Raw genomic sequence first — 115343 nt, forward strand, 5'->3', positions numbered from 1 at the left:
AGCGGCCATTCGCCGTTCCTTTGCCTTATCGCATACCTGGGAGAACTCGGTAGCCGGCATTTACGAGGCGATTGATTTATATGAAAAGGCCCGTCTCTATTGAGTAGAGACAGGCCATCAACAAGTTGATAAATAGCATCAGAATTTAACCAGTCGCCCCGTCCATTTAAAACTGGTATCTCCTAAAACTTCTATCAAATGGATACCATTAGGCAGGCTGCTGACATCCAGATCGATATAAAAGTTCCCTCCTAACGGGTACGCATATGTGAATTCACGGACGCCGCTCACGGTATAAATGGTTACCCATATTGCCCTGACAGTAGGGTTTTTCAGGTCCAGCCGTACTTTTGCCCTGGTAGGATTTGGATAGAGGCTGATGATATTGTTGGTAGAATTATTATCATTTGTATCTATTACGCTCACTTTTTTGGTGGCCGTACCGGATAATCCATCGTTGTCTGTTACCACCAGTTTAAAAGTATAAGTCCCTAGTGGCATATTAGCCACACCAGCTTTAGCGGAAGCCGGGGAGCTGATGGTTACCGATGGGCCACTGGTCTGCGTCCAGGCGTAGGTAGCTATAGTACCATCCTGATCATAACTGGGTGTTCCATCCAGTATGATACTATTCACCGGCAGTACGATAGTGGTATCAGCGCCGATGATAGCCACGGGCGGGCGTTGTCCTGCTGCAGCATCCTGCACGGTTACCTGTACAGTTGCGGCACCAGACAAGCCTCCATTATCTTTAGCCGTTAACTTAAACACATATACACCTTTGACCAATCCGGAGACTACTGTTTTTGCCGTTGCCGGAGATGAGATGGTTGCTGCGTTAGGGCCACTTACCTGCGACCATGCATAAGAAGCTATCGTGCCGTCCGGGTCCATGGTAGCCGAACCATCTAGCTGGGTGGAGTTGGCGGGCAAAGTCAGGATAACATCCGCGCCTGCGTATACCTGCGGTGGCTGGTTAGTGGTAGTACTATGATATTCATAGGCTCCAATATCAATACCATTTCCTTGCGGCCTGGTCACGCCATCGAAATCGATGCCCAGGTTTAAAGTCTGGGAGACGTTGGTGCCAGAATCTATCAGCGGCGATGTGGATTGCAGGTGATAATCCTGTGCGGCAGCATTTACAAATTTCACATCATCTGCCTTTGTATAAAATGGATTATGTGAGAACTCATATTTAATGGTGCAATCAGTATTCCATATATAGAAACCAGGATAAGGCTTATCAGCTCCTGCGCCTTGTGGCTGTACGATTACGTTGTTAATAATTTTATGGCCGGGTACACCACCACAGTCATAAACTGTGCCGCCTCTCAATACATTAACGAATGTATTATTATAGACCCATGCCGATACTGGTTCAAAGACGGGCCTGTCTGCCACCAGGAAACCGCCTGCATTGATATTGATGGCTACATTATTATATGCTCTGCTGATGCCTGAGCCGAAGAAGCAGAGCGCATCTCCATAACCATTTTCGATATGGTTATTGTATACATCAACCCTTGTACCTGGATTCATTATGATCCCATAACTATTGGGATTATCATGGTTTTTTCCGTAGTTGACAACGCGGTTGTGGTGAATGATATTATTGCCATCATAGGCCATCCCAACCTGGATACCGTCGTTGCCCATGTCTTGCAGGTCGTTGTCGTATACCTGAAGATTTGCCACGTGATGAGAGCGGATACTATCGCCGCAAGGCAGCTTTGCGATATACCAGGAGTTACCGATATAAAAGCCTTCGTTGCTGGAAGTCCGGCCTTTGATATGGTGGAATTTACAGTTTTTCATGACATAGTTGGCTTCCCAATATTGGGGTGCGCCGCAGTCCATGGTAGTTTTGGCTACGATGAACATGCCTGCATCATGGATATAGACATTATGTACATCGAAATCGGAGCTGCCGTAAGTCCAATACATGGCAAACATGGGTTCATTACGAAGGTTACTTCCTTTGATATCGAAGCCATATTCGAGGCCGGGGTCGCCGGTGCCGGTGAATTCTACGAACTTACTGTTTTCGATTTGTACGACAGAGCCCCACTGGTTTCCTTTGCTGCCTACGCCGAAACGTACCAGGCCGCCACAGTTGATAATAACAATGGGTTTTTCAGCAGTTCCTTTAAGCCAGGCAAGGTTCATATCCATATAGTCGCCTGCGGGGATACAGATGGTATCGCCGGGTACGAGACCTAGCTGGTTCATGGCATCCGGGTAATAGAAAGTAGGGTCAGATCCGTAATTGGTTTTCAACACCACGCGTTTATTCGTTGGCGTAGTAACCGGAGGTGTAGTGGTTGGAGGAGTTACCACAGTTCGTCGTTTATCTTTACTGTATTGTAACATCCATTCATAAACGTTCATTCCGTTTTCACGATAAGCGGGATCATAAGCTTTGGACCATGCGTCATGTCCGTTGGCATTGAATACAGTGAGTTTTACCTGCGGATCGCAGGCAGGAACGTATGCATTGATCAGGGCTTGCCAGTTTTGCGAGTAGGAAACGGGCACGGTACCGTCGCCGGAGTTGTGCAAGGCCCAGATAGGTAAGTTATTGGAGGCTGCTATTACAGCAGTGGCAGGAAGCGGGGTTCTTAGGGTGCCGGGATCATAGGCACCGGCAATAGGAACGATGGCTGCAAGTCGGTTAGCCGCGTAATTCTGTGCGGTAGCATATCCCCAGGTTTCACCGCCGCCTCGACTAAGGCCTGTGAGATATATTTTATTGGTATCGAGGCGGTAATGTGCCTTCGCGTAATCTATTATTGAATCTATGTCGCTGACAGAAGCGATTCCATGAAACTGTGGGCACAATACTACGAAGGAGAAGGTATTATTATTTACTGTAAACGTAGCTGGCCATTTGCCCTGACTAATCAGTTTGGGCGGTCCATTAGCGATTACGCGCATAATATCTGTGGTACCATTGCCTTCTTCATCGAGGCCATGACAAAATATTAGCAACGGATATTTTGTATTGGAGGTTGCATAGTCCTGTGGTAAAGATTCCAGCAGTCCTGCGGGGTTATTGAAGCCTGTAACACGAGGGGTTAGGGCGCCCTGTTGGCCATATAGCCTGCCAGTGCATAGCACTATTGTTAGTATCCAGATCCCCGTCACAATTTTCAATCTCTTATTGAAACTATTGAGGTTGTCCATAGTAAGAATGGTAAAGTTTTTCCCAGATATGTTCGATGATTTAAGCGTTCGTCAATCATTCAGATGTTACAAATTAAAAACATTTCTCTCAACAAATAGTAATTTTTTTTCATATATATACCAACAAATAATAAAGCATAAATTTTTAATATGTTTATAGTACAGATGATCAACATATTATCATTTAATATTATTAGATATTAAAATCATCTATTTATAAAAAAAAGTATTATCTTGTGGGCAAAATCGTGGATGGACAACCTTCACGGGAACTATGCCCCAGGTCATGTTTGTTAAAAGTCCACATTAACCTTCTCTGACTATATCCTGCTAAAAGCCATGTAATTATTTATTATCGTGGATCTGCGTTGCCTATGCTATGAGGTATCGGATCTGAAACATAAATCGTACTATGGGTTTCAGGCTGTTGTCAGTTTTCAGGAATAATCATATTCAGTCGTTGCTGGGTAATGTGATTTCTGCTTTCTTTAATGTTTTATCCTTTGCCATACTGGTCAGGATTCTTCCTGAATCCGCATTTGGCGAGTGGGTAATGTTTATAGCCACCTATAATGTACTGGACCAGATCAGAACGGCCCTCCTTCAATCCGGGCTGATAAAATTCTATGCCGGCACCGACGAAACTACCGCCAGATCAGTATGTGGTGCTGCCTGGTATGTTGCAGTAGCACTGACACTTATCTTTCTGATATTAAATGCTGGCGTGTTGGCCATTGGCTGGCATTACTTCAATGGCACCTGGCAGTTCTTCCTGCTACACCTTAGTTTATTGCTGGTACTATCTTTACCATTTAATTTCGCCAGCTGGCTATTGCAGGCCAGGCATCAGTTTGACAAAATCGTTCATATCAGGCTGCTGCAAAACAGTACCTTTTTATTACTCCTGATCATCCTTCACTTTAGCGGCAACGCACGTATTACACTGATTCTTTACGCATATGCCTTTGCTTTAGGCGCTGCCAGCCTGTATTGCATGCTGCAGCGGTGGACATCTTTAAACACTATCTGGTTCAGAAAAAAAGAGCAGGTAAAAGCGCTTTTCGTATATGGGCGACTGATAGTAGGCAGCATGGTCACCTCTGGCTTTATCCCCTACTCTGATAACTTTTTCATACGCACCATGATCAATCCTGCTGCGGTAGCGATTTATAGCATTCCGCAGAAATTCATGGAAGTGATAGAGATCATCCTGCGCAGTTTTGTGGCCACTGCGCAGCCTACTTTATCCGCAGCCGTTAACCGCAACGACTGGCCCGCAGTCTCCAAAGCTTTCTGCCGCTATACCGGCGCGGTAACCTTCCTCATCCTCCCTTTTATTATCGGGCTAATTATTTTCGTACAACCGCTGATTATTATTCTGGCTAAAAAAAATTACCTGGGTGCCACTCCCATCGTACTGATATTTCTATTCTCCGCTATTCTTTATCCGATTGACCGGTTTATTGGCGTCACACTGGACATGATCAACAAGCCACAACTGAATTTTTACAAGAACCTGCTGAAAGTCAGCATCAACGTGATCGGAGACCTGGTCTTCATCTGGATGTTTATGGACCTGAGAGCAGTAGCAGCCGTGTCTTTCCTCAACCTGCTGGCAGGAGTAGCCTTTGGTTATTATTTCCTGAAAAAGCAGCTGCAACTATCGTTGAAGGATATACTAAAAGAAGGCTGGGCATCTTGTACACTGCTATTGGAGAAACTACCTGCCAAACTACAACTGGTCAAAAAAAATTAATTAAGTCATGCGTATCGCATTTATTATTCTAGCACACAAAAACCCCGAACAACTATTACAACTCTTGCGCCGCTTGTCGCATCCCCGAGTAGATTGTTATGTTCACCTCGATGCCAGGGCGGACACGCTTGCCTTTACAGAAGCGGCACAGCTGCCACAAGTATATTTTATCCCAGGCCGCATCAAAGTACATTGGGCAGGTTTTAGTATGGTAAAGGCCACACTCAATAGTCTGGACGTTGTACTTGGCAGCCGCCGTAAGTACCTTAATATTTCCCTGCTCAGCGGCCTTGATTATCCATTGCGTCCTATTCATGAAATCGTTGATTTCTTCACTATTCACCAAGGCAACGAATTCCTGGATATTATGCCAGAGAAAGAAGTAGCAGCCACCATTAGTAAACTGGATCGCTATCATTTTGAAGACATTCAGTTTAAGGGAAAATATTTTCTTACACGCTGGATCAATCGCATTATGCCTTCCAGGAAATGCCCGATGAACTTCACGTTTACCGGCGGCTCGCAGTGGTGGAGCCTAAGTGAAGATTGTCTGCGTTTCTGTAAGGAATTCCTGGAGGAGCAACCTTCTTTCATAAAATATTTCAGATATACCTGGGGATCAGATGAATTCATTTTCCATACCATCATCATGAACAATCCGGAATGGAGTAAGAAAGTAGTAAGAGATAATTTGAGATATATAGATTGGTCTGCAAGGCAGGCTTCCCCTAAAGTCCTTGGCCCTGGCGACTTACCGAATATGATTGCTTCAGGAAAATTCTTTGCGCGTAAGTTTGATACAAACATTCATCCCAACATTTTGAATAAAGTAGATGCGCTGTTGGAAGATGCAATAAGATAAAATAATTATCCGCAGATAAAAAAGGGACTGACTAAAAGTGCTATCACTTTTCTGTCAGTCCCGGCATTGGGATAGATATGACGATTGCTTAATGACGCTTTAATACTTTAGACTTCACGATACTTTTACAGATATCACCGAAAGCCTTACCGGCTTCTATTAGTTCTGCTCCCATAGACCTTTTGGGAAACTGTTGATACACCATATTTTCACTCCAGGGTTCACGAAAATATTTCAGTAATGTTTCTTCTGAAGGATTGATGACATAATCGAAACTTCCCTCCCACTCTATGCGTACGGTATGCAGGTTAGCGTGTGTACGTTCCATTATTTTATAGCCGATAGAATTTTTCGGCAGGTAGGCCTGGAATAGCTCACCAAAATCAAATTGTTGTGGGAAATTGATATTGTCTTTATCTACCATCACTAGTTTATTATCTATTTCGAGGAGTACCCATCTGTGTGATTTTTTTGGGTAGAGATGTTCTCCCAATAAGGACGGCACTTCCAGGTATCCTCTTTTTGCTACACGGAATTGCTCTTGCAGGAAAGCATGTGGATTATCTACATGTTCCAGTACATGGTTGCAGATTACGTAATCGAATGATTTGTCTTCAAATGGCAGGTGTTCTCCATCTGCACTGATAAATTCCTGGTTGCGCAGCACTTTGATATCACCGCTGCGGTGTGTATTATCATCTGCATATTTATCTACCACTACATTCGAACGCGGATGCGGATTATGGCCGCCTCCTACTTCCAGCACGCGGTCTGTTTTTTTAGCACTGATATCGAATCTGGAATGTGGATTTCTAATTTTCATGAGTGTATTTCGGTATTATAAATTCAGTGACGTACCAGTTTATAAAAGAGATCTTTGTAAACCTCTTCAATTTTAGTGGTCATGGCGGTGATGCTATGTTCTGCTTTTGCGCGTTGTAGCGCTGCGTTTGCGAGTCGGCAGCGCAAAGCTGGATCATTAGCCAGTTTCAATAAGGTGGCGCTGAGTACAGCCGTGTTTCGTGGTGGTATCAATATGCCACTGATGTTATCGTCCAGGGCTTCACGGGTGCCATCCACATCTGTAGCGATGATGGCTTTTCCCATAGCCATAGCTTCCAGCACGCCTATTGGAAATCCTTCCCACAGTGAAGGAAGACAATAAATATCTATTGCTTTCAGTATGCGAGGAATATCCTGCCTGAAATCATCAAACACAACAGCCTGCTGCAGACCTAGTCTGGCAGATAGTTCCATCACTTCTGATTTGAGTGGGCCTTCACCCACCATCAATAGTTTAAGTGATGGTTGCAGCTCATGCGCCGCCGCAAATGCGCGGATCATGCCTAATGGATCTTTTTGAATTGTCATTCTGACAATAAATCCAACAACAATATCACCTGGCGTAAAGCCATACTGTTCTCTGACATGGTCTGCATCTATGTCTGGCGTGAAGCAGTTAAGATTAACGCCATTCCTTATTACAACAGATCGGAAGCCTTGGATTACCTGCATACCTGTTTGCCGGTTAGATTCGGAAACAGTAATGTTTATACCTGTGCGTCTGGTGATAAGTTTCTCTGCAAAGATCCTTGCCTTGCGGTTCCAGAAGGGCAGTTCATTATGAAACGACCATCCATGCACGGTATAAACTACCGGCAAGCCCAGTGAGCGCGCGATCCATAAAATATTTGTATTAGCTCTGGAACCATGTACATGGACCATGTCAATACGTTGTTCTTTTAATAATCTTTTCACGGCACCCCATATACGAAAATCGAATGGGCGCTCTGTGGGGATTACAAATACAGGTATCTGCATCATCCGAAGGGTATCTACCATCGGACCTTCCGTAAAGGACAAAACAATAGGTTCGAATCTGGAGGTATCAATAGTACTTACAAGATCCAGCACATGTCGTTCGCCTCCTCCCACCTTTCCCTGGTGGATAGTCTGCAGTACCCTGATTTTCCTGTTTAAGTGCATCATCTTAGTTACAGCGGGGCGATCCAGCGGCTAAACCACAGCTGAAATACCAACATATTCCAGAGCTTCTGGTGGTTTACCTTTTCGCCTCTTAAATAGCAGTTTAACAATGGTTGTATACTAGCAGCGTTTAACAAACCAGACTGCGCTAATTTTTCAGGCGAGAGATAATATCTCATTTGTTCACTCAGTGCGTCTCTGAACCATACCTGCAATGGCGCGATGAAAGGCTTTTTGGGCCTGTCCATGAGCGAGGCAGGGATGTATCGGTGAACGATCGTCTTCAGTATATATTTGTTAACACCATCTTTCGTTTTAAGGGATTGTGGAACCTTAGCAAGAAATTCCACCAGTCGGTGATCCAGCATAGGCTCTCTACCTTCTATGCTGACCGACATTGTTGCGCGGTCTACTTTTGTGAGATTGTTATCGACCAGGAATGTTTTATAATCCATGGCCAACAATTTGTTCAGGGGATCATTTACATTTTGTAGTTCGCCGTTCAGGTCAAAAGCTGTCTTGTACCTGTCTGGAGTATGTTGCAGGTACTGCTTCAATTCAGTATCAGTAAGGTGTTGGCTGATATATTTCAGGGCCGCTTCCGGCTTCCCGCTTTGCCATATCAGCTTCATCTTTTCATAACGTGTAGAAAAATTATATTGCTTGTTGAAGTAAGGTATTAGGTCAGGGTTGATTAAATCCATTGTTTTGCTTAGCAAGAATTGCAACGGCGCAGGGATACCATTGGTATATTTGAGGGACTGCCTGAATTTACCATAGCCTGCAAAGATCTCATCGCCACCATCTGCGCTGAGCGCCACTTTCACTTGTTTACTGGCGAGGCGACTCACCAAAGTAGTGGGCACGGTGCTATTATCAGCAAATGGTTCATCATAAACTTCGGGAAGGTTGTGCAGAATTTCAGCTGCATCTTCCGGACCGATGATCCATTCGTTGTGGTCCGTTCCCAGGTGTTTTGCGATAGCTGCCGCCTCTTTAGACTCGTCCCATTGGGCTTCTTTATAGCCAATGGTAAACGTTTTGATTTTATTGGTACTTTCAGCCTGCAGTATCGCTGCTACACTGGAGCTATCATAACCCCCACTCAGGAAAACACCTACCGGCACATCCGCCACCATGCGATAGCGATAAGCACTATGCATGAGTTTTTCTGTTTCATCAATGATCTCCGACTCCGAAAGGCCCGTCAGTGGCTGGCGATAAGCATCCAGTACATTCCAATACTCATGTGTGGTGAGTGTGCGTGTAGCCAGCTGCAATTTCAGGAGATGACCTGGCAATAATTTCCAGGTATTCTTAAAAATGGTATAGGGAGCGGGAATATAACTGTATTGAAGGAACAGGGATAAACTGTTTGTATCAATATCGTTTTTAAACTGTGGATGATGATGAAAGCTTTTCAGCTCAGATGCAAACAACAGCAGGTTATTGTCCCAGTTGTAATACAAGGGCTTCACACCAGCTCTGTCTCTTCCTATAATTATTTCTTCTCTCTGTTCATCATACAAGGCAAAGGCAAACATGCCTATGCATTTGTCCAGCACTTTTTCTTGCCAGTAATGGAAACCTTTCAGGAGTACTTCCGTATCAGAACCCGAATAGAACTTATAACCAGCGCTGATCAGTTCTTGTCTGACTTCTTTATAGTTATAAATTTCTCCATTGTAAATAAGTGTATAAGGGCCGTAATGCATCGGCTGATGGCCGGATGCAGAAAGGTCAAGGATCGCGAGTCTGCGCTGGCCCAGGCCAACGGTGGCAACTTTAGGTAGAAATACTTCATAGCCTGCATCATCGGGTCCGCGGTGAATGAGCGCGTCCGTCATATTCTGCAGGATCTGTGTACCTGTCTGCCTCGAAAAATCTACAAAACCAGCTATACCGCACATGATTCCTTATTTAGATTTAAGTTTTTAATATTCCAGATCACCCCTTTCCAAAAAGCGCGGAGGTGATCTTTTTCACGTTTCAGCAAATAGCGAAGCGTATTTTTGGGAATGGTCACAAAAGCAAAGAACAGCAGAAACAAGCTGAGTTGGTACCATCTTACATTACGACGCATAAAGAGTATGCGGTTGCGGGTGAGATAATATGTTTTCAGCACGCTGTTTTTACCTGTGGTCATTGATTCTTTATGGTAGATGAGCGAAGCCGGTTCGTAGTAAATGCGATAGCCTTTACGTCTGAACATTTCGCACCAATCAAATTCTTCGTAATACAGAAAATAAATCTCAGGCATGAGCCCTACTTCCTCCAGCACGGAGCGTTTCATCATCATTGCACCACCATGTGCATAGGCCGTTGTGCCGCCTGTATTATACTGTCCTTTGTCTTCTTCCTTACAACCAATCATGCTGTTTCTTCCGGTAAAAACATCTACCTGTCTATATCCCGCGTATTCAATAATACCTGGATGGAAGAAATAATGGAACTTAGGACTGACGATACCAACATCAGTATGTTGCTCAAAAATGGCCAGCAGTCCGGGTATCAGACCTTGTGTAAAAGCAGTATCATTATTTACAAGAAATAAGAAATCCCCTTTTGCAGCCTGAATCCCTATATTATTACCGCCTGCAAATCCTCTATTGGCAGCACTTCTAATGACCTTTGCCGCAGGGTATGCATCCGTAAATAATGTGGTTGGATCTTCCACTGATGCATTATCTACCACGATCACTTCCAGGTTTTTATAATCGTTGGAAGCGATGGATTCCAGCAATGCTACGGTTACCGCGCTATTATTATAGTTGACGGTAATGATGGAAACCAGTGGCGTATGTATGTTATTCGGCATCCAGTAAAGGGTTGTCTACAGTTGTTTTAGAATGACTGGTATGAATAAAGGTATTGTCCGCACCTTTCAGTTTGAATGTCAAAGCCAGCATAATACCTATTGCTCTTGGCAGGCTTATTATTCCTTTCAGGAAATACTTCGAATAGAAGAGCCTTGGTATTGGCAGTAGTAGCGTCAGTGCATTAATCGCCCATAGTATCAGCCAGTACCAGTAAGGGATAAATAGGTATCGCTGTAAAAAGAAATAGAGTATAGGCATTAACGTTACAAACGTTAGTAACAGCATACGTGGCGGCATCATGTTCTGGCAAACGAACAGGTTGAAATAGTCCATGTTGCCGGTTTTGAGTGCGGCCCATCCTTTGCGCCAGTATTTAAACAGATATTTATACTGGCTGGAAAGCCATCTTCTACGCTGGTTGGTGAACGCTGCTGCGTTGTCAACCTTTTCGTCGAATACGAGTGCTTCTTCCAGGTAATAGATTGGCTGCGGCTTTAAACCTGCTTTTTTAAAGACCTCTCCTTCTGCCATCAGCAATTGCAGCACTTTATCAAATCCACCTATCGCATCAATTTCCAGCATGGCTGTTTTTATGAGCTGATACTGAAAAGCCATCCCAGAGCCGATGAGGGAGGATGACAGCCCCAAAGCACAACTTCCTTTCCGATACAGGTGATTGGAAATTATTTCATTAGCTGTATCCAGGATAGCAAAAGGCGTATCGATGTTTTTAGCAACCCGTCTTGTTTGTATGGCCATATGTCCCTGCAGGAATGCATGATTGATTTTTAACAGGAAATCAGCATCCAGGAGGTTGTCTGCATCACAGATGAGGGCCATTTCATAGCTATTATCCAGCTGTTGAAAGGCCGCATTCAGTGCGCGCACTTTGGTACTTTTTTCGAAACTCACTTTAACCACAACGGCACTGGTTTCTGCCAGTGCCTGTAAGGTAGCGGGTTGCAAAGAATCTGCTATTACTACTATGTCAAAAGACGATCGCGGATAACGGAGTTTTTCGTAGTTGGCGACCGTAGCAAGGATGATAGCGTCTTCCTTGTAAGCCGGTACCAGTATAGCGATCCGACTATACGCTTCCGGATTCCCCGCTGATATCTTATTCCTTTTTTTGAGGCTGGCAGCCAGGCAGAAATAGAGATTATATAAGATACACAGCGCCGGGAACAAAAACACAACAATTTCTACAACAAGCATTACTATACGTTTTCTTTTTGCACAAGTGCAAATGGGGTATTCATCATGATCCACATATCATAGCCAAAGGTGTGTTTGTTGGCATAGCTGATATCCAGACCAATTCTTTCTTCTGTCGACATATCTTTGTTTCCTCTCTTGCTTATCTGCCAGAGTCCAGTGATGCCGGCAGGGGCATTGAAACGTTGTGACCATTCGTCTGTGGTAAGTGCAGCAGCCTCATAAAGTGGCAGCGGGCGGTTACCTACCAGTGACATATCACCTTTAATTACGTTCAGCAGCTGAGGGATCTCGTCCAAGCTGGTATTGCGCAGAAAGGCACCCAGCTTGGTGATGCGGGGGTCGTTGGTTACTTTATAAAAAACAGTACCACCTTGTTCGTTACTGTATTGATTAAGGTGAGAGAGTTGTTTTAATTTTTTATCAGCATCAGGTACCATGGTCCTGAATTTGTAGAATTTGAAGATGCGGTAATTTTTACCAGCTCTTTTGGCAGCGTAAAAGATGGGACCTTTGGACTCCATACGTATAGCCACCGCGATGATGAGTAATAACGGTGACGCCAGTACGAGTGCCATGCTGGCAAGGAGTATATCCGTCAAACGCTTGATAACAGCACCTGGAGTGCGTTTGCTTTTGGTGAGCTTTTTATTGGGCTCAGTATTTTCCTGACGCGTGATAACGCTCAGGTATTTAAATTTGCTGACAAAAGTTATTTTCTTTTCCAGTGTATGCATGAGGCAATCACGGGTGATTACTTCATCTATAAACCTGTATTTTCTGGCAAAAGATTTCAGTTGTTCAGAAACCTGTTCGGAGTACATGAAGAAAGGAATAGAGCGCAGTACCTGATTATCGTTGAAGTACTGTTCCCATTGTTCGCATTCCTGCTCGTATTTACTATTAAAACGGTAGATGATGACTGCAGGTATTTTACGATATACGTTGAGGACTTCTGAAATAGAAGCCTGTGCGGCATTTATATCCTGTACTACCAGGAATTTGTAATTGCCAGGCGTATCTCTCACATCCAGGTAGGTATTGCCTACGAAGATGACAATTTTTTCAGGGCTTAATTGACGAATCACAGCAGTTTCCGTTTTCTCGTGCGCTGGTTTCAGGGGCAAAGCAGGCGTTAATTCAGGTGTAGTCGTTCCCATTATAAATTATTTGGCGTTAAACAATCCGGTATTTCAGCCGGCAGCTACCAGTTGATCATTCAGAATATCAGATACAGATGCTGACAGTTGGATAGGATCGAAAGGTTTGCTGAAAAAAGCATGTACATTATGGTGCTGATTTACGGCTGCAGTAGTATCAGCATCGTTGCATGCAGAAAGTACCACTACAGGGATATCTCTATATAAGTTACTGGACGACAGGAACTGTATCAGTTCATGACCATCAATATTTGGCATTTGTAAATCGGTGATGATGAGGTCTGGGGTGTTTCCTTTAGATAACCAGGACATAGCCACCAGGCCATCCTGTGCCGATACAACATGATAATTTTTGCTGAAGATTGCTTCCAGCAGAAATCTTATTGGTAAACTATCATCTATTATTAATACTTTCTTTTTCATTCCACCTTCTGGTTTATTTTTTTAATGTTAGCATGGATAGCGCCAATAGAGGCGTGAAACCATGAAGGCTTTTTATGGGATGTGGTCGAAAATATCAGATTATCAGGTGGTTTCTCTGGAGGATATTTGCAAAGATACGATGAGGCATCTCAGGGTCATAGGTTGTAATCAATTATGCCACAACCAGGCGATTCAGATTGAGCGTAAAATTATACTTCTTTATAATTTACGAAGTATTTTTTTGGTAAAGAGTAATTTTTTTCCGGTGAATGCATAAAATTTGAACGTAAGTGCAAATTTACTTCTGATATTAATAATTTTATAAAGCCTTACATTTTGAAATACTGATATTGATTGATACTTTTACACTCCCAAAACACATCCAGATGCCAACTGCCATCCCAAATCCCTGAATCGCGTACATGGAAAGAAGACTACTATTTATCCTGGGTATCGGCGGATACCTGCTACTGTTGCTGATTACAATACTACATCACCAGGCCCCCCTGTTCGATGAACCCTTGTTTGTACGTAATCTCTATTTATTTGATGCAGCAGGACTTTCAAAAAAATTCCTGCTGGAAATGAATGATCAGGCACCTGGCCCACTCTATCAACTAATACATTATCCTTTATATTTTCTAACCCATTGGCAGACACCAGGTATTCGTTTAGTCAACACCGTATTTTTAGGTATAATAACGTGGATCCTTACACATATTATTCGCAACATCTATCATTTGCCACTGTCTGACACCCTGCTGGCGGCACTTAATATCATTGCCGTACCCATGATATGGCAGGTATCAGGTATGGCCCTCACGGAAATACCGCCGGTATTGTTTTCTATGCTATCTGCCTGGTGCTTTATAACAGCAGTACAATCATCTCCCAACAACAAAAATAAAAGCATACTATTTGCAATATTTGCAGGTGTTACCTGTGGCATTGCTATTATAGGGCGTTCTCCTTTTCTTATCATGATCCCTGCCGCAGCATCCATATTAATAGATGCTCCTAAAAATCGTATGCGCTGGATAATAGTGATCCTGTTCTCCGTAGGTGCGTTAGTGATATCCTTACCATTATTTATCACCTGGAAAGGATTAATGCCTCCAAAACAGGCTGTAATCAATGCTGGTGGGTTCAGTGTATGGCACGGCATCTTGTCATTCGCATATGGGGCCATGGTAACGATTATAATAGCTCCCCGGTGGTTCATCATCAACAAGAAAATTTTATTGTCCTGTTGCGTTTCCTATATACTATTGCTGCTACTGAACATCATTGTGCTGGACTATACTTTCGCGCCGATGAGTGAAGTGCTGGCACGCATCTTACCAACCGTTATATTAGATATATATCCCTACCTGATCTCTCCCCTGCTGGGAACCATTGCCATTTATTTTATCGGCTGTTCTGTATATCGTTTATGGGAGAACAGGGAGAATCCTGTGTTTTGTTTTCTCTTATGCTGTGGAATGCTCATGCTGGCTACCAGCTTCGCTGTCACGCACCTGTTTAGCTCCAGGTATGTGGCACAGGCAGCGCCATTTCTACTGTTGGTGCTAGTGCCGTATGACAAAATAAATTATGCCAAAATCGTACGTTTTGCTGTAGGCATGGGTATAGGCCTGTTATCATTAGAAACTTATTTTTTGTTTAGATAGTAAATAATATATGAATAGCTGGAAAGCGATTTGTTTGCTTAGTCTCGGAATCATCTTTTACAGTTACCTGGGTTATGGCATAGTACTGTACCTGGTATTGCGGGTGAAGCGCTTGTTTGTAAAACCAACGGTAACGGATACACTATATGAACCACCGGTAACCTTTATGGTGGCGGCTTATAACGAGAGTGCATTCATTCATTTGAAAATTGCCAATACCCTGGAACTAGATTATCCCCGTGACAAGATGAAGATCGTATTTGTAACAGATGGCAGTACAGATAATACAAATGCTATCATTAGTAAGTATGAGGGTATATCGCTGCTGTTTCAGCCGCAGCGCAATGGCAAAACCGCTGCCATCAATAGGGCTATGACAACGGTAGATACTGAAGTAGTAATTTTTTCAGATGCCAATACTTTATTAAATCCATCAGCGGTAAGAGAGCTGGTAAAACATTTTGCACACAGCAATACTGGCGCAGTGGCAGGAGAGAAAAAAGTGATCGCGCAGCAGGACAGTGGCACAGAAGGCCATGGAGAAGGCATGTATTGGAAATATGAGTCGAAGCTGAAACAGTGGGATGCTGAGCTTTACAGCGTGATGGGCGCCGCCGGTGAACTGCTGGCGATTCGCACCAGTCTTTATAGCGCTATTCCGGAAGATACCATACTGGATGATTTCATCATCTCTTTTAATATTAATAAACTAGGGTATAAAGTATTATATGAGCCAAAGGCCTTCGCGATGGAATCACCATCTTCATCACTAACGGAAGAGTATAAACGTAAAGTGAGGATTGCTGCAGGCGGGTTTCAGTCGATGGCACGGTTAGCACCACTGTTCAATATTTTCATGTATCCTAAAATCACCTGGCAGTATGTATCACACCGGGTATTACGATGGACACTGGCCCCATTATGCTTGCTGTTATTGTTGCTTAGTAATGTAGTTATCGTGTTTAACGGTGGCGGTTATACGTATACGGTGTTATTTGTCATGCAGCTGTTTTTCTACGGTGCCGCCTATACGGGTTTTTTGATGGCACAGCACCAGATGAAGATCAAATACTTTTATATACCATTTTATTTCGTATTCATGAATGTTGCCGTATATAATGGCTTCACACGCTATGTACGCGGCAAACAATCAGCAGTTTGGGAACGCGCGCAGCGCTCAGTGAGTTTGTAATCCTTTGTACTTACAGTGTTTACATTCACCCGCTCAATCAATACGTTCCCTAACAAAAAATAATCGTTTACCTAATTTAGTGTACCATTTGAAACGGGCACAGTAAATTAGCGGCCGATACCGGATATACCAGCAATGAAAATTCAACACAACAGTGATTGTTTCCATGCTAAGGTACCCCAGTAATACAACCTCTTATAATACACCTTATCCTTCGTTAAAGCCAACTCTGGTATTGGATTTCTAATCCTTTCCTGCATCAATTTTTGCCATCTCCTCTGAAATTCATGTGCTTCATGTATATCGCTATGCGTGGTTATACATGGATAATTTTTGGTTACAGTCGCAATTCACTGTCCCTGTTCATAAACATGAATGCTATGCAAAAAATTCTACAACTATTGTTTTGTGTCATGCTGCTTTCTTTTGGAGTGGCAAATGCACAGAGCGTCATTGACCCCAACGATCCTATTGTCCGTTACACGGGTACTATTCCAGCCCAGCCAGCGGATGGTGTGATTGGAAAATGGATTAGCACCGATAGACATAACGATATGCCATATGGTTGGCGTTCAGATTCGCTGAAAGCCTACATTTACAAAGGTTTGGCCTTTCGTGTGCAGTTTCCAAAATCTTACAAAAAAGGCGTGGCCGACGGGAAAAAATATCCTGTATTCCTCTTCTTTCATGGTAAAGGAGAAGCCGGCCCTATTCAGGACAACGAATATCAACTGTACCATGGAGGATATATATTCTCCAATGCCGTAACTGCAGGCACTTTCGATGGTTACCTCATTTATCCTCAGAGTAGCAGTGGATTCTGGACTACCTGGGAATTCAGCAGGGTAAAGGAAATTCTTGATTATATGGCTGTCAATAATAAAGCGGATCTTAACCGTATTATTGACAATGGTCTTTCTTCCGGTGGCGGCGCCACCTGGGATTTCATGCTGGATTATCCATCTTATGTTGCTTCTGCATTGCCAATGAGTAGTGCGGCTTCCGGGCTTGCGCAACCCGCTGTTATTGACCAATATAAATTTACGCCGGTATGGTTATTCCAGGGCGCGCTCGATGGCGGCCCTACCGAATGGACTGCCACACAGCAATACAATGCAGTGATGGCCGCTGGCGGAAATATGAGATATACCCTTTATCCAAATGTGGCGCACGACACCTGGTATCATGCCTGGGCAGAAGCAGACTTCTTCCCTACCATGAACAGGGCGCATATATTGACTCCGTGGCCGCTGGGCGGCAGGTCCGAATTCTGTAATGGCGATCCTATCAACCTTACTGTAGGTATCGCAAGAGGATTCACCAATTATCAATGGAGCCGCAATAATGTAGTAATAGATACTGCTACCGGTAATCAAATCAATGTTACCTCTCTGGGTACTTACGCAGTACGTGTTTCAAGAGATAACGGTGCTACCTGGTCTGAATGGTCGCCAAATCCACTGGTGATTAAAATTAAAGCACCTACTGTTACACCGCCTATTACTACCGTAGGACTGGCATCCAACGTAATCCCTGCTCCTGATGGCAAAACGACCGTATCCCTGCGTTTGCCACAAGGCTATGTACAATACAAATGGATGGACGCTTCCGGCGCAGTGGTATCTACTGACAGTGTGTTTACCACCAGCACATCCGGGGCGTACACCGCAATGGTTACGGAACAATATGGCTGCTCCAGCAACCCTACTGCTCCCTTTAATATTATCAATGCTAACGGCCCTGGCGCCCCTGACGGCATCCGTGCGCTAACGGCAACGCCTGTATCAAAAACGCAGCTTCGCCTCGACTGGATTCAGAAAGACAATCCGCAGTATAACGAAACATTCTTCGAGGTGTATCGTGGAACACAGTCTGGCGGCCCTTATACCCTTGTTGCAAAAGTAAATGCAGACATTACCACCTATACTGATAATGGCCTGCTTCCTAATACCAACTACTATTACGTTATACGTCCGGTAAACAACAGTGCTGCCGGTCCCGTTTCTTCCGAAGTAAAAGGTGTGACCATTGCAGATACCAATCCGCCTTCTGCACCTGCTAACCTTCGTCTGAATGGCGCAACAAGCCGCACCTCCATTCCTGTTGCCTGGGATGCCTCTACGGATGATGTAGGCATCGCAGCTTATGATATTTATGTCAATGGCGTAAAAGCGTATACAACGGATTCGGCTACACGTAATGTTGTATTATACGGCCTCACGCCTCTCCAGACCTACAGCATTTATGTAATTGCCAGAGATCTGGCTGGAAACAGCTCCGTGCCTAGCGCACAGCTCAGCGCAGTAGCTAAAATCAATGGGCTGAGATGGGATTATTATGCGATGCCGAGTACGATTTCCGTACTACCTGATTTCGGTAGTATCTCACCAGATCTATCCGGCTTCAGCGCTAATATTGACCTTAGCGTTGCGCCAAGCACCGTTAACTATGCCATGCGCTGGACAGGTTATATCAGGATACCAGTAAGTGGTAACTATCAATTCCAGGCCACCTCCGATGATGGAAGTAAATTCTTCTTCAATATCGGTTATAACTATAGCGGTACTTCTACTATCAACAACGATGGCCTTCATGGCAGTCAGGGTGTAGCAAGTAGCACTGTAAACCTGACTGCTGGCGTATATCCATTTACGTTAGTATTCTTCCAGGCAGGCGGCGGACAGGTGATGACATTACAGTGGAAGAGTTCAGCCGCAGGTTTCAGCAGCTTTACCAACATTGACCCATCTTATTATACAGAAACGGTTACCCCTGGCGGTACTGCTCCTGCAGCCCCTTCTGCTATCAATGCTGTAGCCAGCGGCTATAAGAGTATAAACCTCAACTGGATCGATAACAGCACAAATGAAAGTGGATTTGAGGTATACCGTGCCACCACACAAAATGGCGCGTTCAATATCATCGGCAGAACCGGTGCGGCCATTACCACCTTTAATGACAACACCGTATCTCCTGCTACCCGTTACTATTATCGTGTAGGCGCTGTAAATACTTATGGCACTTCCGGAATGGCTAACAGCTACCCTATCAGGGCATGGTGGAAACTTAATGGGAACGCGGCAGACAGCAGCTACTTTGCTAACAACGGCAGTGCTACAGGTGTTACCTGGGCCGCTGATGGCGTAGGAAGTAATAAATCTGCCTCTTTTGCCGGCAATACCAATTCTTATATCAGCATCGGAGGAACATCTACCAACACCTTCCTCCGCGATACTGTAAATGCCCGCACTATTTCTATGTGGATCAAAGCTTCCTCTGTTTCCAATAAACAATATATCGTTGATATTGGAAATAGCAGCAATGGTTTGTGCATTCGTTTAAATGGTAATAAAATAGAAGGCGCTGTTGCTGCAAACAGCAACAGAGTATCAATTGCAACTACCCAAAATATTGCCACTGGCAGCTGGGTACACGTTGCACTTGTATTCAATAAAGGAACAAACAATAAGCTGAAAGTATATGTAAATGGCGTACTAAGCAGCAGCTCCACAAGTACCAGCTCTACTATTCTGCCAGCATCAGAAAATGCATTCCTTGGTAAAAACAGCAGCACTTCACAATCTGCCACGGCATTTTCCGACAATAGCAGCTCATCTACGCAAGTACCATTCACAGGTCTGGTAGATAATATGATGATCATTGATCAGGCATTGGTAGATTCAGAAGTTACCCAGCTAAAAAATCTGACCTTCCCGATCAATACCACCATCACCGGTCCATTACCTGCAGCACCACAGGCGCCTTCACAACTGGCAGCTGTAAACGCAGGAAAAAATATTCAACTGACTTGGAAAGACAACGCTAATAACGAAGATAAATTTGAGCTGTATCGTTCTGTAAACGACACCACCAACTTCAGGTTCCTGACAACGCTGGACACCCTCGCCAACACTGGCTTACAAGGCACTTACCTGGACACCAGCGTATTCTCCAACTCTACTTATTATTATAAACTCTGGGCGGTAAATATTACAGGAACATCTGCATGGTCAAACATTACCAATGCAACCACACCTAATAATCCGCCTAAAATAGATCCTATCGTTAGCAGAACCATCCGCTTCGATAACGTGATCCAGATCCCGATCAGTGCCACTGATCCTGATGGTGATGCCCTTACCTTCTCTTTCCTTAACTTGCCTGATTTCATTACATTGGTAAATAGTCCTAACGGCCCTTACCTCAATGTAGCTACGGATAGCAGCAAACAAGGAACCTACCTCAATAACGTAGTAATGGTGACGGATACACATGGCGCAAGCGATACTGCGCGCTTTGACCTCATCATCAATAATAATTATCCGCCTGTATTAGCCAGCATCCCAGCGGTTACTATGAATGAAGGAGGTACACAACAACTTACCCTGCATGCTACCGATCAGGATGCAAATGATACTTACACCTGGACAGGCGTCAACCTGCCTTCATTTATTACCCTTGCCGGCAATGGCCTCAATTGTACTGCCACTGTACATCCGGGCTTTATTGATGCAGGTAATTATACCATAAAAGTGCAGATCACCGATAACAAAGGTGGTACCGACTTCCAGACATTCAACTTGATTGTTAATAAGGTAAATCCTAACGGAAAAATATTCCTCGATGTTACTCAGTTGGGCGCTTCTCCTGCTCCTTGGAACATGACAAACGTTCAACAGAATAATAACCTGAAAAATGATAAAGGAGAACAGACAGCGATAGGTATCAACTTTGTAACACCAACCTTCTGGCTGGCCAATGCCGGTCCAAACACGGGAAATAATAGTGGTGTTGTGCCTGATGCCGTGATGAAAGATTATATGTTCTTTGGTATGTATGGTATTCCCGATACCATTCCAGTCATCTTCTCAGGCTTAGATACAGTTAAACAATACAATATCCGCTTCTATTCAGGAAGTATCTGGGCCGATGTTCCTGGTGGCAACAATGGTGTTACCTATTACAAAGCAGGTAACCAGCTGGATTCCATCAATCAACAAAATAATACTACCAAACTCGCTAACCTGACTAACCTCAAAGCCAATGCAGATGGTACTACTACGGCGTATGCATATCGTCCGGCATGGTCTCCGATCGGTTATATCAGCGCTGTAGAACTGGATTATTATTTTGATGATGGCAAATCCCCAGCTGCACCTAAGAACCTCACTGGTCAGGTGGTAAACGATACTGCCGTGCTGAATTGGGTTGATGTAGCTTACAATGAGCTGAACTACCAGATTTTCCGTAGTGAAGACAGTATTTCATTCACGTTGCTGGCCACTGCACCGCAAGATGCAACCAGTTACAATGATATTTCCGCGCTGGGAAATCACAAGTATTACTATAAAGTCCGCGCTGTTAATAGTCTGGGTGGCTCGCTCTTCTCAAATATTACCAGCATCTCCCTGCCAAACAAAAAACCAGTGTTAGCAGATATTGCAGATGTGAAGATGAAATCACTGGCTACCCAGGCTGTGAATGTGAGCGCCACTGATGATCCGGCCGATCAGATCACACTTGCTGTGGCAGGTCTGCCTTCCTTTGGCACCTTTACTGATAATGGCAACGGCACTGGTGTACTGAACTTCGCTCCTACTGCGGATAATACAGGTTCTTACGCCATCACCATCACGGCAAATGATAACCATGATGGCAGTAGCAGCAAGTCATTCAGACTCTTTGTTTCAGATCGTAATACCACACAGACCTATTTCAATATTGCAATAGATAAACCAGCGCCGGCACCATGGAACAATATCATGGGTCTACCTTCCAATGGCAATGGCATTGGCATCCCGGGCACTGCTACTGTAGTTGATGAAAACAATGTGGCTAACGGCATGACCTTACAGCTGCAAAGCGGTTGGGATGGATGGACTGATTATATGGGTATGAATACCGGACAAAACGTGGGCATCTACCCAGATACAGTTCTCTACAAAGGCTGGTATCTCAACACAGGCACGCAAAATATTGTTGTCGGTGGCCTGGATAATAACCTGCGCTACAACTTTGTATTCTTCAACAGCCAAAGCTTTGGATATGACGCTACTACCAACTTTACCATCAACGGTACTACGGTAACTTCAAATGCTGCATATAACATCGCTAAAACTGTACAACTCAACAATATCGCACCTGTAAATGGTCAGGTAACGATCAGCATCACCAAGCCTTCCAATGCAATTGTAAGCCGACTGAATGCCATCGTGGTAGAAGCATATCCGCAAACGGTGGCAGTAATGAGCCCTGGTAGCGTACGTGCCATCGCTCAAAACAGCAAAAAAGTTGCAGTGACCTGGGCAGACCGCAGTGCCAATGAAACCGGCTTCCAGATCTGGAGAAAAACAGGCAGTGGTGGTACGGACGTTCTGCAGGCAACAACGTTACCTAACGTAACCGCCTATACGGATTCTCTCGTTCAACCAAACACACAATATATCTATCATATTAGGGCAGTGAAAAGCGGCGTATTCAGCGACTTTAGCGCCACCGCCACTACAACTACCTATGCGGTAAATGTTTATGTAAATCTTACTGATACTTCCAGCGCCGGCGCTCCTTGGAACAATACCAACAGACGCCCCGCCCTTGGTACCCTCATCAGCAACCTGAAAGACGACAATGGTAACGTAACAGGTATGGGCATTACCATCACCCAGAACTTTACCGGCGTATACGGCCTCGCAGGTATGAATACCGGCAATAACAGCGGTGTATATCCAGATGCAGTGATGACCGAAAACTTTGTACTCTTCGCAGGTGCGAAAGCAGCCATGAAGATTACTGGTCTGAACCAAGGACTGGCATATAACCTGACTGTGTTCAACAGTGCTGCAGATAACATGCGACTGGAAACAAGATTCATTGCCAATGGTAAACAGGTAACCTGGCTGAATGCCAACCAGAATACCAACGCCACTGCTACCATCTACAATGTAATGCCAGACCAGAACGGCGAAATCAAACTCGAAGTAGAAACTGGTCCGCAAGCAACATTTGGATTGATGGCGGCACTGGTGATCCAGGGTTACTCTCCTACATTACTGCCTTCCGTTCCTGGCTCACTCCAGACAATACAGCAGAATGTAGTCGCTTACAGCCCGGATGCCATCACTAAATCAGCAGCGGCAAATGCTTCTGAGGTATTCAGCAACGTGACCGCCTTCCCGAATCCGTTTGGTGAACAAATCAATATCAATATGACCATGAAACGCAGTTCTTCAGTGTATATGGAAATATTTGATCTGAATGGTCACCTTATGTACAAAGAAATGCTGTCGACCGTACCGGAAGGAGCTTCAACACTTAGAGTATATACAGGAAATAAAATCACTGTACCTGGATATTATCTCATCAGGTTAACCGATGATCAGCGTAAATCAACCGTGATACGCGCGATCAAACAATAAAATAAGATCATTCAATCCCGGTAAAAAGAGATGCTGTTCCAACCGCATCTCTTTTTCCGGATAAATGAATGCGTAAAGTCAAACTATTATGGACGTAATCTATTTTCTGAAGGCACTACTGAAAAAAAAATGGCTGATCATCATTAGCTCTATACTTGCTGTGGTAGCAGCTTTCTTCTTCACCATGAACAAACCGAAACTCTACGTTTCCAGCGCACAGATGGCAACAGGTCTTACCTATACAGACCAGATCCGTCTGCGCGATGATCACGTGAATATGTTTGAGGTAGATCAGAAATTCGAAAGCTTAATCACCACCATCACCTCCCCAATTGTTATCTCCTTGCTGTCGTATGATCTGCTTCTTCATGATATGAGTGGCAACCGTACCAATGCATTTCGCGTTTTAAAGGATGCGCAGTTAAATAATCCCGCGTATAAAAATGCTGACAAACAGAAATTATTAGCGCTCTGCCAGCAGAAGCACGACTCCATGCAGATGCTGAGCGCCTATCGCCCCGATGAAAGAGAACTACAGGAGGTATTGAAGATATACGGTTATGATTACGAATCCCTGAAAGGTCAGCTCATAGCGGCGCGTATGAACCGTACCGATTACATCGACCTTACTTTCCGTTCGGAACATCCCGAACTCTCCGCATATATCGTGAATAAGCTCTATGCCGAATTCATACGCTATTATAGAAGTCAGCGCAGTGAACAAACCGTTGAAAACGTGGAAACATTCGCGCAACTCGTAGACCAAAAGAAAAAAGAACTGGACTCCAAAGTAGAAGCACTCCGCTCCTACAAAGCATCTGAAAAATTGCTCAACGTAGATGCTGCCAGCGGTAGTGAACTGCAACAGATCAAAGGTTTCGAGAAAACACTCTTCGATGAGCGTGCCAACATGAACACGTTACAGGCCTCTCTAGATAATATCAACAACCAGCTGACCATAGCCGCTGGTGGCAAAACCGTTTATAATACCAGTGCCAACGGCGATATCATCTCCCTTAAACGTCAAATCACTGACCTCAACGAAGAATATGTAAAAACCGGCTCCACCGACGAAGTAATGGAAGCCAAAATAAAAACGCTTCGCGGTCAGCTACAATCCAAAGTAGAACAAATGACGGTGACCTCTGGTAAAAACGTTACCAACGCAGATGAACTCCAACAGAAAAAAGGGAGTCTGCAAGCCCAGATCAAAGCCACCAATATGAATATTGCTAACCTGGAAACCAGGATAGCGTCTCTTCGCGGAACACTCGGCTCCTATGCCAGCAAAGAAGCCACTGTAGGATCTTTACAGCAAGAAGTTACCATGGCGCAAGAAGATTATAACAAGCTGAAAGAAAAACTCAACGCAGCTATCGATAATCGCTCTGCACCTCAGGATGGCTTCAAGCAAAGCCTTATCGGACAACCTGCCATCAAGCCTGAATCTTCCAAAAGACTCATCGTAATGGGCCTTTCTGGTATATCAGTTTTCTTCCTGACCACACTCGCCATCCTCTTCCTGGAATTCATCGATACTTCCCTGAAATCCCCATCCATCTTTGAAAGAAGTGTGGCCCTGAAGCTGATCAGTTCTATTAACCAGACAGATCTCCGCAGATATAGCATTCTTAATATCTTGCAAAAGAAAGATAGTGGCAACCCCGCCGATAAAAAACAAAGACAGAATACCTTCCGGGAACTGCTTAGGAAATTGCGCTACGAAGTGGAACATAGCGGTAAACAAATCTTCCTGTTTACCAGTACAGAAGCCCAGCAAGGGAAAACTACACTGACACAGGCCCTCGCCTATAGCCTCAGCCTGAGTAATAAAAAGGTGCTGATCATCGACACCAACTTCTGTAACAACGACCTCACCATGCAACTGGACGCAAAGCCTACGCTGGAGACCTTTTCTATCCCTCGCGAACAATTCACGATTGACAAAATCAGAGACATCGTTACACTCTACCCTTCCGAAGGCGTGGAAGTAATCGGATGTAAAGGTGGCGACTATACGCCGTCTGAAATTCTGCCGGAAAATCATCTGCTGAATTACCTGCCGGAATTATCCGCATACTACGATTTCATACTGCTGGAAGGCGCACCACTCAATGATTACACCGACAGTAAAGAGCTGGTCAACTATGTACAAGGTGTTATCGCCGTGTTCTCTTCCCATGCGGTATTGAAACAGACAGACAAAGAATCCATCCAGTTCCTGCAAGAATTGGGCGATAAGTGTATCGGCGCTGTATTGAATAAAGTTAAAGAAGACTACCTGGAGTTATAAAATGCCTGCCACTACACTACATATGGAAAAAGGCCAGCAACTGGCTACTGCACGCTACCAGTGGGTAGACTATGCCAAAGGCATTGCTATCATACTGGTGGTGTATCGCCATATGCTGTATGGATTGCAGCATACTGGACTACCCGTGGCACAGTGGATCATTGATGGCAATAATATGCTGTTCAGTTTCAGGATGCCACTGTTCTTTCTGTTGTCAGGACTGTTTTTCCAGGCAGGACTCAAAAAGCGCGGCGCCACCGGACTACTCGCCGATCGTACCAACAACCTGTTGTATCCCTATATTATATGGGCATCCATACAAATAACGTTGCAGATAGTATTCAGTCGCTTTGCCAATGCAGACAGGAACCTGTGGAGTTATGCAGAGATTTTCGTACAGCCACGGTCGTTAGATCAGTTGTGGTATCTTTTTGCACTCTTCAACGTTACTGCGCTATACCTATTTAACCATAGCATTGTAAAACTGAGTACCACACAACAATTATTGTTAGGGTTAGTATTGCTGGGCATTGCGCCGTGGGCGGTACCTATCAGTACCTGCTACGATGTATTGCTGCATTATATCTTTTTTAGTATAGGCGTTGCCGTGGCTCCTTACCTGTTGAATGAAACAGCACAGCAGCAACTATCTCAGGGAAAATACCTGCTATTCTTACTGCCGGCTTTCGCTTATTCACAATGGTATTTTCTCTATCACCAACAAATGAACCTGTTCCTCTATGCCGTGATAGCGCTTACAGGAAGCCTGTTCATGGTGTTATTGTCTGCCTGGCTGGCCAAGTTTAATGTACTGGGTGTTTTCAAAATTATAGGTACCTATTCTTTATACATCTACCTGCTACATGTAATGCTGGCCGCAGTATTACGCAGCTTGCTCATAAAATGTGGTATACATAACGTACCAATTTTATTGCTGATGCTGATTGCAGGGTCCATTCCATTATCGATACTGGTGTACAAAACCATGCTGAAATGCAGACTGGGATGGTTGTTTAAAGGTCCGTTAAAAGTGAAAAAGCAAACGTATGAAAAAGGAAAATAAACCGATGAGTACCAACTTTCATCAGTTGCTGATAAATATATTCCTGGCGCTGGTAATGCTGTCACTCTTTGTAAAAATAGTATTCCTCTGATGCTGGAAGCAATTAAAGAACATAAGTGGAACATTTTCGTAGGCATGTTACTGTTATTGGCAGTACCCATGATTCCCTACATTACCTCGAATGATTTCAAGTCGGGGATACTGGTGCTGTTTGCTATTTTTGGCAGCGCCCTGGCATTCCTTTGTTTTAATAATGCCAAAGTTGGCTTCTATATCACCCTGTCTACCGTGATCACGGTGAGATGGTTTGAAAGACTGTATGGACAAGAGATACAGGTTGGCGCGGCTATCGACTTTATGCTGATTTGTTCCCTGATAGGAACCATGTTGCATAAAAACCGTAAGGGCAGTAACCCGATCAGTTACCTGAAAGAACCTTTGCTGGTGATCATGTACATTCAGTTTGCCTATAGTATGATGGAAGGCCTAAATCCTAACGGCTCCAACAAAGATACCGTCATCATCTTCTTTAGATTATTACTACGTTATTTAATGTTTGCTATCCTAACTACCGTAGTCATGAAGAAAAAGGAAGATGTACACTTTTTCTTTAAATACTGGCTCGGCTTATCTACTGTTTCAGCAGTATATGGCTGTATCCAGGAGTGGTTTGGGCTGATGCCGTGGGAATGGGCGATCGTTATGGCTTCTCCCGAGAAGCTGGCCACCACACTCATTCAGGGACACCTCCGCATTTTCTCCACCATGACGGATCCCGCGGTATTTGGGGTACTGATGGCCTGCGGCTCCGTGCTGTGCATCATTCTGCTCACTGCCAGTCTGAACATCATCAGCTTCCAGAAGAAAATACTGATAGGCATTGCCCTACTATTTCACCTGATGGCGTTGGGATATTCGGGTACCCGTACCGGTTATGTTATTATTCCAGCCGGGCTCCTTCTGTTTCTGCTGGTAAACCTGCATAAACGTAATACGCTGATAACCGCTATGGCATGCACTGTTATAGGTGGCGCCATTCTATTTGGCCCGTTCTACGGCAATGCTACGATTAACCGTGTACGTAGTGCCTTTGTTGGTACAGATGATGCATCACTCAATGTACGCGAAATCAACCGACATAGTATTCAACCTTATATACATACCCATCCTATCGGTGGTGGCTTATTCACCTGCGGCGGCGAAGGACGGGCATACAATCCTGGTCACCCACTGGCTGGGTTTCCGCCAGACAGTGGCTTCCTGCGCACCGCATTGGAGCTGGGTTGGCCTATGCTAATAGTGGTGATGTTCTTTTATTTTCTGCAGATGAGCACCTGCATTGGCAATTATTTCCGGTTTAGTGGCGAGTTAGATAAGCTGCTAGCCATCGCCGCAGCTTCCATGACCTTCGAAATGGTCATTTCCATGTATGCCCAGGAAAGTGGGGGTCTCATGGAGTCGGCCTTCTTTATCAATGCCCTCACCGGCATTGTCATCAAATCAAAATATCTGTAATTTTTTTAAATAAGCATGTATGAAAAAGCTGCTACTGTTAACGCTTCCCCTCTGTTTTGTGCTGTTGTCACAGGCCCAACAAAAAGATTCTCTGGACTTAAATACCATCCAGAAAAACCCAGGCCTCGAAATGAAATTTCGCCAGGTACTGATTCAACTGGCAAGTAAAACACCCGTGCAAGACCTCGTAGATGCTAAAGAAAAAATCGGTGACTATCAGGTAGCCAATGCAAAAGCACAGTGGCTCAACCATGTCGCATTTTTTACCAATATCAATGAAAACAGCTTTAACAGGCAAACCATCTACTACAACCCCAACGATCCTAAAGGCAACACCAACCAAAATAATTACTACCCTACTTATAACGTAGGTCTTTCCTTTGCCCTGGGAGATTTCGTTACCACGCCCAAAATGGTGAAGATCGCCAGGTTGCAACGTAAGATGTTAGATGCAGAAAGAGAAACAGATATCCGGAACTCCCGTTCCAAAGTGCTGACAGCTTACGAATCTTTTGTTGCCAACAAAAAATTATTCGAGCTGGAACTGCCATTGCTGGAAGATGCCCTCACCACTTATCAGACATACGAAAAGAAATTCTCTGCCGGAGAAGCATCTCTGGAAGATTATAACAAAGCATATAAAGCCTACAATGCAGAACAGGTGCAGAACGTCATTCTCACCAGGAGCTACAACCAGTCTAAAATAGAACTGGAATCTATTATCAATATGCCGCTGGAACAAGCCGTTCAACTGGTCAACAAATAATCGCTCATGAAGAAGAATCAACCTTTATTTTTAGCCTGGACTTTTCTAACGATACTACTACTTTACTCATGGTACCGGATCTCCGCTTTAACCGGTGGTCACTTCTGTTACTCGCTGGACGATGCCTTTATTCATATGGCAGTAGCCAAAAACCTTGGCCTGCATGGCGTTTGGGGCATCACCCCTGATGCTTTTGGATCAGCATCTTCTTCTCCACTATATACTATATTGCTGGCCTCTCTTTTTTGTATAGGCGTTAACAGTTATCTCGCCGGTTTATGGATCAATATACTGGCCGCTTACGGCGTACTATTCACTGTGCATAGCATATTGCTGAAATATGCACTACCGGCTATTGGCAGAACGATTGTATTGTTAAGCCTGATCATTCTTTTCCCTTTTACAGTAATAATATTAACCGGTATGGAGCATCTCCTCCATTTCTGGTTTGCCTTATTATTCATACAAGGTATAGTGGAGATGATTTCCGCGGATAATATCAACGGACGAAAACTCCTGCTGGTAAGCTGTTGGGGTGCGTTGATGGTGGCTACCCGCTTTGAAGGTCTGTTTATTTTAGGCGCCGCCTGTTTATTACTTTTATTTTATAAGAAGATAATTGCAGCTTTTACAACTGGTTTCGTAGCTGCGTTACCGGTAGTGATCTTTGCCATCATCTCCGTTGCCTACGGTGGATATATCTTGCCTAATTCCGTATTATTGAAAAGCAGTGGTGGTCCTGCCGGCCCTGGTGCATTGAGTCATGCACTCCAGGAAATCCTTATCTACCGGCTTATGTATGGCAACAGCACCATTATGGGCTTGTTCCAGGCCGACAAAGCCTACACTGGCCAATCCTCAATCTCTGGTACTTCATTACTTCGTATACTCATTATCGTTCCTTTACTGGTAGTGCTGGTAAAAACAAAACTCTCGGGCAATACCACTAAACAAGCCGTCAACATGGGTATTATACTCAGCATCGGCGGCGCGCTTCACCTGGCATTAGCAGCAGTAGGCTGGATGTTCAGGTATGAAGCCTATCTCATAGGACTCGCTATCATCAACATAGGCCTACTCTTGTGGTGCCTCTGGCCGGGAATTACCAGCTTGTATGCGGGCAGCGTATGGCCGCAAAGGTTAGTGATGGTATTACTGTTATTCTTTGTGGCCAGCCCACTCCTGGCACGTGCGATGGCCGGCTACAGGAGTACCTATCGTGCCTGCAGGAATATCTATGACCAGCAGGTACAAATGGGAAGATTTTTACAACAATACTACCCTGGCGTACCGGTAGCCGCCAATGATGTAGGTGCTGTTAGCTTCCTGTCAGAAAGTCGTATTGTAGATATATGGGGACTAGGAAATAATGAGATTGCGAGGAGCAAATTAACAGGACATTATAGCGCTGAATATCTGAAAAAACTGTTAAAACGGGAGAAGGTAAAAATTGCGGTTATGTACCCTGATTGGTATGAGGCTTCCTTATATCAGAATTGGGCAGAAACAGGTAGCTGGACGATCCAGGACAATGTAGTATGTGCTGATCCAACGGTGCGTTTCTTTGCGCTGGACAGTGCAGATGCACCTGCCTTAAAGCGTAACCTCGAAGCCTTCCAGGCGCAGTTACCTGGTTCTGTAAATGTAGGTTATGGTGTTTATAAGAAGATGGCAGAGAAGTAACTGTATTTATTTCGGTAATTTCTAAAAATAACAGCATAAAAAAAGGTCTCTACAATGTAGAGACCTTTTTATTATCCAAATGGTAATATTATAAGTTGAAAGCAGCTTTCACTTTATCAACGTAGTCGAGTTTCTCCCAGGTGAAGAGTTCCACTTCAACTGATTTCTCGTTCTTTTTACCTTTGTTGAAAACTTTGGTAACCACTTGTGGAGCGCGGCCCATGTGACCATAAGCAGCAGTTTCACTGTAGATAGGGTTACGCAGTTTCAGGCGTTGTTCGATTGCATAAGGACGCAGGTCGAAGATTTCTTCTACTTTCTTAGCAATTTCGCCATCGGTCAGGTTCACCTTAGCAGTACCATAAGTATTAATGTAGAGGCCACAAGGTTTAGCAACACCAATTGCATAAGAAACCTGTACCAGTACTTCATCACAGAGACCAGCAGCAACCAGGTTTTTAGCGATATGACGGGTAGCATAAGCAGCAGAGCGGTCTACTTTGGATGGATCTTTACCAGAGAAAGCACCTCCACCGTGTGCACCTTTACCACCATAAGTATCTACGATGATTTTACGGCCAGTCAGACCAGTATCACCGTGAGGACCGCCGATAACGAATTTACCGGTTGGGTTGATATGGTGTTGGATATCGAAACCATCGAACAGCTGCTGCAGCTCAGGCTTCAGCTGTGCTTTAACGCGAGGGATCAGGATATTGATCATATCCGCTTTGATCTTCGCCAGCATTTCTTCGTCAGCAGCAAAATCATCGTGCTGAGTAGAGATAACGATGGTATCAATACGCTGAGGTTTGTTGTCGTCAGAGTACTCGATAGTTACCTGGGATTTAGCATCCGGACGCAGGTAAGAGATATCTTTATTTTCGCGACGCAGCACTGCCAGTTCCAGCAGGAGTTTGTGTGCCAGGTCGAGTGCCAGCGGCATATAGTTTTCAGTTTCGCGGGTAGCATAACCAAACATCATACCTTGGTCGCCAGCACCTTGTTCTTCAGGTGACTTACGGTCAACACCCTGGTTAATGTCAGGGGACTGCTCATGGATAGCTGAGAGGATACCACAAGAATTAGCTTCAAACATATATTCGCTCTTGGTATAACCAATTTTGCGAATCACTTCACGGGCGATGTCCTGTACATCGAGGTAAGCTTCGGATTTCACCTCGCCTGCCAGTACTACCTGACCCGTTGTTACCAAGGTTTCACAAGCAACCTTAGATTTAGCATCATAAGCTAAAAAGTTGTCAATCAGAGCGTCGGAAATCTGGTCCGCAACTTTATCTGGGTGGCCTTCTGAAACGGATTCAGATGTAAATAAATAAGGCATAAAAAAGTTTGATTAGCAGTTTTATGGTTTAGTATAAATAACTCTCAGTTTCATACTGTACTGGGAATGATTGCCGCCGCCAGCTTTCAAGCGGTCAACATCCATTACCATGGAGGAATAGCCCTTCAGTTTGAATCCGTTGTTAGTTTCATTCTTTTTAATGAGCTGTTGCAGATAGTGATTGAGGGTAAATTTGTATTGGGATATCATTACACCTCCAAAATTCGTCACTATTTGTCTGGTACCGCCGTAATAAGCTGCTGTACCACTTGCATCAATCGGGAGTTTGGTGGAATCTCCGTTTGTATACTGCAACAAAGTTAAAGCAGATGGAGCAGAATAAATATTATTTTGATCACTTTCTCCAACAGTTATTTGAGTAATTACTAATTCTGCTGAATTGATAATAGCATTCGGGAAGTTCTCGAGGCCAGGAATAGTAAACTTGGTAACCAGGCCAGGAGCGGCTTGCAGGAACATGATACTATCACCTGCAGGGGTGTTTGTATTAATATAGTTCGCTGCTTCTGAACCGGTATAGTTTCTTACGAAATAATTAGAATGTGCGCTTGTACTGGTGTTGAAAGCAAAAGTAGCAAAGAGGGAATCCTGTGTATCGCTCTTATAAAATACATTCAGTTTGGTATTGCTATTGCTCATATCCACAAACATCATGTTTTTATGATTACCCTGGATAGTATCCGGGATGATAGCAAAACCTTTCAGATAAGCTCTGAACGCCGAATCGCTAGCGAAGGCGCCATCTTTCTTTTGAGCCAGTATCTCATTACCAAAAGCATTACTCAACTTGATTCTTATCTGGGCAGTTTGTTTATTGCCATAGATATTAACAGAATCACGTACACTCAACGGCGTTACTGTTGCTGTACCCAGCAGAGTTGGGTCATAAGCCAATGGCTTATTATAAGCGTAGTTAGAGTCAATTTTAAAGTTGTTTTCAGCCATACGATAAACCTTAAAGGTTTGAGGTGTGGTTGAATCTCCTTTATAACCAAGATAACTCAGGCACAAAACTACAGAGTCCAATGTCTGGGAATTACCTGAAAAAGTAAAATTACTTGTAGGCAAACCTACCTGCATAAATACAAATGCATGTGTTTTCCCAAACACAGGGTCGGCTGTTATAGAACCGAGGATTTTATCATAGTTGGTATAGCCATTTACAATAGAAGAATCATACTGGATGACATTCCGTGTAATGATACCCGTTATAGTGGTATCATGGGCATTTACCAGATCACCTGGAGGAATGAGGTTTTTACCTAATAGGGTCGCTTCATTACAACCGGTGGATGCGTACAATACAGATACAATGGCAGCTACGTAGCTTAGGTTCCTGAGTTTAATCTTCACGCTTTATGGTGTTTTTGTGTTGAGTTGCCGAACATTCGTTTCTTTATAACTATTTACCAAGCAACTGGTTGTACAGTCCCAGGTAATCACTCAGATCTTCATTATCTTTTTTGAAAGGCAGTATGATCTTACCTTTCTCCGCCTTCACTTCGTCTACTACTTTCTTCTCCAGTTTGTCGGCCGCCAACACCACAGCATCTGCGTATTTGGCTGCACCTCTGTTCAGGGCAGTATTCGTTCCATCTTTATACAATTCCATATCCTTTTCTTTGATCTGGTTGCTGATGGTTGCCTTCTTAACAAAAGTTGTTCCCAGTTTTTCTTTGAAGGTATTAGGAAGCATAGAATACACGATCTTGCTGTTCGCAAAAACCGGCTCCTTCTTATATGCAGTTTTAAGATACATAGGAATCAAGGAGGTCATCCAACCAGAGCAATGAATGATGTCCGGAGGCCATCCGAATTTCTTCACCGTCTCCAGTGCTCCTTTACAGAAGAATACAGCACGCGCAGCATTGTCATCAAAGAACTGGTCATTCTCATCTTCAAATACTGTCTTACGCTTGAAATAGTCCTCGTTATCCAGGAAGTAGACCTGTAATCTGGCATTTGGTAATGATGCAACTTTGATAATCAACGGGTAATCATCTCCGTCAATCACAATGTTGATACCAGACAACCTTACCACTTCGTGTAAACGATGTCTTCTCTCATTAATAATTCCAAATCTCGGCATGATCACTCTCACTTCCAGTCCGGCCTCATTGGACTTAATTGCCATTTTATTGACCATCGCCGCGTATTCACTCAATTCCAGGTAAGGCGACATCTCTTGGGCAATAAAAAGAATTCTTTTCTTTGTGGACATTTAACGCTGATTATTAATGCAGTAATTTTTAATTTGGCTTGCAAAATTACGGATTTTTTACGGAATATTGGCCAATCTGTCAGTTTTAACATCCTTTTTAACAATGTTTTATGTATCAATTTAAGCGCAGTATTGACCTGAAGAAGCACCTGGAGCTGGTTAGAAAAAGTGGCAAAACAATTGGTTTTGTGCCTACTATGGGCGCCTTACACAACGGACACCTGTCACTTATTCAGGCCGCAAAGCAAAACACGGACGTGGTCGTTTGCTCCATCTTTGTCAATCCAACCCAGTTCAATGATCCTAAAGACTACGAAAAATATCCCATAACAATTGAAGCTGATATTAAAAAATTAAATGATGTTTCTACGGATATCGTATTCCTCCCAGCGGTAGATGACATGTACCCCGAAGGACTCGACGGCAACATTCACTACGATTTCGGTGACCTGGAAACCATTCTCGAAGGCAAATTCAGACCCGGACACTTCCAGGGCGTTGGCCGCATCGTTCATAAACTACTGGATATTGTTCAACCATCCAAACTCTTCATGGGTCAAAAAGACCTACAGCAATGTCTCATAGTACGTAAATTACTCAAAATCATCCACTCTTCCACAGAATTAATTGTCTGCCCAACAGAAAGAGAACCTGATGGTCTTGCCATGAGTAGCAGAAACGTACGCCTCTCACCCGCTGCCCGCAAAAAGGCAACCGCCATCTACCAGGAACTTAACGCCATAAAAAACAGCTTCGGAAAAGGACTCCTGTTCATGGAAAGTGCATATGAAGCAGTCGACCATCTCAAAGCCCAGGGCTTCGATCCGGAATATGCAGATATCCTCGCACTCAAAGATGATACACTCGTTCCACTTGATCAACCTGCCACCGATGACATGGTCGTTGTTGCCGCCATCGCCGCATGGCTCGATGGTGTCCGACTCATCGACAACATCATCATTCAAGGAAAACTTTAACGTTTCATTTTATTATATCATACCCGCAAGGTCATCTAGTTACAATTAGGGTATAACGCCAGCGAACCACACGAAGAGGAAGTCCTGCAAAGGCCTTCCTCTTTTTTTATATTCCTGTTACAATTCCTCTCCTGCTGCTTCACCGCAGCCGCTTATCCTACTTTGCTCCATACAAGCACTACAGCTTTGGCCCGAAACATTATTTTACATAGCTTTGCAGACGCTTCTAATCACAGGAAGCTCACAGTATTATGCAAATCGAAATATTAAAGTGTAAGATCCACCGCGCAGTAGTTACAGAAGCTAACCTGCAATATGTTGGTAGCATCACCATCGATGAAGATCTGATGGACGCCGCGGGACTCATCGAATACGAAAAAGTACAAGTCCTCAACGTTAACAACGGTGAAAGACTCGAAACTTATGTTATCAAAGGCAAACGCGGCTCCGGCGTGATATGCATGAACGGCCCCGCAGCCCGACTCGTTGCCCCTGGCGATATCGTGATCATTATATCCTACGCCACCATGGACTTCGAAGAGGCTAAAAAATATACGCCTATCGCTATCTTCCCTAAGGAAGGAAATAAATTATAATTGCCCGAATCAGCCAATAAACCCGTAACTCCCTAAACACTTTAGCATATGCCGAAATCGCTCAAGAACCTCATTAAGTTTATCTGCTTTTTTGGTATAGGGGTGTTATTGATATGGCTATTTACACGCAACTTTACGCCTGAACAATGGACGCAGATGAAAACTGCGCTCAAAAAGGCAAACTACTGGCTGGCCATACCCGCTGTTATCATCGGTGTTGCCAGCCATTGGTTCAGGGCCACCCGATGGAAACTCCTCATGAAACCATTGGGCCACACCCCTACCACTCTCAATACTTTCTTTGCCGTAATGACAGGCTACCTCGTCAACCTCGCTCTCCCACGCGTAGGTGAAGTAACCCGTTGCGGTATCCTAACACAATACGAAAAAATACCAGCCGATAAACTCGTTGGTACCATGATCGCAGAAAGAGCTGTAGACCTGCTCTGTCTCATACTCCTCACCGTGATCACCGTATTCACCCAATTCGATATCCTCGGCGCTTACGTTCAACAATCTATTGTAGTCAAATTCCAGGAAAAACTCGCCGGCGCTAACATCATGCAAATCGGCATCATCATCGCCGTCCTCGTAATAATCGTGCTGCTGGCCATCTGGCAGATACGTCGCTTCTCCCGCACCAAAGCATTTATTACCATCAAAGCCTTCGCTAAAGGCATGCTGGAAGGCATCCTCTCCGTAGGTAAAATGGAAAATAAATGGTCCTTCATTCTGCAATCCATTCTCATATGGGGATGCTATCTCTCACAGGTATACATCGCGTTCTATTGCATGAGCGAAACCTCCCAACTAGGCATCAGCGCAGCCCTCGCCGTTCTCGTTATCGGTAGTGTAGGCATGATCGTTATGCCAGGCGGTATCGGTATCTACTACGGCCTCGTAGGCTCCATCCTGGAACTCTATAAAATACCATACGAAATCGGTTTCGCATTCGGTACCCTCATCTGGGTAGTACAAACCATCCTCGTAATTGTACTCGGATTCTTTAGTCTCGTTGCACTCCCTGTATACAACAGGAACCGTGCACTCAAAAACGGAATACTCCCCGCCAACGATAAATAATCGGGTCTTTTATTTTTTTGTAGTATTTTGTTGCGGAATTATCGCCGGATAATTGCTGTCTTAAACTATTACTTAATCCCGTACCCGTGCCTCATATGACACAACTTATGCCCCGGAAACATTCCCTGACTATTCTATTGCTGACACTCATCGCAATAGTCAGCAAACTTACCATACGCTATATCTACCATTTCGATTTTACAGCAATACCTGTACTCGAAACATGGCATTTACTTAATAAAGACTTACTCGTAAACAGGCCATGGGAAAGCCTTTGGAACCTACATAGCCAACCGCCGCTATTCAATGGTCTCTGCAGCCTACTCATCATATGGTTTCCAAAACACTACGAAGGCGTCATGGAAATCCTATGGTTTCTCTTTGGCTATGCTCAAACAATATTATTATATGCATCTTTATATAAACTAAGTAACAAACGCTGGCTGGCATTCGCCATCAGCGCCTACTTCTCTATCACACCCGCATTTCTGCTATACGAATCCTGGTACTTCTATACCTACCTGGGCATGATATTCCTATCATGGTCGCTATTCTTTCTGATCCAATATCTACGCACAGAAAAATTCGTATGGGGGTTCGCGTTATTCGCCCTACTCGCCGTTATCTGTCTTACCATCAGCATGTTCCACCTGGCCTGGTTAGTGTTGATTGCCATCGGACTGATTATCTTCAGCAAACCTCAGCTACGCAGAAGAACCTTTATGGCAGCCCTTTTCCCAGTATTAATGGTAACAGGCTGGTATGCTAAAAATAAAGTAATGTTTGGCCACTTCACGGCCTCCACCTGGATGGGCATGAATATCGCCCGTATCATGCTGCCACTCGACAGGCAACTCCCATCTTCCGTAACAAATGATACCATCCGCAGACTCGCTGACATCGGCCCTTTCCGCTGCCTGGAAGAATATGGCCCATGGCTGCCTGCCAACGATAAGTATAAAAATGTACCCGCACTGCAGGAATGGTGCAAAGCCTCCAGTGAATGTAATTTCAACAACATCCAATACATCTGGATATCTGATAAATTCCAGGAAGCTTCCATCGCCTGCCTCAAAAGCAATCCAAAGCCTTACCTGTCGCTCATAAAAACATCCACGACACTTTACTTCTCTCCCGCTACCAATTATTTTGCCTTTAAAAAGAACAGAAGCAAAATCATTGATTACGAAAATTTCTTCAACCTGGGATACATTCCCATTTATAAAGATTATGTATTCCTGACCAATGCCATCCTTTTCCTGGCCTATCTTTTCTCCTTTACTGCACTGGTAGTGATACTGCTGAAAAGATTTAAAAATGTATTAAAAGGCACCCAGAAATGGCAATGGCAGGACATTGCAGTGATCTATTGTGCATTCAATATCCAATACCTCGCACTGGCAGGTAATCTCCTGGAATTAGGAGAAAATATGCGCTTCCGGTTTCAGGTGATCCCGCTCTTCCTCTTTATGCTCACCTATCTTTACTGGCATTGGAAATGGAGGAAGAAAGCTGTAACAACCACTGAAACGCCAGCCAACACTGTCCAAACAGCCATTTAACAGTAATTGATGTATAACCTGGGCTGATCAGCAAGTATAAAACATGACAACCTGTTCATACTTGCTGATTAGCCCTTTTTATTTCCTTTTCCCAGCTGTCTTAACTAGTTTTTCATTAACTTTAATTTAATACACGCAATTGTCCTAAATCCGTATCATCGCACATTCTTTTAATGTGAAATTTTTGAATGTAAAATAGAGCGTATGCGTTTGCCGTATAGTGAGAACCTGGAAATTTTAACAATGCCCAATCAAGTAATACAAAAAAAGCCCGCCACCAAAAAGGCCCCGGAACAAAAACGGAAAATGATAGCCAGAGATGTCAGCTGGCTGGCATTCAACGCTAGAGTCCTACAGGAAGCCGCCGATAAAACAGTGCCATTGTACGAAAGGATACGCTTCCTCGGTATATTTTCCAATAACCTTGATGAGTTCTTCCGCGTACGCGTTGCCACCCTGAAAAGAATGTTATCATTCGGGAAATCTGCTAAAATGCACCTCGAAGAAAACCCCGGAAAAATTATTGACAACATCCAATCCATCGTAATCGAACAACAACGCGAATTCGATAGAATCTGGAAAGATATCAACGAGGTAATGGAAGATGAAAGAATCTTCCTGCGCACAGAAAAACAACTCAATAAAGAACAACAGAAATTCGTTCTCACATACTTCAACGAGCAGGTTCGTACCAATATCATCCCGCTGATGATCGAAAGCATTCAACAGTTTCCGAACCTCCGTGATAAGTCCATCTACCTTGGTTGTGTGCTGGCGAAACAGGATAATTCCATTGGCCAGAAATTCGCACTGATAGAAATTCCTACATCAGTTTTACCAAGATTTATCATCCTCCCTTCTAAACCAGGAGAGCATAATATTATCCTGCTGGAAGATGTAGTGAGATTCTGCCTGCCAAATATCTTCTCCTATTTCGGCTTTGATAAATTCTCATCCCATATCATTAAAGTGACCAGGGATGCGGAATTGGACATCGATAACGATATCGCTGACAGCATCATTCACCAGATAGAAAAAGGGCTCAAAGACAGACGTAAAGGCAAACCGGTAAGGTTTGTATATGATAAAGATATCGATCCTTTGCTGCTGGAATACCTGATACGCCGACTAGGCCTGAGTGGAAAAGATAACCTCATTCCGGGTGCGCGTATCCATAACTTCAAGGACTTCATGGACTTCCCGGAGTCCATATTCCCGCCGCATAGCCATCGCAAATCGTTTATACATCCCCTGTTTCTCAACGCCTCCAGCGTAATGCATGTGGTACAGCGACAAGATGTAATGCTGCATTTCCCGTATCACTCCTTTGATACTATCATTGATCTCTTACGAGAAGCAGCTATCGATCCGAATGTTTCCTCCATTAAAATTACCGCATACCGACTGGCAAGGAACTCTAAGATCATCAACGCACTCGTCAACGCAGTACGTAATGGGAAACAGGTAACAGTAGTGCTGGAATTGCGCGCCCGCTTCGATGAAGCAGCTAACCTCGACTGGAAATCCAGATTGGAAGAAGAAGGCGTGAAAGTATTGTTGGGTGTACCTAATATGAAAGTCCATGCAAAACTCTGCGTGATCAAAAAACGTATCGGTAACAAAACCATTCAGTGTGGCTTTGTAAGCACCGGTAACCTCAATGAAAAAACAGCGCGCATCTACGGTGATCATTGTCTGCTCACCGCTAACAGGGCTATCATGGCGGATATCAATCGCATTTTCACTTACCTGGAAAATCCCAAACATGATATCAAAATTCTGGAAGGATGTAAAACGCTGCCTGTTAGTCCGCTCAATATGCGCGAGACCTTCCTGCGCTTGATAGACAGAGAAATTAAAAACGCACGTAATAAGAAAAAGGCCAGCATAATCATCAAAATGAACTCTCTTTCTGATGAAATGCTGATTGGTAAATTATACGATGCTGCCAAAGCAGGCGTGGATGTCAAGATGATTATCAGAGGTATCTGTTGCGCCTATACGGAGAATAAAAAGTGGAAGAAAAATATCCATGCAGTTAGTATTGTAGATGAATATCTCGAACATGCCAGGGTATTTATTTTCCATCATGGCGGACAGGAAAAAGTGATCATTGCCTCCTGCGATTGGATGATCCGCAACCTGGACCATCGCGTGGAAGCCGCAGTAGCTATCACAGATCCTTCCATTCAAAAAGAGCTGAAAGATATTCTCAATATCCAGCTTAGCGGCAACGTGAAAGCAAGAATATTGGATAACGAACAGAAAAATGAATATAAACGTGACGGCGATAAAAAAATCCGCTCTCAGGTTGAAACGTTAAAATATTTACAAGAAAAACAATACCAGTAAGCGATTACTGGTATTGTTTCTGTTAAGAAATGTTGATATTTCCCTCAGGTCACTGGATCATTATTCGGAATTACGTACTTTTGCGACTTAATCAATTCGTGTAGATGAAGTTAGCTGCGATAGACATAGGATCAAATGCTGCCAGACTGCTTATTTCCGAGGCATCTCCCAATAATGCGGGCAAGATGGACTTTACCAAAGTGAATTTGGTGAGAGTACCATTGCGCTTGGGTTTTGATGTGTTTGCCACCCAGATGATCTCTGAAAAAAGAGCCACTTGCCTGATAGATACTATCCGCGCTTATAAACTTCTGCTCGATGTCTACGAAGTAAAATACCTGAAAGCCTGCGCCACCTCTGCCATGCGCGACGCGCAAAATGGCATGGCTATTTTGAGCGAAGTCAAAGAACAGACTGGTATCGACATCAAGATCATCAGCGGCCAGGAAGAAGCTTCCTTTATTTATGAAAACCACGTTGCCGAACAACTGGATAGCTCTAAATCCTATCTCTATATTGATGTAGGCGGTGGTAGTACAGAGCTTACCTTTTTCAGCAAAAAAGAGTTGATCTTCAAGGAGTCGTTTAATATCGGGACTATCCGATTGCTGCATAACCAGGTGGCCGACGGTTCCTGGCAGCAGATGAAAGATTTCCTGAAAAATAATCTTCGTGGGGTCGGCCCCGTAGTTGCTATTGGCTCCGGTGGAAACATCAACAAAGTCTTCTCTTTATCAAAACGCAAGGAAGGCAAACCACTTTCTTTGGATACCCTCAAAGATTACTATAAAGAATTCAGTAGCTTTTCCGTAGAAGAAAGAATTCATATCTATAACCTGAGAGAAGATCGTGCAGACGTGATTGTACCTGCATTACAGATCTATATCAATGTAATGCGCTGGGCAGATACGCCGGAAATTTTTGTTCCTAAAATCGGGCTCGCCGATGGACTGATTCATGCACTCCATGCTGAAATCGCCGCAGCAACTGCCCGGCTGTAAAAAACATTTCCATTTTATTTTTTATATCCCCACCTTTGCGTAAGCAAATACATACTGCTTATGTCTGTGAATAAAGAAATAAAGCGTGTAACAACGCATGTATTGCAGAAGATGAAGGTAGATGGTGAACGTATTTCCATGCTCACCTGCTACGATTATTCTATGGCCCGCGTCCTGGATGATGCAGGTATAGACATGCTGCTGGTAGGAGATTCCGCCTCCAATGTAATGGCTGGTCACGAAACGACACTGCCTATTACACTGGACCAGATGATCTACCACGCCTCTTCTGTTGTCAGGGCAGCAAAACGCTGTTTTGTAGTGGTAGACCTTCCTTTTGGCTCTTATCAGGGCAATTCCAAGGAAGCGCTGAATTCTACCATCCGCATCATGAAAGAAACTGGTGCACACGGTGTTAAGATAGAAGGCGGTGAAGAAATTATCGAGTCAGTAAAACGCATTATCTCTGCAGGCGTACCTGTGATGGGACACCTCGGACTCACCCCTCAATCTATCTACAAATTCGGAACATACGCAGTAAGAGCCACAGAAGAAGCGGAAGCCGCCAAACTGATCAGCGATGCTAAATTATTGCAGGATGCCGGCTGTTTTGCCATCGTATTGGAAAAGATCCCTGCACTCCTTGCCAAACGCGTAGCAGAAGAACTGCAGATTCCTATCATTGGTATCGGCGCTGGTAAATATGTAGATGGACAAGTACTGGTAATGCATGATATCTTCGGTATCAATAAAGATTTCAAACCACGCTTCCTGCGTCGTTACCTCGATCTGTACGGTGAAATTTACAATGCTACGAAGTCTTACATCAAAGATGTGAAAGACAGAGACTTCCCTAGCGACAACGAACAATATTAACCTTTTTCAGAGGGTATATCAACCGTTAAATATTGGGCGCCAGCCCATCGCAGCAATGCGGTCTTCAGATACACTAACGCTTGATATACCCTCTTCGATTCTACACTAATTAGTAGAATTATCTTCCCGCTCTCCAGAAAAAATATCCAGATATAATTTATTAAAAGAAATAATTTCTTATATTCGCTGGATAGATATGAACTACCTGTTAAACATACAGCTTTCTCTACTCTCCTATCTGCGGAGCACTTGCTCCCACGTGCCTTGATCGGCTAGGGGTACATATCTCCCATATTCCCATTTATTTCCATCAGCACTATTTTTTTACAGTAACCATTACTGTAAATGCTTTGCGCGTATTCGTAAAAGTTAGCAATCCTACCTGCTGACCGCATAATATTTTTATGCTTTTGCAGGGAGATATCTCACTAGGATATCTTATGTCTACTTTTTCGTATAGTCGTTAGCGTTAGTCTGATTTTTTCATTAATCCAATTCCATTTAGATATGAAAAAGATCACCATTATCGGCGCCGGCAAGATCGGCGAAACCGCTGCATTTCTTTTACAAACATCCGGCGACTACCAGGTTACCATGGCAGACAGCAACCCACTGATGCTTGAAAAACACGCATCACCCGGCGTTTCTCCATTGTTACTCGACGTTAATGACCAAACTGCCCTGGAACAAGCCCTGGTAGCGCAGGATATTGTATTGAGCGCCTGCCCTTACTTCCTCAACGTAAAAATTGCCACTGCTGCCGCAAAAACCAACACCCACTACTTCGACCTTACAGAAGATGTGGCCACCACCAATGCCATCAGAGACATCGCAGCAACGGCAGGCGTCTCCTTTATGCCCCAATGCGGCCTAGCCCCAGGATTCATCAGCATCGCGGCCTATGACATCGCCAAACAGTTCGATGAATTAGAAAGCGTAAGACTCCGTGTAGGCGCCCTCCCACAGTTTCCTACCAACAGCCTCATGTACAACCTCACCTGGAGCACAGACGGGCTTATCAACGAATATTGCAACCCTTGTGATGCCATTCATGAAGGCGTACGTAAGGAAGTAATGCCAATGGAAGGCTACGAAAAATTTGCCCTCGATGGTATTGAATATGAAGCTTTCAATACCTCCGGCGGCCTCTCCGCTTTAGCCGAAATACTCGATGGTAAAGTCTACAACCTGGACTATAAAACTGTCAGATATCCAGGCCATTGCCATCTTATGAAGATTTTACTCAATGAGTTAAAATTGAATAAAAAAAGAGCCGTTTTGAAGGAAATTATGGAGGATAGCATACCTTTCACCCCACAGGATGTAGTTCTGGTATTCGTATCTGTATCCGGCACCGTGAACGGACGCTCCGTACAACGTTCCTATTCACGTAAAATCTACAACCAAGCCATCGAAGGCAAAGATTTTACCGCCATACAGTTGACTACCGCAGGTGCAGCCTGCGCAGTGATAGACCTGCATAGTAAAGGATTACTGCCGTCTCAGGGCTTCGTTCGTCAGGAAGATGTGCTGTTCCAGGACTTGATCACCAACAGGTTTGCTGCCTACTATAATAAGAATTAATACAAGAGATATGCTTAGTGAGATTTTACAGGGCCTGATGAGCCGCTACATGGAACGTGTTCCGGATGTTGCCGGCGTTGTAAATGCCATGATCAAAGAAGGAATTATTCAATCGGCAGGAGATATCGAAAACGATCATATTGCTTTCCGTACCATGGGCGTGCCCCAGCTGGGCGTACAGTCACTGGAAAAAATTTTCCTGCACTATGGTTATCAGAAGAAAGATGCCTTTCACTTCGCTGGTAAGAAACTCGACGCATGGTGGTATGCACCTCCTTCTCCGCAATACCCAAGGATCTTTATCAGCGAACTTCGTGTGAAAGACCTCAGCCCTAAAGCACAGGAAATAATTCTTAGCTATACCTCCGAAGTAAAAAGCGATCCTGTAGACGCACTGAACCTGGAGGATAGTAAAATTGTTGATACATTTCTGCATAGCGGATTATGGCGCACTCCTACCCTGGAAGATTTTAAAATACTCGCCGCTGAAAGCGAATATGCTGCCTGGGTTATCTATAACCGCTATTACCTGAATCACTTTACAGTAAGCGTACATAACCTCCCGCAAGGATACAATACCATCGCGGAATTCAATACCTTCCTGGAAAGAAATGGCTTTGTACTCAACGACGCCGGCGGAAAAATAAAAACAAGTCCAGACGGCAACCTGCTGCAAAGCGCCACCATAGCAAGGATGATAGAGGCTACATTCGCTAACGACGAACATTATGAAATCGCCGGCTCATATGTGGAATTCGCTGAACGTAAGATATTACCTGCATTCAAAGACCTTCCTCCTACCGCCATCAAACGCGAACATCGCCGTGATGGCTTCGAAACAGGTAATGCAGATAAAATCTTCGAAAGCACCTATACTGAACAGACTAAAAAAAACGCTTAAATAATTTTTATATACTGCCTCAGTAATATCGTTCATCAACAAAAAATGATCATGGAAAATATTCTGAAAGAATTCGGTATCGACGGACATCAAAGCGGCGTAAGTACAGGACAGCACTGGCTTCCCGGCGGTGGCCCCGATATTACTTCTTATTCTCCGGTAGATAATAAAGTCATCGCTACCGTAAAATCTGCCAGCAAGGAAGATTTTGATGCTGTTGTAGTTACTGCACATGAAGCATTCAAAACATGGCGCCAGTGGCCAGCTCCACGCCGCGGCGAAATCGTTAGACAAATCGGAGAAGCACTACGTAAACATAAACATGACCTGGGACGCCTTGTTTCCTATGAAATGGGAAAGAGCCTGCAGGAAGGCCTTGGAGAAGTACAGGAGATGATCGATATCTGTGATTTTGCCGTAGGACTCAGTCGCCAGTTACATGGCCTCACCATGCATTCCGAAAGACCTGGTCACCGTATGTACGAACAATGGCATCCATTAGGTATTACCGGTATCATTTCCGCATTCAATTTCCCTGTAGCTGTATGGAGCTGGAACTCTATGCTGGCATGGATCTGCGGAAATGTCTGCATTTGGAAGCCATCAGAAAAAACACCTGTTACAGCATTAGCCTGTCAACGTATAGTCGCCACCGTATTCGCAGCAAACAATGTTCCTGAAGGCGTATGTTGCCTCATCACCGGCGCCCGCGATGCCGGCGAATGGATGTCTGCAGACTCCCGTATACCATTGGTATCCGCTACCGGTTCTACCCGTATGGGTAAGGCCGTAGCAGCCACTGTTGCGGGCCGCCTCGGACGTACAATTCTGGAACTCGGCGGCAACAATGCTATCATCATTTCAGAACATGCTGATCTCGATATGTCGCTGATTGGCGCAGTATTTGGCGCAGTAGGTACTGCCGGACAACGCTGTACCTCCACCCGACGTCTCATCATCCATGAAAAAGTATATGATGAATTTACCCAACGCCTGGTGCTGGCCTATGAACAGCTAAGGATCGGTAATCCACTAGACGAAAACAACCACGTAGGCCCACTCATCGACAAAGATGCGGTAGCTGCCTACCTGAAAAGCATCGAAGCCATCAAACAACAAGGCGGTAAATTCCTAGTTGATGGCGGCGTGCTCGAAGGCAAAGGATATGAATCCGGTTGCTATGTAAAACCTTGTATCGCCGAAGTAGAAAACTTCTATGAAATCGTACAACACGAAACATTTGCACCGATCCTATACGTGATGAAATACCAAACGCTTACTGAAGCTATCGCTATACAGAATGATGTGCCACAAGGCCTTTCTTCTGCGATTATGACGGTTAACCTCAGAGAAGCAGAACAATTCCTTTCTGCAGCCGGCTCCGACTGCGGCATTGCCAACGTAAACATCGGTACTTCCGGTGCTGAAATCGGTGGTGCTTTTGGTGGTGAAAAAGAAACAGGTGGCGGCCGTGAAAGTGGCTCTGATGCATGGAAAGGATATATGCGCAGACAAACCAATACTATCAATTATTCCTCCAGCCTGCCTTTGGCCCAGGGAATCAAATTTGATTTGTAAAATAGGGTGGAATTTATTCCGGTTTTTCCAGCTCCGACGCCTTGCGTCGGAGCTTTTAATTTCACTTCAGGAGGTTACTGCCCGATCAGATCTTTAAAAGCGGTTGACAAAATTCTTTACGCCCCTCCGATACCTTAGATGGTTACCGTTTGAAGGCATCTCTACATACATCGACGAAGCATGGATTTCAAAAAATACTAGCGAGGCTGGAAAACCCCGCTTTTCGTTAAACGGAAACCATGCTTATGAGAAAAATATCTGATAGCAAGAGATGCTATCCTATACTCTTCAGACCATAAATATGAAACTAATTTTTGAATATTCATATTCAACGTTTGTGCTACAAAGGTAATTTCTGACATACAATCCATGTTTTTCAAGGTGTAAAAGCGACAGAATCAATGTAAATATTTTTTAGTACATGCCTGTAGCCGCTTAGTTCCTAACCAATTATAACCAATCAACTAGGTGAGAACGCGCTTATCACTAAAATTTAATGTTATACCGCTTTTTCCATATCTTTAACCTATCTAGTTTATTTTTACTCATATATCGGGAAAATGTTGAACATGAAATTGTTTAGTCGGGAGATGGCTGTCGTGGCAGGATGTGTAGCAATGTTAACTGCATTCAATTCCACCACTCAGGCACAAAGCAACCCCTCAGTGCCTAAAAATTGGCAGCTGCTGAGCTTCGATACCGACAGTGTTTACGGTACCGGCGTGGAAAAAGCCTACAAAGAATTGCTGAAAGGCAAAAAAAGTACTCCTGTAATCGTAGCTGTAATCGATTCAGGCATAGATACACTCCATGAAGATCTTAAATCTATAATCTGGATCAACAAAGGAGAAATACCTAATAACGGAAAAGATGATGACGGCAACGGCTACATCGATGATGTACGCGGCTGGAACTTCTTGGGTGCTAAAGACGGCAGCAGTCTGAAAGAAGATTCTGATGAAGCTACTCGCGAATATTATCGCATCAAACACAAATACAATAACCCAGACTCCGCACTGGACCATAATTCTAAAGAATACGCTGAGTGGTTGAAACTGCAGGACAGAATCGAAAAACCTGCCAATCAAAACAAGCATACGTACAAAACCATGTCTATGCTCCAGCAAAACCTGAACAAATGCGAAAGCATTCTGAAAGATTATCTCCACACGAATGATTTCACATTAACGCAGCTGGACAGCATCCAGACAACCAGCCAGGACGTACTGCTGGCCCGCAATTTTATCACCCGCATCCTGAAAAATGCCGGCGACGAAATCCCTGCCTCATTTAATGAATTCAAATCCGAATTCGATGAATATGTAGCAGAAACCAAACGTAAAGCAGAAGCAACAGACATACAACCCAACGCTAACAGAGAAAAAATCGTTGGCGATAAATGGGATGATATCAACGATCGCAAATATGGCAACAATGATGTTATGGGTACCTTCAGTTTCCATGGCACACACGTTTCCGGTATCATTGGCGCGGTACGCAACAATGGTGTTGGTATAGATGGTATTGCCGACAATGTTAGCATCATGCCGATTAAAGCCGTGCCTGATGGCGACGAACGCGATAAAGATGTGGCCCTGGCCATCCGCTATGCGGTAGACAATGGCGCTCAAATCATCAACATGAGCTTTGGCAAACCTTTCTCACCACATAAAGAGTGGGTTGATGATGCCGTAAAATATGCAGAGTCGAAAGGTGTATTGCTGATACATGCAGCCGGCAACGACGGTGTTGATGTTGACAGCGTTGATAATTTCCCTAACCCGAACTATCTCAGTGGTGGTAAAGCGACCAACTTTGTAACTGTAGGCGCAATCGGTACTGGTCGTCAACGCGATAAAGTAGCCAGCTTCTCTAACTATGGCAAACATAACGTTGATCTTTTTGCACCTGGAGTAGACATCCTGTCTACCGCGCCAGGCGGCAATAAATATAGAAGTGCCAGTGGTACCAGTATGGCAGCTCCAGTGGTTACCGGCGTAGCAGCATTGGTGCTCTCCTACTACCCTGATCTCAGCGCAAAACAGCTGAAATATGTACTGGAAAAAAGCGCTACTCCATTGCCTGACGGCAGCACCATGGTCAACAAACCTGGTGACTCAGGTGCGGAGGTAAATTTCAGTGATCTCTCCGTAACCGGTGGTATCGTAAATGCTTATGAAGCGCTCAAATTAGCCGCTACTATCAAAGGCGACAGGGTTGCTCCTAAAAAGCAACATAAGGCGAAAATGAAGCCTGTACGCAAGAACTAGACAGATATCCATTTAAAGAGACCGGGGCTAATCAGGAAAATCCTGTTTAGCCCCGGTTTTATTTTAGGTAGATGCCTACATTATTTTACCAGCCTGATAGCAATCGGATAGCGATAATGCTCTCCTTTATTTGCCGCAATAGCTGCTATAATGGAGAATACCAAATTGACGATTTTCAGAATGGAATAAATACCACCAAAGCTCAGCCCGAAGTGAAATACATGCATTCCGCCTCCGAAAATAATCGCATTGCCGAAGGCCCATATGCCAGTAATAATACCAGCAACAATCACCAGTATTAAAGACAAAATACTGATCGTCAGCTGGAAATTCAGCGCCTCTTTTCCTTGTTCGTCTACAAAAGTGGAATCACTGCGTTTGATCAGCCAAAGAATAAATACCAGCAAGACATTGCCGGCCCAACCAAAGAAATAGTAGCCTAGTAACCCTGACAAATGCAGTAAGGTCACCCAGGTCCGTTCGTCTCTTTCGTTCATCATAGGGGAAATAATTTGAGGAAGAAGTTATGAGGTTATTCTGTAATTTCAAAGCAGTAGAGAAGAAAAAAAACTACAAACCTGTAAGCCGGATTCTGTAATCCCCGTTGCCAGAGACCTGCTATCATTTATCTACGACGATGTTCACACACCGCCTGTATCTGCCTACCCTCGGTCAACGGGCGAGCAACCCTTAAAGACCGTATACATGGCATTTCAGCACGCAAGGTTTACCCGCATATACAGTTACCTGTCTACGCCGTGGGCTCTTACCCCACATTTTCACCCTTACCCCTACAAGTAGTGGCGGTAATTTTCTGTGGCACTTGCTGTTCTATTTCAAAGAAATAGCCCCACCCGTTAGGTGGTGCGTTGCTCTGCGCTGTCCAGACTTTCCTTCTTTCCGCTCAAGTCGAAAAGACGATAGCACGGTTTGTAGTTAGTGTGCGAAGTTACGTAAAAGATTTCGGAAACCTGCAACAGAAAAGGGATTGAAAAGATTAATCCTTTCAATCCCTTTACCATGGCTGTTACCAGCTAGCGAAAATTTATCTCAGTGGCACCATAACCATATCGGCCATGGTATTGATTTACAAAGTTTGCAACTTCTGGTGTTTGTCTGAGCACACCGTGAATCTCATCTCTCAGCTTACCTGTACCAACACCATGGATCACAATCATGTGATGTAATTTATGGGAGATGGCCAGATCCAGATAACGCTGGAAAGCATTTAACTGTATGGCTAAAATAGCAATGTTGCTAAGGCCTTTCCAGTTTTTTTCCAATTTTTCAATGTGAAGGTCTACTTCATGCTTAGGCTCCAGGGTAGTCTCAGGCTGTAGCTGAATTTTGCTCAGCAAGCTAGCCATACTTCCAGAACCAATTGGCTTGATGTTCGCCTTCTTGTTTTTGCTCGTTTCCGTCACTGCTGGCGCAGGTGCTGGTTCCGGCTCCGGTTCTTTATCAGGATATTTTTCGAACAAAGGAATAGTCAATGTAGCTTCTGCCTTTGTGCGCAATTCTTCCAGCTGCACAAACATCTGCTTAGGCTTGATCTTCCATGTTTTCTTAACGGTAGTAGCCAGGTTAGGCTGTGGATCTTTCAGTACAAAGGTGAATTCGAACCGCGGGTTATCATTCAGCGATTCAAACATCAGGTCTGTCAGATAGAAGTGATTATAAGGATGAATTTCATTCTTAATCTCCAGGTCCATCTTGTTGCCCAACCATACCTGGAAATAAAAACGCATGGCATGTGGCGTATCATTAAACAGATGAAACTTCATCAGCTTCACTGTTTCGTCAAAACCATCATGCTGATAAACGGGTAATACAGACAGGAACATGCCTTTATCCGTTTTCAGGTCTTCATATTTGCGGCGGTCTACTTTTATTTCGTCGCCAGGAATTAATTTGGGCTTGGGTTTCACCAGCTTCTCCTTGGTAAAACGATGGAAGTAAGGAAAGTCTATCTGGTCCAGGTATACTGGAAAAGCAGTTCCTTTTACGTCTATCATTACCATGTTATCATTCACAACGTCTACAACTGTAGCTTCCTCTTTGGAACTTAACAGCAGGACCTTGTCTCCTATTTCGTATTTCATAAATGCATTCTTGCTACAAAGCTAATTTTTTTTGCGCAGAGACGCAAAAGACTGAGAGAGAAGGCTTGATAAGAGGAAAAAAAATTTAACGCAGGCGCTTGCCTGTGGAATAGAGGGTTAACAAACACCCTGATTTTAAGCCATTTACAGGCTAGTCCCTGACACCACCTGAATAGTGCCGGCTGTGTTTAGGTTCTGGATGACGGCGCATAAAGTCGTCTGCAGAAAGCCGACCACTACCGACTACCAGAAAAACAATCAGCAAGACTAAAACGAGTAGAGAAAGGCCAAGCACCGGATAAACCTGGAACAGCCCTGTGCGTGAGTGCACAAATAACAATGCCCCCAATAACACCGGGATGTTCAATAGTGCGGCCAAGCGGGTGAAAAGCCCCATAGCAATGAATAAACCACCTACTGTGTGCGCAAATACGATGTAGTGCGCAATGCCGAATGACACTGCTGCCAACGCCGGGCTGTCCTTAATGATGACGGTCAATGCATCCCTGTGCTGGACAAAGATGATACCTACGTACATCAGGAAGCAGCCTAATGCGATACGGACAAAATCAAGCCATTTGGGGTGATGTGCATTGCCCCATTTTTCGATTTGTTGTAGTGTGCTCATAAAATTGAATTTTATGGTTCAAAGAGCTACACTGAAGTTACGAAGATTATTGTTTCCGGAGCTTACTGTGGGTATAACTGTAGCTGAAATAAATTGTTAAACCAATAATCAGCCAGATCGAGAAAACGATCCAGTTTTTCAGCTCGATTTCCGTCATCAGGTAGAAGCAGCTCAGCATTCCCAGCACTGGGATCAGCGACAGCTGTTTGCTTACGGAAAGTACCACTGTGATGCAGGTTACAATTACAAAGAGGAAGAAGGGAATATTGTGTTTCCATACATTCCAGCCGCCATCAAACGAGAGCCTGTTGCCGATTTCACCATGGAAAAAACCTAATAATATGAGGATAATCAAAGGCACGATATAGCGACTGCTGATATATGGCATCCTGAAACGTTTCTCTGCACTTTTTTCCTGTGGTGGCAGCATCAACACACCACCACAAACCAGGATAAAGGCAAACAAAGTACCGATACTGGTCAGGTCTGTTACGATAGTCAGGTTAAGGAATAAAGCCGGAACACCAACTATAATACCAGTAACGATTGTAGCGAAGGAAGGTGTTTTAAATTTAGGATGGATCTTGCTGAATTGTTTAGGCAACAGACCATCACGGCTCATACTCATCCAGATACGTGGTTGTCCGATCTGGAATACCAGTAGTACGCTGGCAGTCGCAATAACTGCGCTGGCGCTAATGAGGTAGCTAATCCAGGAGAGGTTTACTTTATCAAACACGAAAGCCAGCGGATCGGCTACTTTCAGCTCAAAGAAGGGCACCATACCGGTGAGTACAAATGAAATAAGAATATATAATACGGTACAAATAATCAGCGAGTAAATCATCCCTTTGGGCAGATCTCGTTGTGGATTGGCACATTCTTCGGCCGTGGTGCTCACAGCATCAAAACCAATGTAGGCAAAGAATACAGCCGATACGCCCTTCAGCACTCCAGAGAAACCATTAGGCATAAAAGGAGTCCAATTCGCTTTATTTACATAAAAGAATCCAACAACGATTACGAAAATGATAACTAAGATCTTGAGGCCTACCATGAAATTGGCACTGCGCTTACTCTCCCGGATACCTACATAAGCCAGGTAAGTGATGAGTACTACTACAATGAAAGCAGGCAGGTTCAAAATCACTGGCAATCCGGCAATGTGTGGTGCATTAGCAAATACTTCCGGTGAGGCGCTATCATAGTTATTGGTTAGCCAGTCGGGGAATCCAATACCAAAGCCTTTGAGGAGGTTATTGAAATAGCCGCTCCAGGATATGGCCACGGCAATATTACCAATCGCATATTCAAGAATCAGCGCCCAGCCTATCACCCAGGCAGCCAGTTCACCAAAAGTTACGTAAGAATAGGTATAAGCACTACCAGATACTGGTACCCTGGAGGCAAATTCAGCATAGCAGAGTGCAGAGAAGCCGCAGGTAACGGCAGTGATAACGAAAAGAAGGGATACACCCGGGCCACCATGAAAGGCAGCTTCTCCGATAGTAGAGAAAATTCCGGCACCAATTACGGCTGCAATACCCATTGCGGTCAGGTCTTTTACCCCGAGTACTTTGTGAAGTCCCCCTGTTTCATGCCCGTCACCCAAACCTGCATTAGCATCTTTCAATATGGTAGTAAGCGATTTTTTACGAAACAGCGAATTGGACATCGGCAAGGATATTACAGTTATGCTTTTATTAAATATTAAAGGCGCGAATATATGGGAAAAAGTAATAAAAAATTCCGCAACAGCAAATACAGTCACAAAAAAGGCCATCTCTATTTGATAGAGATGGCCTTTTTTATTTATTATCAATATTTTATTGCTGTCTGTTGAGCAAATAATTAGCCAGGTCTTTTAAAGCCTCTTTACGATTGCTGAGTACAGCAATATTTTCGAGATTTTCAAAAGCCAGTGCAGTAAATCTCTCCTTCTCTTTCTCTGCCCACTCATCTACTTTACAATCGCGGAAGATAGCCAGTACGCGTTCTACTTTATCTGCAGGTTCTGAATCGAGCAATGCGCGTAATTCAGCTTTCTGCGCATCATTGCTACGCTCAAAAGCTTTCAGCAGCAGGAAAGTCTTTTTATTTGCAAGAATATCTCCTCCCTGTTGTTTACCAAATTTTTCAGGATCCCCAAAGGCATCCAGGAAGTCGTCCTGGATCTGGAAGGCAATACCGATATTTTTACCGAATGCATAGAGGTGCTCCTGATTACCTTCGCTGGCGCCGCCAATAATAGCGCCCATCTGCAAGCTGGCAGCCAGCAGTACGGAGGTTTTCAGGCCAATCATATTTACGTAGGATTGGTAATCGACTGCTTCCGGATCGAGATGTTCGAAGTCCATGTCCAGTTGCTGACCTTCACACACTTCAATAGCAGCTTTATTAAAAACGGTGGTAAGTTTTTTCTGATAGTTTGCGTTGACTTTATTCAGTCTTTCGTAAACATTAATCAGCATGACATCACCAGAAAGAATGGCTGCGGTGTCGCCGTAAACGGTATGCACAGTAGGTTTTCCTCTACGTAGAGGTGCCTTGTCCATGATATCATCATGGATAAGCGTAAAGTTATGGAAGAGCTCAATGGCGCTACCAGCCTGGAATGCGTCCGGGTGCAGGCTATCAAATAGTTCGTTGCCCATCAGGCACAAAACAGGACGGATTCTCTTACCTCCCATTTCCAGTATATGGCCGGCTGCTTTATACAAACGGCTGGGTTCTGCTGGAAACTGTAGTTGATCAAAGTACTTGGTAAACTGCGCTATTAACTCTTGAAACGATTGCATTGCTGTTATTCAGTTGAAATTATTTTTTCTTCTTACCTGTTTTTTTTGTGTCTGCCTTCTTTACCGGTTTAGCTACTTTTTTCGGCACTGCTTTTTTGGCGGCGGCCTTTTTAGCCGCTGCTTTTTTCGGTGCAGGTTTAGTAACGACTGCTTTTTTCGGCGTCGCCTTTTTAGCGGTAACTTTCGTTGCAGCTGCTTTTTTAACAGTTGCTTTTTTAGCGGCCGCTTTTTTAGGTGTTGCCGGTTTCACTGTAGCAGCTGCTTTCTTAGGCTTTGCTACTGGTGCTGCCGCTTTCTTAGCAACAGTTTTCTTCACTGCTACTTTTGAAGGAGCTGTTACTTTTTTAACTGCTTTTGCAGTAGCCTTTGTAGGTGTATTTTTCTTCACTACCGGTTTTTCAGCTTTGGAAGCTTTTTTTACGGCAACGGGCTTCTGAACTGTTTTCGCGGCCTTTTTAGGCGTGGCTACTTTAGCAACAGCGGCTTTTTTAGCAGGTACTTTTTCTACTTTAGTCGTTGCTGTTTTCTTTGCGCCTGTTGTCGACGCCTTAGCTGCCACCTTCGCTGTTCTTTCTTTTTTAGCAACTGGTGCTGCCACCGTTACGGGCTTAGCTTTGACGCCTTCTTTAGGCGTTGCTGCTGGCGTAGTGGATGCAGGCACTTTAGTGGCTTTCTTAGCTTTTGTTTTCTTGCTCGGAACTGGCATATCTGCAGTAGGTTCCGGCATGAAAACTTCCTGTGGCGCCTGTTCCGGCGCTTTCTCCAGCACTGGCGCCTGTTGTAGTTCTTCCGTATGAAGAACAGGCTGCAGTGCTGCCGGCACTTCCGGCGGTGTAATTATACTTTCAGAAATTACTGGCAGATCGATTGGTGGCACATCCGCGGCCTGTATCTCATTTTGCTCTTTAGACGCGGCTTGCGGGATATACTGTTTCTTATCTTTTTTCTTTTTCTTCTTAGGATGTTGTTGGTTTGGCTGTTGGAAGCGTTGCTGTTGCTGCTGTTGTTGTTCACGTCTGGAAGGTTGTTGTCTGCGACCAGGGATATTGGTCTGCAGCTCTTCTTCCAATTCATAATCCAACTGACGTTTGGCCAGGTTGGCAGATACCACCCTGATCTCCACTTCCTCTCCTATTCTAAATCTGCGTCCGCTGGCAGTTCCAACCAGTGCATATTCAGCTTCGTTGAAAACGAAATCTTCTTTTTTGTTGAGATTGTGAATGCTTACCAAGCCTTCACATTTGGTATCCACGGTTTCTACCCAGAAGCCAAAGTGCGCAACACCACTGATAACACCTTTAAAGGTGCCTCCAATGTATTGTTGCATATATTCCACCTGCTTGTATTTGTTGGCCGCACGTTCTGCTTCCATGGCTTTACGTTCCATTTCGGAGCAATGACGGCATTCCTTTTCCATCTGCTTATCAGGATGAACATCATTCGCCAGGCATTCCGCCACCACTCTATGCACCAACACATCGGGGTAACGACGTATGGGCGATGTAAAGTGGCAGTAGTCTTCAAAGCCTAATCCATAGTGGCCAATGTTATCTACTGTATAAGCAGCTTTCGCCATGGTACGGATACCCAGCGTTTCCAGTACATGCTGTTCTGGCTTGCCCTGCACCATTTCCAGCATTTTATTGAAGGAACGGGCAATACTATCCGGGGTACCCAGATCAAAGCGGTAACCAAATTTGTAGGCAAAGCCGGCAAATACTTTTAGTTTTTCAGGATCTGGTGTATCATGCACCCTGTAAGGGAATGGAACGGGTTGTTTGTTGACTTTAATTTTAGAAACATAGGTGGCTACTGTGCGGTTGGCAAGGAGCATCAGCTCTTCAATCAGCTGGTGGGCCTGTTTGCTTTCCTTAATTACAATGCCAATTGGCTTGCCTGTTTCATCCAGTTTAAATCTTACTTCCTGGGAAGAAAAATTAATAGCTCCTTTTGCGAAGCGTTCTGCACGAAGGGTCTGGGCCATTTTATTGAGCAGCAGTATCTCGTTTTTATACTGTCCTTCGCCGGATTCGATGATTTCCTGTACATCTTCATAGGTAAACCTATGATCGGAGTAGATAACGGTACGGCCTATCCAGTGTTGCTTTACTTCACCTTTTTCGTTCATTTGGAAGATGGCCGAGAAAGTACATTTTTCTTCATGCGGGCGCAGGGAGCAAAGTTCATTGGAGATTTTCTCCGGCAGCATCGGCAGTACGCGATCTGGCAAGTATACAGAGGTAGCGCGTCTCTCCGCTTCTTTGTCCAGGGCGGTACCAGGTTTTACATAATGGCTGACATCTGCGATATGTACACCTACTTCATACATTCCGTTTTTCAGCGGACGAATGGAGATGGCATCGTCAAAGTCTTTTGCATCTACCGGATCGATGGTAAAGGTGAGAATATCTCGGCAGTCTTTACGTTTTCGTATTTCCTCTTCCGTTATATCTTCCTGGATCGATGCCAGTTCTTCCATCACTTCTTTAGGGAAGTTGAGTGGGAAGCCGGCTTCGATGAGGATTTCCTTCATGGCCAGGTCATTGGTATTGCTGGCATCAAGGATTTCTATGATCTCGCCTACTGGTTTACGTGATTTTTCGCCCCAGGCCACGATCTTCACCACCGCTTTATCGCCGGATTTGGCGTCGCCTAGTGAATTGGCGGGGATGTATATGTCCGGCATGAACATACCTTTCTCAGGTATGAGGAAGCCGAAGTTTTTACTTACCTGGAGGGTACCGGTAAATTCTGTTTTATTTCGTTTAAGGATCTCCGTTATGACGCCTTCTTGTCGTCCTTCATTGCGGGCTGGTTTAATGATATCCACCAGTACTTCATCACTATCGAGGGCAGAATTCAGGTTTTTCTGTTTCACCATGATATCGCGGGAAAGCCCTTGTACGATAACGAAAGCCATTCCAGAGCGGGTTACTTCTACCACGCCTTTGAATGTTTTCTTCTGGCTACTGTTTCTTTTATCTTTCTTCTTTTTACTCATGTTTCAGGGTAGTTCTTCATTGATTGGTTGCAGGGTAATACCTGCCTACGTAATCAAAAATATAATGATTAAATGTTTCAGCTCCACCGAATAGAAATGCAATTTCAACAGGCATAACAGCCATCTGCAGGTTTTGTTCTGCCAGTTCTTTTTTAAGAAGATGTAATCTGACAGCATCTTTTTCGGTGGTTACTACTATTTTGTTTTCACCTGGTAAATCACCCAGTTCTTTTTTAATTTTCTCTATATCTCTTCCGGAATAGTAGTAATGGTCCGGGAAAGGGAGCAGGAACACTTCTTTGAAGGAATTCCTTAGTTTTTGCAGCAATGGTTCCGGCCTGGCTATACCACATGCCAGCAAAACTGTGGTGGTAGCGGCCGTATTTACAGGCTCGTGGGTGATCAGGTCATACATGGTCCCGTACTGCAAGGTAGTAAAAAAGACCTGCTGATGTGGCAAAGGGTTAATTTCTTTTTCAATAGCGGTCTTTTCTGCCAAGGTCATTTCAGGCGGACACTTGGAAACAATAATACAATTTGCACGGGCGTATCCGGCACGTCCTTCTCTTAATCTCCCGAAAGGCACCACATGATCTTTAGTAAATCTCCTGTTGTACTCTGTGATCATAATATTGAGCCCGGGTTTAATGGAGCGGTGCTGGAAAGCGTCATCCAGCAGCACTACCTGTGTTCCTGGTTCATCCATCAGGAGCTGTGGAATGGCTAGCATTCTTTCCTCCCCTACAGCAACGTGAATATCCGGGTACTTATCATGAAACTGCATAGGCTCGTCGCCGATATCAGCAGCAGTGCTATGTTGGTCGGCAAGGATATATCCGCTGGTACGGCGGTTATAACCACGGCTAAGGGTGGCTACCTGAAACTGGGTTTTCAGGAGGCGTATCAGGTATTCGACATGCGGTGTTTTGCCAGTACCCCCTACAGACAGGTTACCACAGGCAATTGTGGGCAGATCAAATTCCACAGCGGTCAGGATGCCTTTATCGTAGAACCGGTTCCGTATCCACATAACGAGTCCGTAGAGCAGGGAAAAAGGATAGAGTAAGACGGATAAGTATTTGAGCACGTTATTATTTTTTTTGCAGATGATAAATGTGATCCGGTGTTACCACGGTTTGTAGCGGGATATCCCAGGGATCTGTTTCTGGTATGACTGCGATGGGCCCGAAAAGCGAAAGTCCTACCGTTACTACGTCCGGGCGGCAGGTTTTCAGGAATGCATCGTACATACCTTTGCCATAGCCTACTCTGTGGCCGGCCTCATCGAATGCCAGCAGCGGGACAAACACCAGGTCTGCCAGTTCGGGCGAAACTTCGTCCTTACTATCTGGTTCAGCGATACCGTATTTATTTTTTACCAGGTTAGTATTTTCTGTCCAGAGATAATGGGTCATCTGTCCATTTTTCATATCAGACCTGGACAGCATCCACTGGATTTCCGGGTATTTAGCCTTTAGTTGATGAATAATGGGCCAGGTGTCGGCCTCCTTCTTTTCCAGTATAGGCAAAAAAACGTGGATATAATGGATTCCTGAGAAGTTGAGCTGCAGAACGTTCGACAACAATCCGGCGTTTAATGTGGCTGCGGTGTTCTCGTCCAGGTTGAGTCTTTGTTCCAGGAATTGTTTTCGTATATCCTTTTTCGTTGTCATCAGATTAGTTGGTTGAGTGCAGGCGTCAACAACTGTGCCTGTTCGTAAATAAATGCCTTTCCGACAGTTTCAGCTTCTTTGATCCTGCCTATGCGGGGTATTCCGGACCACCGGATGATATCCTCCTCATTGGAGTGCCAGTCGCCGCCAAAAATCCATCCAGCAACGGGAATGCCTGCATATTGCAGCATTTTCGCGGTAAGCATGGCATGGTTAATACTGCCAAGATAGTTGCGGGCAGCAATTATGACACGTGCCTCCATACTTTTAATCAGGTCGATGGTAAAGATATCCTCGTTGATAGGTACCATGAGTCCTCCGGCGCCTTCAATCACCAGTGGCCTGTTAACATCGAAGGACGCCAGCTTTGCCAAAATATCCTGTGGCTGTATGGTGACACCTTCCAATCGGGCCGCCAGATGAGGCGATGCGGGTTCTTTCAGCGCATAAACCTCCTGGTGGCATTGAGATATATTATTAGAGAGCAGAGAGCGGATGGTGTTGGTATCTGTACCTTCTGCCAGTCCTGTTTGTACCGGCTTCCAGTAGTCAGCTTTCAGTGCTTCGGTTACACAGGCGGAAGTTACCGTTTTGCCAACGCCGGTTCCGGTGCCTGTAATAAAAATCCTGTTGTTCATCCCGGCAAAGATAATGCTGTTTTGCATGCAGTTATGCCTATGGGGCTTTCTTTACCTGCTTTGTGGGCCTTGGGGTCTTTTGAGAGAAAAAAAATCCTAACTTACGATGGTACAACCTCATTGACATATGAAATATTGTGAAAACATCCTCGAAACGATCGGACATACCCCGTTAGTCAAGCTGCATCGTGTATCTGCCACCTTGCCATGTACAGTTATGGCCAAAGTAGAGTTCTTTAACCCAGGCAACTCCATCAAAGACCGTATGGCGGTAAAAATGGTGGAAGTGGCCGAACAACAGGGACTGCTCAAACCCGGCGGTACCATCATTGAAGGAACCAGCGGTAATACAGGTATGGGCCTCGCACTGGCAGCCGTTATCAAAGGTTATAAATGCATCTTTACAACCACTGATAAGCAATCAAAAGAAAAGGTAGACATACTCAAGGCCGTAGGCGCAGAAGTAATTGTTTGCCCTACTAACGTGGAGCCGGAAGATCCCCGCTCCTACTACTCTGTATCCAAACGACTTGCCCAGGAAATCCCTAACTCGTTTTACGTAAACCAATATGATAACCTGGCAAACAGAGAAGCGCATTACGAACAAACGGGCCCCGAAATCTGGGAACAGACAGCTGGTAAGATTACCCACTTGGTTGTAGCCACTGGTACTGGTGGTACAGTTACCGGCACAGGTAAGTATCTCAAAGAAAAGAATCCAAACATACAAGTATGGGCGATAGACAGCTATGGCTCACTGCTGAAGAAATATTTTGAAACCGGAGAGATAGATATGAGCGAGGTATATCCTTATATCACTGAAGGTATCGGGGAAGATTTCGTGCCGCAAAACTACGACATGGACGTGATCGACCGATTCGAAAAAGTTACCGATAAAGATGGAGCCGTGATGGCCCGCCGTATCACCAAAGAAGAAGGCATCTTTGTGGGATATAGCGCAGGATCGGCCATGGCAGGGCTTATCCAACTAAAGGAACATCTCAAGCCAGATGATCTGGTAGTAGTTATTTTCCATGATCATGGTAGCAGATATGTGGGCAAAGTATACAATGATCAATGGATGATGGAACGAGGATTCCTGGATGTGAAAACAGTAAAAGACGTAGTTAACTCACGTCGAAATCAGCCGCTGGTAAGCATCTCCCCGGAAGATAAAATTAGTGATGTAATCGCTAAAATGAAAAAATTTGATATAGAACATCTGCCGGTAATGCAACATAACGAGATGATAGGTTCTGTTTCAGAAGGTGGTTTGTTCAACAGATTAATAGATGACGGTAACCTGAAAGATGCGCTGGTAAAGCAAGTTATGCAGGCGCCATTTCCGATTGTAAATGAAAATACACCGATAGAAAAACTCTCGATGTACATCAATAAAGAAAATGGAGCCGTGCTCACCAAAGATGAAAGCGGCGATCATCATATCGTTACCAAATACGATATCATACAGGCTTTGGGCAGATAAACATATGGAATATACCGATCAGCTCCAACGTACTATTATATTGGATAAGGCACCAGCGCGCATTGTGTCGCTGGTGCCTTCCCAGACAGAGCTGCTATTCAGCCTGGGACTGGAAGACCGCGTGGTGGGCATCACTAAATTTTGTGTGCATCCCGATCGTTGGTTTAGAAGCAAAGTACGTGTAGGCGGCACCAAACAAATACATTTTGATATTATCAGGAATCTGCAACCTGATCTCATTATTGCGAATAAAGAGGAAAATACAAAAGAAGATATTGAAGCCCTTATGAAGGATTATACGGTGTGGATCAGTGATGTACATCATTTGAATAATGCGCTGGAGATGATAGCAGGATTGGGCGCCATTACGCAAACTTCCGCGCGGGCAGCGGCATTGATCGCGGAGATCAGGAGTGACTTTTCCAATTTGAAACCTTTGCCGACGCCTATTCCTACGGCCTATTTTATCTGGCGGGAGCCATATATGACTGCAGGGAACGATACTTTCATCCATCAAATGCTGCATCATTGCGGTTTACACAATGTGTTCGGGAACCTGACGCGGTATCCTACCGTTTCTCCGGAAGATATACGTGCCAGTGGCTGCAAGCTGATCTTACTGTCATCCGAGCCTTATCCTTTTAAGGAGAAGCATATGGAAGAATTTCAGGCGTTGGTGCCTGGGGCCAGTGTCCAATTGGTAAATGGAGAAATGTTTTCCTGGTATGGCAGCAGGTTGCGGGAGGCCACAGCTTATTTTTCAGGGCTGATGGCCGGCTTAACGACGGTTGTTTAATGGTACCGGAAACGTATATACGTAGGAGTTGCCTGTGTTAAATTGTTGTGGCTCAGGCATTGGCGTACAAAATACAATTATCCGTTTGTATTTTAAAGGATTGTTGTAAAATCTTATTTCGCTATAAATCTTCTCATTTACTCCTTATATTTGCTATCCTAAAAAACAAATATCTTTTAGAGTATGGGAAAATACAGAGCTGGCGTATTATTCGGCGAAGAGCTGGATGCGCTGTATAACGATGCCAAAGACAACGGATTTGCTATGCCTGCCGTAAACGTAGTAGGAACTAACTCAGTAAACGCGGTACTGGAAACAGCAGCAAAGGTGAATTCACCGGTAATTATACAGTTTTCAAATGGTGGTGCTCAGTTCTTCGCAGGTAAAGGAATGCCAAACGATAAACTGCAGGCAAACATTGCAGGTGCTATCTCTGGTGCAAAACACGTACACGAAGTTGCTAAATACTATGGTGTTCCTGTGGTACTGCATACCGACCATGCTGCTAAAAAATGGCTGCCTTGGATCGATGGTTTGCTGACTGCTGGTGAAGAATTCCACAAGCTGCATGGTCAGCCACTGTTTAGTTCTCACATGCTGGATCTGTCTGAAGAACCACTGGAAGAGAATATCGAAATTTCCCATAAGTACTTCGAAAGAATGAACAAACTGGGCATGTCTATCGAAATCGAACTGGGTGTTACCGGTGGTGAAGAAGATGGCGTGGACAACTCTGGTGTAGATAACTCAAAACTGTATACTCAACCTGAAGATGTTGCATTTGCATACGAAACTTTATCAAAAGTAGGTAGCCGCTTTACAGTTGCAGCTGCATTTGGTAATGTTCACGGTGTTTATTCTCCAGGTAACGTAGAACTGCGTCCTATCATCCTGCAGAACAGTCAGGATCATATCCAGCAGAAATTCAGCACCAAAGCTAAACCAGTATACTATGTATTCCACGGTGGTAGCGGTTCTCCAAAACACCAGATTGCTGAGTCACTGGGTTATGGTGTAATCAAAATGAACCTGGATACAGATATGCAGTGGGCATTCTGGGAAGGTATCCACGATTACTACGAAGCTAAGAAAGATTATCTGCAAGCACAGCTGGGTAACCCAGAAGGCGCAGATAAACCAAATAAAAAATACTACGATCCTCGCGTTTGGCTGCGTAAAGGTGAAGAAACCTTTGTTAAACGTCTGGAAGAAGCATTCCAGGACCTGAACTGTATCAACAGAAATGCATAATCATTGATTTGATCAGGTTTGAAAATAAAGCCCTGCCAATGGCAGGGCTTTATTTTTTTGTAAGTATGGGATTTTTGACAGTAGTATGCATATAAATAAAATATTAAATATAACTCCCTGTCTTTTTTATAAATATAAAACCAATGCTGTAGCAGATTTTTTGTTCAATCTGCTATTTACCAAAAAATTAGGGTGAAACGTAATACATTAATTCGTATCTTGCACCACTATTTTCTAATCTAATAGCAGAATATGTCTAGCTGGTTTAAGCGAATTAAACAAGGCATTTCCACTACCACCAGTGAGAAAAAAGAAGCACCGGATGGGTTGTGGCATAAATGTCCTAACTGTAAGAAAACCACCACTGTTAAAGATCTGAAGGAGCATTTTTATGTTTGTGATAAATGTAACTATCACAATCGTATCAACTCCGCTGAGTATTTTGAGATCATTTTTGATAACCAACAGTTCGAAGAGCTGTTCCCTAATATTTACCCAACCGATTTCCTGGGCTTTAAAGATCTGAAGCCATATGCTGACAGGCTGAAAGATGCCCAGAAGAAGTCTGGCCTGAAAGACGCCATGACTGTAGGTGCAGGTAAAGTAGGTGGAAATGATCTGGTAGTAGCCTGTATGGACTTTAACTTTATCGGTGGCTCTATGGGTTCTGTAGTTGGAGAAAAGATCAGCAGGGCAATTGATTACTGCATAGTAAACAAAAGCGCATTGATGATCATCTCTAAATCAGGTGGTGCCCGTATGATGGAGAGTGCGTTTTCGCTGATGCAGATGGCTAAAACCTCTGCCAAGCTGACACAGCTCGCCAATGCAAGATTACCTTACATTTCTCTGATGACTGACCCTACTACTGGTGGTGTTACTGCATCTTACGCTATGCTGGGTGATCTCAACATTGCAGAACCAGGCGCGCTGATCGGCTTTGCAGGTCCAAGGATCATTAAAGAAACTATTAAGAAAGATCTTCCTGAAGGATTCCAAAGTGCAGAGTTCCTGCTGGAACATGGCTTCCTGGATTTCATCATGGACAGAAAAGAATTGAAGACCAAACTGGCAACAGTACTTTCACTGTTCAAAAAATAAACATTACGTAAAGTGCTTTATGGATTTGCAGCCTGGTCTTCAAATCCATAAAGCATTTTTGTAATCACACATCTATGGCAGAATTAAGAAACAGATCGGCATATTTTGAGTACGCAATAGAAGACAAGTATATTGCCGGGATCGTATTAACCGGTACGGAAATAAAATCTATCCGTGCTGGCAGAGTGAGTTTTAACGATGCATTCTGTTATTTCCACAAAGGAGAATTGTTTGTAAAAAGCCTGCACATCGCAGAGTATTCCCACGGCACTGCCGCCAACCACGAGCCATTGCGTGAAAGAAAATTGTTACTCACCAAGAAAGAGCTTAGAAAAATCGAAAACAAAATCAAGGAAAGAGGCTATACCATCATTCCTTTGAGAATGTTTATCAATGAGAAAAGTCTGGCTAAAATGGAAATCGGCATTGGTAAAGGTAAAAAGCTCCATGATAAGCGAGAATCTATCAAACAACGTGAGTCGGACAGAGAGTTGAGGAGACAATTCAAATAGTCAATCAACATATCCCTTAAATCTATCCCAAGTGCATTTCATAAACCTATTATCCCATCGGATACAGTCTGTTTGCTGTGTATTGGCTTTGTTATTCCTGTTCTCCTGTAAATCCGGTGAGAAGCTGTATAACAAAGGACGCTACGATGAAGCAGTACTCGCATTTGTAAAGAAACTGCAGCGCAGACCACAAGATGCCACGGCCCTGAAATTACTTCCTGAAGCTTATAAACAGGCCTTCCAACATCATGAAGCGAATGCCACAAGGCTGATACAGGAAAACAATCAGCTGAAATGGGAAAAGATACGCATGGAATACAGATCCATGCAAACGCTGTACAACACCATTCATAACAGCCCTGCTGCCCTGGCGGTAGTTACTCCTAAAGACTACTCCGCCGCTATTTCCGGCGCCAATGAAATGGCTGCACAGGAACGCTACGATCGTGGTACTTCCCTGCTGGACCTCGGCGATAAAGCCAGCGCACGCAAAGCCTACTATGAATTTGAAGCAGCACTGAAAATAGTTAACAACTACAGGAATACAAAAGAATTGCTGGATGTAGCCTACCAACGTGCCGTTATCAACGTAGCCATCAGCCAGATCGATATCAGGTCGCCCTACTTCCAGTTTTCCGCTGACCAATTCAGGGATTACCTGGTGCGTAGTGTACAGGATCAGCATATCAATACCTTTGTACAATTCTTCGATGATAACTTCGCAAGAGCCAATAAAGTACCCATTGATCAGTTCCTCGAACTTCATTTCTTTGACTTCGTTGTAGGCCAAACCTATATAGACCGCACCCAGCGCGACGTTTCAAGGGAAATAGTAGAAAGCACCAGTAAAGATTCTACTGGAAAAGAGATCAAAAAATATAAAACGGTAAAGGCTACAGTTTATATCACCAGACAAACAGTGGTATCTAAAGGTATGCTGGACTATCGTATCATGAATACAATGGATGGTAAGGTACTACGCCAGAACAGGATTCCGGGTAGCTACACCTGGGTAAATCAATTTGGCACTTATCGTGGAGACAGCCGTGCCTTATCTGACGATGATCAAAAGATGATGGGAGGCCGCGAATTGTCGCCACCACCGCCGGATCAACTCTTCCTTGAGTTCACCAAACCTATTTATGTAGATATGGAAAGAGATCTTCGTACATTCTATAGCGTTATGTAAATGATCACTTTTTCTCTTTATAAAAAAACGGGTCTCTACAAATAGAGACCCGTTTTTTTATCCTTGATTTCAGGCAATTTTTTGCTGAATGATTGGCAATAACTGGTGTGCCGGCACTACCCCACTCTGCCGCCATAATAGCTTTCCTTCTTTAAACAACATCAACGTGGGTATACTGCTGATCTGCCATTGAGCAGAAAACTGCGGATTTTTATCTACATCTATTTTTATAATCCTGAGATTATCCCCCATCTTATCTTTCACCTCTTTTAATATAGGTGGTACCATTTTGCAGGGGCCGCACCAAACAGCATAGCAATCTATCAATAAAGGAGTTGAAGACTGGATTAACGCTTGCAGATTTTCCATAGCACCTAATTTTACTGCAATGTAAGATTTGTATACAACACTAACAAAGCCCTGAAGAGGCCTCTAGTATCAAGAAAAAACGTATATTAAATGCATAATTTTTGTTTATGCATCCCTTGACTATTGTAATCTATTGCCTATGGCTGGCATCTGAAATCTGGCTCAACCGCGTATTACGCGGCAGCAGTACCGACAAACAAAATCAGGACCGTGGAAGTCTCACGGCTATATGGCTTGTAATTGCAGCTAGCATGACCGCTGGCATTTCGTTGTCTTACCAACATAGTCCACTAATTGCGCAAGATCAAACCACCATGCACATTGGTGGACTGATTATTATTTTAATTGGCATCGTGCTGCGATATGCTGCAGTGGCCTCATTAGGTAAATATTTCACGGTAATGGTGACCATCCGGGAAGGACATCAGGTCAAAAAAGACGGCATGTATAAATTGATTCGTCATCCCTCTTATGCAGCTTCTCTCCTGTCCTTCATTGGATTCGGTATTTCTACTAATAACTGGTTAAGTCTCCTGGTGGTTGTGATTCCTGTATTCCTGGTATTTCTTTATCGCATAAAAATTGAAGAAAAGGCTCTGCTGAAGCAGTTTGGCCAGGAATATGCAGATTATATGCATCATACGAAAAGATTCATACCATATATTTTATAGCAGATAATATTTATAAAAAACGTAGGGCCGGTCAAGTTATGACCGGCCCTACGTTTTTATATTCTATCCTAATTATAAGTTAGGATTGTTTTGTACTTCAGATAAAGGAATTGCAAAGAGATAATATTTGCTCTGTGGAACGAAAGAGGTACCGTCAGGGAACTTCAGTGTTCTGTGGCCTTTTGCTTTCACTTGTTTGAAGGTACCATCTGCACGGGGCACGCTGATGATAGAATCGCTGCCGGTGTAGGAAGTAAAGGCTTTACGCACTACCGTTCCATTCGTACGAATGATATCAGATAAAGAGAAGCCTTCGCCCCAGAGTTCTTTTCTGCGTTCGATCATGATGGTATCAATGATCTGGCCGGTACCTTGCACGTAAGGATAAGCGTTACGTGCATTTCTGAGTTCATTCAGACGCAGTGCGGCGGTGGTAGCATCACCGGAACGGGCATAACCTTCTGCTTCAATCAGCACCATTTCGGCAGAACGCATTAGTACGAAGTCGCCTATCAGCGCTGTCTGGTCACGGAAACGGAATTTCTTATATCTCAGGTAACCTTCCTGAGAAGGCAGTGTATCCCAATCGAAGAGTTTCGTACGTACGTCTCCGTTATCAAAGAAGTTTTTGAAATAAGGATCTGCCATGAAGCTGTAGTAGTAAGAACCTGGCGAGCTTACATCCAGAAAATGGAAGTTATAGCTGGCATTGCTCTGATTAGGCGTCTGCGGATGTCCCCAGATCCATTCTACATTGCTAACATCATTGAAACCTTTCTGGTAGTCGTCGCCAGACATCAGCGCAAAGCCTTGACGTGCAGCGGCAGCTTTTTGCTGAGCGAGGCTCCACTGCTGGGTTTGAAGGTAAGCACGTGCTAACATTCCTTCAATTACATTATAATTGATTTTGTATTTCTTGCTGGCGTCTCCACGATCATAACCTTTAACCAGTGGTTCTGCAGCCAACAGGTCAGCGATTACCTGGTCGTATACCTGTTTAATAGTAGCACGTGGCTTTCCTTGCGTAGCTGCAGTAGTAGGTTCCAGATAAATAGGAACTGCTTTTGCGTTTGGATCTACGATCGGATTAAACTGATAGAAAGAAGCCAATGTGAGATAGCACATTGCACGTAATCCATAGGCCTGGCCTTTCAGACGTGCTTTCTGTGCCGCATCCCCACTAACACCATCTACGCGGGTGATAACAGCGTTGGCATTATCTATAACTTTATAAAGAATAGTCCAGTAAGCGCTTACACGGTTTTTGGTATTGTCTACCATTTCCACAAACGTATATGCGTCACGCAAACCATATTTAGTTGTAACTGCTACATCATCGCCCATAGCATCGCTGGCGCGCGCAATTGAAGTATATCCCGGAACCGCATAGGTATAGAATGTTTCCATGGCATAAGCCCATGTACCATTGAGAACGGTTTCCACGTTATCAGCTGTAGTAAATACCTGGTCATCTGGCACCTGGTTAGTCGGGTCCTGCTTCAGAAAGTCCTTGCTGCAAGCACTCAGCAACACGGCGCCCAATAAAGCGGTAAGTATATATCTGTTCTTTTTCATGGGTCAATTTTTAGAAATTCAGGTTAATACCGGCAGACAATGATTTCACAGCCGGATAACGATAATAGGTAACTCCGTTTACTGCCTGTTCAGGATCCATTCCTTTGTGACCATAGATGGTCAGCAGGTTTTCACCTTGTACATAAATGGTAAGTCCATGCAAATGCGCTTTATCCATCAACGTAGCTGGGAAGGAATAGCTCAGGTTCACGTTTTTCAATCTCGCATATGACGCATCATATAACCAGCGAGTGGAGTTAGATGTCCAGTTGGTATTGTTGGTAGTCAGTGCAGGTACATTGGTATTGGTATTAGTTGGTGTCCAGCGGTTCAGGATTTCTGAAGACCAGGAGCGGCCAGGGTTGTTACCAGTATGCATCAGATATACATAGTCATTGTCCAGTACTTTACCACCCAGAGAATAAGCCCAGAGGAAGCTCAGAGAAAAATTCTTATAAGCAAAAGTATTATTCAAACCTCCGTAAACATCTGGCAATGCAGATCCTGCATAGTTGAGCGTACCAGCGCTATAGTTGGTGGTAGTAGTTTTTGCTCCGGTAGTAGGATCAGTAACATACCATAATGGATTACCAGTTTTGGCATCTACCCCCGCCCATTCACGCAGGTAGAATTCGTAGATAGATTTGCCTACCATTAATTTCTTCGTTCCGCTGATGATTTCTTTCTGTGGCAGAGAAGTTACTTTATTCTGGTAGTGCGTCATATTGAAATCTACTGTCCAGCGGAAGTCCTTTGTTTTAACAGGGACACCACGCAGGGTTACATCGATACCGTTGTTACGCATTGCGCCGATGTTCTGGTTGATAGAACCATAACCGGTGGAAGGTGCTTTCGGTAAAGCAAAGAGCAGGTCTTTGGATTTACGCTGGAAGAATTCTACTGTACCACCAAATCTGTTATCAAACATAGCCCAGTCTACACCTACGTTCAGGTTCAGGTTAGTTTCCCATTTGAGGTTAGGGTTGTTGAGGGTGTTACGATAAGTACCACCTTCGCCCAGGTTGCTGTTTACGTCGTAGAGCGACTGGTAGGTATAGTAGGTACCGAGGTTATCATTACCCTGTGCACCGTAGCTGGCGCGGAGCGTCAGTACATCCAGCCATTTGGTATTTTTCAACCAGCTTTCTTCGGTCATTTTCCAGGATGCACCTAAAGACCAGAAGGTACCCCAGCGCTTATCTGGTGCAAATCTGGAAGATCCGTCGCGGCGTAATGAACCGGAGAAGAAGTATTTTCCTTTGTAGTCATATTCAGCACGGGACAGGTAGCTGCTCAGGGTGAAGTTATCGGAATAACCGCTATAGCCGAGCAATACCGCCGCATCAGCGGGTTCTGTGAGTCCTGGTAAGGAGAAACCAGAGCGGTTACCATCAATGAAGGTATAATTGAATTTATAAGCTTCCTGACCTGCGAGTAAATTAATATGATGTATTTGGTTAAATGTTTTTTCGTAGGTAAAGATGTTGTTCCATGTCCAGCTGAAAGTGCGGTAGCTGCCACGGTCTACAGTACCTCCAACAGGTGCGTCGAAGCCCAGTGTTGGGTTCGTATAGTCGTGGTTCATCATTTGAGAATAGTCAGCGCTGAAAGTGGTTTTAAATTTCAGTGCGTCCCAAATGGTGGCTTGCGCGAAGGTGCGGGCAGAAACATCGTCTCTGAGCACCTTGTGGAGGTCGATGCCCGCAGTTTGTACCAGGTTGGTGTTAGGATTGTTGGCACTAGGGCGATAATCGCCGTAGTCGAATATCCTGTTTCCTTTTGGATCAAGAAGATATGCGCCGGTGGCTGGATCGCGTTGATAGATCGGATAGAAAGAAGGCATCAGACGACCATAGTTTACATAGTTGTCTGAGCGGCTATCTTCAGAAGGAGGCGCTTGTTGATCAGAGTGTGCACCAGAGAGGTTTAATCCTACTGTGAGCCATTTCTTTGCGTCTATTTCTACGTTTGCACGAACATTATAACGTTTGAAACCTGAACCGATATAAATGCCCTGATCATCGAGGTAGCTACCGGAGATATAGTATCTTGATTTATCGCTGGAGCCGCTGATGTTGAGGTCTGCTTGTGTATGGCGACCAGTTTGCTGCATGGCTTTGTCCCAGTTGTCGTTCCAGAGCGGGTGAGCGCCGGACAACAGTTTACCGTCAGTGCCAACAGGTTCATCGAACGCGGTACCATAAGGGTTGATACCGAGATCGCCTACTACGTTGCCGCTGGCATTGGCTGCGGCTTGAGCTGCGGAGAGGCCGTTGGTCAGGTAAGTATTGCGGAGTGCTTCCCAGTACAGGCGGAAATAATCGTCTGTGCCTACCTGGGCGTAGTCTTTCACGGCACGTTTAGAGAAACCTTGTGCAACGCGAACGCCTATATTTCCTTTTCCTTTTCCTTTTTTGGTAGTGATGATAATAACGCCATTTGCACCACGGGAACCGTATAAGGCGCTGGAGGCGGCATCTTTCAATACAGAAATGGATTCGATATCAGAAGGGTTGATGGCGTTGATGCTACCGGAGTAAGGCGCACCGTCTACTACATACAGGGGATCTGCAGAGGCGTTGATGGAGCCGATACCACGGATGCGGATGGTTGCGTCGGTGCCTGGCTGGCCGCTCTGGGCGGTGCTTTGCACGCCGGCTACCTGTCCTTGCAGGCCGCGGGAAACACTGGAGATCTGTCTGTCTGCCAGGTCAGCGCCTTTAATTTGTGCAACAGAACCGGTGAGTGAGTTTTTCTTTCCGGTACCGTAGGCGATGATCACTACTTCGTCGATATCCTTACCACTGGACTCCAGTGAAATACGTATAGGCGTGGTAGTGATAGCTACTTCCTGTTGTTTCATGCCGATATAACTAACAACGAGTTTTGTAGCAGTAGCGTTGGTAATGGTGATTTTAAAAGAGCCGTCCGGGCCAGAAGTTACGCCCTGGGTGGTACCGGCTACCACAATCGTTGCTCCGGGTAATGGTTGATTTTCCCTGGCCGAATATACGGTACCAGTAACGGTACGTGTCTGTGCGAAACCCAAAAGGGGTCCTAACAGCACGAATAAAAATAATAGACGTTGTAGCATAAGAGGAGAATTGGAGGTTTATGCGGTTTATGTGGGTAAAGCAATTTTAACCCTGAAACCCTTTATGGTTCAGGTGTGCAAGCTATGATCCCGTTAATTAAGTGATTACAGTCAGCGATTTTGTGTGGTCGATCAACAATACATTCGCGCGGTGGCACAACACGACGAACATACAAAATAGAATGGCTGGTCTTTTAATAAATGCTTCCTTTTCATTAGTTTCATATTATTACCCTATTAATCCTATAGACTGTTGGGACGCAAAGCTAGTGGTATTTACGTTATCAACAAAAAGAAATGTTAAAAAGTTGTCGAAATTTATTTTCCATGGGTCATAAGCAGTACGATTATTACACCTGAAGTGGTGAGTGTTATGTTGGCTACTGCATAGGCTACGGTATAGCCCAGTGCAGGAACTTTACTATTGAGCGCGTCTTGTACGGCCAGCAGTGGTGCGGATTCATCGTGGGCGCCGGCGCAGGCTCCCAATCCAATTGCAGGATGGAATTTGAACACGTACTTGGAGAGGAAAAGCGCCAGTACCATAGGTGTTAAGCTAAGTACTATCCCTGCTACAAATAATGTCAACCCTTCCTGTTTTAAACCGGTGAGGAATCCTTCGCTGGAGGTGAGGCCAACGATGGCGATAAAAACGTGCAGTCCTAATTTGGTCAGCACCCATTGCGAAGAGGGTGGTATATAACCAAAAGTAGGTCTGGCGCTGCGCAGCCATCCAAAGAAAAGGCCGGCAATGAGGGAACCACCACTGGTACTAAGTTCGAGAGGTACTGCTCCAACTTTCCATGTCAAAGCTCCTACCAATGTACCAACTACGATACCACCTGCCAGGTATACGATATCTGTCTCCACTCCTGTTTTCTCTTTAAAGCCCAGCAGTGGTATAGCACGGTCTAAATCTACCTGTATACCTACTAGCTCGAGCACATCTCCCTTAGACAAAGAAGTAAGGGGGGATAATGGAATTTCAATACCGGCACGGGTAAGCTTTCGAATACTGATTCCTCTGAATAAGGGGTCAGCATCTAGTCTGCGTATATGATATCCTATTACCTTTTTATTCTTTACATATACTGTCACATTCTGTACGGGAAAAGTCAACAATTCAACATCGGCTACTTCCTTACCTAGTAAGGGATCCGCACCAATTGCGGATACACGTTGTCCACTGACAGCCACGATGTCACCGGCATGGAGTGGGAAGTCGGGAGTAATAGGTATAAGCTTCCCTTCTCTGCGTACACGGAGTATCCAAAGCAGTCTTCCTTTAGATTTTAGCACATGTTCCAGTTCAGCAACTGTTTTGCCATCACCAATAGTTTCTTTACTTAGCAGGTAGGCACGAAAAGCCACCTGATCATAGGCATTACTGATATCTTGTTCTTCTTCATCGCCACCGGATTCACTGAGCTGAGCTTCCAGCTTTTTAGTTTCTTCTATCAGCTTCGCGCGGCTGCCCGACATAAACCATGGTCCTATAACGGACAGGAACCAGGATGTACCGGCTGTACCAAAAATATAGGTAACGGCATAAGCTACCGGTATCTGGTCCAGGTAACGGTTTTTCAGATCGTCGGAAATATTCAGGTCCTTGATACTATTGGAGGCCACACCAATGATGGCAGAACAGGTATTGGAGCCAGACAGAAATCCGGCAGTTGTTCCTACTTCAAAGTGCAATAATGAGGCGATGGCCCAGCAAAGCAGTAAACTACAAACGCACACTATAAATGAGAACGCAGCCAATGGCATTCCATCTTTTTTTAATGCCTGGAAAAACTGGGGGCCAATACCATAGCCGGTACAGAAGAGAAAAAACAGGAAAAAAATTGATTTGGTGGCGTCAGGGATGGGGATATGATATGTACCGATGAAAATACCTGCCAGCAATACGCCTGTTACGGTGCCCAGTGTAAATCCTTTGATATGAATTTTTCCGATATAATAACCTATCATGAGGGTTAGCATGACAGCTATTTCGGGATATTTCTGGAGTGTATGAATCAGCCATTCGAACATAAAGCAATAGTTGAATTGTCGCATTTACTACAATTCAACTATTGAATTGGTTCTACCTGTTATTATACTTTATTACCCGTTGCCACTTTCAAAACCGGTGTCGATCAGCCAGTTGCCGCTATCGGCGGCGGCTGTAGCCAGTTCATCACAGCGGTTATTGAAAGGATTTGTAGCATGTCCCTTCACCCAATTCATTTTTATTTTATGTTTTCTATAGAGTGGGATAAATCGTGTCCAGAGATCTTTATTTTTTTTATCCTTGAATCCTGTTTTTACCCAGCTCCATATCCAACCTTTTTCTATACTATCTACCACATATTTACTGTCTGTATAAATATTCACATCCAATCCATCACGTTTAAGGGCTTCGAGTCCGACGATTACCGCCAGTAGTTCCATCCTGTTATTGGTGGTTTTGCGGTACCCCTGCGACATTTCTTTTCTGATGTTACCCCAGATGAGGATCGCGCCATAACCGCCAGGGCCGGGGTTGCCGCGGGATGCTCCGTCTGTATAGATTATAAGTTCAGCCATTCGGCGAAGATATTATTTTTCTCACAAAGCACGCAAAGCATGCGGAGGTGCGCCTGCGGCGCTATGCCGCTCCGCGGGCACGCAAAGCAGCATAAGGAGCAAAGCAGCAAAGACGTACGTTTTGTTGTTCTTTGAGCGTAGATTAATAGCCGCTAAAACAATAAAACATAATCCTTATGCTACTTTGCGTGAATAGCGCCACAGGCGCACCTCCGCATGCTTTATCCAAACTATCAGACCTGAAAAACCCCTACATTAAACTGCTCGGCAACTGGTGCATGTTCTGCTGCTTTAATGCCTTCGGATATGCGTAACCGTGTGTCTATGGGATCGATGATCTCATCTACCCAAAGCCTTGCTGCTGCATAGTATGGAGACGTTTGTAAATTGTATTTTTCTGTGATGGCAGCGAGTAATTTTTTTTCAGCTTCAGGGGTAATTTCTTCTCCTTTGGCTTTCAGCGATGCAACCTGGATCTGTAATAATGTTTTGGCGGCCTGCTCCCCTCCCATTACTGCGATCTTAGCAGTGGGCCAGGCATAGATAAAGCGGGGATCGTAGGCCTTTCCGCACATGGCATAGTTACCGGCGCCATATGAGTTTCCTACGATGATGGTAATTTTTGGGACAACAGAATTGGCGACTGCATTCACCAGTTTAGCACCGTCTTTGATGATCCCGGCATGTTCGCTACGGCTACCAACCATAAAACCGGTAACATCCTGAAGGAACACCAATGGAATCTTTTTCTGATTGCAGTTCATGATAAAGCGGGCGGCTTTGTCGGCGCTATCGTTGTAGATAACACCCCCCATCTGCATTTCGCCTTTACGGTTCTTAACGATTTTACGTTGGTTGGCTACAATACCTACTGCCCATCCATCTATGCGGGCATACCCACAGATGATGCTTTTACCATAGTCTTGTTTGTACTGATCAAATTCAGAGTTGTCGGTAATGCGGGCGATCAAATCCAGCATATCATAAGTTTTGGTGCTATCTGCCGGAATGATCGAATAGAGGTCTTCTGCTGGTAAAGCCGGTGCTACAGGTTTGGCTCTGTCGAAACCAGCGCCAGGTGTATGGCCGATTTTGCTGACGATACGTTTTACCTGGTCCAGGCATTCTTCATCTGACTTGAATTTGTAATCAGCGATACCAGAGATTTCTGTATGGGTAACAGCACCTCCTAACGTTTCCGCATCTACGTCTTCACCGATGGCTGCCTTTACGAGATAAGGCCCTGCGAGAAAGATGGAGCCATTACCTTCTACCATTAGCACTTCATCACTCATAATGGGTAGATAAGCGCCGCCGGCTACGCAGCTACCCATAACAGCAGCAATCTGTGTGATGCCCATAGCGCTCATACGTGCGTTGTTACGGAAGATACGGCCAAAATGTTCTTTGTCGGGGAAGATTTCATCTTGCATAGGAAGAAATACGCCTGCACTGTCTACCAGATAGATCACAGGCAAATGATTTTCCATGGCGATCTCCTGGAGGCGCAGGTTCTTTTTTCCTGTGAGCGGAAACCATGCACCTGCTTTCACCGTCATGTCGTTGGCAACGATCATACATTGGCGTCCGCTTACATAACCGATACCACCTACGGTGCCAGCGGCAGGACAACCACCATATTCCGGATACATTTCATAGGCAGCGAAAGCGCCTATTTCGGTGAATACGGAATCTTTGTCGATCAGGTACTCAATTCGCTCGCGGGCAGTCAGCTTACCACGCTGGCGAACTTTTTCAAGGCTTTTTTTCCCTCCGCCCTGCTCAATCGCACCCAGGCGTTGTTTCATTGTACTTACCGCCAGGCGTATGGCATCCTCATTTTTATTGCTTTCCAATTCCTGTTGATTCATAACGATGGTTTTTTTGTAAATTACGAATAACGAATATGAATTCCTTAATCTTTCAGGTATGTCATTTACCCAACATGTAGCCAATTCTCTGGAAAGTCTTTACAATGGTGAGCCCTGGATGGGAGTTACTTACAAGGAGCACCTCATACGTATTGATGCAGACATGGCAGTGAAACGATTTGGTGAATCCAATTGCATCTGGCAGATTGTTAGCCATGTGATTTACTGGCATCAGAGAGTTGCGCGTTATATGCATAACGAACCACCAGAACAGGATGGCGATCTTCCAGATTTTTATCTTCCCGAAAACCACGGCCCCGACAACTGGCATGCCACGCTGGGACGGCTGGAACACTCTTTCAAAGAAACGGTAACGACTATACGTGCCTTTCCAGAAAAGGAACTGTTCGATGCCTTTCCGGGTACCGATAATCCTGCCATTTATTATTTACAGGGACTGGCAGAGCATGATGCCTACCATCTGGGGCAGATTGTGCTTTTACATAAATACGCCTGATCTAACGGGCATGCCTGATTGAAAATTGCATTCTCCTCAGGTAAGGTCCATATCATAACGCTGTTCATAAACTTGCTGCCCCCACATCTGGAGGAGTTTTTCTCCTGTTTTCCTGAACCCAAGCTGTTTATACAAGGTGATAGCCGTCGTTTGCATACTGGTGGTCATCAGGTAAACCGTCTGATAATTTTTTTCCCTGCAGAAGCTAATCGCGTCCTGCAGTAATTTTTTGCCCAGCCCTTTCCCTCTGAAATCGGGATGTACCAGGAACCAACGCAGCTGGGCGAGGTAACGTGTAGATCCGAGTATTGCTACCGATCCAACAATTTTACCACCACTTACTGCCAGGAATACGCGGTCTTTTGCAACAGAGTATGTAGACAGAAACTCTGAAAAGGATTTGCATACATGTCCTTCAAATTCAAGATTATAGCCTATTTCCTTTGCATATAGTTCACCGTGCAGGTAGATCAGGTAACCTACATCACCAGGCAATAGCTGTTGTCGGAAAGTAACCTCTCCACCCGAAGTGTGTTCACCTTCCAGGATTTGCTGTACTGAACCCATTGCGGCAGACAATTGCTCCTGCTGTTTTTCAGATAAGGTGGTGAGCATGGTCGTGATTTCATCTTTGGCTTCCATTTCCAGGGATGACAGCAATTGCTGGCCTGCCGGTGTTAGCGTTACCGAAAAACTACGGCCATCTTGCCGACTAGCTTGTCGCTGTACCAGCTCCTGCATTTCCAGGGAGCGGATGATACGGGTAAGGTAGCCGGGGTCTGTGTCGGTTACCTGAGCGAGACGGCCGGCGCTGAGGTGCTCCCCATTAGCCAGCTCTGATAAAATGCGCAGTTCGGCATTGGAAAAAGCATGTTTGCTGCGATAATTATTCAGCTGGCCGGAGAACCGTTCATAAAAATGAGAAAAGCTGGTAACCCTGTTAATCAGGTTATTCAGGTCAGGCATAGTAACTTGTTTATCAATAAAAATTGAAATATAATTTGACAAAAGCAAATTTATTATTTGACGGAAGCAAGAAATGTAATTCGTGTTATTTATGGAAAAAGCTAAGCTCGATTCCATATATTTGGTACCTATTAAAACGGATACATGTCGCCAGTATTATTATTTTCATTTGTAGTTGCTTATTTCGTCGTCCTTCTTATTGTGGCCTGGTATACCGGTCGGAATTCAAACAACGAGTCTTTTTTCATTGGTAACAGGAACAGTAACTGGATGCTGGTTGCATTTGGTATGATTGGCACTTCTTTGAGTGGGGTCACCTTTGTGAGTGTGCCGGGGGCTGTTGGCAAAGATGCCTTTACTTATTTCCAGATTACGCTGGGGTATTTGATCGGATATCTGACCATTGCATTTGTACTTATTCCACTGTATTACCGTTTGCAGCTGACATCTATTTACAACTACCTGGAAAACCGTTTTGGAAGGGATTCCTATAAAACCGGGGCTTCCTTCTTCATACTATCCCGTACTTTGGGTGCTACTGCCAGGTTATTTCTGGTTGTGCGTATTTTACAGGAGACGATTCTGCAGAACTTCGGAGTGCCATTTGCGGTTACCACCATTATCATCTTGTTTATGATTTTGGTATATACTTATGAAGGCGGTGTAAAAACCATCGTTTATACAGATACCTTACAAACAACCTGTATGCTGGCCGGACTGGTCATTTGCGTATGGTATATACTGCATTCCATGGACCTGAGCTTTGGACAGAGCATTAAGGCTATGTCTGAGCGGGGCCTGACAAATATTTTTGTGGTGGATCCGAACAGCAAGCTGTTTTTTGTCAAGCAGATTATAGCCGGGGCCTTTATCACGATTACCATGACCGGGCTTGACCAGGAGATGATGCAGAAAAGCATTTCTGTGACTACTATGAAGGATTCACAGAAAAACCTGGTGTCCTTGGGCTTTATCATGCTGGTAGTCATTGGCCTGTTCCTGTTCCTCGGCGGGTTGCTATATCTCTATGCAGCACAGCAGGGCGTTACAGCTACCGGCGATAAATTGTTCCCAGAGCTGGCCTTACATCATATGCCGCCAGTGATTTCTGTGATCTTCATTATTGCGTTGATATCGGCCCTCTTCCCTAGTGCAGATGGTGCTATGACAGCTTTGACAGCATCTTTCTGTATTGACATATTGGGTATTCAGCGTAAGGGCTGGACACAGGAGAAGCAGAAGAAAGTGCGCCAGCGTGTACATTTGCTGATGGCGCTCACCTTCCTGGTTTTTGTGATGGTATTTGAATGGATCAACAATCAGAGTATGATTGGTGTGATCCTGAAAATAGCGACTTATACGTATGGTCCTTTATTGGGTCTCTTTACTTTTGGTATTTTCTCTAAACGTATTGTAAACGACAAGCTGGTACCAGTGGTTTGTATACTGGCGCCATTGGTTTGCCTGGTGATCGACAACAACCAGGAGCGCCTGTTCGGTAATTTCCAGATAGGTCTGGAGTTACTGGTGATAAATGGATTTATTACCTTCCTGGGGTTATTAATGATATCCCGTAGAGCGGGTTCCGAAGCACATTAAGCTTCGGAATCCGCCTCTATGGAGGCATTGAGCTTATCCAGCTCCAATATTGTAGTACGGCCGTTTTTACTTACACGATACATAGGTAGGAAACGACGGTTGAAAATAATTTCTTCAAAAGTATAGCTGGTACGTTGTTGTACCAGGTTGGAATAAACTTCGTTAAAACCTCTTACCAGCACATATACTTCTACATCTGCAATCCGCATATCTTCCTCTCCAAACCCGTTCAGCGGGCTATTTTCATCAATGGCGTGTACTACTGTCCAGTTCATGGACAAGCTATCAATACGTTTTCTTTCCAGTGCCAGTTCATAGTATTTATAGATCAGATGCCCATTGTCTTCTACCAGTAAAGCCAGATTTACCTGTATTTGCACATCCGTCAGCGTATGATATTCTTTATGGGATGCCATGCGGAACATCAGTGCCGTTTTGCCACGATAGGGTGCAATTAGTGCATTGTCGCTAAAAAGCAGGTGTGCGCGGGGGCGGGAAAATCGGCCATAGATCAAACCTGTTACCACTGCAAAGCTTAGAAAACCGGACATAGCCTCAATAGTAGCTACCAGGTTAGCCCCGTCTCCTACTGGGTTTACGCGACCATAACCTACCGTAGTAAAGGTTTCCGCACTAAAGAAATAGAGTTCTTTAAATTTCTGCCAGAAGGTATTTCCTATCACTCCTTGTAATTGTTGTGGACCTACAGCCCAGTAAATACAGGCATAAAGTAGATTTACACTAAAAAAGAATACTAGCAGGAAAATCACGAACTGCCATGCGGAAATATTCAGTAAGGTATGATAAATACTGTAGCGGTGCCAGAAGGGAGCGCCTTCCCGCCTTAAATTGAAGGAACCGTCGCGGTTAATAAAACGGCCACCATAGCCGGCAGCATTGATACCAAAGCCAGTGTCATCATTGACTTTTGAGAAAGGGTTTATTCTTTTGAGGAGCGCCATAACAGGGTATATTATACTGCAAAGCTAAAAAGATTTCAGATGACAGAAAGTGTTCGATCAACCACAGTTTCGGGTTTAACAGCCGAAAACATTACCTTTGCCGTTCATTTTATAGCAGCGTCATGACTTTTCGTGAATTAAATCTGAATTCTTCTTTACTGAATGCACTGGACGACCTTGGTATTCAGCAACCTACTACCATACAAGAGCGTGCATTTTCTGTGATCATGTCCGGCTCAGACGTATGCGGCATTGCGCAGACAGGTACCGGTAAAACCTTTGCCTATCTGTTGCCTTCGCTACGTATGTTTAAATTCTCTAAAGAGAAGCATCCACAAATGCTGATATTAGTACCTACCAGGGAACTGGTGGTACAGGTGATGGAGGCTATCAAAAAACTGACTACCTACATGAGCGTGGAGGTAATCGGACTCTATGGTGGCGTAAACATGAATCCTCAGGCAGCAGCGGTTCAAAATAAAGTAGATATTATTGTGGCCACTCCGGGGCGTTTATATGATATCATACTCAGTGGCGCCGTGAAGATGAAAAACATCAAACAACTGGTGATCGATGAGATGGATGAAATGCTGAACCTCGGCTTCCGCATGCAGATCCAGAACATTATGGACCTCCTGCCAGAACGCCGTCAGAACTTATTGTTCTCCGCCACGATTACAGAAGATGTAGAAAAGCTGATAGAGACGCATTTCAATAACCCTGCGCGCATTGAAGCAGCACCTGTTGGTACGCCACTTGAAAACATTGATCAACGTTTGTATCGTATACCTAACTTCTATACCAAGGTTAACCTGCTCAAAAATCTTATCTCTAATGATGAGACTATGACCAAGACCTTGATTTTTGCAGGTACCAAACAATTGGCAGATGACCTCTTCGAGCAGCTGCAGCCTGCATTTCCAGACAAAGTAGGTATCATCCACAGCAACAAGGAACAGAACCATCGATTCAATACCATTAACCAATTCCAGGCTGGCAACACTCGTTTCCTGATTGCTACGGATATCATTGCACGTGGTTTGGACATCACAGATGTTACCCATGTTATCAACTTCGATACACCGGATACAGCAGAAAACTATATACATCGTATAGGCCGTACCGGTAGAGCCGACAAAACAGGTATTGCCATCTTACTCACTAAAGATAGTGAGGTAGAGCAGCTGGAAGCGATAGAAGGTTTGATGAACTATACCATTCCGGAGCAACCATTGCCTGCAGACCTGGAGATCTCAGAAGTATTGACAGAAGACGAAAAACCGAAGGTATTCATGCGTAATACGCTAGTGAAAGCACCTTCCCGCGAAGAAGCTGGTCCAGCCTTTCATGAGAAGCTGGCGAAAAATAAAAAAGTAAACGTGAAAGTCAGCCATAAAGACAAGATGATGCTGAAATATGGTAAGCCTAAGAAACGAGGCGCTAAACCTAAACGTAAACGATAACAAAGAAGCCGGTCTCCAATTAGACCGGCTTTTTTTATGCTGCCATTATTTTGATTGCATACTTTTGTTTTTGGACTGTCCGAAATGCGCACCCTCACCATATTGTTTCGTTACTTCTCTTGTCTTTACCCAATCGCTCAGCAATTCAAAATATCCTGGGGAATGCATGCCCAAAGGCGTTGGCCCTTGCGGCGTATCTTTCATTTCGATGATTCCGTGATCTGCATTTGGGAAAATAACCAGATCAATGTTTTTGCGCGTATGAATGGCCTCTTTCAGTATCTCAATGGTGGCGCCATTAGGAGCATCGGTGTCTTTCCCTGCTATCACCCAAAGCATGGGCACATTAACGTGTCTGAATGCTGGCAATGGGTCATAATCCAAGTTGATGTCCATCGGAAATATTTGCTTGATCGAATCTAGTTGCGCGCGGCTGGCATTGAGAATAGGTCCGGTATAGTCGCCTACGAGTGCTTTAAACCATGGTTCCTTACCATACTGTGCTTTGAGCGCATCGATGGTATCGAGGTTTACATTGAATTGTGTTCTCACTGCCTGGTCAGTGGCGGCTACCACCTGCATTGCTTTGGCGATGTCTTCTTTACTAAAGCCCTGCAACTCCAGGTCGTGCAGTACTTCCTGGCGGTTCTCTTCTCTTGGTGGAATGAGCAGGCTATAACTGGCGATGATAAAGTCTACCGGTACTTTGTTTGCAGTGAGCGGCACTATCCAGCCCCCCTGGCTTTCTCCCATCAGGCCAATGGGAACGTCCTTAAGGGTAGGTAATGATCGTACGGCTTTCACCGCAGCTACCATGTCGGTTGCTAGTAATTCAAAATTGGCCGTTTGTTTTCCGGTAGACCTGCCAGTGCCAGGTTTATCATAAACCAAAACTGCGATATCACTTAGTGGCAGGAGATACTGCACATAGTTCTGCAATACAGCAGATTCCTGTCCGGAGCCATAGTGCAGCACAACTACCGCTTTCGGTTTTTTATTGACAGGCAGGAATAGTTCTCCATATAGGCTAGCATCCTGGCCTGTAAAGCGCAGCGGTATAACAGGAAAGTGTATACGCTTTCCGCCGAGCTCTTTCCCGTCTTGCCGGAAGGCCAGTGAGTCCTGGCCACAGCCGCCAAATCGGGCAAAGATATTCGGGTTTTTAGGGTTGGCCCATCCTGAGCCTGACAGATAACTACTGTCTGGCTGTAGAAACAGGCGTCCGCTGGTACCATCCATTCGGCGATAGCGGAGATCGTTGCCATAGGAAGGGCTGATAACCAGTTTGCTCCCATCACTGAGCTGGTAGGCGCCGTTGCGGCAGTTGGCAAAGTGTTCAAAATCCTGGGCAGTGGCTGTATTGAAGAGTTGCCCGGAGATAAATGCTGCTGTCAGCAGCGATAGAAAAGGTATTTTCATATAGTCGTAACTGATAGTGACCAAAAAGGAAATCCAAGTTTGATAAACACGCACTTTCAGGGTTGGGCATAACAGTGCCTATGGCTGTTTTATTCCCGTATATCATTTCCATGGCTTAACAGATGGCGGGGTTATCTCCACAAAAATATCTACTTTGTGGCAACTATAGCAGATACAGATTTTGGATATTTTAGTGTAACAGATGAAAGACTTCCAATACATCGATATCGCCAATAGGATAGAGTTGATGATCAACAACGATACCTATCCACTGGGAGAAAAGCTGCCTTCCCTTCGTGTGATCAGCGAACATTTTGGGGTTAGCGTAGGCACTTCGCTGAAGGCCTATGGATTATTGATAGATAAAGGTTTGCTGGCAGCCAGAGAAAAATCTGGTTATGTTGCATTACGCAAATCTGTGGGGCAAACGCCACAGCCGATGGCTTCCACTGCAACGCCGGCAGTCAGGGAGATAAGTGTCAGCAGCATTTTCAGCAAAATGCCAGTAGATGCGGGTCCATACCCTCCCGGGTTCCTCTCCTTCTTTAATGCTTCGCTGGAAACGCATATGATCCCTTTTAATGCAGTGCGGCGCAGTCTTCAGAAAGCATCCCGTGACCTAACCGGTACACATCTTCAATATGAATCGACTTTGGGCAACCAGCTGTTGCGGGAACAGATCGCAAGACTATCGTTTTACTGGAATGGCAGCCTGTCGGCCAATGACATACTTATCACCAACGGCACCCTAGAGGCCCTAAACCTTTGTTTGCGTGCAGTGACGCAGCCTGGCGATACTGTAGTAGTGGGATCTCCTTGTTATTATGGCATCCTGCAAAGTCTGGAACAGCTGCAACTGAAAGTGATAGAGCTGCCCTGTGATCCGACAGATGGCATTCTAATTAGTCAGCTGAAATATATTCTTAGCACGTTTGATATCGCAGCCTGCCTGTTTATTTCCAATTTCAATAATCCTAATGGCGTATCATTTTCTGATGAGAAGAAAAAATGGATTGCTGAAATGGCCCATCAGCGCCAGTTGCCTGTAATTGAAGACGATGTATATGGTGAATTGTACTTCGGCCCCTCCAGGCCAACGACTATCAAAACATATGACAAGCAAGGCTGGGTAATGCTCTGCTCCTCATTTTCCAAAACAGTGGCCTCTGGCTACCGCATTGGCTGGAGTGCGCCAGGCAGATTCCTGGAAAAAGTATCGCAACTGAAAGCCACCACCAATGTGGCTACAGCAACTGTACTACAATTATCGCTCGCAGATTTGCTAACCACTGGCACGTATCAACGGCATCTACGAAAACTAAGGCCGCTGCTGCATAAACAAATGTTGTTAACTAGTCAGTATATAACACAATACTTTCCTGCCGGGATAAAAATCAGTCAGCCAGAAGGAGGAATGGTGCTTTGGGTGGAATTGCCGGAACGGGTAGATGCCTTGAGCCTACAGCATCTGGCCTTGGAGCATGCCATCAATATTGCGCCGGGGCCATTATTTTCAAGTACTGGCGGGTATCGTCATTACATACGCATCAGCTGCAACAAACAATGGAACCGACAAGTGGAACAGGCTATACGTAAACTTGGTCAATTGATAAGCTCTTTCTAGAAACAATGCGGTTATCTTCTCGCTTTTGCAAGGATGGAAGATAACCGCTGTCCAGTTCATTTATCTCAGTATGTTTTGTTTCATAAATGCTGCGCTTCTACTTACACAGGTAAGCGCATCCGGCACATAATTATTTCCCTGCTCTATGAAAATATGTTGCAGCCCTGATAGCCCTGCCAGTGGCGTGATCGTGGTAAAATCAATGGTACCATTACCTACGTAGGTATGCAAATCAGGGTTTTCCTTGTCCATATCTTTGATATGCCATACTACAAATCTTCCTGGCTGTTTACGGAATAATTTTTCCGGCTGTTGCCCTGAGCGGATAGACCAATAGAGGTCCAGTTCCAACTTTACCAGTTGAGGATCTGTTTCGGCCAGGATGATATCATATCCTAACTGTCCGTTCATTTGTTCGAACTCAAAGTTGTGGTTATGATATAAGAGCTGAAGGCCGGCCTTATTTACCTGCTCTCCTATTTCGTTGAGTGTGGTCGCCAGGACGTGGAACTTTTCGGGGTTACGTAGCTGTGGATCCAGCCATGGCCAAACAATATATTGCTGTTCCAGGATATGTGCACCGGCGATGCATTGGTCTACATACTTTCGTCTGTCATCGGTGCTGACACCAGGCAGCAGAAATTTGTCGATATCATAATGGCCGCTGGAAGTTTTGAGGTTATGGTCCTGCAACATGCTTTTGAATGTTGCAGGTTCCATGTTCCAGTAAAATTTGTTGCCACCATGATTGAACCCATAGGTTTCCAGGTCCTGGTAACCAAATGCTGCTACCTGTTTGAGTGTGCCGGCGGGATCGGCTTTCATCTGTGCATTGAGTGAGTAGAGCTGTAACCCTAGTTGGTAATTGAAACCTTTTGCCTGTGCCCAACGTGGAAGTAACAGGCCACCTGCAGCTGCCAGGCCACTGCTTTTAAGGAATAAACGTCTGTCCATTTTACTAAAATTTTGCTTTAAAAAATCCACGGCTTAAACATACATCCATCTTATTCGCCGCGCTTGTAAAAAAGCGAACGGGGAAAAGAATAGCGCTGTATATTGTTATATGTTCTATTATAGAGAATATCCTGTAGCAGCCCCTTTATCTACCTATATAAAAAAATATTGGGTGTTGGACAATACCGATAATCCGTTGGCACTTGTGGGGCGAAAAGTGCTTCCCAACGGGTGTTTCAACCTGGCGGTAATTTCCGGGCAAGGGATTGATATCACTGGGCAATACCATTCTATATTAAAGGAAGGCATTTACCTGTGCGGGCAACTGACAACTACCATCCACATACACCTGCATGCCTATACGAAGATTGTGTTGATACAATTATATCCCTGGGCGCCGGTGGGTTTTATTAAAGAGGGATTGGAAGGTACGGCAGACAGGTTCCTGGATATACATGACTTACAACACAGGCTGGACTTGAACTTTGAGTTATGGGACGAAGCGGGTATTCTTGCTGCGGTGCAGCGATCTTTTCAGCAGGTGCTAGATCTTCCTGCACATGTAACCATGGCCGTATGTACACAGCTCCGTGCCGAAAAAGGGAATATGCGCATCACAGATATTGCTGGAACAATGGGCGTTTCTAACCGGTATCTTGAAAAAAAATTCAAGGAAGCATTGGGGATTACACCAAAAGATTATGCAGGGATAATTAGGGTACGCAGTCTTATTGATGCTTTTCAACAAAAAAAATATAACCCCGGATTCACAGGACTGGCGCTTGAGCACGGATATTATGATCAGGCACATTTTATAAAATCCTTCTCTGCTATTACAGGTATATCACCAGGAAAATTTAATTTAGAAGAATATCTGTTGACATTAAACGGACCAGGTATATAAATAATAAGACCATGCAAACGTATATAGCATTATTAAGAGGTATTAATGTAAGTGGTAGTAAGATTATTAAGATGGAATTGCTACGGGAGATTTTTGAATCCATGCAATTGAAAGATGTGAAAACCTATATCCAGAGTGGGAATGTGGTTTTCAAAACCAGCGTTAAAGATGAAGCAAAATTATCTGAGCTGGTGCATAAAGGGTTGGAAAAAGCACTGGGATATAAGGTAGAAGTGGTTTTCCGTACACCTGCTGAATTAAAAAAGGTAATTGCGAAGCATCCTTACGGGAAAATAGCTGCGGAGGAGACCCGTAAATTATATGTCGCTTTTCTGCCGCATGCACCTGCTGCAGAGGATTTGGAAAAATTCATCGCATTGGGGTCAGCGCAGGAAAAGTTTCATTTTCATGAGCGGGAATTATATATCGCGGTTGATAAAGAAATGCTGAAGCCTAAGTTTAGTAACAATATATTAGAGAAGAAATTAAAATCGTTTGCGACTACCCGTAATTGGGCAACGGTGAATAAATTGCTGGAGATGGCTGGAGAGTAGGATTTTGTAAATAAAATGTTAATCAATTATTAAGCCATTTTCATAATCATTACGACGCAGATTTGTATGTGTTTTATTTTATAATGGGGCTATCATTTTGACCCTATCATTTTAGAATAAAATTATTACTCATCATGAAAAATTTATTTCTACACTTCCAGGAAATGGAAGAGGGCCGCAATAATGTGCCATTGGGATTAAGGCATCTTTTACTTGCAGGCGCAAAGATACGTTTTCGGGAGGATGTAAGGGGATGGATACTGGAACAATATTTATCATTAGGCAGTATCTATGTTGCAAAAGTTCATTATTCGTTGGTAAGCGATGAAACACTTTGTATACTCAGTAATATAGATGCGCTGGCGATTTGCAGATCAACACGCCATGAAGTGTTTATTCCAGCCAATGAATTAATAACAGTTGGGAATGAAGACGCTTCGATTACCGAAATCTATGTGGTTAAAAAAGGGAACAACTATTCCTATATCCCAGGTGTTGGGCTCCAGGAAATTTTCTTTATCACTATTCCGGCTTCGGCAATTGCCCGCCTTAGCGAGGTTTACTCAGAATTGAAGCTCTTAACGTCTTTATTACATATAGGAAAAACTCAAAAACTCGATTGTATTACCCATAAAAGTAACCAGGTCAGTAAGTGGCTGGAAAAAAAGCTGCTTGGTCAAGTCATTCTTCCGAATCCATCAATTTATTATCTTCGACGCATTGCTGTCAGCCTATATGCTTGTGTGCTGAGATGTACCAATCATGACTATTCACGTTCCTTGACAAAAGAAGAAGAGACGCTGGCAGATGAAGCATTAGAGATCTTACTTCAAAATATGAATGCTGATGATCCGCAAAGCTTACTCAGCAGAAAATTAGGTACTAGTTATGAATACATACTTTATACATTTAAAAATAGGTTCAAAATATCCATTATGAACTATATCAGGTTAGCACAGAATATTGAAGCATATGAAAAACTATCACTAAGCAATCTTAGTATAGCAACCATTGCAGATCTTACACGTGTTGGCTTAGGTAAGAGTGGGGAGTTCCATATAGATTTATTCAAGATCAGAATGGAAAAATTCTTTGGAATACCCATCACTATAATACGTCCGAATATATAATAACTACTTTAATTCTGCGGTCACTTTTTCCAGTTCCTGGATGAACCTGGCCGCAGATTTTTTTAATCGTATACCCTTTAGCGTTATCACATAAGATTTGCGAACCCAGTCCTGCCCTTCCAGTGGTATTACCACGATATTTTTCCAGCCTGTTACTGCGCGTTCGTTCAATAATGTGGCCCAGTGGCCTTTTTCGACGAGCGATAGTAAGCTGTGTACATCATTCATTTCAATTTTTACCGAGAGATTTACTTCATGTTTTTTCAGGATTTCATCGAGGAAATCGCGGCTGCTATAACCAGGCGTAGCAAGGATCATTTCCATTCCTTTGAGGGATTTGATACCTACGCTTTTTTTTCCTGCCATTGGATGTTTTTTACTAACGGCCATCACTATACGTGATTTGAGTAAAGGCCGCATCTCCAGGCCTTCTTCATGGTCTTTGCTGTGAAACGTCAGGAGCATATCCAACTCCTGGTCGCGCAGCTTACGTTCCAGTTCATTTGGCGAAGCATAAACGATACGTAGGCGAATGCCAGGGTATTTTTGTGGAAAGCTTACCAACAAAGGCAGCAGCATACTGGTGAAAGCATAGGTAACACCGATGCGGAGTTCACCGGTGAGCAAGCCTTGTAGCTCATCGATGGCCTGCCGGCTTTTCTCTACTTCTTCCAATACATAACGTGCATGTTCCAGTAAGATCTGTCCACCTTCCGTTAACAGTACTTTTTTTCCCACCCTATCAAAGAGATGCGTATTGAGTTCAGCTTCCAGCGACATGATCTGTTGGGATAATGTACTCTGTGTTACGAAAAGTTCTTTGGCTGCGGCGGTGAAGTTCCCTATTTCAGCCGCTTTCACGAAATATTTCAACTGGCGTAGCTCCATCGATCGATCGGTTTTACTAATGGATTTGATTAAAACAATCTATTTTGCTTACATATAAATATAGCGGAAATTTGCATGCAGAAGAAAGGCAGTATCTGATTACTGCGAGCCAATAACAGAAAAACCTCAGGAATGGACGTATTTCGGTCACTCAAATCCCGCAACTTCCGCTTGTTTTTTTACGGACAATCGGTATCACTGATAGGCACATGGATGCAGAAAACAGCCGTATGCTGGCTGGTTTACCGGCTTACCAATTCGGCGCTGCTACTGGGTGTAGTTAGCTTTGCCGGACTCATACCCTCTCTTATCCTCTCTCCCTATGCGGGCAGCTATATAGACAGGCATAACCGATATAAAATACTAGTACAAACACAGGTCATCTCTATGCTACAGGCATTGGCACTGGCGGTAATGATCTTATTTAAATATTATAGTATTACAGGTATTATTCTATTAACACTGGTACAGGGAATCATCAATGCCTTTGATGTAACCTGCCGGCAGTCGCTGATGGTAGATATGGTAACGCAGCGGGAAGATCTTCCGAATGCGATTGCCCTAAATTCCACTATGGCGAACTTTGCACGCATCGCCGGGCCGGCCATGGCAGGGATTTTATTAAGCGCCTTCGGGGAGGATGTCTGTTTTGGCTTGAACTTTATCAGCTATATACCTGTGCTGATCTCTCTGTTTATGATGAAGCTGGATACGCCTGTTATTAAAAAGGCTGATACCAGTATCTGGACAGAGTTACGGGAAGGATTCCATTATATCTCACATGATAAAGACCTGAGTTCATTGCTAATGATGCTGAGCGTTAGTAGTATGTTCGTTATTCCTTTTAACACGCTGATGCCGATTTTTGCGAAAGATGTATTTAATGGAACGGCTAAAACCTTTAGCTGGTTTGAGAGTGCAGCCGGGCTAGGCTCTATTATCTCTGCCATGTATATGGCTAACCTCAAGGCTGGCAAGGATATGGTGAAGATATTGGTTACCTCAAGTTTGATATTTTCTTTAAGTCTTATGTTGCTGGCCTATTCTGGATGGTTACCACTGGCTTTGGTCTTCATGGTTTTATCCGGGGTGGGTATGATGGCACAAACATCAGCGATTAATACCTATATACAAACGCATGCAATACCTGCGATGCGTGCGAGAGCTATCAGCTACTACATCATGGCCTATCAAGGCATTATCCCTATCGGTAGTTTACTGGCGGGGGTGATGGCTAATGTGGCCGGGCCTAAGTTTACCGTATTTGCAGAAGGCATCATTGGCGTGGTAGCAGTAGTTGCCTTTGTGAACTACCGTCGTAAACATGCAGATGAGATCAGCATTATCACCACCTCCGCTGGTAATAATGCCGCTGCTACTACCGCTGCTTAATTTTTTCATATAGCCTTTATGGTGAGGGATGAACGACTACCGTTCATCCTTTTTTATTAAATTTTATTACCTACCACAACATACTTAATAATATTTTTATTTAAGTTAGCGGAAATATTTATTTTTTTAATCAACCAAGCTAATCGTATTTCTAAGCAATGAAATTATCATTAACGCGGAAACCTTTATTAGTAGGCATCCTCGCCCTCTCCTGTAGCTATGTCGGCGCTCAGACGCTTACCACGGACATGATCAAAGCACTCACCAGTGCTAAACAAGGCAGCATTGTATTATTACCTGATTTTCTGTCTGAAAAAATTCCTTATATCGGCTATCAGCAAATCGTAATGCCCGGCCCACAGCATGTGATTTCCGATGATCCTGAATATATCAGAGTGCCGGAGGGTATTGCATTGCAGGAGCGCGTAGCGCCAGGGGCGGTAAGACTTTATGTATACAATGTAAATGGCGTAGTAGAACCTGCGAAGATGCCGAGGAAGATAAGTGCGGTCATTCAGAATACCGGCGCCACTCCCATGCAGCTGCGTATGTTGCGCTATTCTTCTCAGCCACCAAGCGCCAATTATTACCTGGTAGGCAAGAATGGGCTGGCAGATTATTTCGCATCAAAGCCGGATACAAAAGTACTTACTATCAAGCCAGGAGAGCGTGTGGCGATTGATCCTAAACTGGAGCAAAATGTGGTAACCTACGACCAACTTACACATGGCTTTTATGAGTTTACCATAGATCAGCCAGGGCTGATTTCTGTGGTGCAGACGGATCCGGCAACGTCGGGACCTGCTGCGGTAGCCCGTCTGAAAGATGTACTCCCATCTAAAAGCAAGAGTGGTGCAGGTAGAGGTGTTTTCGGCGTGAGCAATTACAGAATCATCACCAACGATATCTATGATACTAAAGACGGCGTCAAAGAACTGGTAATGGCGGATGGCGTCAAAGACCCATGGGTATTGGGTTCGGAAGGCAGCTCAAGTGCGGTTGCTAAACTGAGTGGTAACTATGGCGTAATGTATAATATTGAGATGAAGTGGAAAAGCACTGACGGAAAGGGTTTGGCGTTGGTGACCTGGAATGCCCGTGGTGGCGGACAATGGTGCGATGCTATGGCTAATTCGATGGTGGTGAGTGAGGGTAAATTCAAACAGGGTATTATACAGTTGCCAGCAGATAAGTTAACTACAGGCAAAGCACCAGAAGCTATATTAGTGCAGATTTTCAAGCCTGCGGCCAATGGAGAAGAACAAACCATTAAAATGACCTGGTCACCACCGGGTGCTTCCTGCTTGCCTACTCCATTGGTATTTATTCCAATAGATTTGTAAGCGGCGGTTTCTATTGATTTTTTTCCTAAATTCCTGTATCAAATCAAATGATTTAAAGCAGGCGTTATGATAGTACAGCAACGAACAATTTTCATTACGGGCGCTACCAGGGGAATTGGCAAGGCCATAGCTCTGAAAATGGCCGCCGAAGGCGCTAATATTGTAATAGCCGCCAAAAGCGTGGAAGAAGATCCAAGATTGGGTGGCACCATTTACAGCGCAGCTGCTGAAGTGGAAGCCGCTGGTGGTAAGGCATTGGCAGTACAGGTAGATATCCGTGAAGAAGCACAGATTGCCGCAGCTGTTGCCAAAGCAGTTGAAACCTTCGGTGGTATTGACGTATTGATCAACAATGCTTCTGCTATCTCCCTCACCAATACCGAGCAAACCAGCGCCAAGCGCTTCGACTTAATGCATGATATCAATGTAAGGGGAACGTTTCTGATGACGCAGCATTGTATCCCTTACCTGAAAAAAGGCAACCAGGCACATATCCTGACATTATCGCCACCAATCAACCTGGCGCCGCAATGGTTGGGTCCACACATCGCCTATACAATCAGCAAATACAATATGAGTATGCTGGCTTTGGGCTGGGCAGCAGAGCTGGAACAGTACAATATTGCTTCCAACGCACTATGGCCTGCTACTACCATTGCCACTGCGGCCGTCAAAAACCTGTTAGGCGGCGATGCATTGATTAATGTCAGTCGGACGCCAGATATCATCGCGGATGCAGTGCATTATATTCTTAGCCAACCATCTTCCTTTACCGGCCATACATTGATTGATGAGGAAGTACTGCAATCAGCAGGGGTTACTGATTTCGATAAGTATGCAGTGAATCCTGGCGGGAAGCTGCATAAAGATTTATTCCTAGATTAAACCAAGCCATTATATCGTGTAAAAGGTCGCTTCAAATGAATGAGGCGACCTTTTCTTTTATGGCAACAATAGCTGATAAACAATTTATGCGGGCAGGCGAAACCAGCCATCAATCAACGTGAGGGCTTGTCCTGTGAGTGCTACTTTATCACCGTTAAGGGCTACACGTAATTCTCCTTCGCGGGCAGATACCTGTAAGGCATTAAAGGTTGTTTTACCCAGCTTTGCGGCCCAATATGGCGCCAGCACACAGTGTGCGGAACCGGTTACCGGATCTTCCGTGAGTCCATGCGGTGCCGCAAAAAAGCGGGAAACGAAGTCGTATGGCTTATCTGTAGTAGCCTTCGCTGTTACTATGCAGCAAAAGGACTGTAACAATTCATGTTCGGGTTTAAAGTTACGTACTTCTTCTTCAGTTGGCAGTAATACCAGCGTACGTTCCTTGCCTGCCTGATATATTTCCAGTGCTGTTGGGAATACAGCCTTTAATGTGTCATCAGTAGAAGCCTCACCGTAAATAGCAGGAAAATTGAGCGTAATCCATCCATCATTACCTTTTGTGGCTGTAAAGCGGCCGGCAACGGTGTGGAACCGGATTTCTTCATCTGCCAGCATCATACCGGTTTCCCAGAGGATATGCGCACTAGCCAGTGTAGCATGTCCGCAGAGCTGCGCTTCTCCCCCATCCGGGCGGAACCACCGCAGAATAAAGTCGTTGTTCTTTCGCACAATGAAAGCAGTCATCGGTACATTATTCTCTTTGCCAATACGTGATAACACCTCATCTGCGGGTAATTGATCAGCGATACAAACAGCGGCCGGGTTGCCACCAAATGGACGGTTGGTAAAGGCGTCTACCTGAAAAAATCTGAATTCCATATGTGCGAAAATTTGTAATGCAAATATTTGGATTTCCAGAGAGAGAAAACAGATGCAGTTTGTGTTTTTTTGACCATATCAGATTTTCATCTAACAATTTTTGGACTGCCATTGCTGCCCAAAAAATAAGAGGGCGCCAATGACGCCCTCTTATTTTTTGGGATTGCGCCCATACCTGCGGTATAGGCGCAATCCCATTATAATATTAAATGCTGTTATTGCTTTAAGGTCAGATCAGTAAAACCAGTTACTTCTGTAGAGATCTCCCCTAACCAACCAGCTTCTGCACGCATGCCGGTGTACACTTTAATGAAGTTGATCTGCTTCAGATTTACTGACTTGCCATTTTTATCAACCGCCCAGCTAATCTTAATTTTACCACGTTCATCATCGTTTGGCCAGTTATCTACATAACCAAAATCAAATGCAGGACTGATAAAATTCTGACCAACACCAGATTTATCTACAACATTATCACTGGTAAGACGTGTGCCCGTAAAGGTAATACTATCGCCCTTCCAGCCTGGGTAGTATGGCTGGCTATGGAATGTATTGCGCGACAAATAACCAGCTTTTCCCTGGTTGTCTTTCCAACGGATATACGTTGTGTCATTCAGGAAATTATAATTGTTATTCGGCGTTTTAACTTTATTTTCATCAGGCTTATAGTAAGTGATCTGGTAGTTATGGATCGTTTTAGCGCTGTTATATTCAGAGCCTGCGATCTCATACCATTCGTCATCAGCCTTACCGTTATTATTAGCATCAACAGATACCAGGATGATACCTGCTTCAGACCACTGGTTCAGCGCATTGCCCTTGATCAAAAAACTATAGCCGTCAGCGTTATTAGGGATAGGATATTTGAGACCCAGTGTAATATAGCCACCAAAGCCACCTAAAGAAACGTAGGTATTGTTATCCAATGCATCCTGTGCATTTTTCAGCACCTGAGCTTCTGTCATACCCGCTTCCCAATGTGGTGCGTCATTTACAAACTGTCCAGGTGCAGGAGAAAACTCCAGTACGGAAACACTATTGGTGGTATTAGGCTGCGGCGTTACAGGTTTTACACTCGTAACGTTTTCGCTTTTAGTGCAGGCTGTCAGTAAAGCCAACGATGCCAGCATCCAAAGTTTCTGGTTCTTCATTATTGTTTTAGTTTATCTTTTTACCTGTAAAAAATGTAATGTGAGCAGGAATATCTCCTGTAATTACGGACCATCTGAGCTTACCGTTTTTGTCGAAGCAAAACAACTTACCCGGTGATACATAATCTTTGGCATCTCCTACCAGTATTTCTTTTGTATTAGGATTTACCGCTATTGCATAAGGCATTTTTATCTGCGACTCCGTTCCATCTGTTATAAAATTTTTATTGAGAATGCTTTCTGTTTTTACATTCAGCATGTTATAAGAAACGGTAAAGCTGTTGGTATTATAGCTAAATGCCGAGCCATACACATAGGCGGTATCACCTGAGATCCACATATCACTAACAGGTAGTTTGAATTGCTGTACTACCTGATCTGTTTTGGTATCTATTCGATATAAGGCAGAAGCGACTTTGTTATAATCTCCCCTGCTGCTCACGTAAATATCTCCGTAAGCATCCGCGCGAAGGCGATGTAAGTTGATACCTACGTTAATTTTTTTTATTTCTGTAAAAGTATTCAGGTCGATTACCGAAACGGTACTATCATAGTTTGGAACACGATATCCGCCGGAATTGGCGACATAGAGTTTATTGTTTACTACCGCCATTTCTTCCGGCTGATAACCAACGATAACTTTTCGTGTAACCTCCAGCGTAGTTGTATCTACTTCTGCAACAAATCCTATCGGTGCATTCACATCTATCTGAACAGGGCCAGCATAGCTACTTACATAGGCTTTACCGTTCGCAAATACCACATAACGGCAATTGAGGATATCTACTTGTTTGATACGCTTTGTAGTAGTGGCATCCATTACCTCGATCTTATTGGATACATTGATAACGGCATATAATTTATTTCCATAAATCTGTACATCGTTACCAACATCTCCCAATTCCTTTACTACATTGGGATTTACTTCGGCATAAATATTTTTATGGTAGATACCTGTGGTATAGTCCATATAATCCAGTGTAGCCTTATTGCTACCCATGTTTCCTTCGTTCAGCAGATAAAACCCGGAAGGGTTTGCAGTCGGCACAGGATCTGTAACGGTGGATGGTGTGGACGGCACAATCTTATCCCCTTTGCGACAACCCGCAAATAAGGCCAGCATGGCTGCTGTCAGGGGAATTAGTTTCCGTAGCTGTTGTATCATCATGTAACTATTTTATAGGTTGACCGTTAAAACGAATTTGTAATTCCTGCCGGGCATCGGATAGCTCAGTACCACATCATAGTATTGATTAAGTACGTTGTTGACCATGGCGCTGAGTTTAAAGTTGCAATGCCTGAAAGCTAGCGTCCGCGCCAATGCTATATCACTGGTATACCAGGGCTGCATGTAATTTTCAGGAATATTTCTTTTACCATTATATCTTTCTCCTGTATAAATCTGACTGAAGTTCAGCTCCCACAGGCGATAATTGGCACCAAGAATAAATGATCCACTATGCACCGGGATATAAATAATCTGGTCGCCATAGAAGGTATCGTCTTTACTGGTGAAGTCCTGTGCCTTCTGGAAAGTATATGTCAATCTGGTGGTAAGTTGTAAGTCTTGCGCAAAGCGCCATACAGCTTTTGCTTTCAGGTCGGCGCCTTTTATTTTCACAAATCCCAGATTCATCATCTGCCAGCGAAGCATATCTGCGCCGGGTACTGCCACTATTTTATCGGTTACTTCATTATAGTAGGCGTCCACGTCTACGCCGAGTTCGGCTATGGTATTCGTGATTTTAGCTTTATACCAGGTGAAGCCAGCATCGTATTGCGTGGTGAATTCCGGCTTGAGTGCCGACAACCCAACTGGTGTATAGTATACATCATTAAAGGTTGGCATACGGAAGATGCGTTTATAGAAGCCGCGTAGGCGAAAATCGGGCTGGCGCCCTGGCTGCCAGGAAAGGAAGACTGCTGGTGTAAACTCCTGCTTGGATGGATACGGCATATTGATATGATTATCCTCGTTCAGGATAGTACTCAGCATGCTCATTTGTGCTGTAAAGCGGGAAAAGTTAATAGCGGTAGCCGCCGCGATTAATGTCGTATAGCGGTGAGGGTTAGCCAGCAGGTCTTTGTTCAGATTATAAGACTGCAGTACATTCCACTGAAAATCTGTAGAAAGCGCCACAGACCACCATTTGGTAATACTATACTGATTGGCAACAGACAGATAAATTTCCTGTTGTTTGTAATCGTTATCTACATATAACAAAGCGGTATCCGGTTGTAAATATCTCGTATAGTCGTTAGCGTATTTTGCGTTGAGCAGCAGGCTATACTTTGGTGTAAACGCTTTTTTAAAGGAAGACTGGAAGAAGAAAGATCTATCCCACTGTCGGTCTACATGTCCGAAAACCCCGTTGACTACAAATCCTGGCAAACCTCTTTCCGAATCGTAGAAGTAGCCTTTGGCAGACCATTCACCGTTTTTCACCGTTCCATTGAAGCCACCTTCTACCCTGAATGCGTTTACATCTCCGTTTTTTCGTATAGCCGTGGTATCGTAGCCTTTTTCTTTTTCATATTTGAATTTATATCGGCCATTGGCATTAGTCCATTCCGCGCTTAGGTTGGCAGTAACATGATCATTCACTTTCTGCTGCCAGAGAAATGCGGGGTTTACCAATCCAAAAGAGCCAGTCCGAAAGGTGCCTCTAAGATGCGTTTTTTCACCCGGCGCAAAAGAAGGTTTTAATGTGGTGAGATAGATGGCTGCTGCGCTGGCAAAGTCTTTGGCCGGTTGGAAAATATTACTTTTTTGTCCATTATACAGTGATATCTCCTGCATATTATCGAGGGAGAACCTACCTAAATCTACCTGGCCATTCTGGGCATTGCCTAACTGGATACCGTCATAGAATACGCCGGTTTGATTGGTACCCATACTTCTTACATCCACGGTTTTCAGTCCACCGATGCCGCCATAGTCTTTTAGCTGCAAGCCGGAGAAAAAACGCAGTGCATCTGCAACGGAGTTGCCGCCCAGCCGCTTCAGTTCATCGGCCTGCAGCTTCTGGCCAGGAATAACTTCCCTACCAACGCTTTGCGCCGTCACAGCGACTTCGCGAAGATCCCTGGAGGTAACCGTATCCTTCTGCTGCGCCTGTAGCTGTACAGAGAACAAACATATCAAAAGGAGCCACCCAAAATGTAGTAGGAAACGTTGTGGTTTCCTGCATTGCATACTTCTCACCTGTTAATTTTGCATTTAACAGCCTTCGGTTGAGTAATAAAAATGGAAATAGTATAAACGCCACCGTAAGGTGACAGCTATTACTTCCGAGCCTCATTCCGCGAAAGCTCAAAAATCAAAGCGTGTGGCAGGTATTCTGACTTATCTCCACCTCAGGCGGCCTTCCCATCTTAAAGACAGTGACCTTGGAGAGCCTGGGCGTTTTCTATGGAGACTTACAGCAGCGGGACTGTCCGGGATTTTCACCCGAGTTCCCTTTTAATTACGGCCTTCCAGGTAGAAAGGACGTAAACCATGCGCCTATCGTATTATTTTTAACCGGGCGAAGTTAGCTAAAAAGTTGGGAATAAATGACAGTAGGGGAAATTAAGGCTTAATTACCTGTCTGTAAGCACATTCTATTTAAGAGTCATACTGGCTCTAGGACTGATATACCATTTTTGATTATAGCGTTGAATGCTGCATAGCGGCAAGCGAAGATCCGGCACAAATTGAATATAGCGCCGCTGTGATTTCAAGCAGATGGTAATGACATCTGTAACACACAAATCAGCGGCTACAACATCTTTATACGAGTACCCAGTGCTGATATAAGGATTTTCATTCGTGTAGATCCTCATCTCGGCTAGCTTTTCCTGGTTTTTATATACTATGACTGTATCATCAAAAATTTCAAAAAATGGCAAGACGATAGTTGTATTATGAACACCACTCTCCAATGACTTCTGTTCACCGTCAAAATCTCCTGCATTGATTATCGGAATATCTCTTTTGAAGCTATCAAGGTCCACACCAGGCAGGCTACGAAAAGGAGACGGCCCGAGAATAGCGATACAACTATCACCCGGGCTGGCCTGTCCCATATACGAGGGCATCTCATTGACTTTACCAACAGGGCTTACCATATGGGCACAAGCACAAAGGAGAAACAGTAGTCCTACGAGATTGATAAAGCAATTCTTTTTCATGGTACAGGGATACATTAACAGTAACGAATATACGTAGTTCTATCCTGTATACCGCTAAGTAATCAAGTGAGTACTCCTTGTATTATTTCTTCCCTCTTCCTAGCCATAGCAGGGCCTGTAGTACCAACTTGCCTTGTATAGGGTTATCGAAAGTAAACGATAACTCTTTGTTTGTGTGGTTTTCGTAATCGATATCATTGTGTCCCATATTCATATATACCATCCGGAATTTTTTATTGGTCCAAACCACAGGATAGTAGCCACTATGCCATATTTCATATTGTTTAGGCCCGGTACCTAAAGGGAAGCTGCTGGAATCAATTGCCAGCAAAATATCGATATCCGGATTTTTGGTTAGATCGTTGCTCCAGCGGTACCATTCATTGGGACTGGATTTGAAGGTAGGTGGCAATCCTTTCACCACAGGATGTTTGCGATCTTCTACACGCAGCACCGCGGAAGTAGGGCGCCAGGTATTGCTGACATAAGCGCCACTGCCCAGGAAGGTATTGTGATACCAATCCCAGTTTGCAGGTACTGCAGATGGGGTGAGTGCAAATGCTGCAAAGTGAAAGCCTATCCAGGCGCCGCCTTTTTCCATGTAAGATTGGAAAGCAGCGCGTTGTTCTGGTTTTTCAGGTCGTGTATCCAGAAACATCACTACCTGGTAGCCTTGCAGGGTATCTTCATTTAGCAGGGACCAGTTGCGGGTAGGCCGGTACGCAAAATTATTGGCTGTAGCTACAGAATCAAACCATTTGTTGGCTTCATGAACGTAGCTGATATGTGCCTGGTCTTGTTCGCCGGTATAGAATGCGATGACGTGGAATTTTTTCTGCCCATAGGTACAGCAGCTCAGTAATAACAATAATGGAAGTAATACATTTTTCATAGGAGATAAAAATAAATGAAATTTGAAGAGATGAGCAACAAATTCTCCTACAGTAGCGAATTACGGGGTATTTGACGTAGAGAAGAAGTAGTAAATTTCTCATTCTGACACTAACGTATATTTAAAAGAAAAACCCTTCCGCATTTGATGCGATAGGGTTTAATATATTAGGCGGTCCCTTTTATGGTAGCCTACTTTAATAAATTAGTAGCAAACGTTATGCAAAAATATACCACCACTGCTGTAAGTAGAAATAAGGCTTCTATTTTCATTCTATCTTTCTCTTTATTTCTGAATGCATTGTAAATGCCATCTAATTTAGTTGCACAGGTAAGAAAAAACATCATTGTGAATGGTTCCATGGTAAGAAGAATTATCGGGCGTTAATAAACTATCATAGTTAGGTAATGGGTTGATTTTGAACCAGGCTTGTGTGGAAAGTCTAAAAATGTAGGTTCTTGCGTGCTATCTGCTGATATAAAAACTAAATAAAAATAGATCAATTACTACCATCAGAAAAATATATTAAACCGTTTCTTGTCTTGTACCTACGAATATTATCAGAGAAACAGCCATCGGGCTTTCGGCAATTCATTTTGTAATACCCGCTACGGCAAGCTGAAGAAAGGTATTTGCAGAAAGGCGCCGATGGTGTTCTCTGGCAGAAATTCAAATAGCGTCATGGCAGTGGTAAATACCTTGTATACTGCCATGACGCTAAATTTCAATGATCGTCGATATATTTTTTTTTATTTAGACAAATGAAATATAATTACCATTAATGTCCGCCCTTACGTTTGGACTGATGGCCTTTATTGATTGGTTGTTGATCGATGTTTCCTTCCTTTTTATCCAGGTCAGGATTTTTTCTTTCGTCGGTCATTTTTGATTCTCTGCTTGATGACCTTTCGCGATTTTGTTCCGGATGTCGGCCGGAATGATTTCCCTTGTGCATGATCATAAAAATTTAGAGAATTAACAATGCTTTTATATCAGGCCTTATGAAATATCTCCTTTAGCTTGTCTTTGGATTCTTCCAAAGTATTTAGTTGTTTTTCAGGTAGATTTTTACCAGCTCTGTTGATATAAAAGTTAAGCATGGACATGGCTGATTGGTAAGGAGTTCCTTTCCTCCGGCGGCTTCTTTGGGCCGAACGTTTCAAGGAGCGCGCAATTTCCATTGGATCGTCTTTCTTGAAGATTCCTTTTTCTAAATCCAATGCATCGCTCGTTTTGGTAACCCTTGCCGACCATTTCCTTTTTGTTTGTTTATGCTGTTTTATTTTAGCCATCATTGTTTTTCTATTCACTATTCATCAAAACAAGTCCCATAAAAAGCAAAAAATTGTTAAAACCTCTTATTCACTGTCAGTAAGGTTTTCCTTGGCTGTAGCTGCTTTCTATCTTTTTACTGTTGCCCCTGTTACAGCAAAAGCAGTGTAGTACCAGCGCTACAAGCCGGGATACGAAGTCCACACTCCCACTTATTCAATTCCGCGCGTGCCCGCTTTTCTATTGGGTTCTTCTACCGGCATTATTATTGGCCTTTCATAAAAAACGGAACTATGCACAGGACAAACATCTTCATTCCAGGACTGGTACCTGAGCAATCGGCAGGTGGACAGTCCAATACAACCAGTTCTATAACCGCTGCCAGTTCTAACGAAGCGCAGCAATTATATGAGACAGCCAGGCATCGGCTATTGGATATCAACAACTGGCATAAAATCAGCGGAGATCTTAGCGCTACTTTTCAGCTCATCGCTGCCAATGGTGCTAAAGTAAACAGAGAAGCACAGGAAGGCGACAGTATCCGCATCAATATTCCGGGGCCAGGGAATAAGGCAGGAAAAGGCTTTGACTGGGTTAAGATCGAACATATAGAAGGTGGCGCCGATGCCAAAAAAGAACTTGCTTATATCGGTATCAAAGTAAGACCATATCATCCACCTGCAAACAATGATGCCAGCGCAACGCATTTTTTTGAGAAAGATGCCACCAGCTCCTTTGTTGTTACCAAAATAGGAAATACCATTGGCGCAGCTGTTTACGGCAGAAATGAAAAGCCTAACATCCGGTCTAAACGAATGCTGGATAAGGTCCGCAACTTTTTCATCGGACTGGGAGCTATTACCGGATTTTCTAAAGTACAGTGGAAGGCATTGGTGAAAGGAATTGTACATCCGCCTGTACATTTTCATAAAGCCCGATTTTTTCATTAAGCCTATTTACTTATGCTGTCATATAATCAACAGGACCTCTCTAGGTCACATCGAGTTGCTGCTGGAAAGCCGCTGGTAGGAACTTACCGTCCATCGCCACCAGGAAGATATACCGAAGATTACGAAACAACGTTTAGACCTGAAATAATGCGTATCTTCATATAGTAATTTATAACGATGGAACTACGCTATTTCACGCCAGATTTATTATTACAACCATATATCAAACACTATATGATTATCAGCAGTGATGATGGTATAGTGAATAATGTATTACCAGATACCAGTATCACGCTTAGTTTTAAATTGACGGGAGATGTGATGCATACCCGCGATGGCCATGCCAGCAGTGTGGCGGCCGTCGGCATTGCAGGCATCCGCAAAACAGCGCAGGAAGTGGCTTATATGCAACGCACCAGCATGTTGCTGGTAGCCTTCAGAGAAGGTGCCGCAGGCGCATTTTTTCGTACGCCCATGCACGAAATTAATGGCATGATGCTGGGATTACATGAATTATTACCGCAGCAGGAACTTCGAGATATCAGCGAAAAACTACAGGAATCTACTACTACTGTTTGCCGAATAAAAATAATAGAAGACTGGCTTCGCAGCCTGTTGCAACCTGCGGGCAGTTATGCAATGGTGCAACAAGCTGTTGCCGCCATAACGGCCGAAAAAGGAAATATACGTATAGCCGATCTCGTGAAAGACTTATATGTAAGTAGAGATCCTTTTGAAAAGAAATTCAGACAGGCAGTAGGCACTACCCCAAAAAATTTTGCCGCCATTGTACGACTCCGGCATATCATCACTTCTTACGATCCATCGAAATCCCTGACAGCACTGGCTTATGAAACCGGCTATTTTGATCAGGCCCATTTCACCAAAGATTTCAAACAGCTTACAGGATTAGCACCCCTCGATTTCTTCCGCAACGAGCGGCATTGGTAAAAAATGATTTTTTACAATTCTCCCCTCTCTCTCCTGGCTAATTTTACACTGTAAACATTCAATATATGAAAACAGTGATGATTAGTATGGCGATGGTTTTAGGCGTGCTGATAACAGGTAGCAGCGTATATGCCCAACAACCGCAGCAGCTTCCTTCTCACCCAAAAAACAATAGTCCCATGAAAGAGTATGTATTTATCGTAAGCGTAAATCCTAAGCAATTAACCCAGGAGCAGATTGAAAAAGTTCGTGCCGGCTGGGATAAGGTAACCGCCGAGTGGAAAGCCAACAAGCATTATCTATACGGTAATCCTGTGGTACAGGCAGGTGTGATCGTAAGCGGTAACAATAGAACGGTGGCCCAGGAAGAGCTGGGAGATGCTATGCGTGTTGTGAGCTTTATTAATATTGAAGCAGAGAGCGACGAACAGGCATTGGAACTTGCTAAGATGGTTCCTGTACTTGATTTCGGCGGCAAAGTAGAAATCCGTAAGCCATTGCGTGCAGCCGTTCCAGTTAGCAGCTACTAAAGATTTTTGGCAGATGCGTGAAATCAGCCCCCGATAGCGGAGCTGGTTTCACGCATTTTATTTAAATTGCCATAAACCTATATTACTTATGCTAAAGAGACTGATATCCCTGATGGCAGCATTATTGCTGATAGTAACCATCACAGTTGCCCAGCCACCTAAAGGCCCTGCCAATCCAAATGCTAAATACGGCGCAGGCGCTACTGCTCCAGGTGCGGTAGATGCCTCCAAATTACCAGGACTATTAAAAAATGATACGGGTAAACTAGCGGTAAAAATCCAGGCTAAAGTATTAGACGTTTGTCCCAAGAAAGGCTGCTGGATGAAATTACAGGTAAATGACAGTACCACTGCATTTGTAAAAATGAAAGACTATGGCTTTTTTGTCCCCCTGGACATCAAAGGCAGAACCATCGTTTTAGATGGCGTTGCCTACCAGCATGTTACCTCAGTTGCTGAACAGCGCCACTATGCTGAGGATGCCAAAAAACCACAGGCAGAGATAGATGCGATTACTGAACCGTTAAAAGAATATCGCTATACGGCCAGCGGCATCTTAGTGCTACAATAATAAAATAATCTGCTCAAAACTCATTACTGTAACGGCTTTCCTCTACTGGAAGGCCGTTGTGCTTGTTGAACAATTCCTCGCCACTCGTTGTTTAAAAGTAAAAGCTATCGGCTATGAAAAAGATTTTTTTACTGCCGGTATTACTGCTGACATGGCTTCTGCTACCGGGTGATAAATTGTTTGCCCAAAATAAGCCTGACTATGTGAAAGTAATGACCGACTCCATGAAAAGCAGGTTATCTCTCAATGATGACCAGTACCACAAAGTGTACGACATTAATAAAAACTTCTCCGACAGAATGACTACCCTGCGCAAAGATAATAGCATAAGCAGGAACGAAAAAGGAAAACAGATGAGAGGTATTAGTGAAGAAAGAGATGGAGAACTGAAGAAAGTACTGAATGACGACCAGTACAAAAAATACGAAGAGAACAAAGCGGAAAGACGTGAACATGCAAAAGAAAAATACAAAGAACGTCATGAACGCCGCGAAGCAAAAGAAAAAGAAAAAGCTAACGAATAAGCGTCCTATCACAGATTTATAAAAAGCAAACCCCTCCAATTGCGGAGGGGTTTTGCTTTTCATGAATCATTCAATATCGTTCACTGCACTATTTCATCCACCATACTTTAACAGTAGTAGAGTTACCACCCATTGCAGCCACCTGTGTTTTGAAGTTAGCCGCATTATCAATAGACTCACTTTCGGGATATTGCAACCTGTTGAAGTTCATATACTGATTAGGGTTGCCATCACGCGGTGTGCGGCCTGTACGGCGCCAGAGATTATAAGCCAGCCATGGCTGACGGAAATAACTCAACCATTCCTGTGCATAGATTTTATCCAGCAGCTGGTCATCAGTACCAGTGAAAGCCACTTTTGTATTTGTCAGTAAGGCATTCATTTCTGCATCCGTAGGACTTGCTGGCGCTACTGCCGCCCAATTGTCATTGGTCACGTTGGTATTATGCGCAATATTATACCAGAAGTTTACGGAAGATTTAATACCGGCTGTATACTCCGTACCCGCAGTGGTCATATTTTTTGTTACACCTAATCCTCTGGCATTGGCTTCTGCTTTGAGGAAATGAACTTCCGCAGCAGAGAGCATTACTTCAGGCTGATAATAAAGATCTCTAACCAGGTAGTAATTGAATGGAGAATAGATGCAATTATCTTTGTTGGTAATATCCGCATCACGTTTATCCTGGTATGGATTGGTAGGATCGGTACCTGCCGCCGGGCCCAATGGCGCCCAGTTTCCAGCCTGATTTGTTTCGAAGAAGAGTTTTGCTCTTGGATCAAAAATACCGGCGGTAGTTTTATCCGTTGCCATCATATTCCAAACGGTGGTGCTGAGACGGAGGAAACGATGCGAAGAGAATGCCCAAAAACGGCTATCAGTAAGCACTTTCAGCATTTTCCCAGGCCACATACCTACATCTTCCCCATCTTCTATCAACGGCACGCCACTCAATGCATACTGGATATATGGTGTTGCTGTAGCAGGATCTTTTTCTACCATCTGTATCGCCTGACGCAACAATAAAGCGTTGGCAAATTTCTGCCATAGCAGCATATTACCATTGAAGAACGTTTCGCTGGAACCCAGTGTCACATATGGTTTGCCAGCAGCGGTGGTGGCACTACCAGTTTTAATATGTGTAGATGCCCATTTGAGATTTACCAGCAAACTATCATAAATTCTTTGCTGGCTATCATATATCGGACGGAACTCGCTGCTGTTATTGCTATACGCCCTGGCTGCGCCGAAATAAGGCATATCCCCGAACTGATCGGTCATACGGAAGGTTTTGTAGGCGCGTAGTATATAAGTAATGGCCTGCACATTATTCATTTCCTCCTTATCACCGCTATAGGCGTTGATCTGGTCCTGGATGACGTTTAAGTTTTGTAGTGTATTGTAGTAATCTGTCCAGAGATCGTTGGCGCCATTTTGTACAAGATAACCGGAGCTACCTGCAATGGAACCCAGTTGTGTTACCGGATAGTACCACTCATTATGTACTGCAGCCTGCTCCTGCCCCAACAGGAACATTGTGCTGATCACACCATTAACCAGTGGCCCGGTGGCAGCAGATACCGGCAAGCCCGGAGTTGTATTTATATCCTGGAAATCTTTTGTACATGCACCAAGCATCATCGCTGCGCCTGAAACGTATAACCAGATTCTATTTGAAAATTTCATGAGATCACATTTAAGAATGAACAACACTTGTTAGAATGAAACCCTTACCTGGAAACCAAAGGAGCGTGCACTAGGGAGCGACATATACTCTAGTCCCTGTACGTTTCCTGCGCCATTGATACCTTCCGGATTGATGTTATCAGGTAATTTTGAGTAGATGTAGAACAGATCTCTGCCCACCAGGGAGATATTCGCGGATTGGAATACACGGGTACGTTTAACAATATTATCCGGCACCTGATAGTTGAAAGAGATCTCTCTCATTTTCACCCATGTGTTTTCAAAAACAGAAGTAGAGTTGATCCAGTCGCTACCTTTTGCGCCGCCACCAATATCGGTGCTGCTCCACACACCATAAGGCATATATTTATAGTAATAGTGAACAACCTGATCATTTACTTTTCCATCTTCATAAACGCCTGGTAAGATCACACCCCAGTTGGTTTTGGTGCCATCAGGCGTAGTATATGGAAGTCCGCCTCCATCTCTTTCTTTCAGCGTTTCACGTGCCTGTCCCTGTTGCATGATAGTGGCATAGGTACCTGACCATACGTCGCCACCGATTTTGAAATCAATCAATGTACTTATGGTGAAGCCTTTCGGTAAGGTGAAAGAATTGGTGATGCCACCTGTCAGTTTAGGCGTGGCATTACCAATAGGCACGAGATTATCCGTAGCCTCGTAGATGGTTCCTTTCATTTCAGGATGACCATAAGGCGCTGATGCTAAGATTCTGCGGCCTTGCGCATCTTTTTTGAAGTCGTAGCCATAGATAGTTCCCAGCTGATCGCCTACTTTAGCGGCTACCAGTGGTCCGTGGCTACCGTTATCATTCCATACGCTACCCATGATCACGCGTTCAACGCCTTCAGATAAGCCCAGCAACTTGTTGCTGTTATGTGCAAGGTTCAGCCCTACATTCCATCCAAAATTGTGATGGTTTACCACTTTGGCATTCAGGATCATTTCATAGCCAGAGTTTTCCAGCTCACCGCTGTTAACAATGATCTGGTTTACACCAGCACTGACAGGCAGCGGAGAGTTTAAGATCTGGTTGGTAGATCTTCCTCTGTAATAACGAAGATCGAGGTTGATCCGGTTGTCCATGAAACCCAATACCAGCCCGATGTCTGTGGTGGTGTTGATAGCAGGTTTATAGTTCAGTGCAGGCAGTGATGTTGGCAATTGTATGGATGTCTGACCAGCGAAAGTATTTACCTGGTAATTGTAATTTACCTGATAAGGGTTAGGATCCACCGCCGCTTTAGCCCATGCCACGCGCAGTTTACCAAAGCTTAAAATATGCGGATCTGTTTTCAACAGGTCTGAAAATACAAAGCTACCAGCCACGGAAGGGAAAAAGTAAGACCATTGGCCTTTTGGCAGTGCGGAAGACCAGTCATTACGCCCTGTAACATCCAGGAACAGATAATTTTTATACGAGAGGTTCATGAAGCTGTATAAAGAATTCATACGCTTGCGCAGAATCGCTTCTGTAACAGGATGCGGGTTGTCGAGGTAGGTACCTGTATTCAAGGAATATACGAAAGGGATAGCCCAGTTATCATTATAACCATAGGAGCCATACATATCTCTTCTGTAAGAAGTTCCACCTACAGAGAATTTACCATTGAACCCACTATTGAAAAGTTTGTCTTTATGCAAGGTGGCGATGAAATCCATGTTGCTGGCATTATCACGTTCCAAACCATGGCCATAGTAGCCTTTCAGACCAAGTGCATCGGTAGGGGTGTTTTTAGTGGTCAGCTCATTGGTGTTGTTATCGAGGCCGCCACGGAGCACGATGTCCAGGAAGGAGGTAGCTTCATAGTTCAGCTGTATGCCGCCCAGGAGTTTTCGTTTATCCAGTGTCGTATTATTTTGAAGGAGGTTCCATACCAGGTAACCGCCGTTACCTACCCAAGGAAAGCCACTGAGTGTATTCTGTGATCCATCAGCATTTTTATAGGTATCGATATCTTCTCCTTTATAGTTTCTGCCAGCATTATATATCAGCCTTTTCTGCCAGGAGCTACCATCGTTGTTACCTAACTGCGGAGGGTTATGATAACTGTTGATGATATACGAAGTAGTGATTTGTGCAGTTACCTTTTTGGAAAGACGCATATTGGTTCCCAGGTTAAAGGTATTGCGATTGTAGCCGCTATTAGGAACGATGGCGGTATTATCCAGATGAGTGAAAGAACCGCGGATAGAACCCCATTCATTGCCGCCGGAGAAGGCAACATTATGTGTGGATTGCTGGCCGTTGCTATACAATAGCTTCACATTATCCGGCTGTGGTGTATTTGCTTTCATAGTGCCATCCCACCATTTTATCATGGTGCCATCCATTTTAGGCCCCCACGAAAGACCAGAGCCTGCCCATCCTACCTGGTTCCAGGTATCGACGCCATAAGGACCGGTACCGGTTTTAGGATCTACGAACAAGCCATTCCAGCCATCGGTGAGCATCGGTACATTGTTATTATCTCTTGGATAATCAGGTGCGTTCAATGAGGTCATACCACCCGCGCCATATTCGTTCTGCAATTTTACAAAACGGTATGGTTGAACAGTTTTATAACCAAAGGTATAATCGAGGCCCAGGCCATTGCGTTTAGCACCTTTTTTCGTTGTGATGAGGATAACGCCATTGGCGCCCTTACCACCATACAAAGCTGCGGCAGTAGGGCCCTTCAGTACGCTCACAGATTCAATATCTTCCGGATTGATCATGTTGATTGGGCTACCATAATCTTTAGGAGAGCTCGGACTTTTAGCATCTGATTTATCACCGCTTAACAGTGCACTACCAGAAGGGTTGTTGCGTACATCATAGGTGCTGGGCATGTCGTTGGCCATAGGCATGCCATCCACTACGATGAGTGGCTGGTTGTCGCCCTGGATAGTGTTATTACCACCGATAACGATGCGGGTACTACCACCATCTACGCCGTTGGGGGTGGTGACATTCACACCAGCCATTTTACCACTTAATGCATTGATGATATTGGGTGCATTAGACCTTGCCAGTTCGGCGCCTTTTACCTCTTCCTGAGAGAAACCAAGCGCACGAACACTTCTTTTAATACCGAGTGCCGTCACTGCAACACCGTCGAGAGAAGTCGCGGAGCTGGTCATGGTAACGTTGAGGTTAGGGTTTTGTGCTACCGTTATACGCTGGGTGGTAAACCCCACAAAAGTAAATACCAGTACATCGCCTTCGTTGGCATCGAGAGAGAAGTTTCCCTGTGCATCGGTGGTGGTACCTTTGGAGGTACCTGCCACTACCACTGTAACGCCGGGTAATGTGGTGCCGTCAGTGGCGCGGACGTTCCCACTGATTTTTTTGCGGAAGGCATCCATCGCCTCCATGTTGATCGCCAGCTTATTTTGTTTTTTGAGCACGACTTGCTCGTTGATAACTTCATAGGTAAGATGCAGTGGTGTGAGAATACGCTCCAGTACATCACCGAGGCGTTCTTCTTTGGCATTGAGCACCACCCGCTGATGATTCGTCAGCGTGGCATTGGAATACGTGAAGTTGACGGAAGTTTTTTCCGTAATTTTTTTCAGCACTCCTTTCAGTTCTGTTGGAGGCAGATTAAGAGACAGCCGCGTATTCAGGATCTCCTGCGCACGCGCCCCATCGGCAAAGGCACAGGTGATAAAGCATAGCAGCAATGATATTTGTAACAGAGCAACCCTCATAAAAAATATGACATAGCGGTTGGAGTTTGCAAATTTGTGCATAACTTCAAAATGTTTTGTAGTGATTAATTAGCGTTAATAGAGCAAAACATGCCCTTAGTGAAGTGGAACAGACTTCACTGGGAACCAGGATTGGTGGCGGTGTTAGCGCATCGCCACTTTTTTTTAAAGATGGAATTCTCAGGTAATCGTCATTGATAAATCGTTTTACTTGATTTTGGTTAATATGATACGAGTAGTGAATTTCCTTACCAGTCTCAATTACAAGCCTTCCCGGAGATAAACACTTCCCCTGCTGTAATAGAATAGTTAGCATTAATGGCGGAGCAAATGATGCTCAGCTTATCTTCAAATGATTCTTTAGTGATATTCGTGGTAATACTGCATTTCGCATAGGTCTTTTCATCAGCGTGGATTTTGATGCGATAAGCGATTTCCAGTCTGGCAAAAACGTCCAGTACGCGTGCTTCGTCAAAAACAAAAGTAGAATCGTTGGTAATCTTGAATGTCTTCAGCCTATTGGTATTTGGTTGTTCGGCTACGAACGCTGTATTTCTTGGGTCATAGCTTACCTGGTGATTGGCGGTCACCACATAACTTTTGCTGGTATCAGCTTTCGGGCATACGGCTATTTTCCCTGATACAACAGTAACGACAGTTTTGCCGGTATTATCCTGGCCAATATTAAAGCTGGTTCCTAATACTTTGATGGCTACATTATCTGTATATACAAAGAATGGATGACTGATATCTTTGGCCACATCGAAGAAGGCTTCTCCTTTTAGGAATACTTCTCTCCTGTTATTTTGTAAAAAGTTATGATGTTGAATACTGGCGCCGGTTTTCAGCAACACCCTGGAACCATCGGTGAGGTAAGCCGTTGTATTAACGGAGCTGTTGTTGGTGCGGGTAATGAGCGGCTCATTTTCCGCAGCAGCCTGCCCTTTTTTGCTGCGTCCGCCACTGTGGAGGAGGAGGAAAGTGGCAGAGAGTATCAGCAACAGTGCGGCTGCGGCGGCAATGCGGAAAGAGAAACGCCTTCCTATCTTTTGGGATAATGGAATGACAGGCCTTGAATTGGATTCTTCCATTGACATTTCAATCCTGCGATGGATATCATCTTCCATTCCTGCAGGAATAGCTACTGCGCTTTGCAGGTGCAACTGTGCAGCTATAGCACGGGCATCCAGCAATGTTTGCTGTTGTTCCGGATGTTGTTCCTGCCACGTATTCCAATACTGGCAAGTTGCTTCATCGGGAAATAATACCCATTTTATAAAGCGGTCATCTTGCAGAAATTTCCAGATGGCATCGTCAAAATTCTTCATGCAACGTGAATTATGCACGGCATTTATGTTGCCGTCTATAGGTATATGACAGCAACAACATTTTTATACTCAAAAATTTTAAACTTTTTTTCTGATTTATAAAAAAAGATGGAAGGTTTCCAGTAGACGGGGCGCAAACCCTGATGATTCAAGGGTTTCCTTAATACGGGTAAGGGCACTGTATAATAAATTGCTGACAGACTGGTACTTCATCTGCATCATATCAGCAATTTCGGCATTGCTAAGGCCCATATAAAAGCGAAGGGTGATTATTTCCTGCTGCCTCCTGGAAAGGCGGCGTATAGCCTTATCCAATATATCTGTACGGGAACCGGAAATTTCCGCATCAATAATACGGTCCTCTGCGGTCAGCTCTTTGCCGGACTCCTCCAGCGTTTGCGCATACTGGTGAATTTTACCGGCAGCATTGCGGTAATTGTAATTGGCGCGTATTAATTTATACTTGAGACTTTTGCAGAGATAAAAGCGGATATTATCTGTATCAGATAATTGCCCCCTGGTATTCCAGAGTTCTATAAAGAGATCGTGGATAAGGTCTTTTAATTTCTCATGGTCATCACAAAATCGAATACCATATTGTAATAACAGCGCAGTATACCCCCGATAAATCTGCGTGAAAGCTGGCTTATCTCCAGATTTAAATCGAGTCCATAAATTCTGCTCATCAAGTATATTCACTATCGATCCTGGCATGGCATGCACGATATTATAGGGAATAGATTTCGGTTGTTCTTACGGTCACTACTGGCTTCAATGTAAGATAATTTTTCTTATCTGCAAATAAGAAAAAGCTATGTCAATAAAAAAAGTAATACAACAGACATCTACCCTACTGCTAACCCAATGCATAAAATCTTTATCTTCACTTAACTAACCATTACTATGCTATTTATCCAATTAACCGGTTTATCAGGCGCCGGGAAAACCACGATCGCAAGCCTGGCCGCAGCCAGCCTTAACAACCAGGGACATCCCACTAAAGTTATTGATGGAGATGTATACCGCCAGACACTTTGCCGAGACCTTGGCTTTTCTAAGGCCGACAGGCAGGAAAATATACGGCGACTTTCTGCCGTAGCCGCTGAAACGGCTGCCAGCGGCACCATTGCCATACTTTCCGCTATCAATCCCTATGAGGATACACGTTGTTGGGTGGAAGCTAACCACCAGGCCTACACGGTTTGGATAAGTTGCCCACTGGATGTATTAATGCAACGAGATACAAAAGGCCTCTATAAACGTGCCATGTTGCCGGATGAAGATCCATTAAAAATACATAACCTCACGGGCGTAGATGATCCATATGAAATACCTGTACAGCCAGCGCTGATGCTCAGTACTCACCTGGAATCCAGCACCGATTCGGCTACCAGACTGGTAGTATTTATCCTGCAACAAATTAAGGTATTGGGGAGATGATCCTCGTTTGTTTTATTTCGTCTAGTTGCTGATATAAAGACATGCCTTCGAGCATATAGGATGGTATGTCTGTTATTTCCGGATCGCCTGTAAACAGCTGTGTCGGGTACTTTGCATGAAAACGCGTACGTGCCAGCATACGCTGTTGCAAAGCTGCATCAGGCATGTAGGCTGCTACCTCCAACAGTGATTGCAACATATACTCATTACCAGCTTTATAATTGACCAGCCTTGCATTGCTATCACTAGCATGTATATACGTTATTTTCTCCAGGTAGCGTGTAATCAGCCAGGAGATGTATTCCGGGTTTTGCAATGGCAGGTCGTCCCAGCTGCAATTCATCAGCGATGCAGGCAGCATCCCCCTGAAGAAATGAAAGCCATGCTGGTTCATCTGGCTGCGTACCACCTCCATCGGATGACGATACAACAATATAAAAGGTGTGTGCGGATACCAGGAACGCAGCAACTCATAATAAAACAGATGCCAGCTATCTAGTTTGATAAACAGGCGCTCTTCCGTTCCCAGCCGCCGCCTGGACAACAAGCTAACCACCGCTTTGAACAGGTTTTCCCGGTCAAAGGTCACCTCCAATTCCATTGATTCACTTCTCAATATACTATCCAGCATTTCAATTTCTGATAACACCACATTGCTGCTATCTTCTGCCAACATCTGCGATATGGTGGTAGATCCACAGCGAGATATATGAAACACAAATGCCGCAGGTTCCAGGCCTGGCTGTAGTTTCGACAGCTCAATAATTTCTTCGGGCGTACTAATACAGGTGAAACTTCTGAAAGTACGCGGCTGCTGCTGCTTCAGCTGTTGAATGGTATCATGAAAAAATGGTGCATTAAAAGGATGTTTACCAGCATCCAGCCACTCGAAATGGAATTGACCTGAATGGGTATTTACCTGATAAGGAATAGTATCAGCCAGTATATGCATAAACGTTAGTTAGAGAAGGAAGCTTTCAGTTGCGCAATCAATGCCTGATTAGGTGTTGGATGATTTTCCAGTTCAGCGATCATCAGTTGCAATGTGTTTTTATCCATGACAGCCTGCGAAGATGGCAGTGGAAACCCTTGCTGGGAGAACAATTCATCGGTCCAGTCGTTACGCAGTGCATCAATCACAAGATGCACTCTGTCTACCGGACTATTATTCACCACACTATGCAGATAGGTAAAATCTGCATACCAACATTCCCCTGCTTTCATCTCCAGTCTTACATCATCTAACATAAAGATGACTTCAGGGTGTGTGATAACGGGAATGTGTATACGAACATTACCATCCTTATATCCGGTGTCAAGATCGCGGTGCGGTTTTATCATGGCGTCTTTCCCAAGACGCAATAGCCGCACAGCTTCCAGCGGACAATTAAACTGATGGAGTATATACGAAAAGTAAGGTGTTTGTTGTAGTAAGTCCGTATCCTTAAAAACGGAACCGGCAAAAGAGCTGATATCCTGTGGCCTACCAGAAGCGGAGCGCAAGGAGATACTATTCCATTCGCCGATATAGTCTTTCTGATTAAAATGTGTTGGCCATTGTAGTGCCATACAATGTTGCAGATCCTGCTGCATCGCAGCAGGATCGAACTTATAAGGAAGTTGAAGAAATCTGTTTTCAGCCATAGTGTGTTGGGGTGTTGCCCAACAAAAGTAGACAAATAACAGATAGATTAAAGTATCAGTTCCATTTGAATATTTGCACGTTCGTAAGGTGTAGGTCTGCCGCCTACTTTGCGGAAACCTAATTTTTCGTATAGGCTGATAGCTGGTTTCAGCATTGTATTACTTTCCAGGTAAATGGCCCTGGCGCCCAGCTCCCGCGCTTTGTTGGCAATAGCGCTACCTAACAGCCAGCCAAGATTTTTTCCTCTTGCTTCCGGAGATACGGCCATTTTTGCCAATTCATATTGATAGTCCGGGTCGTCCATTTTTATGAGCGCGCAGACACCCAGTGGCTTACCAT

The 115343-nt window shown here is 44.2% G+C and carries 91 protein-coding genes, 1 other RNA gene and 1 riboswitch (2 of these 93 cut by a window edge); of the genes, 45 read left to right on the top strand and 47 right to left on the bottom strand.

All coding sequences use genetic code 11. The features are described 5' to 3' along the window. Nucleotides 1-103 carry the end of a glycosyltransferase gene (locus tag ACE38W_RS12360; RefSeq protein WP_375831249.1) on the top strand. 1106 nt of this gene lie to the left of the window's left edge, so the window shows 103 of its 1209 coding nt (coding positions 1107-1209); its start codon lies off the left edge, out of view; the stop codon is at nt 101-103. 35 nt (nt 104-138) lie between these two features. Here ACE38W_RS12360 and ACE38W_RS12365 read toward each other — a convergent pair whose 3' ends face one another. Next, nucleotides 139-3186, bottom strand: a complete 3048-nt coding sequence (locus ACE38W_RS12365; protein ID WP_375831252.1) for a choice-of-anchor Q domain-containing protein — start codon at nt 3184-3186, stop codon at nt 139-141. A gap of 412 nt (nt 3187-3598) precedes the next feature. Here ACE38W_RS12365 and ACE38W_RS12370 point away from each other — a divergent pair, with 412 nt between their 5' ends. Next, entirely contained in the window at nt 3599-4942 is a 1344-nt protein-coding gene (locus tag ACE38W_RS12370; RefSeq protein WP_375831253.1) for a lipopolysaccharide biosynthesis protein, read from the top strand. Between the two features lie 7 nt (nt 4943-4949). After that, nucleotides 4950-5804: a beta-1,6-N-acetylglucosaminyltransferase gene (locus ACE38W_RS12375; protein ID WP_375831255.1), complete on the top strand. Its 855-nt coding sequence runs from the start codon at nt 4950-4952 to the stop codon at nt 5802-5804. A gap of 88 nt (nt 5805-5892) precedes the next feature. Here the strand turns inward: ACE38W_RS12375 and ACE38W_RS12380 are convergent, their stop codons facing one another. The 7 genes from ACE38W_RS12380 to ACE38W_RS12410 are packed head-to-tail and all read right to left on the bottom strand — an operon-like array spanning nt 5893 to nt 13407. Continuing rightward, nucleotides 5893-6627: a class I SAM-dependent methyltransferase gene (locus ACE38W_RS12380; RefSeq protein WP_375831257.1), complete on the bottom strand. Its 735-nt coding sequence runs from the start codon at nt 6625-6627 to the stop codon at nt 5893-5895. A gap of 23 nt (nt 6628-6650) precedes the next feature. Continuing rightward, complete coding sequence (locus ACE38W_RS12385; protein WP_375831259.1) at nt 6651-7793, bottom strand: glycosyltransferase family 4 protein; 1143 nt, start codon at nt 7791-7793, stop codon at nt 6651-6653. Nucleotides 7794-7798: 5 nt separating this feature from the next. Then, complete coding sequence (asnB, locus tag ACE38W_RS12390; RefSeq protein ID WP_375831261.1) at nt 7799-9700, bottom strand: asparagine synthase (glutamine-hydrolyzing); 1902 nt, start codon at nt 9698-9700, stop codon at nt 7799-7801. Further along, a complete protein-coding gene (locus ACE38W_RS12395; protein WP_375831263.1) occupies nt 9688-10608 on the bottom strand; it encodes a glycosyltransferase family 2 protein in 921 nt (306 codons plus the stop codon). The genes asnB and ACE38W_RS12395 overlap by 13 nt, the downstream gene beginning before the upstream one ends. Next, on the bottom strand, nt 10598-11824 hold the full coding sequence (locus tag ACE38W_RS12400; protein WP_375831264.1) for a glycosyltransferase: 1227 nt from the start codon (nt 11822-11824) through the stop codon (nt 10598-10600). Before ACE38W_RS12400 ends, ACE38W_RS12395 begins: the two co-directional genes overlap by 11 nt. Nucleotides 11825-11826: 2 nt before the next feature. Continuing rightward, the gene (locus ACE38W_RS12405; RefSeq protein WP_375831266.1) at nt 11827-12984 is read right to left on the bottom strand and encodes a sugar transferase; all 1158 of its coding nucleotides are present in this window, start codon (nt 12982-12984) and stop codon (nt 11827-11829) included. Between the two features lie 33 nt (nt 12985-13017). Further along, nucleotides 13018-13407 carry a response regulator gene (locus ACE38W_RS12410; RefSeq protein ID WP_375831268.1) on the bottom strand — a complete coding sequence of 130 codons (390 nt, stop codon included), beginning with the start codon at nt 13405-13407 and terminating at the stop codon, nt 13018-13020. 422 nt (nt 13408-13829) lie between these two features. On the opposite strand from ACE38W_RS12410, the gene ACE38W_RS12415 reads away from it, so the two are divergent. The 8 genes from ACE38W_RS12415 (at nt 13830) to ACE38W_RS12450 (ending at nt 31004) form a co-directional block, all read left to right on the top strand. Next, complete coding sequence (locus tag ACE38W_RS12415; RefSeq protein WP_375831270.1) at nt 13830-15077, top strand: glycosyltransferase family 39 protein; 1248 nt, start codon at nt 13830-13832, stop codon at nt 15075-15077. A gap of 10 nt (nt 15078-15087) precedes the next feature. After that, complete coding sequence (locus ACE38W_RS12420; RefSeq protein WP_375831272.1) at nt 15088-16269, top strand: glycosyltransferase family 2 protein; 1182 nt, start codon at nt 15088-15090, stop codon at nt 16267-16269. Nucleotides 16270-16649: 380 nt separating this feature from the next. Continuing rightward, complete coding sequence (locus ACE38W_RS12425; RefSeq protein WP_375831273.1) at nt 16650-23684, top strand: fibronectin type III domain-containing protein; 7035 nt, start codon at nt 16650-16652, stop codon at nt 23682-23684. A gap of 88 nt (nt 23685-23772) precedes the next feature. Then, nucleotides 23773-25977 carry an exopolysaccharide transport family protein gene (locus tag ACE38W_RS12430; protein ID WP_375831275.1) on the top strand — a complete coding sequence of 735 codons (2205 nt, stop codon included), beginning with the start codon at nt 23773-23775 and terminating at the stop codon, nt 25975-25977. A 1-nt stretch (nt 25978) separates the two neighbouring features. Next, nucleotides 25979-27040 carry an acyltransferase family protein gene (locus ACE38W_RS12435; protein WP_375831277.1) on the top strand — a complete coding sequence of 354 codons (1062 nt, stop codon included), beginning with the start codon at nt 25979-25981 and terminating at the stop codon, nt 27038-27040. Nucleotides 27041-27130: 90 nt separating this feature from the next. Then, nucleotides 27131-28555: an O-antigen ligase family protein gene (locus ACE38W_RS12440; RefSeq protein ID WP_375831278.1), complete on the top strand. Its 1425-nt coding sequence runs from the start codon at nt 27131-27133 to the stop codon at nt 28553-28555. A 19-nt stretch (nt 28556-28574) separates the two neighbouring features. Next, nucleotides 28575-29321 carry a TolC family protein gene (locus ACE38W_RS12445; RefSeq protein ID WP_375831279.1) on the top strand — a complete coding sequence of 249 codons (747 nt, stop codon included), beginning with the start codon at nt 28575-28577 and terminating at the stop codon, nt 29319-29321. Nucleotides 29322-29327: 6 nt separating this feature from the next. After that, complete coding sequence (locus ACE38W_RS12450) at nt 29328-31004, top strand: hypothetical protein (protein ID WP_375831281.1); 1677 nt, start codon at nt 29328-29330, stop codon at nt 31002-31004. 88 nt (nt 31005-31092) lie between these two features. Here ACE38W_RS12450 and metK read toward each other — a convergent pair whose 3' ends face one another. From metK to ACE38W_RS12465, 3 genes are read right to left on the bottom strand one after another with little or no spacing between them, the layout of a single operon-like run. Further along, on the bottom strand, nt 31093-32349 hold the full coding sequence (gene metK / locus ACE38W_RS12455) for a methionine adenosyltransferase (protein ID WP_375831282.1): 1257 nt from the start codon (nt 32347-32349) through the stop codon (nt 31093-31095). A gap of 21 nt (nt 32350-32370) precedes the next feature. Beyond that, nucleotides 32371-33723 carry a DUF4270 family protein gene (locus ACE38W_RS12460; protein WP_375831283.1) on the bottom strand — a complete coding sequence of 451 codons (1353 nt, stop codon included), beginning with the start codon at nt 33721-33723 and terminating at the stop codon, nt 32371-32373. Nucleotides 33724-33772: 49 nt separating this feature from the next. Continuing rightward, the gene (locus tag ACE38W_RS12465; protein WP_375831284.1) at nt 33773-34591 is read right to left on the bottom strand and encodes a glycogen/starch synthase; all 819 of its coding nucleotides are present in this window, start codon (nt 34589-34591) and stop codon (nt 33773-33775) included. 110 nt (nt 34592-34701) lie between these two features. Here ACE38W_RS12465 and panC point away from each other — a divergent pair, with 110 nt between their 5' ends. From panC to ACE38W_RS12520, 11 genes are all read left to right on the top strand, one after another. Beyond that, nucleotides 34702-35568, top strand: coding sequence for a pantoate--beta-alanine ligase (gene panC, locus ACE38W_RS12470; RefSeq protein WP_375831285.1), 867 nt, complete (start codon nt 34702-34704; stop codon nt 35566-35568). A gap of 251 nt (nt 35569-35819) precedes the next feature. After that, nucleotides 35820-36164, top strand: coding sequence for an aspartate 1-decarboxylase (gene panD, locus ACE38W_RS12475; protein WP_133811105.1), 345 nt, complete (start codon nt 35820-35822; stop codon nt 36162-36164). A gap of 48 nt (nt 36165-36212) precedes the next feature. Beyond that, nucleotides 36213-37247: a lysylphosphatidylglycerol synthase transmembrane domain-containing protein gene (locus ACE38W_RS12480; protein WP_375831287.1), complete on the top strand. Its 1035-nt coding sequence runs from the start codon at nt 36213-36215 to the stop codon at nt 37245-37247. 95 nt (nt 37248-37342) lie between these two features. Next, on the top strand, nt 37343-38809 hold the full coding sequence (locus ACE38W_RS12485) for a hypothetical protein (RefSeq protein WP_375831288.1): 1467 nt from the start codon (nt 37343-37345) through the stop codon (nt 38807-38809). Nucleotides 38810-39013: 204 nt separating this feature from the next. Continuing rightward, a complete protein-coding gene (gene ppk1 / locus ACE38W_RS12490) occupies nt 39014-41161 on the top strand; it encodes a polyphosphate kinase 1 (RefSeq protein ID WP_375831290.1) in 2148 nt (715 codons plus the stop codon). A gap of 104 nt (nt 41162-41265) precedes the next feature. Further along, nucleotides 41266-42162 (top strand): exopolyphosphatase, encoded by an 897-nt coding sequence (locus tag ACE38W_RS12495; RefSeq protein ID WP_375831291.1) that lies wholly within the window; start codon nt 41266-41268, stop codon nt 42160-42162. 60 nt (nt 42163-42222) lie between these two features. Further along, nucleotides 42223-43038, top strand: coding sequence for a 3-methyl-2-oxobutanoate hydroxymethyltransferase (gene panB, locus ACE38W_RS12500; protein WP_375831293.1), 816 nt, complete (start codon nt 42223-42225; stop codon nt 43036-43038). A 507-nt stretch (nt 43039-43545) separates the two neighbouring features. Next, on the top strand, nt 43546-44622 hold the full coding sequence (locus ACE38W_RS12505) for a saccharopine dehydrogenase C-terminal domain-containing protein (protein WP_375831294.1): 1077 nt from the start codon (nt 43546-43548) through the stop codon (nt 44620-44622). A 10-nt stretch (nt 44623-44632) separates the two neighbouring features. After that, nucleotides 44633-45523: a DUF1338 domain-containing protein gene (locus tag ACE38W_RS12510; RefSeq protein ID WP_375831295.1), complete on the top strand. Its 891-nt coding sequence runs from the start codon at nt 44633-44635 to the stop codon at nt 45521-45523. Nucleotides 45524-45574: 51 nt separating this feature from the next. Then, the gene (locus ACE38W_RS12515; RefSeq protein ID WP_375831296.1) at nt 45575-47101 is read left to right on the top strand and encodes an aldehyde dehydrogenase family protein; all 1527 of its coding nucleotides are present in this window, start codon (nt 45575-45577) and stop codon (nt 47099-47101) included. A 569-nt stretch (nt 47102-47670) separates the two neighbouring features. Further along, entirely contained in the window at nt 47671-49371 is a 1701-nt protein-coding gene (locus tag ACE38W_RS12520) for a S8 family peptidase (RefSeq protein ID WP_375831297.1), read from the top strand. Nucleotides 49372-49451: 80 nt separating this feature from the next. Here ACE38W_RS12520 and ACE38W_RS12525 read toward each other — a convergent pair whose 3' ends face one another. The 10 genes from ACE38W_RS12525 to bioD all read right to left on the bottom strand — a co-directional run bounded on the left by ACE38W_RS12525 (nt 49452) and on the right by bioD (nt 60211). After that, on the bottom strand, nt 49452-49871 hold the full coding sequence (locus ACE38W_RS12525; RefSeq protein ID WP_375831298.1) for a DUF4870 domain-containing protein: 420 nt from the start codon (nt 49869-49871) through the stop codon (nt 49452-49454). A 65-nt stretch (nt 49872-49936) separates the two neighbouring features. Continuing rightward, nucleotides 49937-50308, bottom strand: an RNA gene (gene rnpB / locus ACE38W_RS12530) — RNase P RNA component class A. Nucleotides 50309-50405: 97 nt separating this feature from the next. Continuing rightward, a complete protein-coding gene (locus tag ACE38W_RS12535) occupies nt 50406-51473 on the bottom strand; it encodes a Smr/MutS family protein (protein ID WP_375831300.1) in 1068 nt (355 codons plus the stop codon). 151 nt (nt 51474-51624) lie between these two features. After that, entirely contained in the window at nt 51625-52101 is a 477-nt protein-coding gene (locus ACE38W_RS12540) for a DoxX family protein (RefSeq protein WP_375831301.1), read from the bottom strand. 46 nt (nt 52102-52147) lie between these two features. Further along, the gene (locus ACE38W_RS12545; RefSeq protein WP_375831303.1) at nt 52148-53776 is read right to left on the bottom strand and encodes an amino acid permease; all 1629 of its coding nucleotides are present in this window, start codon (nt 53774-53776) and stop codon (nt 52148-52150) included. Nucleotides 53777-53927: 151 nt separating this feature from the next. Further along, nucleotides 53928-54899, bottom strand: coding sequence for a polyprenyl synthetase family protein (locus ACE38W_RS12550; RefSeq protein WP_375831305.1), 972 nt, complete (start codon nt 54897-54899; stop codon nt 53928-53930). A gap of 19 nt (nt 54900-54918) precedes the next feature. Next, entirely contained in the window at nt 54919-57900 is a 2982-nt protein-coding gene (gene rnr, locus ACE38W_RS12555) for a ribonuclease R (RefSeq protein WP_375831307.1), read from the bottom strand. A 16-nt stretch (nt 57901-57916) separates the two neighbouring features. Beyond that, nucleotides 57917-58987, bottom strand: a complete 1071-nt coding sequence (gene lpxK, locus ACE38W_RS12560) for a tetraacyldisaccharide 4'-kinase (RefSeq protein WP_375831309.1) — start codon at nt 58985-58987, stop codon at nt 57917-57919. Nucleotides 58988-58991: 4 nt separating this feature from the next. Continuing rightward, nucleotides 58992-59573, bottom strand: coding sequence for a 5-formyltetrahydrofolate cyclo-ligase (locus ACE38W_RS12565; protein ID WP_375831310.1), 582 nt, complete (start codon nt 59571-59573; stop codon nt 58992-58994). Then, entirely contained in the window at nt 59573-60211 is a 639-nt protein-coding gene (gene bioD, locus ACE38W_RS12570; protein WP_375831312.1) for a dethiobiotin synthase, read from the bottom strand. Before bioD ends, ACE38W_RS12565 begins: the two co-directional genes overlap by 1 nt. A 127-nt stretch (nt 60212-60338) precedes the next feature. Between bioD and ACE38W_RS12575 the strand changes: the two genes are divergently transcribed. The 6 genes from ACE38W_RS12575 (at nt 60339) to ACE38W_RS12600 (ending at nt 66546) form a co-directional block, all read left to right on the top strand. Further along, on the top strand, nt 60339-61697 hold the full coding sequence (locus ACE38W_RS12575) for a pyridoxal-phosphate dependent enzyme (protein ID WP_375831314.1): 1359 nt from the start codon (nt 60339-60341) through the stop codon (nt 61695-61697). Between the two features lie 4 nt (nt 61698-61701). After that, nucleotides 61702-62493 carry a helical backbone metal receptor gene (locus tag ACE38W_RS12580; RefSeq protein ID WP_375831316.1) on the top strand — a complete coding sequence of 264 codons (792 nt, stop codon included), beginning with the start codon at nt 61702-61704 and terminating at the stop codon, nt 62491-62493. A gap of 183 nt (nt 62494-62676) precedes the next feature. Beyond that, entirely contained in the window at nt 62677-63744 is a 1068-nt protein-coding gene (gene fbaA / locus ACE38W_RS12585; protein WP_375831317.1) for a class II fructose-bisphosphate aldolase, read from the top strand. A 252-nt stretch (nt 63745-63996) separates the two neighbouring features. Continuing rightward, entirely contained in the window at nt 63997-64845 is an 849-nt protein-coding gene (gene accD, locus ACE38W_RS12590; protein WP_375831319.1) for an acetyl-CoA carboxylase, carboxyltransferase subunit beta, read from the top strand. 74 nt (nt 64846-64919) lie between these two features. After that, a complete protein-coding gene (smpB, locus tag ACE38W_RS12595; protein ID WP_375831321.1) occupies nt 64920-65357 on the top strand; it encodes an SsrA-binding protein in 438 nt (145 codons plus the stop codon). Between the two features lie 31 nt (nt 65358-65388). Continuing rightward, nucleotides 65389-66546 carry a hypothetical protein gene (locus ACE38W_RS12600; RefSeq protein ID WP_375831322.1) on the top strand — a complete coding sequence of 386 codons (1158 nt, stop codon included), beginning with the start codon at nt 65389-65391 and terminating at the stop codon, nt 66544-66546. Nucleotides 66547-66615: 69 nt separating this feature from the next. On the opposite strand, the gene trxA is transcribed toward ACE38W_RS12600, so the two are convergent. Next, a complete protein-coding gene (trxA, locus tag ACE38W_RS12605) occupies nt 66616-66915 on the bottom strand; it encodes a thioredoxin (RefSeq protein ID WP_375831323.1) in 300 nt (99 codons plus the stop codon). 107 nt (nt 66916-67022) lie between these two features. Here trxA and ACE38W_RS12610 point away from each other — a divergent pair, with 107 nt between their 5' ends. Then, nucleotides 67023-67586: a methyltransferase family protein gene (locus ACE38W_RS12610; protein ID WP_375831325.1), complete on the top strand. Its 564-nt coding sequence runs from the start codon at nt 67023-67025 to the stop codon at nt 67584-67586. A gap of 72 nt (nt 67587-67658) precedes the next feature. On the opposite strand, the gene ACE38W_RS12615 is transcribed toward ACE38W_RS12610, so the two are convergent. The 5 genes from ACE38W_RS12615 to ACE38W_RS12635 form a co-directional block, all read right to left on the bottom strand. Further along, complete coding sequence (locus ACE38W_RS12615; RefSeq protein WP_375831327.1) at nt 67659-69161, bottom strand: RagB/SusD family nutrient uptake outer membrane protein; 1503 nt, start codon at nt 69159-69161, stop codon at nt 67659-67661. A gap of 10 nt (nt 69162-69171) precedes the next feature. Beyond that, a complete protein-coding gene (locus tag ACE38W_RS12620; protein ID WP_375831328.1) occupies nt 69172-72255 on the bottom strand; it encodes a SusC/RagA family TonB-linked outer membrane protein in 3084 nt (1027 codons plus the stop codon). Between the two features lie 318 nt (nt 72256-72573). Then, nucleotides 72574-74316, bottom strand: coding sequence for an aspartate-alanine antiporter (aspT, locus tag ACE38W_RS12625; protein WP_375831330.1), 1743 nt, complete (start codon nt 74314-74316; stop codon nt 72574-72576). Nucleotides 74317-74364: 48 nt separating this feature from the next. After that, nucleotides 74365-74826: a ribonuclease HI gene (rnhA, locus tag ACE38W_RS12630; protein WP_375831332.1), complete on the bottom strand. Its 462-nt coding sequence runs from the start codon at nt 74824-74826 to the stop codon at nt 74365-74367. Nucleotides 74827-75059: 233 nt separating this feature from the next. Next, nucleotides 75060-76697, bottom strand: coding sequence for an acyl-CoA carboxylase subunit beta (locus tag ACE38W_RS12635; RefSeq protein ID WP_375831334.1), 1638 nt, complete (start codon nt 76695-76697; stop codon nt 75060-75062). 58 nt (nt 76698-76755) lie between these two features. On the opposite strand from ACE38W_RS12635, the gene ACE38W_RS12640 reads away from it, so the two are divergent. Then, nucleotides 76756-77214 (top strand): DinB family protein, encoded by a 459-nt coding sequence (locus ACE38W_RS12640; protein ID WP_375831335.1) that lies wholly within the window; start codon nt 76756-76758, stop codon nt 77212-77214. Nucleotides 77215-77250: 36 nt separating this feature from the next. Here ACE38W_RS12640 and ACE38W_RS12645 read toward each other — a convergent pair whose 3' ends face one another. Then, a complete protein-coding gene (locus tag ACE38W_RS12645; RefSeq protein WP_375831336.1) occupies nt 77251-78180 on the bottom strand; it encodes a GNAT family N-acetyltransferase in 930 nt (309 codons plus the stop codon). 144 nt (nt 78181-78324) lie between these two features. On the opposite strand from ACE38W_RS12645, the gene ACE38W_RS12650 reads away from it, so the two are divergent. Then, nucleotides 78325-79779 (top strand): sodium:solute symporter, encoded by a 1455-nt coding sequence (locus ACE38W_RS12650; protein WP_375831337.1) that lies wholly within the window; start codon nt 78325-78327, stop codon nt 79777-79779. On the opposite strand, the gene ACE38W_RS12655 is transcribed toward ACE38W_RS12650, so the two are convergent. Next, a complete protein-coding gene (locus ACE38W_RS12655; protein WP_375831339.1) occupies nt 79776-80741 on the bottom strand; it encodes an ion channel in 966 nt (321 codons plus the stop codon). The genes ACE38W_RS12650 and ACE38W_RS12655 overlap by 4 nt on opposite strands. A 122-nt stretch (nt 80742-80863) precedes the next feature. Between ACE38W_RS12655 and ACE38W_RS12660 the strand changes: the two genes are divergently transcribed. Then, a complete protein-coding gene (locus ACE38W_RS12660) occupies nt 80864-82204 on the top strand; it encodes a DEAD/DEAH box helicase (RefSeq protein ID WP_375831340.1) in 1341 nt (446 codons plus the stop codon). Nucleotides 82205-82249: 45 nt separating this feature from the next. Here ACE38W_RS12660 and ACE38W_RS12665 read toward each other — a convergent pair whose 3' ends face one another. Further along, on the bottom strand, nt 82250-83623 hold the full coding sequence (locus tag ACE38W_RS12665; RefSeq protein ID WP_375831341.1) for an alpha/beta hydrolase family protein: 1374 nt from the start codon (nt 83621-83623) through the stop codon (nt 82250-82252). 202 nt (nt 83624-83825) lie between these two features. On the opposite strand from ACE38W_RS12665, the gene ACE38W_RS12670 reads away from it, so the two are divergent. Further along, nucleotides 83826-85247: a PLP-dependent aminotransferase family protein gene (locus ACE38W_RS12670; protein WP_375831342.1), complete on the top strand. Its 1422-nt coding sequence runs from the start codon at nt 83826-83828 to the stop codon at nt 85245-85247. 60 nt (nt 85248-85307) lie between these two features. Here ACE38W_RS12670 and ACE38W_RS12675 read toward each other — a convergent pair whose 3' ends face one another. Further along, nucleotides 85308-86201: a sugar phosphate isomerase/epimerase family protein gene (locus ACE38W_RS12675; RefSeq protein ID WP_375831344.1), complete on the bottom strand. Its 894-nt coding sequence runs from the start codon at nt 86199-86201 to the stop codon at nt 85308-85310. Nucleotides 86202-86310: 109 nt separating this feature from the next. Here ACE38W_RS12675 and ACE38W_RS12680 point away from each other — a divergent pair, with 109 nt between their 5' ends. The 3 genes from ACE38W_RS12680 (at nt 86311) to ACE38W_RS12690 (ending at nt 88789) form a co-directional block, all read left to right on the top strand. Next, nucleotides 86311-87105: a helix-turn-helix domain-containing protein gene (locus ACE38W_RS12680; RefSeq protein WP_375831346.1), complete on the top strand. Its 795-nt coding sequence runs from the start codon at nt 86311-86313 to the stop codon at nt 87103-87105. 11 nt (nt 87106-87116) lie between these two features. Continuing rightward, nucleotides 87117-87659 (top strand): DUF1697 domain-containing protein, encoded by a 543-nt coding sequence (locus ACE38W_RS12685; RefSeq protein WP_375831348.1) that lies wholly within the window; start codon nt 87117-87119, stop codon nt 87657-87659. A gap of 134 nt (nt 87660-87793) precedes the next feature. Beyond that, nucleotides 87794-88789 carry a hypothetical protein gene (locus ACE38W_RS12690; protein ID WP_375831350.1) on the top strand — a complete coding sequence of 332 codons (996 nt, stop codon included), beginning with the start codon at nt 87794-87796 and terminating at the stop codon, nt 88787-88789. Nucleotides 88790-88792: 3 nt separating this feature from the next. Here the strand turns inward: ACE38W_RS12690 and ACE38W_RS12695 are convergent, their stop codons facing one another. Beyond that, nucleotides 88793-89677 carry a LysR family transcriptional regulator gene (locus ACE38W_RS12695; protein ID WP_375831351.1) on the bottom strand — a complete coding sequence of 295 codons (885 nt, stop codon included), beginning with the start codon at nt 89675-89677 and terminating at the stop codon, nt 88793-88795. Between the two features lie 132 nt (nt 89678-89809). On the opposite strand from ACE38W_RS12695, the gene ACE38W_RS12700 reads away from it, so the two are divergent. The 3 genes from ACE38W_RS12700 to ACE38W_RS12710 all read left to right on the top strand — a co-directional run bounded on the left by ACE38W_RS12700 (nt 89810) and on the right by ACE38W_RS12710 (nt 93297). Next, a complete protein-coding gene (locus ACE38W_RS12700; RefSeq protein ID WP_375831352.1) occupies nt 89810-91069 on the top strand; it encodes an MFS transporter in 1260 nt (419 codons plus the stop codon). Nucleotides 91070-91227: 158 nt separating this feature from the next. Then, the gene (locus ACE38W_RS12705) at nt 91228-92412 is read left to right on the top strand and encodes a copper amine oxidase (RefSeq protein ID WP_375831353.1); all 1185 of its coding nucleotides are present in this window, start codon (nt 91228-91230) and stop codon (nt 92410-92412) included. Between the two features lie 66 nt (nt 92413-92478). After that, complete coding sequence (locus ACE38W_RS12710; RefSeq protein ID WP_375831355.1) at nt 92479-93297, top strand: SDR family oxidoreductase; 819 nt, start codon at nt 92479-92481, stop codon at nt 93295-93297. A gap of 84 nt (nt 93298-93381) precedes the next feature. Here ACE38W_RS12710 and ACE38W_RS12715 read toward each other — a convergent pair whose 3' ends face one another. The 8 genes from ACE38W_RS12715 to ACE38W_RS12750 all read right to left on the bottom strand — a co-directional run bounded on the left by ACE38W_RS12715 (nt 93382) and on the right by ACE38W_RS12750 (nt 101687). Next, nucleotides 93382-94176 carry a PhzF family phenazine biosynthesis protein gene (locus ACE38W_RS12715; protein WP_375831356.1) on the bottom strand — a complete coding sequence of 265 codons (795 nt, stop codon included), beginning with the start codon at nt 94174-94176 and terminating at the stop codon, nt 93382-93384. Nucleotides 94177-94391: 215 nt separating this feature from the next. Next, nucleotides 94392-95327 carry a hypothetical protein gene (locus ACE38W_RS12720; RefSeq protein WP_375831358.1) on the bottom strand — a complete coding sequence of 312 codons (936 nt, stop codon included), beginning with the start codon at nt 95325-95327 and terminating at the stop codon, nt 94392-94394. 7 nt (nt 95328-95334) lie between these two features. Further along, nucleotides 95335-96495: a YncE family protein gene (locus ACE38W_RS12725; RefSeq protein ID WP_375831361.1), complete on the bottom strand. Its 1161-nt coding sequence runs from the start codon at nt 96493-96495 to the stop codon at nt 95335-95337. Between the two features lie 9 nt (nt 96496-96504). Continuing rightward, nucleotides 96505-98523 carry a TonB-dependent receptor plug domain-containing protein gene (locus tag ACE38W_RS12730; protein ID WP_375831363.1) on the bottom strand — a complete coding sequence of 673 codons (2019 nt, stop codon included), beginning with the start codon at nt 98521-98523 and terminating at the stop codon, nt 96505-96507. Nucleotides 98524-98640: 117 nt separating this feature from the next. Then, a riboswitch (cobalamin riboswitch) is annotated at nt 98641-98844 on the bottom strand. Nucleotides 98845-98930: 86 nt separating this feature from the next. Then, entirely contained in the window at nt 98931-99500 is a 570-nt protein-coding gene (locus ACE38W_RS12735) for a hypothetical protein (RefSeq protein WP_375831365.1), read from the bottom strand. A gap of 82 nt (nt 99501-99582) precedes the next feature. Beyond that, nucleotides 99583-100392 (bottom strand): ThuA domain-containing protein, encoded by an 810-nt coding sequence (locus ACE38W_RS12740; RefSeq protein WP_375831367.1) that lies wholly within the window; start codon nt 100390-100392, stop codon nt 99583-99585. Nucleotides 100393-101170: 778 nt separating this feature from the next. Continuing rightward, the gene (locus ACE38W_RS12745) at nt 101171-101347 is read right to left on the bottom strand and encodes a hypothetical protein (protein WP_375831368.1); all 177 of its coding nucleotides are present in this window, start codon (nt 101345-101347) and stop codon (nt 101171-101173) included. 37 nt (nt 101348-101384) lie between these two features. Next, nucleotides 101385-101687 carry a DUF3175 domain-containing protein gene (locus ACE38W_RS12750; protein ID WP_375831369.1) on the bottom strand — a complete coding sequence of 101 codons (303 nt, stop codon included), beginning with the start codon at nt 101685-101687 and terminating at the stop codon, nt 101385-101387. Between the two features lie 270 nt (nt 101688-101957). Between ACE38W_RS12750 and ACE38W_RS12755 the strand changes: the two genes are divergently transcribed. The 5 genes from ACE38W_RS12755 (at nt 101958) to ACE38W_RS12775 (ending at nt 105190) form a co-directional block, all read left to right on the top strand. Then, nucleotides 101958-102614: a hypothetical protein gene (locus ACE38W_RS12755; RefSeq protein WP_375831370.1), complete on the top strand. Its 657-nt coding sequence runs from the start codon at nt 101958-101960 to the stop codon at nt 102612-102614. 177 nt (nt 102615-102791) lie between these two features. After that, nucleotides 102792-103565 (top strand): helix-turn-helix domain-containing protein, encoded by a 774-nt coding sequence (locus ACE38W_RS12760; RefSeq protein WP_375831372.1) that lies wholly within the window; start codon nt 102792-102794, stop codon nt 103563-103565. A gap of 65 nt (nt 103566-103630) precedes the next feature. Next, nucleotides 103631-104095 carry a YciI family protein gene (locus ACE38W_RS12765; RefSeq protein WP_375831374.1) on the top strand — a complete coding sequence of 155 codons (465 nt, stop codon included), beginning with the start codon at nt 103631-103633 and terminating at the stop codon, nt 104093-104095. Nucleotides 104096-104183: 88 nt separating this feature from the next. Then, complete coding sequence (locus tag ACE38W_RS12770; RefSeq protein ID WP_375831376.1) at nt 104184-104666, top strand: DUF4920 domain-containing protein; 483 nt, start codon at nt 104184-104186, stop codon at nt 104664-104666. A gap of 113 nt (nt 104667-104779) precedes the next feature. Next, on the top strand, nt 104780-105190 hold the full coding sequence (locus ACE38W_RS12775) for a hypothetical protein (RefSeq protein WP_375831377.1): 411 nt from the start codon (nt 104780-104782) through the stop codon (nt 105188-105190). Nucleotides 105191-105278: 88 nt separating this feature from the next. On the opposite strand, the gene ACE38W_RS12780 is transcribed toward ACE38W_RS12775, so the two are convergent. From ACE38W_RS12780 to ACE38W_RS12795, 4 genes are all read right to left on the bottom strand, one after another. After that, entirely contained in the window at nt 105279-106877 is a 1599-nt protein-coding gene (locus tag ACE38W_RS12780; RefSeq protein WP_375831379.1) for a SusD/RagB family nutrient-binding outer membrane lipoprotein, read from the bottom strand. A gap of 30 nt (nt 106878-106907) precedes the next feature. Then, entirely contained in the window at nt 106908-110633 is a 3726-nt protein-coding gene (locus ACE38W_RS12785; RefSeq protein WP_375831382.1) for a SusC/RagA family TonB-linked outer membrane protein, read from the bottom strand. A 215-nt stretch (nt 110634-110848) separates the two neighbouring features. Beyond that, nucleotides 110849-111919 carry a FecR family protein gene (locus ACE38W_RS12790; RefSeq protein WP_375831384.1) on the bottom strand — a complete coding sequence of 357 codons (1071 nt, stop codon included), beginning with the start codon at nt 111917-111919 and terminating at the stop codon, nt 110849-110851. A 96-nt stretch (nt 111920-112015) separates the two neighbouring features. After that, the gene (locus ACE38W_RS12795) at nt 112016-112633 is read right to left on the bottom strand and encodes an RNA polymerase sigma factor (RefSeq protein ID WP_375831387.1); all 618 of its coding nucleotides are present in this window, start codon (nt 112631-112633) and stop codon (nt 112016-112018) included. Nucleotides 112634-112822: 189 nt separating this feature from the next. Here ACE38W_RS12795 and cysC point away from each other — a divergent pair, with 189 nt between their 5' ends. Beyond that, nucleotides 112823-113359 carry an adenylyl-sulfate kinase gene (gene cysC, locus ACE38W_RS12800; protein ID WP_375831388.1) on the top strand — a complete coding sequence of 179 codons (537 nt, stop codon included), beginning with the start codon at nt 112823-112825 and terminating at the stop codon, nt 113357-113359. On the opposite strand, the gene ACE38W_RS12805 is transcribed toward cysC, so the two are convergent. The 3 genes in view from ACE38W_RS12805 to ACE38W_RS12815 are tightly spaced (at most 47 nt apart) and all read right to left on the bottom strand, a layout consistent with a single transcriptional unit that may run on beyond the window. Further along, on the bottom strand, nt 113340-114311 hold the full coding sequence (locus ACE38W_RS12805) for a hypothetical protein (RefSeq protein WP_375831389.1): 972 nt from the start codon (nt 114309-114311) through the stop codon (nt 113340-113342). The genes cysC and ACE38W_RS12805 overlap by 20 nt on opposite strands. A 5-nt stretch (nt 114312-114316) precedes the next feature. Next, entirely contained in the window at nt 114317-115003 is a 687-nt protein-coding gene (locus ACE38W_RS12810; RefSeq protein ID WP_375831391.1) for an aspartyl/asparaginyl beta-hydroxylase domain-containing protein, read from the bottom strand. A 47-nt stretch (nt 115004-115050) separates the two neighbouring features. Beyond that, on the bottom strand, nt 115051-115343 hold the end of the coding sequence (locus ACE38W_RS12815; protein WP_375831392.1) for a GNAT family N-acetyltransferase. Its footprint extends 658 nt past the window's final position; only the last 293 of its 951 coding nucleotides appear in the window; the start codon falls outside the window, past its right edge — the gene reads right to left on this strand; the stop codon is at nt 115051-115053.

This window comes from Chitinophaga sp. Hz27 (assembly GCF_042263525.1).
Classification (GTDB): Bacteria; Bacteroidota; Bacteroidia; order Chitinophagales; family Chitinophagaceae; genus Chitinophaga.

Bases quoted from the DNA above. Each gene is read 5' to 3' on its own strand.
- ACE38W_RS12615 (WP_375831327.1), bottom strand. From the start codon at position 69,161: ATGAAAAAGAACAGATATATACTTACCGCTTTATTGGGCGCCGTGTTG.
- bioD (WP_375831312.1), bottom strand. From the start codon at position 60,211: ATGAACAACAGGATTTTTATTACAGGCACCGGAACCGGCGTTGGCAAA.
- ACE38W_RS12690 (WP_375831350.1), top strand. From the start codon at position 87,794: ATGAAAAATTTATTTCTACACTTCCAGGAAATGGAAGAGGGCCGCAAT.
- ACE38W_RS12695 (WP_375831351.1), bottom strand. From the start codon at position 89,677: ATGGAGCTACGCCAGTTGAAATATTTCGTGAAAGCGGCTGAAATAGGG.
- ACE38W_RS12505 (WP_375831294.1), top strand. From the start codon at position 43,546: ATGAAAAAGATCACCATTATCGGCGCCGGCAAGATCGGCGAAACCGCT.
- ACE38W_RS12435 (WP_375831277.1), top strand. From the start codon at position 25,979: ATGCCTGCCACTACACTACATATGGAAAAAGGCCAGCAACTGGCTACT.
- ACE38W_RS12770 (WP_375831376.1), top strand. From the start codon at position 104,184: ATGCTAAAGAGACTGATATCCCTGATGGCAGCATTATTGCTGATAGTA.
- ACE38W_RS12495 (WP_375831291.1), top strand. From the start codon at position 41,266: ATGAAGTTAGCTGCGATAGACATAGGATCAAATGCTGCCAGACTGCTT.
- ACE38W_RS12565 (WP_375831310.1), bottom strand. From the start codon at position 59,573: ATGACAACGAAAAAGGATATACGAAAACAATTCCTGGAACAAAGACTC.
- ACE38W_RS12510 (WP_375831295.1), top strand. From the start codon at position 44,633: ATGCTTAGTGAGATTTTACAGGGCCTGATGAGCCGCTACATGGAACGT.
- ACE38W_RS12740 (WP_375831367.1), bottom strand. From the start codon at position 100,392: ATGAAAAATGTATTACTTCCATTATTGTTATTACTGAGCTGCTGTACC.
- ACE38W_RS12670 (WP_375831342.1), top strand. From the start codon at position 83,826: ATGAAAGACTTCCAATACATCGATATCGCCAATAGGATAGAGTTGATG.
- aspT (WP_375831330.1), bottom strand. From the start codon at position 74,316: ATGCGACAATTCAACTATTGCTTTATGTTCGAATGGCTGATTCATACA.
- panB (WP_375831293.1), top strand. From the start codon at position 42,223: ATGTCTGTGAATAAAGAAATAAAGCGTGTAACAACGCATGTATTGCAG.
- ACE38W_RS12480 (WP_375831287.1), top strand. From the start codon at position 36,213: ATGCCGAAATCGCTCAAGAACCTCATTAAGTTTATCTGCTTTTTTGGT.
- ACE38W_RS12765 (WP_375831374.1), top strand. From the start codon at position 103,631: ATGAAAACAGTGATGATTAGTATGGCGATGGTTTTAGGCGTGCTGATA.
- ACE38W_RS12365 (WP_375831252.1), bottom strand. From the start codon at position 3,186: ATGGACAACCTCAATAGTTTCAATAAGAGATTGAAAATTGTGACGGGG.
- ACE38W_RS12735 (WP_375831365.1), bottom strand. From the start codon at position 99,500: ATGAAAAAGAATTGCTTTATCAATCTCGTAGGACTACTGTTTCTCCTT.
- ACE38W_RS12795 (WP_375831387.1), bottom strand. From the start codon at position 112,633: ATGCCAGGATCGATAGTGAATATACTTGATGAGCAGAATTTATGGACT.
- ACE38W_RS12545 (WP_375831303.1), bottom strand. From the start codon at position 53,776: ATGTCCAATTCGCTGTTTCGTAAAAAATCGCTTACTACCATATTGAAA.
- ACE38W_RS12420 (WP_375831272.1), top strand. From the start codon at position 15,088: ATGAATAGCTGGAAAGCGATTTGTTTGCTTAGTCTCGGAATCATCTTT.
- ACE38W_RS12440 (WP_375831278.1), top strand. From the start codon at position 27,131: ATGCTGGAAGCAATTAAAGAACATAAGTGGAACATTTTCGTAGGCATG.
- smpB (WP_375831321.1), top strand. From the start codon at position 64,920: ATGGCAGAATTAAGAAACAGATCGGCATATTTTGAGTACGCAATAGAA.
- ACE38W_RS12375 (WP_375831255.1), top strand. From the start codon at position 4,950: ATGCGTATCGCATTTATTATTCTAGCACACAAAAACCCCGAACAACTA.
- accD (WP_375831319.1), top strand. From the start codon at position 63,997: ATGTCTAGCTGGTTTAAGCGAATTAAACAAGGCATTTCCACTACCACC.
- ACE38W_RS12635 (WP_375831334.1), bottom strand. From the start codon at position 76,697: ATGAATCAACAGGAATTGGAAAGCAATAAAAATGAGGATGCCATACGC.
- ACE38W_RS12610 (WP_375831325.1), top strand. From the start codon at position 67,023: ATGCATCCCTTGACTATTGTAATCTATTGCCTATGGCTGGCATCTGAA.
- ACE38W_RS12710 (WP_375831355.1), top strand. From the start codon at position 92,479: ATGATAGTACAGCAACGAACAATTTTCATTACGGGCGCTACCAGGGGA.
- ACE38W_RS12575 (WP_375831314.1), top strand. From the start codon at position 60,339: ATGAAATATTGTGAAAACATCCTCGAAACGATCGGACATACCCCGTTA.
- ACE38W_RS12655 (WP_375831339.1), bottom strand. From the start codon at position 80,741: ATGGCGCTCCTCAAAAGAATAAACCCTTTCTCAAAAGTCAATGATGAC.
- ACE38W_RS12520 (WP_375831297.1), top strand. From the start codon at position 47,671: ATGAAATTGTTTAGTCGGGAGATGGCTGTCGTGGCAGGATGTGTAGCA.
- ACE38W_RS12415 (WP_375831270.1), top strand. From the start codon at position 13,830: ATGGAAAGAAGACTACTATTTATCCTGGGTATCGGCGGATACCTGCTA.
- ACE38W_RS12485 (WP_375831288.1), top strand. From the start codon at position 37,343: ATGACACAACTTATGCCCCGGAAACATTCCCTGACTATTCTATTGCTG.
- ACE38W_RS12790 (WP_375831384.1), bottom strand. From the start codon at position 111,919: ATGAAGAATTTTGACGATGCCATCTGGAAATTTCTGCAAGATGACCGC.
- ACE38W_RS12445 (WP_375831279.1), top strand. From the start codon at position 28,575: ATGAAAAAGCTGCTACTGTTAACGCTTCCCCTCTGTTTTGTGCTGTTG.
- ACE38W_RS12525 (WP_375831298.1), bottom strand. From the start codon at position 49,871: ATGATGAACGAAAGAGACGAACGGACCTGGGTGACCTTACTGCATTTG.
- ACE38W_RS12430 (WP_375831275.1), top strand. From the start codon at position 23,773: ATGGACGTAATCTATTTTCTGAAGGCACTACTGAAAAAAAAATGGCTG.
- ACE38W_RS12775 (WP_375831377.1), top strand. From the start codon at position 104,780: ATGAAAAAGATTTTTTTACTGCCGGTATTACTGCTGACATGGCTTCTG.
- rnr (WP_375831307.1), bottom strand. From the start codon at position 57,900: ATGAGTAAAAAGAAGAAAGATAAAAGAAACAGTAGCCAGAAGAAAACA.
- ppk1 (WP_375831290.1), top strand. From the start codon at position 39,014: ATGCGTTTGCCGTATAGTGAGAACCTGGAAATTTTAACAATGCCCAAT.
- ACE38W_RS12730 (WP_375831363.1), bottom strand. From the start codon at position 98,523: ATGCAATGCAGGAAACCACAACGTTTCCTACTACATTTTGGGTGGCTC.
- panC (WP_375831285.1), top strand. From the start codon at position 34,702: ATGTATCAATTTAAGCGCAGTATTGACCTGAAGAAGCACCTGGAGCTG.
- ACE38W_RS12725 (WP_375831361.1), bottom strand. From the start codon at position 96,495: ATGATGATACAACAGCTACGGAAACTAATTCCCCTGACAGCAGCCATG.
- ACE38W_RS12535 (WP_375831300.1), bottom strand. From the start codon at position 51,473: ATGAAATACGAAATAGGAGACAAGGTCCTGCTGTTAAGTTCCAAAGAG.
- ACE38W_RS12550 (WP_375831305.1), bottom strand. From the start codon at position 54,899: ATGCAATCGTTTCAAGAGTTAATAGCGCAGTTTACCAAGTACTTTGAT.
- ACE38W_RS12810 (WP_375831391.1), bottom strand. From the start codon at position 115,003: ATGGCTGAAAACAGATTTCTTCAACTTCCTTATAAGTTCGATCCTGCT.
- ACE38W_RS12785 (WP_375831382.1), bottom strand. From the start codon at position 110,633: ATGCACAAATTTGCAAACTCCAACCGCTATGTCATATTTTTTATGAGG.
- fbaA (WP_375831317.1), top strand. From the start codon at position 62,677: ATGGGAAAATACAGAGCTGGCGTATTATTCGGCGAAGAGCTGGATGCG.
- ACE38W_RS12540 (WP_375831301.1), bottom strand. From the start codon at position 52,101: ATGAGCACACTACAACAAATCGAAAAATGGGGCAATGCACATCACCCC.
- ACE38W_RS12640 (WP_375831335.1), top strand. From the start codon at position 76,756: ATGTCATTTACCCAACATGTAGCCAATTCTCTGGAAAGTCTTTACAAT.
- ACE38W_RS12685 (WP_375831348.1), top strand. From the start codon at position 87,117: ATGCAAACGTATATAGCATTATTAAGAGGTATTAATGTAAGTGGTAGT.
- ACE38W_RS12450 (WP_375831281.1), top strand. From the start codon at position 29,328: ATGAAGAAGAATCAACCTTTATTTTTAGCCTGGACTTTTCTAACGATA.
- ACE38W_RS12660 (WP_375831340.1), top strand. From the start codon at position 80,864: ATGACTTTTCGTGAATTAAATCTGAATTCTTCTTTACTGAATGCACTG.
- ACE38W_RS12380 (WP_375831257.1), bottom strand. From the start codon at position 6,627: ATGAAAATTAGAAATCCACATTCCAGATTCGATATCAGTGCTAAAAAA.
- ACE38W_RS12705 (WP_375831353.1), top strand. From the start codon at position 91,228: ATGAAATTATCATTAACGCGGAAACCTTTATTAGTAGGCATCCTCGCC.
- ACE38W_RS12665 (WP_375831341.1), bottom strand. From the start codon at position 83,623: ATGAAAATACCTTTTCTATCGCTGCTGACAGCAGCATTTATCTCCGGG.
- trxA (WP_375831323.1), bottom strand. From the start codon at position 66,915: ATGGAAAATCTGCAAGCGTTAATCCAGTCTTCAACTCCTTTATTGATA.
- ACE38W_RS12645 (WP_375831336.1), bottom strand. From the start codon at position 78,180: ATGCCTGACCTGAATAACCTGATTAACAGGGTTACCAGCTTTTCTCAT.
- ACE38W_RS12410 (WP_375831268.1), bottom strand. From the start codon at position 13,407: ATGAAAAAGAAAGTATTAATAATAGATGATAGTTTACCAATAAGATTT.
- metK (WP_375831282.1), bottom strand. From the start codon at position 32,349: ATGCCTTATTTATTTACATCTGAATCCGTTTCAGAAGGCCACCCAGAT.
- panD (WP_133811105.1), top strand. From the start codon at position 35,820: ATGCAAATCGAAATATTAAAGTGTAAGATCCACCGCGCAGTAGTTACA.
- cysC (WP_375831388.1), top strand. From the start codon at position 112,823: ATGCTATTTATCCAATTAACCGGTTTATCAGGCGCCGGGAAAACCACG.
- ACE38W_RS12715 (WP_375831356.1), bottom strand. From the start codon at position 94,176: ATGGAATTCAGATTTTTTCAGGTAGACGCCTTTACCAACCGTCCATTT.
- ACE38W_RS12755 (WP_375831370.1), top strand. From the start codon at position 101,958: ATGCACAGGACAAACATCTTCATTCCAGGACTGGTACCTGAGCAATCG.
- ACE38W_RS12650 (WP_375831337.1), top strand. From the start codon at position 78,325: ATGTCGCCAGTATTATTATTTTCATTTGTAGTTGCTTATTTCGTCGTC.
- asnB (WP_375831261.1), bottom strand. From the start codon at position 9,700: ATGTGCGGTATAGCTGGTTTTGTAGATTTTTCGAGGCAGACAGGTACA.
- ACE38W_RS12385 (WP_375831259.1), bottom strand. From the start codon at position 7,793: ATGATGCACTTAAACAGGAAAATCAGGGTACTGCAGACTATCCACCAG.
- ACE38W_RS12805 (WP_375831389.1), bottom strand. From the start codon at position 114,311: ATGCATATACTGGCTGATACTATTCCTTATCAGGTAAATACCCATTCA.
- ACE38W_RS12720 (WP_375831358.1), bottom strand. From the start codon at position 95,327: ATGAAGAACCAGAAACTTTGGATGCTGGCATCGTTGGCTTTACTGACA.
- ACE38W_RS12465 (WP_375831284.1), bottom strand. From the start codon at position 34,591: ATGTCCACAAAGAAAAGAATTCTTTTTATTGCCCAAGAGATGTCGCCT.
- ACE38W_RS12400 (WP_375831264.1), bottom strand. From the start codon at position 11,824: ATGCTTGTTGTAGAAATTGTTGTGTTTTTGTTCCCGGCGCTGTGTATC.
- ACE38W_RS12760 (WP_375831372.1), top strand. From the start codon at position 102,792: ATGGAACTACGCTATTTCACGCCAGATTTATTATTACAACCATATATC.
- rnhA (WP_375831332.1), bottom strand. From the start codon at position 74,826: ATGGCTGAACTTATAATCTATACAGACGGAGCATCCCGCGGCAACCCC.
- ACE38W_RS12580 (WP_375831316.1), top strand. From the start codon at position 61,702: ATGGAATATACCGATCAGCTCCAACGTACTATTATATTGGATAAGGCA.
- ACE38W_RS12675 (WP_375831344.1), bottom strand. From the start codon at position 86,201: ATGGACAGACGTTTATTCCTTAAAAGCAGTGGCCTGGCAGCTGCAGGT.
- ACE38W_RS12395 (WP_375831263.1), bottom strand. From the start codon at position 10,608: ATGCCGAATAACATACATACGCCACTGGTTTCCATCATTACCGTCAAC.
- ACE38W_RS12405 (WP_375831266.1), bottom strand. From the start codon at position 12,984: ATGGGAACGACTACACCTGAATTAACGCCTGCTTTGCCCCTGAAACCA.
- ACE38W_RS12425 (WP_375831273.1), top strand. From the start codon at position 16,650: ATGCAAAAAATTCTACAACTATTGTTTTGTGTCATGCTGCTTTCTTTT.
- ACE38W_RS12780 (WP_375831379.1), bottom strand. From the start codon at position 106,877: ATGAAATTTTCAAATAGAATCTGGTTATACGTTTCAGGCGCAGCGATG.
- ACE38W_RS12515 (WP_375831296.1), top strand. From the start codon at position 45,575: ATGGAAAATATTCTGAAAGAATTCGGTATCGACGGACATCAAAGCGGC.
- ACE38W_RS12680 (WP_375831346.1), top strand. From the start codon at position 86,311: ATGTTCTATTATAGAGAATATCCTGTAGCAGCCCCTTTATCTACCTAT.
- ACE38W_RS12370 (WP_375831253.1), top strand. From the start codon at position 3,599: ATGGGTTTCAGGCTGTTGTCAGTTTTCAGGAATAATCATATTCAGTCG.
- ACE38W_RS12750 (WP_375831369.1), bottom strand. From the start codon at position 101,687: ATGATGGCTAAAATAAAACAGCATAAACAAACAAAAAGGAAATGGTCG.
- ACE38W_RS12745 (WP_375831368.1), bottom strand. From the start codon at position 101,347: ATGCACAAGGGAAATCATTCCGGCCGACATCCGGAACAAAATCGCGAA.
- ACE38W_RS12700 (WP_375831352.1), top strand. From the start codon at position 89,810: ATGGACGTATTTCGGTCACTCAAATCCCGCAACTTCCGCTTGTTTTTT.
- ACE38W_RS12620 (WP_375831328.1), bottom strand. From the start codon at position 72,255: ATGCTACAACGTCTATTATTTTTATTCGTGCTGTTAGGACCCCTTTTG.